The 115,343-nt window shown below is 40.6% G+C and carries 114 protein-coding genes, 1 tRNA gene, 2 riboswitches and 2 other annotated features (1 of these 119 running past the window's edge); of the genes, 56 read left to right on the top strand and 59 right to left on the bottom strand.

What is annotated here, in order from left to right; genetic code table 11:
• On the top strand, window positions 1–323 hold the final stretch of the coding sequence (locus K3T81_RS08935) for a PTS fructose transporter subunit IIABC (protein ID WP_238019476.1). Its footprint begins 1,576 nt before the window's first position; the window shows 323 of its 1,899 coding nt (coding positions 1,577–1,899); the start codon falls outside the window, past its left edge; the stop codon is at window positions 321–323.
• A 78-nt stretch (window positions 324–401) separates the two neighbouring features.
• Here the strand turns inward: K3T81_RS08935 and K3T81_RS08930 are convergent, their stop codons facing one another.
• Window positions 402–1,439 (bottom strand): PTS sugar transporter subunit IIC, encoded by a 1,038-nt coding sequence (locus K3T81_RS08930; RefSeq protein ID WP_238019474.1) that lies wholly within the window; start codon window positions 1,437–1,439, stop codon window positions 402–404.
• 341 nt (window positions 1,440–1,780) lie between these two features.
• Between K3T81_RS08930 and K3T81_RS08925 the strand changes: the two genes are divergently transcribed.
• A complete protein-coding gene (locus K3T81_RS08925; RefSeq protein ID WP_238019472.1) occupies window positions 1,781–2,341 on the top strand; it encodes a nitroreductase family protein in 561 nt (186 codons plus the stop codon).
• 87 nt (window positions 2,342–2,428) lie between these two features.
• The gene (locus tag K3T81_RS19650; protein WP_420830812.1) at window positions 2,429–2,851 is read left to right on the top strand and encodes a UPF0715 family protein; all 423 of its coding nucleotides are present in this window, start codon (window positions 2,429–2,431) and stop codon (window positions 2,849–2,851) included.
• A gap of 98 nt (window positions 2,852–2,949) precedes the next feature.
• On the opposite strand, the gene ddlA is transcribed toward K3T81_RS19650, so the two are convergent.
• A complete protein-coding gene (gene ddlA, locus K3T81_RS08920; RefSeq protein ID WP_238019470.1) occupies window positions 2,950–4,047 on the bottom strand; it encodes a D-alanine--D-alanine ligase in 1,098 nt (365 codons plus the stop codon).
• A 147-nt stretch (window positions 4,048–4,194) separates the two neighbouring features.
• Window positions 4,195–4,442, top strand: a binding site (T-box leader).
• A 38-nt stretch (window positions 4,443–4,480) separates the two neighbouring features.
• Window positions 4,481–4,747 (top strand) — a binding site (T-box leader).
• Window positions 4,748–4,818: 71 nt separating this feature from the next.
• On the opposite strand from ddlA, the gene trpE reads away from it, so the two are divergent.
• The 7 genes from trpE to trpA are packed head-to-tail and all read left to right on the top strand — an operon-like array spanning window position 4,819 to window position 11,203.
• Window positions 4,819–6,228, top strand: a complete 1,410-nt coding sequence (gene trpE, locus K3T81_RS08915) for an anthranilate synthase component I (protein ID WP_238019468.1) — start codon at window positions 4,819–4,821, stop codon at window positions 6,226–6,228.
• Complete coding sequence (locus K3T81_RS08910) at window positions 6,209–6,820, top strand: anthranilate synthase component II (RefSeq protein ID WP_238019466.1); 612 nt, start codon at window positions 6,209–6,211, stop codon at window positions 6,818–6,820. Before trpE ends, K3T81_RS08910 begins: the two co-directional genes overlap by 20 nt.
• Window positions 6,792–7,820, top strand: coding sequence for an anthranilate phosphoribosyltransferase (gene trpD, locus K3T81_RS08905; RefSeq protein WP_238019464.1), 1,029 nt, complete (start codon window positions 6,792–6,794; stop codon window positions 7,818–7,820). The genes K3T81_RS08910 and trpD overlap by 29 nt, the downstream gene beginning before the upstream one ends.
• Complete coding sequence (gene trpC, locus K3T81_RS08900) at window positions 7,817–8,614, top strand: indole-3-glycerol phosphate synthase TrpC (RefSeq protein WP_238019462.1); 798 nt, start codon at window positions 7,817–7,819, stop codon at window positions 8,612–8,614. The genes trpD and trpC overlap by 4 nt, the downstream gene beginning before the upstream one ends.
• Entirely contained in the window at window positions 8,604–9,218 is a 615-nt protein-coding gene (locus tag K3T81_RS08895; protein ID WP_238019460.1) for a phosphoribosylanthranilate isomerase, read from the top strand. Before trpC ends, K3T81_RS08895 begins: the two co-directional genes overlap by 11 nt.
• Window positions 9,215–10,411: a tryptophan synthase subunit beta gene (trpB, locus tag K3T81_RS08890; RefSeq protein WP_238019459.1), complete on the top strand. Its 1,197-nt coding sequence runs from the start codon at window positions 9,215–9,217 to the stop codon at window positions 10,409–10,411. The genes K3T81_RS08895 and trpB overlap by 4 nt, the downstream gene beginning before the upstream one ends.
• The gene (trpA, locus tag K3T81_RS08885) at window positions 10,412–11,203 is read left to right on the top strand and encodes a tryptophan synthase subunit alpha (RefSeq protein WP_238019458.1); all 792 of its coding nucleotides are present in this window, start codon (window positions 10,412–10,414) and stop codon (window positions 11,201–11,203) included.
• Between the two features lie 79 nt (window positions 11,204–11,282).
• Here the strand turns inward: trpA and K3T81_RS08880 are convergent, their stop codons facing one another.
• The 3 genes from K3T81_RS08880 to K3T81_RS08870 form a co-directional block, all read right to left on the bottom strand.
• Window positions 11,283–11,477, bottom strand: a complete 195-nt coding sequence (locus tag K3T81_RS08880) for an SHOCT domain-containing protein (RefSeq protein ID WP_058949296.1) — start codon at window positions 11,475–11,477, stop codon at window positions 11,283–11,285.
• A gap of 67 nt (window positions 11,478–11,544) precedes the next feature.
• Window positions 11,545–12,405, bottom strand: a complete 861-nt coding sequence (locus tag K3T81_RS08875; RefSeq protein ID WP_238019457.1) for an AraC family transcriptional regulator — start codon at window positions 12,403–12,405, stop codon at window positions 11,545–11,547.
• A gap of 164 nt (window positions 12,406–12,569) precedes the next feature.
• Window positions 12,570–13,367: a hypothetical protein gene (locus K3T81_RS08870; RefSeq protein ID WP_238019456.1), complete on the bottom strand. Its 798-nt coding sequence runs from the start codon at window positions 13,365–13,367 to the stop codon at window positions 12,570–12,572.
• Window positions 13,368–13,794: 427 nt separating this feature from the next.
• Between K3T81_RS08870 and K3T81_RS08865 the strand changes: the two genes are divergently transcribed.
• A complete protein-coding gene (locus tag K3T81_RS08865) occupies window positions 13,795–14,370 on the top strand; it encodes a CotY/CotZ family spore coat protein (protein ID WP_238019455.1) in 576 nt (191 codons plus the stop codon).
• Between the two features lie 82 nt (window positions 14,371–14,452).
• Here the strand turns inward: K3T81_RS08865 and K3T81_RS08860 are convergent, their stop codons facing one another.
• Entirely contained in the window at window positions 14,453–14,653 is a 201-nt protein-coding gene (locus K3T81_RS08860; protein WP_238019454.1) for a hypothetical protein, read from the bottom strand.
• 109 nt (window positions 14,654–14,762) lie between these two features.
• On the opposite strand from K3T81_RS08860, the gene K3T81_RS08855 reads away from it, so the two are divergent.
• Window positions 14,763–15,089, top strand: coding sequence for a thioredoxin family protein (locus K3T81_RS08855; RefSeq protein ID WP_249226119.1), 327 nt, complete (start codon window positions 14,763–14,765; stop codon window positions 15,087–15,089).
• A gap of 28 nt (window positions 15,090–15,117) precedes the next feature.
• Here the strand turns inward: K3T81_RS08855 and K3T81_RS08850 are convergent, their stop codons facing one another.
• From K3T81_RS08850 to K3T81_RS08835, 4 genes are read right to left on the bottom strand one after another with little or no spacing between them, the layout of a single operon-like run.
• On the bottom strand, window positions 15,118–16,308 hold the full coding sequence (locus K3T81_RS08850) for a hypothetical protein (protein WP_238019450.1): 1,191 nt from the start codon (window positions 16,306–16,308) through the stop codon (window positions 15,118–15,120).
• A gap of 17 nt (window positions 16,309–16,325) precedes the next feature.
• Window positions 16,326–17,159: a hypothetical protein gene (locus K3T81_RS08845; RefSeq protein ID WP_058949288.1), complete on the bottom strand. Its 834-nt coding sequence runs from the start codon at window positions 17,157–17,159 to the stop codon at window positions 16,326–16,328.
• Entirely contained in the window at window positions 17,156–17,845 is a 690-nt protein-coding gene (locus tag K3T81_RS08840) for an ABC transporter ATP-binding protein (protein WP_058949287.1), read from the bottom strand. Before K3T81_RS08840 ends, K3T81_RS08845 begins: the two co-directional genes overlap by 4 nt.
• Window positions 17,838–18,233: a GntR family transcriptional regulator gene (locus K3T81_RS08835; RefSeq protein ID WP_238019448.1), complete on the bottom strand. Its 396-nt coding sequence runs from the start codon at window positions 18,231–18,233 to the stop codon at window positions 17,838–17,840. The genes K3T81_RS08840 and K3T81_RS08835 overlap by 8 nt, the downstream gene beginning before the upstream one ends.
• A 336-nt stretch (window positions 18,234–18,569) precedes the next feature.
• Between K3T81_RS08835 and K3T81_RS08830 the strand changes: the two genes are divergently transcribed.
• The gene (locus K3T81_RS08830; RefSeq protein WP_238019446.1) at window positions 18,570–19,334 is read left to right on the top strand and encodes an exodeoxyribonuclease III; all 765 of its coding nucleotides are present in this window, start codon (window positions 18,570–18,572) and stop codon (window positions 19,332–19,334) included.
• A gap of 80 nt (window positions 19,335–19,414) precedes the next feature.
• Here K3T81_RS08830 and K3T81_RS08825 read toward each other — a convergent pair whose 3' ends face one another.
• The 4 genes from K3T81_RS08825 to K3T81_RS08810 form a co-directional block, all read right to left on the bottom strand.
• Complete coding sequence (locus tag K3T81_RS08825; RefSeq protein ID WP_238019445.1) at window positions 19,415–20,362, bottom strand: MBL fold metallo-hydrolase; 948 nt, start codon at window positions 20,360–20,362, stop codon at window positions 19,415–19,417.
• 30 nt (window positions 20,363–20,392) lie between these two features.
• A complete protein-coding gene (locus tag K3T81_RS08820; RefSeq protein WP_238019444.1) occupies window positions 20,393–21,700 on the bottom strand; it encodes an alpha/beta hydrolase family protein in 1,308 nt (435 codons plus the stop codon).
• Window positions 21,701–21,853: 153 nt separating this feature from the next.
• Complete coding sequence (locus K3T81_RS08815; protein WP_058949282.1) at window positions 21,854–23,215, bottom strand: tripartite tricarboxylate transporter permease; 1,362 nt, start codon at window positions 23,213–23,215, stop codon at window positions 21,854–21,856.
• A 3-nt stretch (window positions 23,216–23,218) separates the two neighbouring features.
• Window positions 23,219–23,476 (bottom strand): hypothetical protein, encoded by a 258-nt coding sequence (locus K3T81_RS08810; protein WP_238019443.1) that lies wholly within the window; start codon window positions 23,474–23,476, stop codon window positions 23,219–23,221.
• A 194-nt stretch (window positions 23,477–23,670) separates the two neighbouring features.
• Here K3T81_RS08810 and K3T81_RS08805 point away from each other — a divergent pair, with 194 nt between their 5' ends.
• The 5 genes from K3T81_RS08805 (at window position 23,671) to K3T81_RS08785 (ending at window position 27,480) form a co-directional block, all read left to right on the top strand.
• A complete protein-coding gene (locus tag K3T81_RS08805) occupies window positions 23,671–24,471 on the top strand; it encodes a TIGR00266 family protein (RefSeq protein ID WP_058949280.1) in 801 nt (266 codons plus the stop codon).
• 252 nt (window positions 24,472–24,723) lie between these two features.
• A complete protein-coding gene (locus K3T81_RS08800) occupies window positions 24,724–24,897 on the top strand; it encodes a YfhD family protein (protein ID WP_081779436.1) in 174 nt (57 codons plus the stop codon).
• A gap of 129 nt (window positions 24,898–25,026) precedes the next feature.
• Window positions 25,027–25,473: a YueI family protein gene (locus K3T81_RS08795; RefSeq protein ID WP_238019442.1), complete on the top strand. Its 447-nt coding sequence runs from the start codon at window positions 25,027–25,029 to the stop codon at window positions 25,471–25,473.
• Window positions 25,474–25,604: 131 nt separating this feature from the next.
• Window positions 25,605–25,706: riboswitch (purine riboswitch) on the top strand.
• An 83-nt stretch (window positions 25,707–25,789) separates the two neighbouring features.
• Window positions 25,790–26,854 carry a guanine permease gene (locus K3T81_RS08790; protein WP_106895599.1) on the top strand — a complete coding sequence of 355 codons (1,065 nt, stop codon included), beginning with the start codon at window positions 25,790–25,792 and terminating at the stop codon, window positions 26,852–26,854.
• A gap of 86 nt (window positions 26,855–26,940) precedes the next feature.
• Complete coding sequence (locus tag K3T81_RS08785) at window positions 26,941–27,480, top strand: phosphoribosyltransferase family protein (protein ID WP_238019441.1); 540 nt, start codon at window positions 26,941–26,943, stop codon at window positions 27,478–27,480.
• A 112-nt stretch (window positions 27,481–27,592) separates the two neighbouring features.
• Here the strand turns inward: K3T81_RS08785 and K3T81_RS08780 are convergent, their stop codons facing one another.
• Window positions 27,593–29,080, bottom strand: a complete 1,488-nt coding sequence (locus tag K3T81_RS08780; RefSeq protein WP_036577035.1) for a BCCT family transporter — start codon at window positions 29,078–29,080, stop codon at window positions 27,593–27,595.
• 257 nt (window positions 29,081–29,337) lie between these two features.
• Here K3T81_RS08780 and K3T81_RS08775 point away from each other — a divergent pair, with 257 nt between their 5' ends.
• From K3T81_RS08775 to K3T81_RS08745, 7 genes are all read left to right on the top strand, one after another.
• Entirely contained in the window at window positions 29,338–29,586 is a 249-nt protein-coding gene (locus K3T81_RS08775; RefSeq protein WP_058949276.1) for a hypothetical protein, read from the top strand.
• Window positions 29,587–29,860: 274 nt separating this feature from the next.
• Window positions 29,861–30,754, top strand: coding sequence for an ABC transporter ATP-binding protein (locus K3T81_RS08770; RefSeq protein WP_238019440.1), 894 nt, complete (start codon window positions 29,861–29,863; stop codon window positions 30,752–30,754).
• A gap of 27 nt (window positions 30,755–30,781) precedes the next feature.
• Entirely contained in the window at window positions 30,782–31,528 is a 747-nt protein-coding gene (locus K3T81_RS08765) for an ABC transporter permease (protein WP_238019439.1), read from the top strand.
• 24 nt (window positions 31,529–31,552) lie between these two features.
• Window positions 31,553–32,002, top strand: a complete 450-nt coding sequence (locus K3T81_RS08760) for a LytTR family DNA-binding domain-containing protein (RefSeq protein WP_238019437.1) — start codon at window positions 31,553–31,555, stop codon at window positions 32,000–32,002.
• A 2-nt stretch (window positions 32,003–32,004) separates the two neighbouring features.
• The gene (locus K3T81_RS08755; RefSeq protein ID WP_238019435.1) at window positions 32,005–32,412 is read left to right on the top strand and encodes a DUF3021 domain-containing protein; all 408 of its coding nucleotides are present in this window, start codon (window positions 32,005–32,007) and stop codon (window positions 32,410–32,412) included.
• A 55-nt stretch (window positions 32,413–32,467) separates the two neighbouring features.
• Entirely contained in the window at window positions 32,468–32,989 is a 522-nt protein-coding gene (locus K3T81_RS08750; RefSeq protein ID WP_238019433.1) for a type 1 glutamine amidotransferase domain-containing protein, read from the top strand.
• Between the two features lie 123 nt (window positions 32,990–33,112).
• Window positions 33,113–35,110: an acetoacetate--CoA ligase gene (locus K3T81_RS08745; RefSeq protein WP_238019430.1), complete on the top strand. Its 1,998-nt coding sequence runs from the start codon at window positions 33,113–33,115 to the stop codon at window positions 35,108–35,110.
• A gap of 441 nt (window positions 35,111–35,551) precedes the next feature.
• On the opposite strand, the gene K3T81_RS08740 is transcribed toward K3T81_RS08745, so the two are convergent.
• The 5 genes from K3T81_RS08740 to K3T81_RS08720 form a co-directional block, all read right to left on the bottom strand.
• Window positions 35,552–36,613: a M42 family metallopeptidase gene (locus tag K3T81_RS08740; RefSeq protein ID WP_238019427.1), complete on the bottom strand. Its 1,062-nt coding sequence runs from the start codon at window positions 36,611–36,613 to the stop codon at window positions 35,552–35,554.
• A 352-nt stretch (window positions 36,614–36,965) separates the two neighbouring features.
• Window positions 36,966–38,393, bottom strand: a complete 1,428-nt coding sequence (panF, locus tag K3T81_RS08735; RefSeq protein ID WP_238019425.1) for a sodium/pantothenate symporter — start codon at window positions 38,391–38,393, stop codon at window positions 36,966–36,968.
• Window positions 38,390–38,653: a YhdT family protein gene (locus tag K3T81_RS08730; protein WP_058949267.1), complete on the bottom strand. Its 264-nt coding sequence runs from the start codon at window positions 38,651–38,653 to the stop codon at window positions 38,390–38,392. Before K3T81_RS08730 ends, panF begins: the two co-directional genes overlap by 4 nt.
• 311 nt (window positions 38,654–38,964) lie before the next feature.
• Window positions 38,965–40,458 carry a peptide MFS transporter gene (locus K3T81_RS08725; RefSeq protein WP_238019423.1) on the bottom strand — a complete coding sequence of 498 codons (1,494 nt, stop codon included), beginning with the start codon at window positions 40,456–40,458 and terminating at the stop codon, window positions 38,965–38,967.
• Between the two features lie 167 nt (window positions 40,459–40,625).
• Window positions 40,626–44,324: a 5'-nucleotidase C-terminal domain-containing protein gene (locus K3T81_RS08720; protein WP_238019420.1), complete on the bottom strand. Its 3,699-nt coding sequence runs from the start codon at window positions 44,322–44,324 to the stop codon at window positions 40,626–40,628.
• 233 nt (window positions 44,325–44,557) lie between these two features.
• Between K3T81_RS08720 and K3T81_RS08715 the strand changes: the two genes are divergently transcribed.
• A tRNA-Ala gene (locus K3T81_RS08715) sits at window positions 44,558–44,630 on the top strand.
• A gap of 175 nt (window positions 44,631–44,805) precedes the next feature.
• Entirely contained in the window at window positions 44,806–46,827 is a 2,022-nt protein-coding gene (locus K3T81_RS08710; RefSeq protein WP_238019418.1) for a prolyl oligopeptidase family serine peptidase, read from the top strand.
• A gap of 152 nt (window positions 46,828–46,979) precedes the next feature.
• On the opposite strand, the gene K3T81_RS08705 is transcribed toward K3T81_RS08710, so the two are convergent.
• From K3T81_RS08705 to K3T81_RS08695, 3 genes are all read right to left on the bottom strand, one after another.
• Entirely contained in the window at window positions 46,980–47,624 is a 645-nt protein-coding gene (locus K3T81_RS08705; RefSeq protein ID WP_238019416.1) for an ABC transporter permease, read from the bottom strand.
• Window positions 47,569–48,531 carry an ABC transporter ATP-binding protein gene (locus tag K3T81_RS08700; protein ID WP_238019414.1) on the bottom strand — a complete coding sequence of 321 codons (963 nt, stop codon included), beginning with the start codon at window positions 48,529–48,531 and terminating at the stop codon, window positions 47,569–47,571. The genes K3T81_RS08705 and K3T81_RS08700 overlap by 56 nt, the downstream gene beginning before the upstream one ends.
• Window positions 48,532–48,799: 268 nt before the next feature.
• On the bottom strand, window positions 48,800–49,843 hold the full coding sequence (locus K3T81_RS08695) for a LytTR family transcriptional regulator DNA-binding domain-containing protein (RefSeq protein ID WP_238019412.1): 1,044 nt from the start codon (window positions 49,841–49,843) through the stop codon (window positions 48,800–48,802).
• Window positions 49,844–49,940: 97 nt separating this feature from the next.
• Here K3T81_RS08695 and K3T81_RS08690 point away from each other — a divergent pair, with 97 nt between their 5' ends.
• The 6 genes from K3T81_RS08690 (at window position 49,941) to thiE (ending at window position 54,970) form a co-directional block, all read left to right on the top strand.
• On the top strand, window positions 49,941–51,074 hold the full coding sequence (locus tag K3T81_RS08690) for a zinc-dependent alcohol dehydrogenase (protein ID WP_238019411.1): 1,134 nt from the start codon (window positions 49,941–49,943) through the stop codon (window positions 51,072–51,074).
• Window positions 51,075–51,149: 75 nt separating this feature from the next.
• Window positions 51,150–51,263: riboswitch (TPP riboswitch) on the top strand.
• A gap of 96 nt (window positions 51,264–51,359) precedes the next feature.
• On the top strand, window positions 51,360–51,854 hold the full coding sequence (thiW, locus tag K3T81_RS08685) for an energy coupling factor transporter S component ThiW (protein WP_238019410.1): 495 nt from the start codon (window positions 51,360–51,362) through the stop codon (window positions 51,852–51,854).
• A gap of 87 nt (window positions 51,855–51,941) precedes the next feature.
• Window positions 51,942–52,628, top strand: a complete 687-nt coding sequence (tenA, locus tag K3T81_RS08680; RefSeq protein WP_106895581.1) for a thiaminase II — start codon at window positions 51,942–51,944, stop codon at window positions 52,626–52,628.
• Window positions 52,628–53,428 (top strand): bifunctional hydroxymethylpyrimidine kinase/phosphomethylpyrimidine kinase, encoded by an 801-nt coding sequence (gene thiD / locus K3T81_RS08675; RefSeq protein WP_238019409.1) that lies wholly within the window; start codon window positions 52,628–52,630, stop codon window positions 53,426–53,428. Before tenA ends, thiD begins: the two co-directional genes overlap by 1 nt.
• Window positions 53,429–53,578: 150 nt before the next feature.
• Entirely contained in the window at window positions 53,579–54,355 is a 777-nt protein-coding gene (thiM, locus tag K3T81_RS08670) for a hydroxyethylthiazole kinase (RefSeq protein WP_161464017.1), read from the top strand.
• On the top strand, window positions 54,356–54,970 hold the full coding sequence (gene thiE / locus K3T81_RS08665; protein WP_106895578.1) for a thiamine phosphate synthase: 615 nt from the start codon (window positions 54,356–54,358) through the stop codon (window positions 54,968–54,970). It begins immediately after the preceding gene.
• An 82-nt stretch (window positions 54,971–55,052) separates the two neighbouring features.
• On the opposite strand, the gene K3T81_RS08660 is transcribed toward thiE, so the two are convergent.
• On the bottom strand, window positions 55,053–55,790 hold the full coding sequence (locus tag K3T81_RS08660) for a MerR family transcriptional regulator (RefSeq protein WP_238019408.1): 738 nt from the start codon (window positions 55,788–55,790) through the stop codon (window positions 55,053–55,055).
• A 200-nt stretch (window positions 55,791–55,990) separates the two neighbouring features.
• Here K3T81_RS08660 and K3T81_RS08655 point away from each other — a divergent pair, with 200 nt between their 5' ends.
• A complete protein-coding gene (locus K3T81_RS08655) occupies window positions 55,991–56,521 on the top strand; it encodes a hypothetical protein (RefSeq protein WP_238019407.1) in 531 nt (176 codons plus the stop codon).
• An 81-nt stretch (window positions 56,522–56,602) separates the two neighbouring features.
• Entirely contained in the window at window positions 56,603–56,791 is a 189-nt protein-coding gene (locus K3T81_RS08650; RefSeq protein ID WP_036577013.1) for a hypothetical protein, read from the top strand.
• A gap of 56 nt (window positions 56,792–56,847) precedes the next feature.
• Here K3T81_RS08650 and K3T81_RS08645 read toward each other — a convergent pair whose 3' ends face one another.
• Both K3T81_RS08645 and K3T81_RS08640 read right to left on the bottom strand, forming a co-directional pair.
• On the bottom strand, window positions 56,848–58,395 hold the full coding sequence (locus tag K3T81_RS08645) for a BCCT family transporter (RefSeq protein ID WP_106895577.1): 1,548 nt from the start codon (window positions 58,393–58,395) through the stop codon (window positions 56,848–56,850).
• Between the two features lie 298 nt (window positions 58,396–58,693).
• Window positions 58,694–59,512, bottom strand: coding sequence for a squalene/phytoene synthase family protein (locus K3T81_RS08640; protein ID WP_238019406.1), 819 nt, complete (start codon window positions 59,510–59,512; stop codon window positions 58,694–58,696).
• A gap of 298 nt (window positions 59,513–59,810) precedes the next feature.
• Here K3T81_RS08640 and K3T81_RS08635 point away from each other — a divergent pair, with 298 nt between their 5' ends.
• The gene (locus tag K3T81_RS08635) at window positions 59,811–60,179 is read left to right on the top strand and encodes a carboxymuconolactone decarboxylase family protein (protein ID WP_238019404.1); all 369 of its coding nucleotides are present in this window, start codon (window positions 59,811–59,813) and stop codon (window positions 60,177–60,179) included.
• A gap of 386 nt (window positions 60,180–60,565) precedes the next feature.
• On the opposite strand, the gene K3T81_RS19585 is transcribed toward K3T81_RS08635, so the two are convergent.
• Window positions 60,566–62,059, bottom strand: coding sequence for a GGDEF domain-containing protein (locus K3T81_RS19585; protein WP_238019402.1), 1,494 nt, complete (start codon window positions 62,057–62,059; stop codon window positions 60,566–60,568).
• Between the two features lie 232 nt (window positions 62,060–62,291).
• On the opposite strand from K3T81_RS19585, the gene K3T81_RS08625 reads away from it, so the two are divergent.
• Window positions 62,292–63,164: a GNAT family N-acetyltransferase gene (locus K3T81_RS08625; RefSeq protein ID WP_238019400.1), complete on the top strand. Its 873-nt coding sequence runs from the start codon at window positions 62,292–62,294 to the stop codon at window positions 63,162–63,164.
• Window positions 63,165–63,422: 258 nt separating this feature from the next.
• On the opposite strand, the gene K3T81_RS08620 is transcribed toward K3T81_RS08625, so the two are convergent.
• Window positions 63,423–63,575: a hypothetical protein gene (locus K3T81_RS08620; protein ID WP_159033181.1), complete on the bottom strand. Its 153-nt coding sequence runs from the start codon at window positions 63,573–63,575 to the stop codon at window positions 63,423–63,425.
• A gap of 195 nt (window positions 63,576–63,770) precedes the next feature.
• Here K3T81_RS08620 and K3T81_RS08615 point away from each other — a divergent pair, with 195 nt between their 5' ends.
• From K3T81_RS08615 to thrB, 3 genes are read left to right on the top strand one after another with little or no spacing between them, the layout of a single operon-like run.
• Window positions 63,771–65,099 (top strand): homoserine dehydrogenase, encoded by a 1,329-nt coding sequence (locus K3T81_RS08615; RefSeq protein ID WP_161463946.1) that lies wholly within the window; start codon window positions 63,771–63,773, stop codon window positions 65,097–65,099.
• Window positions 65,068–66,129: a threonine synthase gene (gene thrC, locus K3T81_RS08610; RefSeq protein WP_161463945.1), complete on the top strand. Its 1,062-nt coding sequence runs from the start codon at window positions 65,068–65,070 to the stop codon at window positions 66,127–66,129. The genes K3T81_RS08615 and thrC overlap by 32 nt, the downstream gene beginning before the upstream one ends.
• Window positions 66,126–67,013 carry a homoserine kinase gene (gene thrB, locus K3T81_RS08605; RefSeq protein WP_238019398.1) on the top strand — a complete coding sequence of 296 codons (888 nt, stop codon included), beginning with the start codon at window positions 66,126–66,128 and terminating at the stop codon, window positions 67,011–67,013. Before thrC ends, thrB begins: the two co-directional genes overlap by 4 nt.
• Before the next feature lie 92 nt (window positions 67,014–67,105).
• Here thrB and argF read toward each other — a convergent pair whose 3' ends face one another.
• Together argF and K3T81_RS08595 are read right to left on the bottom strand one after the other, a co-directional pair.
• A complete protein-coding gene (gene argF, locus K3T81_RS08600) occupies window positions 67,106–68,065 on the bottom strand; it encodes an ornithine carbamoyltransferase (RefSeq protein ID WP_420830811.1) in 960 nt (319 codons plus the stop codon).
• 121 nt (window positions 68,066–68,186) lie between these two features.
• Window positions 68,187–69,380 (bottom strand): class I SAM-dependent rRNA methyltransferase, encoded by a 1,194-nt coding sequence (locus tag K3T81_RS08595; protein WP_106895568.1) that lies wholly within the window; start codon window positions 69,378–69,380, stop codon window positions 68,187–68,189.
• Between the two features lie 338 nt (window positions 69,381–69,718).
• Between K3T81_RS08595 and K3T81_RS08590 the strand changes: the two genes are divergently transcribed.
• Complete coding sequence (locus K3T81_RS08590; protein WP_238019396.1) at window positions 69,719–70,981, top strand: ATP-binding protein; 1,263 nt, start codon at window positions 69,719–69,721, stop codon at window positions 70,979–70,981.
• Window positions 70,982–71,096: 115 nt separating this feature from the next.
• Here K3T81_RS08590 and K3T81_RS08585 read toward each other — a convergent pair whose 3' ends face one another.
• The 6 genes from K3T81_RS08585 to K3T81_RS08560 form a co-directional block, all read right to left on the bottom strand.
• Window positions 71,097–71,807 carry a hypothetical protein gene (locus K3T81_RS08585; RefSeq protein ID WP_238019394.1) on the bottom strand — a complete coding sequence of 237 codons (711 nt, stop codon included), beginning with the start codon at window positions 71,805–71,807 and terminating at the stop codon, window positions 71,097–71,099.
• Window positions 71,804–72,541 (bottom strand): hypothetical protein, encoded by a 738-nt coding sequence (locus tag K3T81_RS08580; RefSeq protein ID WP_238019392.1) that lies wholly within the window; start codon window positions 72,539–72,541, stop codon window positions 71,804–71,806. Before K3T81_RS08580 ends, K3T81_RS08585 begins: the two co-directional genes overlap by 4 nt.
• On the bottom strand, window positions 72,528–73,418 hold the full coding sequence (locus K3T81_RS08575) for an ATP-binding cassette domain-containing protein (protein ID WP_238019391.1): 891 nt from the start codon (window positions 73,416–73,418) through the stop codon (window positions 72,528–72,530). The genes K3T81_RS08580 and K3T81_RS08575 overlap by 14 nt, the downstream gene beginning before the upstream one ends.
• On the bottom strand, window positions 73,415–73,801 hold the full coding sequence (locus K3T81_RS08570) for a GntR family transcriptional regulator (protein ID WP_106895563.1): 387 nt from the start codon (window positions 73,799–73,801) through the stop codon (window positions 73,415–73,417). Before K3T81_RS08570 ends, K3T81_RS08575 begins: the two co-directional genes overlap by 4 nt.
• Before the next feature lie 146 nt (window positions 73,802–73,947).
• A complete protein-coding gene (locus tag K3T81_RS08565; protein ID WP_238019597.1) occupies window positions 73,948–74,460 on the bottom strand; it encodes a GNAT family N-acetyltransferase in 513 nt (170 codons plus the stop codon).
• Window positions 74,453–74,956, bottom strand: a complete 504-nt coding sequence (locus K3T81_RS08560) for a GNAT family N-acetyltransferase (protein ID WP_238019389.1) — start codon at window positions 74,954–74,956, stop codon at window positions 74,453–74,455. Before K3T81_RS08560 ends, K3T81_RS08565 begins: the two co-directional genes overlap by 8 nt.
• Window positions 74,957–75,088: 132 nt before the next feature.
• On the opposite strand from K3T81_RS08560, the gene K3T81_RS08555 reads away from it, so the two are divergent.
• Window positions 75,089–75,544 carry a YaiI/YqxD family protein gene (locus tag K3T81_RS08555; RefSeq protein WP_238019387.1) on the top strand — a complete coding sequence of 152 codons (456 nt, stop codon included), beginning with the start codon at window positions 75,089–75,091 and terminating at the stop codon, window positions 75,542–75,544.
• Between the two features lie 33 nt (window positions 75,545–75,577).
• Here K3T81_RS08555 and K3T81_RS08550 read toward each other — a convergent pair whose 3' ends face one another.
• The 3 genes from K3T81_RS08550 to K3T81_RS08540 are packed head-to-tail and all read right to left on the bottom strand — an operon-like array spanning window position 75,578 to window position 77,518.
• Entirely contained in the window at window positions 75,578–76,291 is a 714-nt protein-coding gene (locus K3T81_RS08550) for a hypothetical protein (RefSeq protein WP_238019386.1), read from the bottom strand.
• Complete coding sequence (locus tag K3T81_RS08545; protein WP_238019385.1) at window positions 76,278–77,156, bottom strand: ATP-binding cassette domain-containing protein; 879 nt, start codon at window positions 77,154–77,156, stop codon at window positions 76,278–76,280. The genes K3T81_RS08550 and K3T81_RS08545 overlap by 14 nt, the downstream gene beginning before the upstream one ends.
• Window positions 77,153–77,518, bottom strand: coding sequence for a GntR family transcriptional regulator (locus K3T81_RS08540; protein WP_161464431.1), 366 nt, complete (start codon window positions 77,516–77,518; stop codon window positions 77,153–77,155). Before K3T81_RS08540 ends, K3T81_RS08545 begins: the two co-directional genes overlap by 4 nt.
• Window positions 77,519–77,689: 171 nt before the next feature.
• Between K3T81_RS08540 and K3T81_RS08535 the strand changes: the two genes are divergently transcribed.
• On the top strand, window positions 77,690–78,826 hold the full coding sequence (locus K3T81_RS08535; protein ID WP_238019384.1) for a conserved virulence factor C family protein: 1,137 nt from the start codon (window positions 77,690–77,692) through the stop codon (window positions 78,824–78,826).
• A 124-nt stretch (window positions 78,827–78,950) separates the two neighbouring features.
• On the opposite strand, the gene K3T81_RS08530 is transcribed toward K3T81_RS08535, so the two are convergent.
• The 5 genes from K3T81_RS08530 to K3T81_RS08510 all read right to left on the bottom strand — a co-directional run bounded on the left by K3T81_RS08530 (window position 78,951) and on the right by K3T81_RS08510 (window position 82,845).
• Entirely contained in the window at window positions 78,951–79,652 is a 702-nt protein-coding gene (locus tag K3T81_RS08530; RefSeq protein WP_238019383.1) for an isoprenyl transferase, read from the bottom strand.
• A 28-nt stretch (window positions 79,653–79,680) separates the two neighbouring features.
• Window positions 79,681–81,138, bottom strand: a complete 1,458-nt coding sequence (locus K3T81_RS08525; RefSeq protein ID WP_238019382.1) for a DUF4153 domain-containing protein — start codon at window positions 81,136–81,138, stop codon at window positions 79,681–79,683.
• 98 nt (window positions 81,139–81,236) lie between these two features.
• Window positions 81,237–81,860: an HAAS signaling domain-containing protein gene (locus K3T81_RS08520; protein WP_058949237.1), complete on the bottom strand. Its 624-nt coding sequence runs from the start codon at window positions 81,858–81,860 to the stop codon at window positions 81,237–81,239.
• Window positions 81,857–82,189, bottom strand: coding sequence for a PadR family transcriptional regulator (locus tag K3T81_RS08515; protein WP_036576991.1), 333 nt, complete (start codon window positions 82,187–82,189; stop codon window positions 81,857–81,859). Before K3T81_RS08515 ends, K3T81_RS08520 begins: the two co-directional genes overlap by 4 nt.
• Before the next feature lie 68 nt (window positions 82,190–82,257).
• Window positions 82,258–82,845: an AAA family ATPase gene (locus K3T81_RS08510; protein ID WP_238019381.1), complete on the bottom strand. Its 588-nt coding sequence runs from the start codon at window positions 82,843–82,845 to the stop codon at window positions 82,258–82,260.
• Between the two features lie 629 nt (window positions 82,846–83,474).
• Here K3T81_RS08510 and K3T81_RS08505 point away from each other — a divergent pair.
• The 3 genes from K3T81_RS08505 (at window position 83,475) to K3T81_RS08495 (ending at window position 86,340) form a co-directional block, all read left to right on the top strand.
• Window positions 83,475–85,052, top strand: coding sequence for a Vga family ABC-F type ribosomal protection protein (locus tag K3T81_RS08505; RefSeq protein WP_238019380.1), 1,578 nt, complete (start codon window positions 83,475–83,477; stop codon window positions 85,050–85,052).
• Window positions 85,053–85,290: 238 nt separating this feature from the next.
• Window positions 85,291–85,722 carry a MarR family winged helix-turn-helix transcriptional regulator gene (locus K3T81_RS08500; RefSeq protein WP_249226118.1) on the top strand — a complete coding sequence of 144 codons (432 nt, stop codon included), beginning with the start codon at window positions 85,291–85,293 and terminating at the stop codon, window positions 85,720–85,722.
• 21 nt (window positions 85,723–85,743) lie between these two features.
• A complete protein-coding gene (locus tag K3T81_RS08495) occupies window positions 85,744–86,340 on the top strand; it encodes an alpha/beta hydrolase (RefSeq protein ID WP_238019378.1) in 597 nt (198 codons plus the stop codon).
• A 533-nt stretch (window positions 86,341–86,873) separates the two neighbouring features.
• Here K3T81_RS08495 and K3T81_RS08490 read toward each other — a convergent pair.
• Both K3T81_RS08490 and K3T81_RS08485 read right to left on the bottom strand, forming a co-directional pair.
• Window positions 86,874–87,827, bottom strand: coding sequence for a calcium/sodium antiporter (locus K3T81_RS08490; RefSeq protein ID WP_106895550.1), 954 nt, complete (start codon window positions 87,825–87,827; stop codon window positions 86,874–86,876).
• 128 nt (window positions 87,828–87,955) lie between these two features.
• The gene (locus tag K3T81_RS08485) at window positions 87,956–88,804 is read right to left on the bottom strand and encodes a VOC family protein (RefSeq protein ID WP_238019377.1); all 849 of its coding nucleotides are present in this window, start codon (window positions 88,802–88,804) and stop codon (window positions 87,956–87,958) included.
• Window positions 88,805–89,066: 262 nt separating this feature from the next.
• Between K3T81_RS08485 and K3T81_RS08480 the strand changes: the two genes are divergently transcribed.
• Window positions 89,067–89,834, top strand: a complete 768-nt coding sequence (locus K3T81_RS08480) for a DUF3891 family protein (RefSeq protein WP_238019375.1) — start codon at window positions 89,067–89,069, stop codon at window positions 89,832–89,834.
• Between the two features lie 6 nt (window positions 89,835–89,840).
• On the opposite strand, the gene K3T81_RS08475 is transcribed toward K3T81_RS08480, so the two are convergent.
• Window positions 89,841–90,941 (bottom strand): mechanosensitive ion channel family protein, encoded by a 1,101-nt coding sequence (locus tag K3T81_RS08475; RefSeq protein ID WP_238019373.1) that lies wholly within the window; start codon window positions 90,939–90,941, stop codon window positions 89,841–89,843.
• Between the two features lie 301 nt (window positions 90,942–91,242).
• Between K3T81_RS08475 and K3T81_RS08470 the strand changes: the two genes are divergently transcribed.
• From K3T81_RS08470 to K3T81_RS08460, 3 genes are all read left to right on the top strand, one after another.
• Window positions 91,243–92,172 (top strand): metal ABC transporter ATP-binding protein, encoded by a 930-nt coding sequence (locus K3T81_RS08470; protein ID WP_238019595.1) that lies wholly within the window; start codon window positions 91,243–91,245, stop codon window positions 92,170–92,172.
• Window positions 92,172–92,996 (top strand): ABC transporter permease, encoded by an 825-nt coding sequence (locus K3T81_RS08465; protein WP_238019371.1) that lies wholly within the window; start codon window positions 92,172–92,174, stop codon window positions 92,994–92,996. The genes K3T81_RS08470 and K3T81_RS08465 overlap by 1 nt, the downstream gene beginning before the upstream one ends.
• A gap of 119 nt (window positions 92,997–93,115) precedes the next feature.
• Window positions 93,116–94,714 (top strand): catalase, encoded by a 1,599-nt coding sequence (locus tag K3T81_RS08460; RefSeq protein ID WP_379554837.1) that lies wholly within the window; start codon window positions 93,116–93,118, stop codon window positions 94,712–94,714.
• A gap of 80 nt (window positions 94,715–94,794) precedes the next feature.
• Here the strand turns inward: K3T81_RS08460 and K3T81_RS08455 are convergent, their stop codons facing one another.
• A complete protein-coding gene (locus K3T81_RS08455) occupies window positions 94,795–95,529 on the bottom strand; it encodes an EcsC family protein (protein ID WP_238019367.1) in 735 nt (244 codons plus the stop codon).
• Window positions 95,530–95,637: 108 nt separating this feature from the next.
• Here K3T81_RS08455 and K3T81_RS08450 point away from each other — a divergent pair, with 108 nt between their 5' ends.
• On the top strand, window positions 95,638–96,303 hold the full coding sequence (locus tag K3T81_RS08450) for a GntR family transcriptional regulator (RefSeq protein ID WP_058949226.1): 666 nt from the start codon (window positions 95,638–95,640) through the stop codon (window positions 96,301–96,303).
• Between the two features lie 85 nt (window positions 96,304–96,388).
• Here K3T81_RS08450 and brnQ read toward each other — a convergent pair whose 3' ends face one another.
• Window positions 96,389–97,750: a branched-chain amino acid transport system II carrier protein gene (gene brnQ, locus K3T81_RS08445; protein ID WP_238019365.1), complete on the bottom strand. Its 1,362-nt coding sequence runs from the start codon at window positions 97,748–97,750 to the stop codon at window positions 96,389–96,391.
• 200 nt (window positions 97,751–97,950) lie between these two features.
• Between brnQ and K3T81_RS08440 the strand changes: the two genes are divergently transcribed.
• Window positions 97,951–98,949: an acrylyl-CoA reductase family protein gene (locus tag K3T81_RS08440; protein ID WP_238019363.1), complete on the top strand. Its 999-nt coding sequence runs from the start codon at window positions 97,951–97,953 to the stop codon at window positions 98,947–98,949.
• Between the two features lie 181 nt (window positions 98,950–99,130).
• Here K3T81_RS08440 and K3T81_RS08435 read toward each other — a convergent pair whose 3' ends face one another.
• The 4 genes from K3T81_RS08435 to K3T81_RS08420 all read right to left on the bottom strand — a co-directional run bounded on the left by K3T81_RS08435 (window position 99,131) and on the right by K3T81_RS08420 (window position 104,580).
• Window positions 99,131–100,072: a bile acid:sodium symporter family protein gene (locus K3T81_RS08435; RefSeq protein ID WP_238019361.1), complete on the bottom strand. Its 942-nt coding sequence runs from the start codon at window positions 100,070–100,072 to the stop codon at window positions 99,131–99,133.
• Window positions 100,073–100,244: 172 nt separating this feature from the next.
• A complete protein-coding gene (locus K3T81_RS08430; RefSeq protein ID WP_238019359.1) occupies window positions 100,245–101,978 on the bottom strand; it encodes an ABC transporter ATP-binding protein in 1,734 nt (577 codons plus the stop codon).
• Window positions 101,979–102,071: 93 nt separating this feature from the next.
• Complete coding sequence (locus tag K3T81_RS08425) at window positions 102,072–103,673, bottom strand: ABC transporter permease (protein WP_238019357.1); 1,602 nt, start codon at window positions 103,671–103,673, stop codon at window positions 102,072–102,074.
• Entirely contained in the window at window positions 103,666–104,580 is a 915-nt protein-coding gene (locus K3T81_RS08420) for an ABC transporter ATP-binding protein (RefSeq protein WP_238019356.1), read from the bottom strand. Before K3T81_RS08420 ends, K3T81_RS08425 begins: the two co-directional genes overlap by 8 nt.
• A 155-nt stretch (window positions 104,581–104,735) precedes the next feature.
• Between K3T81_RS08420 and K3T81_RS08415 the strand changes: the two genes are divergently transcribed.
• From K3T81_RS08415 to K3T81_RS08400, 4 genes are all read left to right on the top strand, one after another.
• Window positions 104,736–105,329: a TetR/AcrR family transcriptional regulator gene (locus K3T81_RS08415; RefSeq protein ID WP_238019354.1), complete on the top strand. Its 594-nt coding sequence runs from the start codon at window positions 104,736–104,738 to the stop codon at window positions 105,327–105,329.
• Between the two features lie 354 nt (window positions 105,330–105,683).
• The gene (locus K3T81_RS08410; RefSeq protein ID WP_036576971.1) at window positions 105,684–106,436 is read left to right on the top strand and encodes a GTP cyclohydrolase II; all 753 of its coding nucleotides are present in this window, start codon (window positions 105,684–105,686) and stop codon (window positions 106,434–106,436) included.
• A complete protein-coding gene (gene ribD / locus K3T81_RS08405) occupies window positions 106,429–107,529 on the top strand; it encodes a bifunctional diaminohydroxyphosphoribosylaminopyrimidine deaminase/5-amino-6-(5-phosphoribosylamino)uracil reductase RibD (protein ID WP_238019352.1) in 1,101 nt (366 codons plus the stop codon). Before K3T81_RS08410 ends, ribD begins: the two co-directional genes overlap by 8 nt.
• Before the next feature lie 9 nt (window positions 107,530–107,538).
• Window positions 107,539–108,114, top strand: a complete 576-nt coding sequence (locus tag K3T81_RS08400) for a 5' nucleotidase, NT5C type (protein WP_106895533.1) — start codon at window positions 107,539–107,541, stop codon at window positions 108,112–108,114.
• 13 nt (window positions 108,115–108,127) lie between these two features.
• Here the strand turns inward: K3T81_RS08400 and K3T81_RS08395 are convergent, their stop codons facing one another.
• The 6 genes from K3T81_RS08395 to K3T81_RS08370 form a co-directional block, all read right to left on the bottom strand.
• Entirely contained in the window at window positions 108,128–108,640 is a 513-nt protein-coding gene (locus tag K3T81_RS08395; protein ID WP_106895532.1) for a DUF2812 domain-containing protein, read from the bottom strand.
• Window positions 108,630–108,974: a PadR family transcriptional regulator gene (locus K3T81_RS08390; protein WP_106895531.1), complete on the bottom strand. Its 345-nt coding sequence runs from the start codon at window positions 108,972–108,974 to the stop codon at window positions 108,630–108,632. Before K3T81_RS08390 ends, K3T81_RS08395 begins: the two co-directional genes overlap by 11 nt.
• Window positions 108,975–109,126: 152 nt before the next feature.
• A complete protein-coding gene (gene cydC / locus K3T81_RS08385; protein ID WP_238019351.1) occupies window positions 109,127–110,839 on the bottom strand; it encodes a thiol reductant ABC exporter subunit CydC in 1,713 nt (570 codons plus the stop codon).
• On the bottom strand, window positions 110,839–112,569 hold the full coding sequence (gene cydD, locus K3T81_RS08380; RefSeq protein WP_238019350.1) for a thiol reductant ABC exporter subunit CydD: 1,731 nt from the start codon (window positions 112,567–112,569) through the stop codon (window positions 110,839–110,841). Before cydD ends, cydC begins: the two co-directional genes overlap by 1 nt.
• 22 nt (window positions 112,570–112,591) lie before the next feature.
• Window positions 112,592–113,605: a cytochrome d ubiquinol oxidase subunit II gene (locus K3T81_RS08375; protein ID WP_238019349.1), complete on the bottom strand. Its 1,014-nt coding sequence runs from the start codon at window positions 113,603–113,605 to the stop codon at window positions 112,592–112,594.
• Entirely contained in the window at window positions 113,602–114,954 is a 1,353-nt protein-coding gene (locus K3T81_RS08370; RefSeq protein WP_238019348.1) for a cytochrome ubiquinol oxidase subunit I, read from the bottom strand. Before K3T81_RS08370 ends, K3T81_RS08375 begins: the two co-directional genes overlap by 4 nt.
• Window positions 114,955–115,343: the final 389 nt, after the last annotated feature.

The following is a 115,343-nucleotide window of genomic DNA, read 5'->3' as shown; positions in this document are numbered from 1 at the left end:
TTAAGAACAAGTTTACCAAAACAGAACGTGAAGCCGGGAAAACAGCTTACGTGTTAGGCGCCTGCTTTATTACAGAAGGTGTTATTCCATTTGCAGCAGCTGATCCGGCTCGTGTTATCCCATCTGTTATGGCAGGTGGTGCTGTAACTGGTGGTTTAACGATGCTATTCGATATTGGACTTCGTGCCCCACACGGCGGAATTTTCGTAATCGGCCTTGTTGAAGGTGGATTAGCAAAAGGCTTGCTCTATGCACTTGCTATTATAATAGGTGCTGTTGTAGCAGCATTACTAGCAGGTGTACTTAAGAAGAGAATAGTTTAAACAAAGAGGTGCCTCCCGTCTTTAGAGACGTATAGGCACCTCTTTTATGTAGCTAGTTCGTTTTTCTTTGACACTCGCCTACTCATAAGTAATTTTCATATCACCCTGCTTGATCAACCCTTTCTTTCGCAATAACTCCGAAATGAGCAGACTGATAAGCGCAGGCGCAATAAAGTGTAACAGCAAGACACTCCAGAAAACCCCTGTTGAAAAGCCCATTGATTCAAATGTCATGATTTGTCCAACCAAACCACTTGTCCCCATTCCTGCTCCAGAAGCATTGTTTGTCAGTTGTAGCCATACTGTGGCTAACGGTGCTAAAACGATCGCCGCAATGGTCGGCGGAACCAAAATGATCGGCTTTCTAAGAATATTCCCGACCTGGAGCATAGAAGTACCGATTCCTTGGGCGATAAAACCACCAAAACCATTTTCTCTATAACTTGCGGTTGCAAATCCAATCATATGTGCAGCACAGCCAATTGTAGCTGCCCCTGCCGCTAATCCATCTAGGGATAGCATAATGGCAATAGCTGCAGACGAGATTGGTGCTGTTAAAGCAAAACCCATTAGCACCGCTACCAATATTCCCATGATGAAAGGCTGCTGCGTAGTCGACCAATTAATTACTTCACCAAAGCCAAGCATAAATGTATTAATTGGTGGTCCAATAAAGGAGCCGACTAAAAAGCCTGCACCAATGGTAACAAACGGTGTCACAATAATATCGACCCGTGTTTCCTTATAAACTATTTTCCCAATTTCTGTTGCCAGTAGTGCAGCAACATAACTTCCTGCTGGCCCACCAAGCTCCGCTCCATAAGCTCCAGCAAATAAAACAGAAAACAAGACAAGCGGTGGAGCCTTGAGACCATAAGCAATTGCGACGCCTATCGCACCGCCCATAATTTTCGTATCCATCGAAAAGCTACCCATTTCCGCCATGGATGCTCCTAGTGTTGGTGAAAAGCCGCTAATGAGCTCCTCGCCAAGTGTCTTCATAATAAGTCCAATAATTAAAGATGAAAATAATCCCAATGCCATGTAGCTTAACGCCGTAATGAGGTACTCCTTTACGGATAGAGAAACCTCTTTTTTATTAAGAAATGCTTTCATTTTTCCACCCCTTTCGCTAGCTTATGTGAAATAAATCACATTTAATGAACTAGAAAGCCCTTTCCCTCTTCTTATTATTACGGGGGCCCACGTATTTATCAAGCCTTTTTTCTGTCTGTAGCTTAGAAAAACTCGCATTCGCTCGTCTTTTAGCGAATGTATACGTTTTTCTTATACTTGGAACATTAAAATTTTAACTGCATCGTAATTGCTTCCTAGCTAAAATTTTATACTTTCCTAATGTGCAAAAAAGAAGGGCAGTTGCTTTTACCTATTTATTCCGATACAATTTAAGTGAAAACTATTATCAATTATGCATACGCATGACCAGGAGGCATAAGATGAATACGACAGGCAAAAAAACTGCACTGGCAAAGGCTATCCGGGAGCGTCGGTCAGTAAAAAAGGGCTATAATGATAAAGCAGTAACAGAAGAAGTTATCTTGGACTTACTAGAGGATGCAGTCTGGGCACCAACTCACGGTATGCGTCAACCATGGCGTTTTATTTTTGTTGGACCTGAAAAATTAGGGACTTTTGCCAAAAAGATCGCTTCTACCTATCCTGAGGAACGACAACAAAATCGTGAGGATTACCTCAACGAACCAAATGCTATTCTCGTCGTAGTGATGGATGAACCAGAAATACCGAAGCAATGGGAGGAGAACTACGGCGCAGTAGCTTCTATGATCCAAAACTTTTGGTTACTTGCATGGGAAAGACAGCTTGGGGCCGTTTGGAAGACTAACCCTCACATTTATGACCCGAAAGTAAAAGAAATTTTAAATATAGGCGATGAAGAAAAAATCGTTGGCTTTGTTCATTTAGGCTATTTTGATGAACAACCTGCCTTAAAAGAACGACTACCAATCACTGAAAAATTCACTCGATATGAAGGCTAACATTAAAGAGCTTATAAGAAATCAACTTTATAACATGTTGATGCATTAAATGGCACCATAAATTTAGGGTACAACCCTCTCTAATTGGTGCCATTTTTATACTTATCACTCGATATTTATTTGGTAAATCAATTGCTCACAGAGGTGGTGTTAAACATTATTGCACTAGTATTCATTTGCTTAACGTGCTCCTCCGTTTTAGCAAGTTTATTTTACTTTATGCTTTTATATCCCCATTTTAGTTATATCGGATTTATCATTATTTTTATCATTTATTTCTTATGTTTTCTGATTTTTGCAGTACCAATTCAAATATGGTTAAGAAAAAGACCTAAACTATTTTCTATTAAACAGCTTCTTATTTATTTTTCAGTGGCCTTCCTAGTAACCATACTATTATTCTTAATATATGGTAATCCTGATCTAACTCAAGTGTTTTTAATCTCTTCATTTCATTCTATTGTTTTTTGGTTACTAGACTCCACCCTTTTAAAGGATAAGAGAATATAGTGGAACTATTCATAAATGGAAAATGGTTACAAACCCCACTAAAATTCTTATAGTTTTTTAGAAATTTAACATTTTAGGTCGTTACATATTAATTCTTATTACCACACCGTACTTTTCAACTGTTGATCTTCTTCATAACGCTCCATTGCCAAGTCAATTAATGTTGTAATAAGATCTGTGTATTCCAGACCACTTATTTCCCACAATTTAGGATACATGCTAATCTTCGTAAATCCTGGCAAAGTGTTTACCTCGTTTACAATGATTCTTCCCTCTGGTGTTAAAAAGAAATCTACCCTTGCCAGACCTTCACACTGCAACGCTTGAAATGCCTGTATGGCAGTAGCTTTTATTTCTGCTGCCTTCTCCTCTTCAAGCCTTGCTGGAATGGAAAGCTCTGCGCCCTTTTCATCAATATATTTGGATTCATACGAATAGAAATCATTTTGAGGGAGTATCTCACCAAGTTCAGATGCTTTAGGTATAGCATTTCCTAATACTGCACATTCAATTTCCCGACCATTAATCATTTCTTCAATGATAATTTTATGATCGTATTGAAAGGCTTCCTCTACTCCAGCTATAAACTCTTCTTTTGTGGTAGCCTTGGTCACCCCTACAGAAGATCCCTGGTTTGCAGGTTTAATAAAAACGGGTGTACCTAAGGCCTCTTCTATCTTTTCAAAAGAGATGGTGTCTTTCTTCGCCCGATTAAAGGAGAACCCTTTGGCTACTTCCACTCCTGCTTCTTGAAGTACTATTTTTGCAATCCCCTTATCCATGCATACTGCCGAAGATAGAACATTTGGCCCAACATATGGGAGGTTAGCCATTCTCAGCATACCTTGCAAACTTCCATCCTCACCTAATGTTCCGTGTACAATCGGAAAGATTACATCAAGCTGTTCTATCGGAGTAGCATCACCTGCTTTTACTAGCTGGTCATTTCCTTTTCCTGGCACTACCGCAACTGCATCATTTGATTTATTTAACTCTATTAATTTAGGGTTCTCTTCATTCAATAAATAGGATGAAGCATCGTTTATATGCCATTCTCCTTTTTTATCTATACCAACTAAGACGACATCAAATAACTCTTTATTTATAGCATCCACTATATTTTTAGCAGATTGCAAGGATACTTCGTGCTCTGCGGATTTGCCTCCAAAAATAATTCCAACCTTCTTCTTCCCCATCCATCTAACATCCTTCCATTGAAATATATTTTTACCATACCATAAGAATGCTTGGGAGAACTAGAAGGTTAATACAGAAAAATCCCACGAAAAAATCCTTGACTTTTATTCGCAAAGCCTTTATCATTATTTTCAATCAACTTAATCTAATTAGCGTTGAAGAAGAATAGTAACCTAGTTTAGACACTTGCAGAGAGCTGATGGTTGGTGAGAATCAGTGTGGACATTTAGGTGAATGGGCTTCTGAGCTTCCAAACCGAACCAGTATGCAGTAGGCTTTGGCGAACAGGTCTCATCGTTACACGAGACGAATATTGGGCAATGCATGCCCGATGTTGCTAAAGTGAGCTGTATTTCAGCTAATAAAGGTGGTACCACGGTCCCTCGTCCTTTTCGGATGTGGGGCCTTTTTGTTTGGAAAAAATTAAATATCTAAAATCGTTTATGTAAGAGAAGTAGGTATACTAAAGTCGTTTCAGAGAGCTGGAATTGGTGGGATCCAGTACGAATAGGTATGCTGAATGGACTTACAAAGAGGTTTTCTGAACATGTTTTTATAAGTAGGAAAACACGGAGTTCCGCCGTTACACGGATAGGATATCGATCCCCATAAGTTCTGGGCTTCCGTATCTGAACAAGATGAAAAGAGAAAGATTCTCTTTTCAAGAGAGGTGGCACCGCGGTCACAATCGTCCTCTATAAACGCAGTATTTGCGTTTGTAGGGGGTTTTTTTATGGTTTGGTATTTAAAAGTAAAGGAGATGAATGACATTGAAAAGCCCAGTGAAACAGTATGTTCATTACAAGTTTTTAAAAATAAATGCTGATATTTTAACACCTATTTCTACTTTCCAGCGATTGCCTGGGGCCAAGAAAGTACTTTTAGAAAGCTCCTTCAAACATGAAACGAAAGGAAGATACTCTTACATTGCCTGTAACCCTTACAAAGAGATTATCGGCCATGATAATGTGACGCTAGTCAAAAAGGAAGGTTGCCGGGACGAGAAATATTCCCAAGAAGCTCTAGCGTACTTGAAGGAGAATCTTCCCCCGCTAGAAGCAGACCTACCTGTCCCTTTTCAAGGTGGAGCGATAGGCTATATCGGGTATGATGCTATCCGACAATTTGAAGCAATAGGAGAAGCCCTGCAAGATCAGTTGGAAATGCCGGACATTCATCTTATGCTCTTTAAGACAATCATTGCGTTTGATCATCGAAATGAAGAAATCTATTTGATTGCTATGAATCCAGACCAAGAATCAGAGCAAACGTTACACTCTCGGCTGGAAAACTTAAAGAAAACATTAAGTGAACCCTTTCCAGATCAAGGCATTGACAACAAACCCATCAGCTTTCAGCCAGAAATCTCACAGGCTATTTTTGAAGAAAGGGTGAGAATCGCTAAACAATACAATGAGCAGGGGGACATATTTCAGGTCGTGTTATCCCAACGAATGAAAGCCCATATGAAAAGTGATCCTTTCTCTTATTATCGTAAGCTACGAAAGGCTAATCCGTCACCTTATATGTTTTATATTGATTTTGAGGATTACATCTTGCTAGGTGCTTCTCCAGAAAGCTTGATACAGACTAATGGAAAAGAAATTCTGACAAATCCGATAGCAGGCACAAGGCCAAGAGGTGCAACACAAGAAGAGGATGAGGAATTGGTGAATGATCTCCTGCATGATGAGAAGGAAATTGCCGAACATCGTATGCTCCTTGATCTTGGCAGAAACGACCTTGGTCGTGTTTGTGAAATTGGTAGTATTTCTCTTCCTACCTTTATGAAAATTGAAAGATACCAGCATGTCATGCATATTGTTTCCGAAGTAAAAGGAACATTGAAGGCGAGTTTATCTAGCATTGATGCTCTGATCTCTTGCTTACCAGCAGGCACAGTTTCCGGTGCACCTAAAATTCGCGCCATGCAAATTATTAATCAATTGGAAGATACAAAACGAGGCGTCTATGCAGGGGGTATTGGTTATATTGGCTTTAACCAAGACATCAACATTGCATTAGCTATCAGGTCCCTTGTCATAAAAAATGAGATTGCCTACTTGCAGACAGGTGCAGGAATTGTACATGATTCCCTTCCGGAAAACGAATATGCGGAGACTTTAAACAAAGCAAAATCACTTATGGAGGTGGCCAACGTTGATCCTGTTACTAGATAACTATGATTCCTTTACGTATAACATTTATCAATACGTTTCTGAAGAAGGTGAGGAAGTGCAGGTGTATCGAAATGATGCGATTAGCATTCAAGAAGTGGAACATTTAGCTCCAAAAGCCATTATCCTCTCTCCTGGTCCTGGCCTTCCCGCTGCATCTGGTATTTGTCTTGAACTTGTTTCTTATTTTCACCAAAAGATACCGATCCTTGGGATTTGCCTTGGACATCAGGCGATTGCTGAAGCGCTTGGAGGCTCTTTAAGAAAGGCTAAACAAATGAAGCACGGCAAGACATCACTTATAACCCACCAAAACTCCGGGCTTTTCCGTAATTTAAGTCAGCCACTTGAGGTAATGCGCTACCACTCCTATGTGGTGGAAAAAAACACATTGCCCCATGCATTCGAAATTACGGCAGAGTCATTGGAGGATGGCGAGATCATGGCAATAAAGCATCAAAGCCTCCCTCTATATGGCGTGCAATTCCATCCTGAATCGATTGGTACAACGGAAGGAAGAAATGTGATTCGCAATTTTTTAGAGGATATAAGAGAGGAGTTTTCCTATGAAACAATATCTAGAGAAACTAATTAACCAAGAAAATTTAACAACAGAAGAAATACAAGTGGTGATGACCTCATGCATAAATGGGAGTGTGTCAGAGGCTGAGATTGCCTCCTTTCTAACAGCATTACGAGTAAAAGGGGAAACGCCAGAGGAAATAGCCGGAATGGTAGAAGTGATTCGTAGTCACTCTACATTTAACGGAACGCGTATTGCTAACGTAATGGACAATTGCGGCACTGGTGGGGATCAGTCTAATAGCTTTAACATTAGTACAACAGCTGCTTTTGTTATCGCAGGAGCTGGTATCCCTGTCGCCAAGCATGGGAACCGGAGTATATCCAGTAAAACAGGCAGTGCCGATGTCCTGGAACATTTAGGGGTTTCTCTCTCTTTTTCCAAGGAACATGTAGAAGAAATGCTTACGGAAAACAACATTGCTTTTCTATTTGCCCCACATGTTCACGCTGGATTGAAGCCTTTCTCAAAAGTTCGTAAAGATCTTGGTCTCCCTACTGTATTTAATTTGATTGGACCACTAACAAATCCAGTTCAGCTTGATACACAGCTGCTTGGAGTCTACCGAAGAGATATGTTACCCATGTTGGCAGAAGCTTTGAAGAAACTTGGGCGCCGCAGAGCACTTGTCGTTAACGGCGCAGGCTATATGGATGAAGCTTCTCTTGCAGGCGAAAACCATCTCGTCCTGCTTGAAGAAGGGAATGTAACATCATTCACCCTTCACCCCGAAGAGGTAGGCCTGCCTGTGGTGCCAAATGAAAAAATACAAGGTGGGAGTGCTGCAGATAACGCGGAAATAACCCAACAAGTTTTACGGGGAATACCTGGGCCTTATTTAGATACGGTTTTACTAAACGCTGGTTTAGGCCTTTATGCAAACGGGGCTGCCGGAACAATTCGTGAGTCTGTGGAGCTTGCAAGAGAAAGTATTCAATCAGGAGCCGCTCTGGAGCGACTAGAAAATTTGGTCAGCTACAGCAGAAAACTGATCGGTGAGGTGGTCTCATGACAATATTAAGAAAAATAGTGGCGCAAAAGGAAAAAGAAGTAATTTCATTGCTAAATCAAACGTTTGATCAAGAGCATTCTAGAAAGAAAGTAACACCCTTAAGCGAAGCGCTTATTACTTCTAATCTGCTTGGTGTTATTGCGGAAATAAAGCGATCTTCTCCTTCAAAAGGAGCTATCTCCCTGACAGTAGATCCAGTCACTCAAGCGAAGCAATATGAAGCTTATGGTGCAGCAGCTATCTCTGTCCTGACAGATAAGACGTTCTTCAATGGTTCCATGGAGGACCTTCAGGCGGTAAGCAATGCTGTGAATCTTCCAGTATTGTGCAAGGATTTCATCATACATCCTGTACAAATTGACCAGGCAAAAGCAGCTGGAGCTAGTATCATCCTGCTTATCGTAGCAGCATTGCATGAACAACAGCTAAATGCGCTTTATGACTATGCCAAAAAACTTGATCTTGAGGTGCTCTGTGAGGTACATGATGAAAAAGAGATGGAGATAGCCAACAAACTTAATCCTGATTTAATCGGAATTAATAATCGAAATCTAAAAACCTTTGAAGTAGATCTCCATACAACGGAAAAATTAGCTAGACTTGCTAGACCAACATCCATTTTGGTTAGTGAAAGTGGGATAAAAACAAGCGCAGATGCCCAATTGGCTGCCACGGCTGGCGCGAGGGCCATTCTGGTTGGGGAGACATTGATGCGCTCTAAAGATCTAAAAGGAACTTTTCAAGCATTACGAGTCCCGAAAATAATAGAAGGGAGTAAAGAAAATGCTCGTTAAAATTTGTGGAATCCAGACAGATCAAGCTGCAGAGGCTGCGGTAAAGGCGGGAGCAGACTTTATCGGATTTGTTTTCGCAGACAGTAAACGAAGAGTTAATCCAAAGGTTGCTGCTGAGATTGGAACTCACCTCCCCCCTACCATTAAGAAAGTTGGCGTATTTGTAAATGAAACAAAAGAGAAGATGGAGCAGATTGCTGAGGAAGTAAACCTTGATTACATTCAACTACATGGAGATGAACCAGCTTCTCTTGCTAGAGAACTATCTTACCCAATCATAAAAGCTTTTTCTGTAGGAGATGGCAACGTGGAAGAGATGAAAGACTACCCTTGCGATTATTACTTATTGGACAGTCCTGTAGGAAGATACCGTGGAGGTAATGGCAAATCTTTTGACTGGAGCCTTATTAAAGATCTAGCATTTAAGCCCAACAACTTTCTACTTGCTGGAGGATTGACATCTGAAAACGTATCACAGGCGATACAAGAGGCAAATCCGCTCGGCGTCGATGTCTCGAGTGGTGTTGAAACACTTGGAAAAAAGGATAGTGAGAAGATAATGAAATTTATTATGATTGCTAAACGGAAGGAAGCGATTAAATGACAACCTATACGGCACCTGACAAAAATGGAAGATATGGTAATTTTGGAGGAAGGTTTGTACCCGAATTGTTAATGCCTGCGCTACTTGAATTAGAAACTGTCTACGAAAAAGCAAAACTGGATCCTGCATTCCAAGAAAGCTTGGACTACTACTTGAAACAATATATTGGCAGAGAAACACCTCTGTACTTTGCCGAGCACTTAACGCAAAAGTTGTCTGGTGCGCAGATTTATTTAAAGCGAGAGGATCTAAATCATACTGGCGCCCATAAGATTAATAATACAATTGGCCAGGCCCTGCTGACAAAACGGATGGGGAAACAGAAGGTTGTCGCAGAAACAGGTGCTGGTCAGCACGGGGTGGCCACCGCTACTGTATGTGCCTTATTGGATCTTGATTGTATTGTGTTTATGGGAGAAGAAGATATACGCAGGCAAAAACTAAACGTGTTTCGGATGGAGCTGCTCGGGGCAGAGGTTCGCAGTGTATCACAGGGAAGCGGTACCCTAAAGGATGCTGTCAATGAAGCCTTACGCTATTGGGTAAATAATGTAGAGGATACACACTATATCCTCGGTTCCGTTGTTGGTCCACACCCTTTCCCACAAATTGTGCGCGATTTGCAATCAGTCATTGGAAAAGAAACCAAACAGCAAATAGTGGAACAAACTGGATCCCTTCCTGATGCAGTCATTGCCTGTGTAGGTGGTGGAAGTAATGCGATGGGAATGTTTTACCCATTTATCGAGGATAATGAAGTGAAGCTTTACGGCGTAGAGGCTGGCGGAGCTGGCATTGAGACGAAGCAGCATGCTGCCACCCTATCAAGTGGGAGTATTGGCATTCTTCATGGCACGATGACACACCTACTTCAAGACGACCACGGACAAATTGAAGAAGCCTTTTCTATCTCGGCCGGTCTAGATTATCCTGGTGTTGGCCCTGAGCATAGTCATTTGCACGCATTAAAGCGCGTGAGCTACACCTCGATTACAGATGAAGAGGCACTAGAAGCTTTTCAGATTTTATCAAGAACAGAAGGGATTATACCAGCACTTGAAAGCGCGCATGCCGTTGCCTATGCCCTGAAGCTTGCAACAAAAATGGATCCAAAGGAAAAAATTGTGATATGTCTTTCCGGGCGCGGTGATAAAGATGTGGAGCAAGTAAAAAACACACTGGAGGGAAAGTAAATGGGAAAAGCCAACATGGAAAACTATTTTAAGCAAAAGCAATCTAAAGGGGATAACCTTTTCGTACCTTATATTATGGCAGGTGATGGTGGCTTAGAAGTGTTAAAAGAACGTGTTCTCTTTCTACAAGATTGCGGAGTCGCAGCTATTGAAATAGGCATCCCGTTTTCTGACCCTGTCGCTGACGGCCCTACCATTCAAGCAGCAGGAAAGCGGGCTTTGGAGAATGGCACGACTCTTTCTGGCGTCTTAAAAGCATTACAGGCATTTAAAGATGAACGGAAGGTTCCCATCATTTTGATGACATATGTAAATCCTGTTTATCGTTACGGATTAGCCTCCTTTGCACAGGATTGTGCCATCGCTGGGGTTGATGGTGTTATCGTACCAGACATACCAATCGAGGAGGAGAAGTTTATAGCAGATGAACTGCAAAGCGAATCGCTAGCCTTTATTAGATTGGCAGCTTTAACAAGTACAAAAGATAGACTAATAGAAATTGCCGAGAGATCGGAGGGCTTCTTATATGCCGTAGCAGTCACAGGTACGACAGGAGCACGTGAAGCATATGGCGATGAGGTAAAAGCTTACTTGGAAATGCTTAAATCAAACAGTTCCGTTCCTGTTCTGGCCGGTTTTGGTGTATCCACTCCAGAACAGGCTCAGACTTTAAGTAGCTATTGTGATGGCGTTATTGTCGGTAGTACCATCGTTGAGTTTTTTCATCGTGGAGATACTGAAAAGATTCAACAACTGATTCAAGATACCACACATCCAGCAATAATTGGCTAAGGTTAAATATCTGTTCCTTCTTTGATAAGGGACAGATATTAGGGGGGTAAAAGAAGGATGTTGCGATGCACATCCTTCATTATTTCCCACGTCTCTTGAGAGCTTCTTCATATTCCTCTTTGGTCAGCTCTCCTTTTTCATACCGCTCCTGCAAAATAGAAAGCGAATCCGTAGCCTTTTGCCTTTTGTTACGACTAAGAATAATAAAGATGACAACGAGAACAATGATAGTAAGAGTTATTCGAACATAAGGTTCCGTGAAAAAACCAAGCATAAAAGCCCTCCTTCTCACTATTACATTGCCCCGTAACTGCTCTTTTTACACATTGAACGTGGGTATATTATTTTTTTACAATCGGGACCCATATTTCGCTATAATAATCCTCATGGTAAGGATCCCCCTTTTGGTATGCCTCTATTTCTGGCCCACCAGCATGTTCGTATCCTGTTGATGGAAACCATTCTGAGAAGATCCGTTCCCACACAAGCTGTATCGCTTTTGGCATAGGTCCTTTCACAGGAAATACTGCCCACGTTGTTGCCGGAATTACGCCTTCTTCCCATGTATCCGGTACTTCCGTGTTTGATTTCTCTGCACCAATAAAATAGCGCACCTGCTCCTGCTCCTTATCAAAATCCATACAAATTCCCATAATCCCCATCTCTCCAGCGTGTACTGCTAATTCGTTGTCCAACCCATTATTTCTGGACTCTTCCCAGAATGCCGGAACTTCCAATTTATTTTTGCCATCGACCAGTGAAGTCTTGATACTCTTTCCCATTACAGAAAAAGCACCTTTTTCTACAATCTTGTAATCCATTTCTTCATCACCCTTTAATTGAATTTGAAAAGAGAGTTTCGGAAAGGCCTTTAATGGCTGATCATGCTTACGCACAGATGAGGGACTGAGGCCATGTAGCTTGCGAAATGCTTTGGAAAAGGATTCTGGTGTTTCATACCCATACTTCATTGCTATATCAATTACTTTCGTATTAGAATGAAGTAACTCCTGGGCCGCCAATGTTAGACGCCTTTTCCGAATATACTCCCCTACTGTATATCCAGTCAGCATCGTAAACATCCGTTGATAATGAAACTTGGACATGCAGGCAATCTTAGCAGCTTCCTCCACGTTCAGCACTGTACCTAAACGCTCCTCTATGTACGTTAAACTTTCAGCCATGCGATTTAATGCTTCCATTCCCTACCTCCCTTTCTTTTATCCAATTTAGCACCCATATAGCGTGATATCTGGTTATTCCCTGCTCACTACAGACAGATTCCTATTCATCATTATAGCATCAGCTCTATTTTTAAATGCAAATACTCCGAAGCTTCATGCTCCGGAGCTGTATGCAAAAATTGTTATGAGGTTGTATTGTTGTTATTAACTTGGTTGGCTTGTGCCGGTACCGGTGCGCCCCCAGTAAGTGCAGATGAGTTAGAGATAAGGTTTTGTGGTGTATTGATTGGAATAGGACCGTTTCGATGCTTGTCGTGAGTATCCAAATCACAGAACTTACCGTCTCTTTCGATTCCTTGACGTACAACCGTAATGTGTGTGCGCAAGATTGCTTTGAAAAGAAGTAAGTTAATGACGGTTCCACCATCATCAGTACCGATTAACGGCTGTATAAGCTGTGCTTCGACAACAGGGTCTGTTTCAAAGACAACGTCACCAGGTCGTGCTCCAGGACAGTGCGTATGCTCTTGGAAGAAGACTCTGATCGGAATGCTAAGTTCCACGACTCCACCTGCTACAATAACATCAATAGTTGCTGGTACGAACCCAAAATTAACTACAGTGTCTTTGAGAACGGTTATTTCCTGCTCAATTCCTGCATAGTTTGGCGTCACCCTGATATTTACCAATCCAGGGATGAGGCCAGTTAAAAGTCCAAGAATTCCCGTCAATAATGCATCTCCTGCTCCAAACGGTCCTAGAGCTGCTGGAAGAGCAAATTCCGCTGTTTTATGCGCATCTTTTGAACAGATAACCTTCTCCACTAAAGCACCTTGGGATCTTGGTTTTTCATGACAGCTACAATGATCGCTATGGCATCTGTCACAGCTGCTGCTTGGTGCTAGGTCTCGGTCATCATGCCTGTGATGATCATTTTGATTGTCATTATATGCATTATAAAAATTGTTTCTTTTATACATTAATAATCCTCCCTTTGTATATTTTATAGAAGCTTTCTGCCTACTAATTTCTGTGGAAAACTTCCTTACGCTTATATATATATGTCAGCCATCGATTTTTGAATAGATAGATGTACCCGTACATATGCGTATTTTTAGTAGATTAAAAGCATAAGAAAAAAGAAAAGAAAGCTGGTGATCAGCCAGCTTTCCCGTATCCTATCTAGGGGTAATATCATGGGCAAATCTTCTACAGGCCTGTATCGATTTATATTATGTTTATGCCAAATGACAGAAAGTGGCTCTGCGAATCCACCAGGTTATCCACACAAATTAATAATCTTATAGACTATATACTCAATTAGCTAGAAAATGGACGAGTAAACAGGCTAAAACGTGCAGAAAACATACATTAAGTAGTGACATCATTATCAGAAGGAGAGATAATATGGGCTATTATAGAAACAGCGATATGTTTCAATTTAAGGAATCCAAAGGTTGTGTTTGTGATACTGTACAGAACATCGTAAAGGCTCAAAAGGAGGTGCAGGAGGAAGGTTGGAATTATTCTATTCGCCAACTTAAGAAGGGAGACGGTATGGATCCACAATACTCCACTATCCCGTTTATTTTATATACAAAAGATGATGGCAGTCCTTTTATAGGAAGTGGAATTTTCCAGGCTCCTTATCATAGAAACGATACGTTTTTCGGCTGCATCGAAACTCCTGTATTACGTGCAAAACATTTTTCAATGGATAGTAATTGCTGTGTAAAAGTAGAATTACTACTTCCTATCTCAAATGGCTGCGAGATTCAACCCTATCCAAAAGATAAACATAGGGTAAGTGCATATTTCCCAGAGGATGAACCTGTAACAGACTTTCTTGCTACAGGGCTCTGTCTGACACTAGATCTTAAAAAGTTTCTCGGTATCACCTGTTTAGATGCCATTACCCCGATCCCTCATGAAGAATTTTTTGCAGAAGAAAGACCTCATAACCATCATCACATGGAATATTAATGTTAAAATGCTTTACAGACTGAAAAAGAGCCAAGCGGGTTTAATGACCGCTTGGCTCTTCTATATTTATATGCTTTGAAGACTAATTAATATTCTTTTTCTCACTTTGAGAGGTATTTTTCGTTTTCTTTTTTTTCTTTTCCTCATCCATCTCTGCATTCAGATCATCCATTGGTATATCATCAACAAATTTCTGATCCTCAAATGAATCAAGCTCTGTTCGCTTTTCCGATTTACGGTTCTTCACTTCATTTTCAGGTGAACGTTCTTCTTTTTTCTTCAAATCCATCACCTCATTTTCCTTTTTTAAATATATTCCTCAGATCAGAAAGCTGTAAACATCGTGACAAAAGGGTATAGTATTAAGACATTCAAAGGAAGAGGTGATTTCCATGAAAGATTTACGATCACTTGAAGAAATTGATAAATTTATAGATGCTTATGACCTTACTCTACTTTACATTTCAAGGGAAGGCTGTAGTGTTTGCCATGGTTTGCTGCCACAGGTAGAAAGTCTACTAGCAGACTACCCTCGAATTAAGACAGCCCACATAGAAACAAATGAAGTTCCAGATGTCGCTGGGCGATTTACTATCTTCGCTGTCCCTGTCATTCTCTTATTCGTACAAGGAAAAGAGTACTTACGGGAGGCTCGTATCGTGCATATGGATTTATTCGAAGAAAAACTAAATAAAATATATAAAAATATGGTTGGATAGCGAATTCTCGCTTTCCAACCACACTGCATTATTTAATATATATATTGTCTATTGAAAAGAGTTGATACACTCCATTTGCACCTTTTTTCTTATAGATGCCCTGGTATAGAGTCTCCCCTGTATTTACGTCCACTATCGTAATAGGCAGTTCTTTACTATCTCCACCCACAATATATAGACGGTCTCCCTTTCCATTCACTATCATATTACCTTGGTCTGTGGAAGGAAAATCTACATTTAATTCATTCTCTTGCTCGTTCTCTAGATTGTAGCTTATGACCGTTAACCCTTGCTCTGTGCGTTGGATAAAGTATATCGTCGAGCCGAGTATAAGCTCATTAAACGAATCAGTACTTAAATCTGCAGGAATATCCAGTTCTGTTTTTTCCATAGTAGATAGGTTATAGGCAACATATTCTGTCCCCTTCTCTTCCACCATGTATTCTTCATATTCTGTTTCTACTTCTTCCATTTCTGTTTTAGCGAAAACGACATTCTCTGTTGGCTCTGTTTCTGTACTGGTTGTCACTAAGTTACCTTCATGCCATTTTTTACTGTTCATTCCATCTAGAATCATTAAACTATCCTCACTAATTAACTTCTCACTCGCTAAATCAAAGCGATACACACGAAATTCTGTAGGAGCATCTGTATTTCCTTCATTTCTTGTAAAAATGCTCAACTGTCCATCCTGGACCTGTACATCCATTACATACATGTAACGATAATCTTGCTGATTTGGCACTTTCTGTTCAAAAGTGATCCGTTCATTTTCTCCCTTTTGCAAAACATCTATTTCAAAATTGTGGTCTTTATACCTGCTCTGTCCATCCCATTTTGAATCAACATTCGCATAAGCAAGTAACTGTTCATCCTCATAAAACCCTGCTAAGTCAGAGTTTTTCCCTCGCATAAAACTTCGATGATCATTTATTAATTGATTTATTTTCGGTTGATAAAACCTTTCAAGGCTCCCAATAAAGGAGTCATTATTATCAAATTCTAGCTCCCCTGCTGTAATGGTAAACCTTTTATTCCAATAGTTGTCGAAATATCCTCCTGATATCTCCATTCCCTTTAATTCCGCCACTTCACCACTGACTGTGTCTAAGGCTAGTTCCAGAGAGTTTTCATTTGCGATTGCCTTTTGAATATAAAACGTGCCAATAGCTAAAACAGCAATGGTGGTAATCGACAACAGTTTCCAATACTTTTTCATTTTCTTCCCATCCTTCCCTACACCGTAATACGCTTAGTCAATAAATAATTTGCTACCCAGATCGAGGCTGCCGATACAATTAACCCAAGAATAATCTCAAGAACAAGTAATTCCATTGGATATAAATAATTTGTACCTATAATCCCTTCTAGTATAATAGGAGAAAGGAAAATGCCAGTTGCTAATGCAACATAAATTGCACCGAAAACAATACCTTTTATACGATAGCTCCGTTCAAATAGTATGGCAGTAAATAGTATAAAAATCACCATTATACCTGCTCCATAAGCCAGAATAAAATCAATAATTCCAGCCGGCAAAATAATCATTAACTCACGAAAGCCAGACACTACCTCTGCAGGCGCTAAATCAAGTCGGAAATCCCTTGTAACCAGCCATTTTAAAAGCACACTCTCTACCGGCAACAACACGATCTGAATTGCCACTAGCCCAAGTACCATTAAAAGGATGGAGGTTGCCTTTGCCAAATAAACATTAATTCTTGCGGTTGGAAGCATCAGCAAGCGATAAATAAAAGTGTTTTTGCCAAACCAGTCTCGATACCAGACAAAAAAGATATTGAAGAGTAATGCAATCGCTCCTAGCGCTATTGGTCCAAGGAACCACAATGTTCTTGTTAATACCAATAGACTCATTTCACCATTGTCACTTACGAATTGTGCTGGTGAAAGGTTCTCTTCGAACATGGCATAATTCGCACGTTCCATATAACTGTTAGAAACCACCCACAGTCCCACTAGCTGGGATAAAATCGTTATACCAATTATTACACCATATAATTTGAAAAACCGACCAAGTTCAAAATTAACTAGCTTGAAATAGCGCATCATGCTTTATACACCTCTCTCATCACGTCCACAACCGACTTCCCTTCTGATTCGCGAACTTCTTCACTATTAAACTCTTTAAGTACAATTCCTTCATCAAGAAGGACCACTTTATCAATCAGATGTTCAATATCACTAATTTCATGCGTGGTAATAATGACGCCTCGCCCTTCAATTAAGTGACTTGTGAATACATCAGCAATTTGCTCCCTGCTAAAAATATCAATTCCAGAAAATGGTTCATCCATTAGGATATAATCAACGTCGAGTGCCAGGCCAAGTAGTAAATTCACTTTGGCGGTATTCCCTTTTGACAGGCTGGATATCTTATCCTCTTGTTTAAGCTTAAAGAATCCTAATAGCTCTGTGGCTCTATTTTGATTCCAGGAATCATAATAATCGTCCATAAATTCCATTGCTTCAGCGATCGTCATTTGTGGGATCATTGTAATAGCATCTGGAATAAAAGTTATCTTTTCAAAGCTTTGTTTGGTCACCTTTTGACCATCAAGAAGAATTTCTCCACTGTTAACTGGAGTTAATGCCATAATTGCATTTAGGATCGTGGTTTTTCCTACCCCATTTATCCCAATTAGACAGGTGATTTCTCCCTTGTTTGCAGTAAAGGAAACGCCGTTTAAGACTTGCTTCCTGCCAAATTTCTTTTTAATATCCTTCACTTCAATCATGTGCGCTTCCTCCTTCTTCATCACTTTGGTGGTCATACTTCTCCTTGACTAATTCTAAAAGCTCATCTACAGGGACATTGATGGAACGAACTGATGTGACAAATGTATCCACTGCCTCTAAGATAAGTTCTTCTCTTACACGATGAAGTACATCTTCATCTCTCGTAATTTTACTAGGCGAGTTTTTCTCCGTATAAATCAATCCCTGTTCCTCCATTTCCTTATATGCCCGTTGGACGGTATTTGGATTTATTTTTAACTGGCTCGCCAACTCTCTTCTAGAAGAGACCTCTTGACCAGGCTCGAGCATACCTCTAGCAATTTGCTCTTTAAAATGGCGAACGACCTGTACGTAAACAGGATCTCTGTTGTTAAATTTCACTATCATAGCAGCAGCTCCTATTCGGCTTTCTTCACTCTTTCCCAAAGTGTATTACGCGCATAATACACTAGTCGCAAAAAAACACCTGTATTAATGTATTAATACGCTTGATAAGTGTATTATATGTTTAATACACTTAAGAAGTCAAGAGGAGTTTTTAATCTTTTAAAAACCCATCTATTCGTAACCCCCTACAGTGTTATCTGTTCTATGTTAAAATAATGAAATACCAATAGTAAGAAAAGCTCTTACAGCGCTCCAGGAAATCTTCTAATTTCTGGCGCTCAGCTAGACACTTGCGTACATCTTATACCTACTTAAAAAGGAGTTTAAATAGATTCTATGAAACTTGTATCTTGGAATGTGAATGGCATTCGTGCCTGTGTTAAAAAAGGCTTTATGGATTATTTTAAAGAGGTGGATGCAGATATCTTTTGTTTACAGGAGATTAAGCTTCAAGAAGGGCAGCTTGATCTAGATCTTGAAGGCTATTATCAATACTGGAATTATGCTGAGAGGAAAGGCTATTCTGGCACAGCTGTCTTCACCAAAGAAAAGCCACTGCAGGTTAAATATGGTGTAGGAGATTGTGAAACAGAAGAAGAAGGACGAATCATTACACTAGAGTATGAGACATTTTATTTAGTAAATGTCTATACACCAAATTCTAAACGAGATCTCACCCGTCTCGATTACCGGTTAGAATGGGAAGACGTGCTTTTTGCTTATTTAAAAGCACTCGATGCGGAAAAGCCTGTTGTATATTGCGGTGATCTGAATGTTGCGCACCAGGAGGTCGACCTACGTAACCACAAAACAAATCATGGCAACTCCGGATTTACAACGGAAGAGCGGGGAAAGATGAGTCGTCTTCTCGATAGTGGTTTCACCGATAGCTTACGTTATTTTCATCCAGAAACGGAAGGGATTTATACATGGTGGTCCTATATGAAAACCATTCGGGAAAGAAATGTCGGCTGGCGGATCGATTATTTCATCGTCTCAAATCGACTAAAAGAGTACCTCCTTCGTTCTGAAGCGCATCCCGACAGACTAGGTAGTGACCATTGCCCCATCATGCTAGAAATGGAACAGCCAAATTCATAAAAGTGAAAAGCTATATAGTGTTAGAAAAGCCGAGAAGATTTGATTTTTTAATCGATCCACTCGGCTTTCCTTTATCCATTTTATTGCTTTAAATTTTTAAAGTAATCAATAATTCCTAGTGCGCTTACTTGTAGGTCTAGATTAATTATAATATATACTTCGTCGTCATCTGGAACTCCTTTTAAGCGTAAGGCAGTCTGTACTTTAGCAAGGAGTCGCTCTGCAAGGGTATCATATCCCTTCCCTTCTGCCACAACCTGCTCTCCTTCTTCCATGAAGATCTCCAGCCATTCCAATACTTGTTGTAGGGCAAGCTCCGTTTTTTCCGTCATATTGTAATGCCCAAAGTATATCCGATCAAGCTTTTTTACCTGCATTCGCTGAATAGATTCCTCCATCTTGTTCGGTTCAAACTGATTTGGAGAAGTGGAGGGCAAGAAAAAGTCGACTTCGCGATTAGCCAACTGCTGATAACGGATACCAGCGGTGTCCCCCGCAAAGATTCCATTACTAATTGGATCATAAATAGCGAGGTGATGCTTTGCATGCCCTGGGGTATCCCAAAATTCCAGCACGCAATCCGGGCCAATTTCTAATCGATCTTCTTCTGTTTTTACAAGCAGGCGATCTGCTTCTATTGGTACAATTGGATCAAATAGTTCCGCGAAACTCTCTCCGTATACCGCTCTTGCACCGGCAGCTAATCTTTTAGGGTTAATTAAATGCCTCTCTCCTTTTGGATGAACGACTATTTTGGCATTTGGACAATCTCTAATCAATAATCCAGCTCCACCTGCATGGTCTAAATGAATATGTGTCAACACAATGTACGCCACATCTGTTAACTGATAGCCAAGGTACTCTAGCCCTTTTTTAATATGTTTTACAGATGGACTTGGCCCAGTTTCGACAATGGTCAGCTTTTCTTCTGCTATGACGTAGGAACCTGTACGTTCTGCTACACCAAGGTCAAACCCATCAATTAAATAGATACGGTTATCAAGTTTCAATGGTCTTTTATCCTGCATTTTCATCTCCCCCTGTTTCCTTATTTACACTTATTCACTTATGAACTGATGGCCCTTTAGAAAACCCATTATCTCTTCCATTAACCCTGGTGCAATTGGTAATGCTGGGTCACCATAGGTTTGGATATTCTCTCTCCGCTCGGCAGGCGCTTCCTTAAGAACATGGTTCATTTTATCAATCGTTACCATTTCAGCATCTGGTTTTGCTTCTTGTGAAATTGCAGCTTCCTGTTGCTTTACCTGGAGATCATGTTCCCCTTGGATGATTAGTGTCGGTATTGATAATTTTGCTAGTTCATCTGCAGGTGTGTATTTCATCCAAGATGCGAGAAATGGTTGGATAGCTGGTCTAAAAACAGATTGAAGTTCATCTGACACATTTTGGGAAGTTTTTCCCTCTATTAATTCTTCTATAATTGCCTTACTTTCCTCAAGTAGATCGCCGGAAATTTGCTCCTCGAGCTGATCATAAAGCACTTCATCCATGGAACGCCCAGCTCCAGCAAGGGATATAAGGGCATCAACCGATGATGTTTGCGCTGCCAAAACCCCTGTTAAAGAACCTTGACTATGTCCGATAATCCCAATTTTAGTATAAGATGAATCATTAGCCAATAGGTCTAACCACCCTTGTGCGTCCTGTACAAAGTGATCGTATCTTGTTGATGCTTCCTCTATAACCGCCTGTTGATTCTTACCTGCACCACGTTTGTCATAGCGGACACTCGCAATGCCGCTTTCAGCAAGCTCCTCTGCAAGTAGCTTGAGGCTGTCGTTTTTTCCCGGAAACGCTGGTGAGTTCCCGTTACGGTCTGTTGGCCCAGAGCCGGGAATGATTAGCATAACAGGGTATGAACCAGCTGATGTCGGGGTCTCCAATTCTCCATACAATATTCCATTATCTGTATTGATGCTCAAGAATTCTCCTTCTTCCTCATCCTCGGATTTTTCTTTCTTCTCCCCTTTTACAAGGTCAAATGGAAACTGCTGTCCATTCTGCGTAAACGTTCCTGTCATCTCTTCTCCTTTCACCTTGCCTTCAAAAGTTAGCAGCTGACCTTGTAGCTTCATCGTGATAATTACGTTTTGCTCTTTTGTCAACTCAACCGTGGACAGCGGATAATCCGTAACCCCTTGTATTGGAATACTGATTGTTCCGCTTTGCTCGTCTTCCAAATTAATTTCGATAGCTAAAGGCTGATTAGGTATGTTTATCTCTCCGTTCCATTTTCCTTTTAGCGACATCGCTTCATCCCTCTCTTCTCCTTCCTCTGGTGCGATGCTACAAGGAGAATTAATAGCAGCAAAAAATACCCAACTGTACGAAACTGCAAGCAATACCCCTCCCTTTTTTAAGTAGTACGACTGCATTTTAAAAAAGTTCCCCAGAAACTTTTCACCATATAAAAACACTCCGCCAGCTAGCGGAAGAGTGTTTCTTACCTAATATAATTCAGCGAATGGTCTTATTACTTGTTTCTTTGGCGTCCATTACAGGCCTGGTATAAACACAGAGATAAGCCACGGCGCTGCATATAAGGTCATAAATTGCACCCCATAATTCACTCCTCTGCGATGAAGAAATCCTGCAACAAGGGCTACAACAAGCACACCTGCCACATTTACAATACCTGCATCCATAAATGCAAGCATAATCACAAGTCCAAAAAACAGACCTAACATTGCCTCATGTGGAACATAACGAAACACAAAGGCACAGATTTGTTGAGCATATTTAATTGTTACATAAAACGTGATGGTAATTGCAACGAAAGCGCCAATTACCGTAGCCACAATAAAGTCCCCTGTTGATAACATGTGGTGGATATTATTTTCCGGCGTGAATACGGGCGGGGCATTAAATAACGCTCCACCTGGTCCAATTGCAGTTGGTGACAGTGGTAACCCAATCGCAATGAGCGGGATAAGTGTCCCGGATATATACGCTGCATTCGTTAAACCATCCATACTGGAGATTGCACGTGTTGCCTTTTTAACTGGATCCTTGATTCTACTTGTTAGTGTTTCTCCAAGGAATATAGTCATTCCAACTGGACTCATAAAAAATGTTAAGACACCCAAAATAGACGAAAAGGATGTTGTGCCTATTTCTTTTCGGTCTAAAATCTTAAATGGATTCGGAAATCCCTTTTCAGTTTTTGTCTTTTTGAGGACGATTTCTTTTAATCCATAACGCGGGAGCTGTCTTCTCACCTTACCACTCAAAAGTTCAGCAAGCTTTAAAATCACAGGCCCGATCGTAATACCAAGGAAAAAAGAAGTAAATACGGTAACGTCCTCTGGCACAATCCCTGTTTCCCAATAAGCAATTCTTAATCCCTGAATTAAAAAGGCAAACGGAATAATAGAAAGTAAGGATACCCAGCGATTTTTTGACATAAGGGCAAGGAAGATAGCACCACCAAGAAATATTTGATTGGAATACTGGGTAATAACATCCGCTAGTGGGATAATTAAGTTTGCTAAAAGCAAGCTCATAGGTACGGCAATAAATGTTCCAATAACAGAACCTGAAGCCATTTTCCGAATACTCACTTCAGGCATGCCATGCTTTTTGAGCACCATGGCATGTTCCACCATAGGTGCTGACATCACGCCACCAGGAATTCCTGCGATGGCAACCGGTATAGAATCGGTAAGCTTTTTGGCAACGATAGCAGAAATAAAAAAGGCTAAAATAACGATAGGCTCAAACCCCGACAATACAAGAACCAATGTGACAGGTGCTAGAACTGCTGTCTCATCTGTTCCTGGTGCAATCCCGATAATGGTATACAATACAGCACCTATAACGGAGGCAGTAATCATTTCTAGGATAAGTGTCAGTTCCATATGCTACTCCTCCCTTTCCTCTGCAAAACGTAGTGTACGCTTTGGTTTAATAACGATGCTGCTGATCACAAAACCTATTACAGCACCAATCAGCCCATTTATTAATGGTTTAGGAGGTTCATTTGGTGCAATCAAATAAGCACCTAGTGTTATGACTGTACATATAACAATGCTTAGTACCAGGTCCTTAATATGGACAAGGTCTTCCCACACTTCAATATTGTTCTCACCATCCTGAGGACGGATCTGCTTCTTATTCATTTCTTACTACTCCTTTAAAAGACGTATGATTTCTCATTATACATGGTAGCCTGCTTTAAATGAAGTACAAGGGTACGTTGTATAAATAAGGAAGAATTGGCCGCTGTTGGTATACGTAATTTTATTATTTCGAATCCATTTAAGTTGCTTAAACGTATTATAAACACCAAATTAAGAAAGGGTTGAAGTTCACGATGAATAATCATGAGATTGACTACAAGCTCCATGGAGACGATATGCAATTTGTGGAGGTTGAGCTTGACCCACAAGAAACCGTTATTGCTGAAGCCGGAAGCCTTATGATGATGGATGATCCAATTAAAATGGAAACAATTTTTGGTGATGGATCATCCAGCCAACAAAGTGGCTTGATGGGGAAATTGCTAGGTGCAGGAAAACGGGTTATAACAGGTGAAAGTTTATTTATGACTACATTCACAAACGAAGGAACAGGAAAAAGCCATGTATCTTTCGCTTCTCCCTATCCAGGAAAAATTATCCCGATGGACTTAAGCGAATTAGACGGAAAGCTTATTTGTCAGAAGGATGCGTTTTTAGCGGCAGCAAAAGGGGTAACTGTAGGAATTGAATTTCAGAAGAAGGTCGGTGCTGGATTCTTTGGCGGAGAAGGATTTATTATGCAAAAGCTCGAAGGCGATGGGTTGGCATTTGTCCATGCTGGGGGGACCATTCATAAAAGAGAGTTAACAGCAGGTGAGTCAATTCGCGTTGATACGGGATGTCTCGTGGCAATGACCGGCAATATTGACTACAATATTGAGTACGTTGGTGGAGTTAAAACAGCCCTATTCGGAGGAGAAGGTCTATTCTTTGCTACATTAAGAGGTCCTGGTACTGTGTGGGTTCAATCCCTTCCATTCAGCAGATTGGCTAGTCGGATATTTGCCGCAGCGCCAGAAAGAGGCGGCTCAAAAGGTGAAGGAAGCATTGCCGGAGGCTTATTTGACATCCTCGGCGGTGACAGAAACAGATAAAAGGAAACTTCAAACAGTGGGGTTCGGTTTAATCCCACTGTTTGCATGAACTACGTGTTTGACCTTGAAAGTATCGAGCAACTCTCCTGATAAATTCGGCCTCACCTGCCTCACACCTCCTGTTTATCTTCGCCTGCTATGATTCAACTGTAATACATATTGCCAGCTATTACATGATAAAAATTCCCATGCAGATGATTCTCCTCCTTGCACATACTAACGTTGTAAGTCTCCTAAAGTGAGGTGACAATCATGGGTAGAGATGAACATAGGAATTCCAAAAATAACTTTCTTGCGCAAACACCTAAGAATCTAAAGGATTCTGATGGGTTGGACATCGAATTCTCCAAAGAACTTGCAGATAAAGAAGATTTAGAGGCACAAGCAAGAAGCAAAGCAGCAGACCACCGCGCAAGAAAGAAATAAACATAAAGGATGCAGGGAGACGTTTACCTGCATCCTTTATGCATTTACAGGCTGAAAGATCCTACCGAGATTCTTTACCTGGCCTATTTAGAGGTGTAGAATATAGTCATAGAAAGCGAGGTATCGTAGGTGGCAAACAAAAATGTAGACGACTATCTGACAGAAGGCATGTATGGTACTCGACTTCCTAAGGATGCTGAACGAAAACAGTTTCTTGGTACCTTAAGAGAGCGAATTGTAATTGCCTTGACAATAGGTCAAGTGATGACAGATAAGGGTGTAGAAAAACTAGAGGAAGCAATGAAGGAAAATCCTAACACCACATTGCTCATTAATGGTCAGGTATCTTACCGATTTTTAAAGGAAGAAAAGGATTTAGCTAAAAAATATAATATTACCTATACTACCATCACGAACGAAGAAAGCGACACGGAAATTGGTGCCGTGCTAACGTATGATTACGCTATTGATAAGGAACAAATTTTTATTGAAGACGAACCAGAAGAACAATCACAGGAAAAGGAGGAACAAGAAACCACGTTCCTTTCAAAAATCAAAAGAATATTCTTGGACTGAAAAAGGCTTCCACAACTGGAAGCCTTTTAATATTGGTTTTCTGTTATAACCTGCGAATAAATTTGCATTGTTTTGTCGAAATGTGTTTCAAAACTGAATCTTTTGTACTATAATCATTTTAACGTTCGTAAATACAAAATAAAAACAAACCCCATATATTCCCGATAATATGGTTCGGGAGTCTCTACGAAGTGACCGTAAACCACTTCTCTATGGACGGTGTAGCTTTCATGTGGGAAAAAACCGTTCATTCGTGACCGGTTTTTTCTTTTTTTGTTCACCATTCCATTTTCTGGGGGGAAAAGGAGAAATCAACATGGAAATACTGAAGGATCTTTTAGCAGCAATTAGTGGGGTATTAAATGCCCTGCCACAAGGATTGCTAGCTCTCACGTTTGGCTTCGCCTCTGTACCAACGGCTATTGCATTTGTCATTGGTGCATTTGGAAATGCTGTGACAAGTAATGTTGCAGTTATCTCGTATCAGGCAGAAACGATCACCCTCGCCGGTACTTTGGGAAAAAATCTAAGAGAACGCATCTCTATGATATTCTTCGGGGCACTGATTATGCTGATTATCGGTTTATTTGGCCTGCTAGAAAGAATTATCGATTGGATTGGCCCTGTTATTACAAACGGGATGATGGCTGGTGTTGGAATCATGCTTGCAAAGGTAGCTTGGGATATGGCAAGAAACGACCGTCTTGTCGGCATCTCTTCTTTTGCCAGTGCACTAATTGTTTATGTAGCTACCAATGACTTAGTCTATACCATTACAATCTCAGTTATTCTTTCCAGTATTATCTATTATTTTGCGAAAAAGGGAGAACACGTGATAAAAGATAATGCGCCAAAAGAAAAGCTTGTCCTCCAGAAACTCATTCTCAATCCTATGGTTATTCGCGGAGCATTGGCAATGGTTTGTCTTAATATTGGAGCTAATATAGCATTCGGGAAAATAAACGGGGACATTGCATCCACGGAGGTTAATGTGGATACCATTACAATTATTAGCAGTCTGGCAGACATGGGTTCAGCCCTATTTGGTGGTGGCCCCGTGGAAGTTGTCATTTCTGCAACAGCTAGCGCACCTCACGCGGTATGGGCTGGTGTAATTATGATGTTCCTTATGGCGATAATTCTATTTGTGAAACTACTCCCGAAAATAGGAAAGTATGTACCAAGTGCATCTATTGTTGGATTTCTATTTGTGCTAGGTGCAATTGTTACACTGCCAGATAACGCCGCTGCCGCTCTAACTGCCGAAAGCGGAGGAGCTACATGGATTGCCGGTGTCACAATGGTTGTTACCGCAATTTCTGACCCATTCCTAGGCATGCTTGCTGGTGTCCTCATGCAATTATTATTGGGAATTTTTTAAGGGCGCTGTTTAAACTTATTACCTATAAATACTATCTATTGCACCCATTGCTTTATATTTCTTACCAATAGAAAAGGTGGTACATTATGAAAACATATAACCTGAATGTAGCTGGTTTAACAAGGACTCTTCCGATAATTAAGATTACTGACAATCTCAGTATTGCCAGCTTTGTTATCCTTGGTGATACAACATTAACATCTGCTGCTTCCCCCCTATTAGCTAAAAGGCTACCTGAGGTAGATGTCCTGGTCACTGCAGAAGCGAAGGGAATCCCTTTTGTATATGAGTTGTCTAAGAATCTGGGCATGGACAGCTATGTTGTTGCAAGAAAAAGCACGAAGCCTTATATGCAAGACCCTTTTGTACATAAAGTGGTTTCCATTACGACACAGAAAGAACAAACTCTCTGTTTAGATCGGAAGGATGCAGAGAAGCTTGATGGAAAACGCGTCGCCCTGATTGATGATGTTATTAGTACAGGTGAATCGATGAAAGCTTTAGAAGAGCTTGTGCGTAAAGCAGGGGCCGAAGTGAAAGCACGAGCTGCCATTTTGGCAGAAGGAGACGCTGCAGATCGAGATGATATTATCTTCCTAGAAAAGTTACCATTGTTTGTAAAGTAAATCTTAACTTTTAAAGATAAGAAAGAAGACAACTCCATTTAATTCAAAAACCCTCTTATGCCTAAAACGGATGGTTATCCATTTCCATAAGAGGGTTTTTAAACACGTTACTTTATTTCCTAGGCTTAAATTCTGAATGCGCTGCTTTGAAGAAGGATGCACCCATAAGTAGGATAACAATGGAAAATGGGAGTGCTGCGATGATAAGCATATTTTGCAATCCTTGTGTACCTCCGAAATATACAATAATCGCGGCAACTGCTGATTGCATCAGTCCCCACATTATTTTAACCGAATTAGCAGGATTCAACAGTCCGTTTGTGCTTAACATCCCTAAAACAAATGTTGCAGAATCAGCAGAGGTGATAAAGAATATCGCGACAACAAAAAGCGTTATAATCGACATTAATGTACCAAGTGGATACTCCGCCAATACCCCAAAAGTAGAGGTTTCAAGGGACAACGCAGAAATTTCTGCGATTCCGTTTTGTTCGAGGTTTAATGCCGAAACTCCAAACACTGCAAAGAAAATAAAGCAAACAAGTGCTGGGACTAGCAAGACGCCAAGCATAAATTCTTTTACGGTTCTACCTTTTGATATTCTCGCAATAAAAATACCTACGAATGGTGCCCATGACACCCACCATGCCCAATAGAAAATGGTCCATGCATTAATCCAGCCTCTATTGTCATTATCTAATGGAGCAAGTCGTAAACTCATATCGAAAAAATCAGAAATATAATTACCTAATGTGTTAGTAAACATGTTTAGTATGTAAAGTGTTGGTCCAACAATAAATAAGATAAGTAATAGAACAAAAGCAAGTCCCATGTTAATATTACTTAAATATTTTATTCCTCTACCAATTCCCGACCAAGCAGACACAATAAAGAGGATGGTAGCAACGATCAATACAATAATTTGCACACTAAATGTATTCGGTGTTCCAAATAGGAAAGATAGTCCGCCAGTAATTTGCCCTGATCCAAAACCAAGTGTAGCTGCTACCCCAATTACTGTTGCCACTACAGCAAGTGTATCAATAAGCTTTCCAGCTATTCCTTCCATTGCTTTTTCTCCAAAAAGCGGAACAAGCGTAGCACTGATAAGCCCTGGAGAATCTCGATGAAATTTAAAGTAGGCTAGTACAAGAGCCACGATTCCATATACCGCCCAGGCATGAACACCCCAGTGGAAGAAGGAGTATTTTAAGCCATCCTTAATTGCCTGCTCGGTACCAGGTTCTGCGCCGGGTGTGGTAAGAAACGCATGCGAAATTGGTTCTGCAGTTGTCCAGAACACAAGACCCATACCCATACCAGCACTAAATAACATTGCAAACCAAGATGGCAAACTGAATTCTGGCTTATCTTTTTCCTTCCCAAGTTTCACCTTACCGTATTTCGAAAATATTAGATAAACACAGAATATCAGCATGAGCATAACAATTAATAAATAATACCACCCAAAATTCACAGATATGAACGTCGTCACTGAACTAGTAAGTGACTCTAATTTTCCCGGGGAAACAGATCCCCAAATTACTACCGCGATACAAATAGCTAGTGCATACCAGAATACATTTGAAACACTCTTCATCCCTTCACCTCTTATATGTATGTATTTTTTATACTCGGTACTTCCAAATTTTAGCTACGTCGCCTTCTCTTCCTAGCTAAAATTTTATACCTTCCCAACGCTGACTTTTTCTCGTATATTACACTAGCAAACTTTATACCCTTATTTCAATTATTTAAAACACAGCATTTTTGCACTTTTTTGTAGTATTCCCTATTACAGTTGGAATATTTTATCCCGAATAATTAAATGATAAAAGAGAAACGGAGGTGGGATTAGTGAGTCAACCATATCAATGTCCAAACTGTAAAACCAATCGAACAAGGTTTAATATTATTGAACAGCATGCAAAGCCAGTAAAGCTTGATCCCACTACTGGTGACGTAATGCAGGAGTATGCAGCTGAACAGACGGACATCTTCCATATCGACTACAAAGGACCGCAATATAAGATTCAATGCGGGGCATGTGGGCTGATTGAGGATGAACAGAATTACGTTAAGTACGCAGAATACAATAAAAAGTAAGCTTTTAATCGCCATACCTGACAACGATCGGGTGTGGCTTTTTTATTTTGCACATTAAGAATGCAGAAATTTAAACTTAACGATGCAGCTAAAATTTTGAGCTACTAAATATAAGTAAAACATAAACATTTGCTAAAAGATGATCAAATGCAGTTTTTCTAACATGCTGCTCAACCATTTATATAACTTATGCACTATTTCCATCACGTTACGCAAATAAGCATCCAACTTTGGTCACTTTTTGCCATACTGTTTATAAAGGAAGGTGAGAGCAGTGTTAAATCTAAATCATGTAAAAAAGCAATATGGAAGAAATGTGGCTTTAAATGATATTTCTTTAAACTTTTCTAGAGGAAAGTGCTATGGTTTGGTCGGTCCAAATGGTGCGGGAAAAACCACATTATTAAAGATCATCTCCTCTATTATTCAGGACTTCGATGGAAGCCTAACATTCACGGACTCTCCTAGAGCTAAATCTAAAGAATTAATCGGTTATATACCACAGGAAATTTGTTTGGAGGAAACCGTTACAGCCTGGGATAATTTATCTTTTTTCGGAAAAATCTATGGACTCAAAGGGCAAACTCTTAAGTTGCGAATTAATGCGGTTTTAAAGGATATTGGTCTGACTGATAAAGCAAAACAGAAAATAAGCACCTATTCAGGTGGAATGAAACGCCGTTTGAACATTGGCTGTGCATTGCTGCATACTCCAGATCTTATTATTATGGATGAGCCGACAGTAGGAATTGATCCACAATCGAGACGTTATATCTTTAATATGATTGAGAAATTGAAGGAGCATGGTTGTACAATTATTTATGCTAGTCATTACATGGAAGAAATAGAGCAAATTTGCGATGAAGCAATCTTTATTGATAAAGGGGCTATAGCGGAGAATGGCCGCGTAGATGAACTGCTACAGAGATACGCCATCCCTTCTATCTATCTAAAAGGGGAAAATTGTCTTCCCAAAGAAAACGGAGATTTCACTATTTCTCCTAAAAAAGAAGGGCATCTCATACTAACAGAAAGTCCCTTACTGGCAATGGAGCACGTTATTAACCACTGTAAAACACATGCTGTGCAACCAGAACAGCTAGAACTAAGCCAAGCAAGACTTGAGGATGTATTCTTTTCCCTAACAGGAAGTCAACTGCGTGATTAAATATGCTAAAATGATAGGAGGAATTATATGCGTTCGATTATATCGTTTGAATTGTTAAAGAGCCTACAGGACAGAGGTCTGCTATTTTGGATGCTTCTGTTACCCATTTTGTTTACGGTGTTATTTATTTCCGTTTTCACTTCCGGAACAGAAGGCTTTGCGAGAGAACAAGTTATCTTATCGATCGTTCCCGGTTATACGGTGATGTTTGTCTTTTTTATTATCATTACAATGATAGCTAACTTTATTAAGGACCGAGAGCTTGGAATGACAGCACGTATTGCAAGCACCCCCCTTCCCGCTTATAAATATTTACTTGGAAAATGGATTCCCTACATGTATATCGTGTTTGTCCAGATTATTGTCTTGCTATTGTTCGGCAAGCTTGTCTATGATATTCCACTGGAGCAACCGCTCTCGCTGCTAATTGTTTCTCTTCTCCTCACCTTTACTGTTACGGGAATTGGATTAGCGCTTTCGCTACTAGTGAAAACGAACAATATGGGGATCGCCATGACGCAAGTTATAGCTCTCGGAGGTGCCGTGCTCAGCGGCCTATGGATGCCAATCGACATGATGCCATCTTTCATACAGACCCTCAGTAAATTCTTGCCACAGTATTGGGCCCACCAAGCATTACAGCAAGGGATGGAGGGCTCCATGCAAATCAGCGACATATTGTTACCTGCTTCTATTTTATTCATTTACGGATTCATCGCCTTTACGATCGCCATTTTACGCTACCCTGCTTTTTTAAAGATGGCAAGGGGGTAAAGAAATCGAAATCGGGGGATAACTATGAGATTGAATATAGATATAGATGAAAATCATGAAGAAACTTCTGTCACCATTCAAGCAAAGGAATGGTCTGAGGAGCTTGAGGAAATAGCTGCCGTTATTAAAAAACGGAAGCAGCGCCGGTTATTTGGTATGGACGAGGAGCAAACCGTTCTTCTAAACCCACCTGATATTGACTATATCTATGCACAGAAAAGAAAGGTTTTTGCTGTAATTAAAGATCGAGAATTAGAGATTCGTATGAAATTATACGAAATCGAAGAAATACTAATTCCTTATCAGTTTATGCGCTTTTCTAAATCCGTTATAGGCAATCTTGGTAGGATTGAACGGTTTGAATTATCTTTTAATGGAAATCTATGTGTCTACTTTCAATCAGGCAGTAAAGAATATATTACGAGAAAATATGTGAAACCAATAAAGGACCAGTTGATGAAAGGAGGGCAATAGGGATGATTCTTGAAATCACAAAGCGTTCAATGATTGGCATTGCATTCGGTGGAATCTTTACCTTTATTGCCTTGACGATCATGAAATTGAACAACGTGGAGTCTACTGTATCCGAGATTTGGATGCACATGGGAGCTAGTATGTTACTCGGAATATATTATGGTTTGTCCTCGTATATTTATGGTGATGGAGAAGGAAGTTATTTAAAGAAAACCATCTTTCATTTTTGCTTGTCTCTAACCGTTTACTTTATCATTGCTTTTACTGTAGGGTGGGTGCCATTAAATTGGCTGGCAGCTTTGCTGAGCTTTATTATCTTTGTCACCATCTATTCTTTTGTGTGGTTTGGTTACTACTCGTATTATAAAAAAGTGGAAAGCTCCATGAATGAGCATCTAAATAAAAAGTAATAAATCGATAAGCAGACTAATCTTTGTTACACTTAAGTAGAATGGAGGGAAACAAATGCGACTACAAAACAAAAAAGTTATTGCACTCGTTGAACAAGATTTTGAAGACTTGGAGCTTTGGTATCCCATTCTGCGTCTACAGGAAGAAGGCGCCCAAGTTGATTTAGTAGGCAAGGATGCTGGCAAAACCTATATCGGGAAATATGGTGTACCTGCTGAGTCTGCCTATTCTTTTGAGGATATAAATGCAGATGATTACGACGCTATTCTTGTTCCTGGAGGATGGGCACCGGATAAATTACGACGCTATCCTGAGGTACTAGAAATGGTAACTGCAATGGATAAAGCGAAAAAGCCAATTGGACAAATTTGCCATGCTGGCTGGGTTCTTATTTCCGCCAATATACTTTCAGGAAAGAACGTGACCAGTACACCTGGGATTAAAGATGATATGACGAATGCTGGGGCCACATGGAGTGACGAAGCAGTAGTCACTGATGGACACATCATTTCTAGCCGCCGTCCACCTGACTTACCTCCATATGTAAAAGCTTTCGCTGATAAATTAGCAGAATAAGCACAAAACCATTAACGGTCTTAAACACGAAGCTCACGAGTTCTTAGTGAGCTTTTGTTTCTTTACACTTAGAAAACGTTTTCATATAATGAAGTCAATAGAGACATATTTGGGAGGGGTACAATGAGCGAAATTGAGGAAGGAACCCTATTATGGGAGCCACAGGATAAACAGAAAGAAAAGGCAGCTGTCACGACTTATATGAACTGGCTTCGCAAACATAAAGAATTGGATTTTCATGACTACCATGCTCTCTGGAAATGGTCGGTAGACGAAACAGAAGATTTCTGGGAGAGTCTTTGGACATATTTTCAGATAAAATCCTCCACACCATATCAAGCTGTATTAAGTTCTCATAAAATGCCAGGGGCTAAATGGTTTACAGGATCATCTATTAATTATGCGCAACATATTTTTAACGAACGAAAGAATGATGCAGTTGCCATTCTGCACTCCTCAGAAAACCGCTCCACTGCGTCCATCACTTGGGGAGAGCTTGAACGTGATACAAGAGCTTTTCAGCAAACATTGAGAAGCTCTGGAATTAAAAAAGGAGACCGCGTCGTCGCCTATGTACCCAATATCTATGAATCTGTCGTAGCATTTTTGGCCACCTCAAGCCTTGGTGCTATTTGGTCAAGTGCTTCCCCCGACTTTGGGACAGAAAGTGTAATGGACCGATTTCAGCAGATTGAACCTAAGGTTATGATCACCGTAGATGGCTATAGGTATAACGGAAAAGAATTCAATCGTTTAGAAGTGGTGGAGAATTTACAGCGAGCCCTGCCAACCCTTGAAACAACCATCACGATTCCCTATCTTAACAAGACAGCTGACATGTCCAAGCTAAAAAACAGCATACCGTGGAAAAAAGCCATTACGCTTGATGAATCCCTTCCCTTTACTTTTGAGCAAGTAGAATTTAATGATCCATTATGGATCTTGTTTTCCTCTGGCACAACAGGAAAACCAAAGCCGATTGTACAAAGCCAGGGAGGCATTTTGCTAGAGCACTTGAAAGCTATGACCTTTCATATGGATTTATCAGAAGACGATCGGTTCTTTTGGTATACCACAACAGGCTGGATGATGTGGAATTTTCTCATTGGCGGATTACTTGTCGGCTCTACCATCGTGCTTTATGACGGAAGTCCAACATTCCCGGATAAAAAGAGTTTATGGAAATTTGCTGAGGATACAAAGACCACCGTGTTTGGAACTAGCGCAAGCTTTATTACCACATGCATGAATGAAGGCATGCAGCCTGGTAAGGATTACGACCTGAGGCATTTAAAAAATATTAGTTCAACAGGAACCCCGTTACCTCCCGAGGGTTTTCAATGGTGCTATGAAAATGTGAAAAAAGACCTTTGGATTTCCTCTGTAAGTGGTGGCACCGATGTATGTACTGCTTTTATATTAGGTGTGCCTATCCTTCCTGTATACGCAGGAGAGTTGCAGTGCCGGGGCCTTGGTGCTCGAATAGAGAGTTTTGATGAACAGGGAGAGGCTCTCATTGATGAGGTAGGTGAATTGGTTTTAACTGCCCCATTTCCATCAATGCCTGTTTTCTTCTGGAATGATGAAAAGGACAGCCGCTTAAAAGACAGTTATTTTGACGTCTTTCCAGGCATTTGGTGTCACGGAGACTATTTGAAAATTACAGATCGACATACCTGTGTTATTTATGGGAGATCTGATGCTACCATTAACCGTGGTGGCATTCGAATCGGGACAAGTGAAATATACCGTGCAGTCGATCAAATTGAGGAGGTTGCTGATAGCTTAATTGTGGATATTCCATTAACTAACGGAGATTCTTCCACTCCACTTTTTGTAGTAATGAGGGATGGGGTTGAGTTGACTGAAGCAATTGAGCAGAAGATTAAGAAGCAAATTCGTACACATTGCTCACCAAGACATACGCCTACAGCCATCCATCAAGTCCCGGACTTACCTAAAACGTTAAATGGTAAAAAGCTAGAAATACCGGTTAAGAAGATTCTAATGGGCAAGCCTGTGGACCAAGTAGTAAACAAAGGTTCCTTAAGCAATCAAGCCGCATTGGACTTCTTTATTGAATTTGCCGATCAAGGTAAAATGGAAGATATACAGAGATAAGAGAATATAAATTGCACTATTAATTTCCATGGAAAGCAAAATAGCCGGCTGATCTCGAATTTATTTATATTAAATTCGCATGATCAAACGGCTATTTTTTGAACAAAAGCGCAAACGCCCGTTTAGAAACGTAGCGAGTGGAACGAATCAACTGAGATAAAGGAATCATGCCCCTGCAAAAAGGGGTATGTCGGCGTTGGCCGGCAAGGACGTTTTTAGTCGACCTACCTCTATTTACCCAACCGATGATGACTTTCACCCTCCGGGTATAAGTGCGACTAAGCCTCTGGTTAAAACCAATCGGCAAGTCTTCTTTATCGTAGGGCGATTTCGTGAAGTCGCCTAGTTTCTGGGTGCTGGAGCTGGACGTGGCCATTTCTGCCATCGAACATTATGAAGACAAAATTTTATACTTTCTTTACTAGTAAAAAAGGTAGCAATCTAGAATTCAAAGGTAGTGTTTTCATCAAGTTGCATAAGAAATGCTTTAGCTAGATCCTTTGTAGCTTCAAGATCTTGCATGCTAACAACTTCCACAGGCGAGTGTGTATACCTAGACGGAATGGAAAGCACCCCTGTTGGAATTCCTTTATCCGCCAACGCAATGGCGCCCCCATCTGTTCCAATACCAGGAAAAACCTCTAATTGATAAGCGATAGCATGTTTCTTTGCAAGTTCAAGCAATTTTTCCTTCATGGTACGCTGCACGATTAGACTAAAATCCATTACCTTAATCCCAGTGCCTGCTCCTAACTTTAAGCTTTGATCCATTATATCTTCAGGTGTATCACTGACAGCAGTAGTATCAATGGCAATGGCAGCATCCACCTCCAGCTTATTGATTGCTGCCTGGGCTCCACGCAATCCTACCTCTTCTTGAACAGTAAAAAGAAATGTCACTTCCCCAGCAAATTCTTCGTCCTGTAGATCATTAAGTATGGATAACAGCACCGCACAACCTGATCTATCATCCAATGATTTACCACGAACCAGTTTATGAGATTCTGGTCCCACCATTTTCAAGTTAGGAGCATATGTAACAGGTGTACCTACCTCAACGCCCATATCAATAGCTTCTTGCTTGGAACGTGCTCCAATGTCTATGTATAATTGCGCATGACGTCTTACTTTTGTCGGGTCTTCAAACTTCACAAAATGAGCAGATAAAGTTCCAATAACCCCATCAATTTCATTATCTCTTCCCAACACTTTTACTTCTTGCGCAAGTAGGATACGATCATCATGACCACCCAGTTTTTCGAAGCGCAGAAATCCATTCTCTTCAATCTTCTTAACAATAAATCCTACCTCATCCATATGTGCAGTAAGTAGCACCTTAGGTCCGAGCTTTGTTCCATTTTTTCGAACGATAACATTTCCTAACCCGTCTATTTCGACGTGATCAGCTTTACCTTTTACATAATCCTTTATATAATAAGCTACATTTTGTTCGTGGCCACATGGTCCACTTAATTCTGTTAACCTTCTTAACAATTTTTCCAACTTTGCACACTCCTTATTTTCCAAACAATCGAATTATTTACATTATAACGATTTACTTCATGTTTAGAAAGAATAAAAGCGTAAGCGTCCGTTTAGAGACGTACGGACTGGGACTGCGATTACTCGTCCCACCGAAGACCTTTTGGACAGAGCCGTAGGAGATCAAGGAAACATGCCCCTGCAACAGGGGTATGTCGACGTTGGCCGACAAGGTCGGTTTTAGTCGACCCTCCTTCCCTTTAGAGCAGATGTTGACTTATTGTACGGAGGTGAAGGAAGTCCCGCTAGTCTCTGGGAGCTGAAGCTAGAAAAAATAAAAAAGCCCTGCCACTTGGTATGACAGGACCTCTTATCAAACGACTTTCTTTTGTGTTGCAAGGCTTGTAGCAATATAGACAAAGAAGGATACAACAATTGGCATTACCACTGAATGTAATCCAAAAGGCTGTGGGAAGAAGGAATCGGATAAAATGTATAATCCTACACCAGCTATCATTGAACTTAATGCACCATACTTATTCCCCTTCTCCCAGTATAATCCTAGAACAATTGGCCATATAAAGGCTGCTTCTAATCCACCAAAGGCAAATAAATTTAACCAGATAATTAAATCAGGTGGGTTGAGTGCCATGATGAATACGACGGCACCAAGAAGCGCCGTAACTGCTATACTTAGGCGTTTAACGCGCATATCGGAGGCTTTTGGTTCCACATAGTTTAAATATACATCCTTAACTATTGTTGAACTAACAAGCAATAGCAAGGAATCTACTGTCGACATAATAGCTGCCATTGGTGCAGCCAATACGATCCCCGCTAGCCAATTTGGCATCACTTCAAGCGCAATTAGAGGCATCACACGGTCACCCACTTCAATCCCCGGTAAAATAGGTCGGGCGAACACACCAATTAAATGCATGTTCAACATGATAACACCTACCACAATAGTCCCTATAATGATAGCTCTGTGCATAGATTGAGAGCTTTTATAGGACATTGCTCTAATTGCAATTTGCGGCAAGGCAACCACTCCAACCCCAACTAGTATCCAAAAGGACGATACATAAGTCGGTGTAAGCGTGCCTTCCGCCCCAAATGGAGTGATCAGATTAGGGTTCTCTGCTGTTAAATCTGCAATAATTGCTGGAATACCTCCCCCAGCAATTATTACGGCTACAAGCAATATTAACGTACCGACAAACATGACACTACCTTGAATTGCGTCGGTTAAGGCGACAGCTCGAAAGCCCCCTACTGTAACGTAAATTAGTACAGAAACAGCAAATATGAACAATGCGGTGGTATATTCAATTCCAATAAGTGATTCTATTAATCTAGCGCCACCGATCCACTGTGCTGCCATTGCCGAGAATAGGAAAACGATAATACTGACTGCAGATAGGATGACAACCCATTTTGACCGGTATCTCTCCTTTAGGAAATCTACCATTGTTAAAGCATTGTAGCGACGTGTAACAATAGCAAACTTCTTCCCGAGCACCATTAGTACAAAATAACCTGTTGCCACTTGCGACATGGCTAACAAAACCCACCCCAGACCTTGGTTGTATGCAGTCCCGGGCCCTCCAATGAAACTACTTGCACTTCCGTAAGTAGCTGTCATTGTCATAGCGAGTACAAATCCACCGAGACTCCTGCCTCCGAGAAAATAATCCTGTGCAAAACTAGTAGATTTTTTCAAGTATCCGCCAGACCATATTCCTACACAAAAAATGATTATCAAAAAGAGGATTAAAGGTATTAGAGATTCCCAATTCATTTTTCTTCCATCTCCTCATCAAATGGAATAGCAACAAAAAACTTTTTCACAACAATCGTCACCAATATTGCCATGACGATAAATCCTAAAACACAGCTATAAAAAAACCATGCCGGCAAACCTAACACGTATGTATAATCTTGTGGGTCCTTACTTCCAAATCCATAAGCAAATGCAAACCACCAGACGAAATTAAATATAACTAATCCTACCCCAATCCATGCTTCGCGGTTCGCGATCTTAACATGTTCTTTTTTCATCGTAAGACTCACCCCTTTTTGTTATAGAAAGGATAATGAGACGACCTCCCTTTATTTATTTCTATAGTCTAACAAAACTATATCGTTTCCCCTCTCCGTTGTAAACAGGAAAAAACCCAGCAGGTGAATACCTGCTGGATCATCATTTTCTATTTAATCCCGGAGTAACCGTCCGTAAGGCTCCCACTTCAAAACATGAGGTGAAACCGTGATGTTTAAGTGAGAGTAAACGGCCGTTAACACCCCGATTCGTTCAACTAACAATCAGTGAGGGAAGAATGAAAACCCCCACTAATTGAAGTTTCACTTTATTAGCGAACACCTTTCATAAATCGTTGAATTCTTGGAGATGCCATAAATAGTAGCAGTCCTAGAAGAATTGCAACACCACCGATGACACCAAAATAGACTATTTCTGTCTCTGGTTTATACAATTTCACAATCTGTGCATTTATAGCTTGCGCTGAGGCGTTGGAAAGGAACCAAAGACTCATTGTTTGTGCTGAAAATGCTTCAGGCGCTAGTTTTGTTGTAGCTGACAGGCCAACAGGTGACAGACATAGCTCCCCAATTACAACAAGCAAGAAGCTGAGTACTAGCCAAATAGGATTTACTAATGTGTCTGTTCCGTTCATAGCTGCTGGGAAAATCATCACAAGGAAAGATAGACCTGCAAACAATAAACCAAAAGAAAATTTCTTGGTAGTCGTTGGCTGTCTTTCACCCATTTTCACCCATATATTTGCAAAAATCGGGGCAAGCACCACGATGAATAGCGGATTCAGTGACTGGAACCAAGATGATTGCAATTCAAATCCAAACAAACTTAGTTCTGTTCGTTTATCTGCATACTCTGCAAGGATAATGGAACCTTGTTCTTGAATAGCCCAAAACATGATCGCTGCAATAAACAATGGAATGTAAGCAAGGATTCTTGATTTTTCATCCGCATTTGTTTTTGGACTACGGTACATCACAATAAAGTAGGCTGTTGGTATTAGAATACCTAAAATACTAACAAGATAAGTGAACCGGTTAATCGTTAAGATACCTGCTGGAATAGTAATGGCCGCTAAAATCACAATAACCACGGCACTTAAACCAATTCGGGTAAATACCTTTTTCTTTTCACCTGCTCCTAATGGATTTGGTACATAAGTTCCTGCAAGTCCAAGATATTTCTTGCGTGTAGCCATGTAAACAATCAAACCTACTAGCATTCCGATTGCTGCTAACCCGAACCCTAGGTGATAGTTGTATTCTTGACCGATTGTTCCGACAATAAGCGGTGCAAGAAGTCCACCCATGTTAATACCCATGTAGAAGATACTAAATCCAGAATCACGGCGTACATCTTGCGGGCTGTACATATCTCCCACAATATTCGAAACATTTGGTTTTAGTAATCCCGTACCAATAACGATAAGGAACATGGAGATGAATAAGGCTGTCGTACCAGCTGGAAGCGCAAGTACAATATGCCCTGCCATAATAAGTACACCACCATAAAACACAGTACGTTGCGTACCAAGCAACCTATCTGCAATCCATCCACCAATAATCCCTGACATGTATACAAGAGAACCGTAGATGGCCATAATAGATTTTGCTGTGCCATCATCTATGCCCAGCCCTCCATCAGCAATTTCGGTATACATATAAAATAATAGCAGTGCCCGCATCCCATAATAAGAGAAACGTTCCCAGAATTCTGTAAAGAAAAGGGTGAATAGCCCTTTAGGTTGTCCAAAAAATCCCCGTTGAGGAACACTTTGGACGATTTGTTCCTTACTAAGTTTTTTCATGATGAAATTCTCCTCTATTTTAGAATAAACTGATAATTATTGTTTAAGACAAAAACTATCTTACTCCTCTAGTGGTCATACGTCAAACGTCAAAAAATACCAAAATAGAGACTCTCAAAATCAAGAGCCTCTATCGGTTGTTGTCATCGTAATCTTTAGCTTTAGCTTTAGCTTTCTTTCAACAAATTTCTTTTCCTAATATAAACGACTAAACCAGAACTCGCACCCATTACTAGTAGAACTAGTCCAGCAATCAAGTAATTGTAAATATCTGTTGCTGTTTGAGGAAGAAGACTTCCACCCTTGCTACTATCGTTTCCAGGAGGCGTCTTGCCTGAATCATTTCCTGGGGTATTTGTACCATCACCGTTTTCTTGATTGTCATTCGAGTCATCATTCGCATCATCACCTGGTGTTTGAGGATCCTCATTCGGATCTTCTTCACCTGGATTATCTGTGGCTAGAGAAATTCTGCCCTCTGCCTTATATTCAAATGGATTTTCTTTCGTGCTTTCTAAACTACGAACAAAATCAACCGTTGCATCTAGGTCTGTTGGCCCCATAACTGGGCTTTGTCCTAGCTCACTAATCGGACGGTGCTTATCACTCAATGATGTACCCATATAATTATTTACTGTAAGCGTAAATGTTTCCTCCGGGTCAATTTCTGAACCGTCCGGGTATGTTACATCAACCACTTTATTTGTTTCTTGATCCCATGTGTAATGGAAACCACTAATACTATAATCTGGACCGTATTCTGGCGAAAGTTGTGCTTGAATGATTGGAGCCAAATCAGCGCCCTTTATTTCTAACGTCATAAGTGTGTTACCAAAAGGCTGAATGTTGTATAAGTCTCCCCAAGTCACTTCACCTGCTAGTAAATCATCACGAATTCCTCCACCATTCATCATGGCAAAATCACTCTCCATTGCAGCATTCATCCCATCCGCGATTAAATTCCCTAACCCATGGTCCCCATCATTTGTATAATCACCTGTAAGGTCGGTTGCATTATAACCAATCACTTCTCCCATGATCGGTGCAATTTGCTCACTATATTTGTCTAAGATAGCCGTTACAGCTGGATCTGGAGTATAGTTATCCTGATTTACAAAGACAACTTCTGCTTCTTTCTCGACAATGTCACCTGTCGAGCGATCAATCTCCAACTCAACATCTGCAAATGCCTTTCCATATTCGGAAGCTTGAACAATTAGTTTATCATCTACAACACCATCTACTACTTGATGGTTATGTGCAGCAAAGATAACATCAACTGCGTCATCTACTTCCCTTGCCAGATCTGCCGCTTCACCTGAGGCACCATCACCATCCTGATCTGCAGGAATATGTGCTAATACGACAATTGCTTCTACCCCTTCTGCCTGGAGATCTGCTACCGCGTTATCTACTGCAGTTGCTTCATCCGTAAATTCAATATCCTGAATTCCAGCCGGCATTACCATATCTGCCGATGCTTGTGTATTTACACCGATGAAACCAATTTGCTCACCATCTACTTCTTCAATATAGTAAGGGTCCAGTACTGTCTCTCCACCGTCCTTATAGACACAGTTTGCACAAAGGTTTGGGAAATTCATCCCATCATACCCTTCAGTACCGAGCCCTTCCGGATGTTCTCCACCATTTACCATTCGAAGTAGCTCGTCTGTACCTTCGTCAAATTCGTGGTTCCCAACCGTCCCTACATCAAATCCCATTTCTTCCATAATTTCCACGGTTGGTTCATCCTGTAGCAAACCAGAAACAGGTGAGCTTCCACCAATCATATCTCCTGCATGTACTAACAGTGTATTTGGATTTTCTTGCGCACGTTCTTTCATAGCTGCTGCAGTGTAATCCATTCTTCCATACATATTAAATATGCCATCCCCATCTGGGTCTAGCTCGTACTGCTGGTCTATTTTTCCGTGAAGGTCATTCATGCTTAACAATTGCACGTGTAGATTATCTTCATTCGGTTCTTCTTCTCCAGCAGGCGTATAGCCATAGGACTCCGCTTCTGCTTCACTTGAGAAGAATACACGGTATTCAACAGGGACATCAGCCCACTTTTCTGGCACGACGTACTTATCTGTATTTGAGTTCCCTACATATCTTAGAAAACCCTTTTCGTCATCATTAGCACGGAAGGCAAACGGAAGCTCAAGTAATGGATCCTCTGGATTCCAAATACCTAATCCTGCATCCTTCGCTTCTTTTACCGCATTCTGGTATATTGGGTATGCTTCTTCATTAAATGGTGGGATAAAGTAAGTAGATGCGTAGCCTTCTTCCACCATTTTAAGATTAACATTCGTACCATCTTCTGTGATAACCTCTGCAAGCAAACGTCCGTAATCATCTGTTGCTTCTTCACCGACTTTAATTGTAACCGTATCGCCAGGCTCAATTAATGTCTTCATGAATGCTGTTGCTGCATCCCCATGTTTCTTTTGGTTCTCATTAATTTCATTACGATCTGGATCATTATTATGAGCGGCATATGTTTCTGGTGTATCCATATTTAAAAATCGCACTCTGTCCCCACCAAGAACCGTCTCATTAATACGAATTGTATCTCCATCCGTAACATAATCTACTGTTGCCTCATACTCTCCAGCTGCAGAAGGAGGCTCAGGCTGGTTCTCCGCTAATACGAAATCATCTTGTTCTGTTGGGATAAGCTGGTAGCTATTGTATTGACTCACAATCGCAGTAACGTCATACCATTTGCCTTCTTCTATCTGCGAGACATCTAGAGCATTCTCCATTACGCGCAATGTAGTTGAATTCAAATCCTCGTCTATAAACGAAATATTGTACCCGCCACCCGCTGGAGAACCTGGTATGGATGAGATATAACCATTCACTTCAACAAGTTCCCCTTCAAAAGCCTCTGCAGCATCACCCTGAAGCTCTTTTATGGAAAGCGACTGTGCATTAGGTACTGCTTGTCCTTCTGCAATGATATCAATTGTATCTGGTAAAACTTCCTTTAAACCGTTATAAGTATCTAATTCCCCAATTACTTTAACTCTTGTTCCTTTTTCCAATTCTTCTAAATCGCCTTGTTCGTATTTAAATATGTTGATTCCGCCTGTTTCATCTTGAATGTATGTAGTAAACTGGTTGCCATTACTAACTGAATTAGAATTTACTGTAATAACTCCTTCTACTTCCACTCGCGTTCCATCACTTAATCCTCTAGCATCTGCAACGGAAACTGTTTGTGGAACTTCAGGGTCTGTTGGCGGGTCTTCTGGATCTGTTGGTGGCTCTTCAGGACTTTCTCCACCTCCAATGTGGCTTCCTAATGAAGAGAAAGTGTCTTGTTCATATCTTTCCCATTCCTCCATATTAAATATAGTAGATGGTGATGTAATAGATTGATTACGTACTAGCGTCATATCCGCACCGAACTCTTCATCGTTGCCAATTTCACCAACTATATCAATCTGTTCCTCACTTTTTGAAAGTACTATGGCATCATTCCCGTTGAAGCCTGTTACAGAGGAAGTGATATCTGCTACTTCTCTAATTTCAGCTACAGCACTATTATGTGCTATCACATAAACGTCGCCATTTGCTAACGTTCCTTCTAAATCTAATGTACTGTTAGCCTCTTCGTTGCCATTACTATACAATGCAAGCTGATAGTTCGCTAGATTAACATCATCGCCTGTACCGTTATAGAGTTCAATAGCTTTATTATTAGAACTACCTTCTACGTACTCTGAAATAAGTAAATCATCTGTGATTGTCTCTGCTGCCGCAACGTTAATAATCGGTACAAAGTTTGTAAAAATTAACGTGAAGATGAGCAAAACAGAGAAAGACTTTTTCCTAAACAGATTTTGCATGAAGACCCTCCAGTAAATTTAGTATTATGCAATAAGTTGACACATTTCTAATATGGCATAACACTTTGTAATAATCTATCGCATTTTAGTTAAGTTTATGTAAATTCAGAACTATTGAACTATAAATAACGAAAAACAGTTCTATGTAACCAATCAAAACATATCCCCTGTGATATGACTTATTTTTAATACTTGAAAAATAAGTTAGGACAAAGTATAATATTTACTTGTCCGGGGCATTAGCTCAGCTGGGAGAGCGCTTCGCTGGCAGCGAAGAGGTCAGCGGTTCGAGCCCGCTATGCTCCATAATAGAAAAGGTAAAAGGTCAGCCGAAACTCTGCTGGCCTTTTTTCTATGCTTTGGCACGTGTAGAAAATAACAAGTAATGTTTCAAATGGTGAACGGAGATAAATTACGGTAGGGAGGATTCCCGTCTTTTTTGTCGAATGTAGCTAGATAAGAACAAGAGGGGGATCTACAAATGAAAAAGGTAAAAAAAGATAACATCATTGAGGATTTTCATGGCACTAAGGTTAGTGACCCATACCGTTGGTTAGAGGATCCTGATTCAACTGACTCGATTGAATGGAGCAAGCAACTTGGAAAAGAGTGTGCAGATTACTTCTCCACAGCAACTAGTCAGCATACTGACAAAGAAAAACTAGAGGCGTTGTTTCACTACACAAAGCATTCTGTGCCAAAAAAAGTAAAAGGAACCCTCTTTTATCAACGTAATGAAGGGTTACAAAATCAAGCTGTTTTATATAAAGAGAAAAATGGACAGGAATCCATCGTTATTGATGCGAATGGCTTGAGCGAGGATGGTACAGTGGCAATGACCAATTATGCCATCAGTTACTCAGGGCAATATATAAGCTATGCTACTTCAACTCATGGAAGTGACTGGCAAGAAATACGTGCTATTGATGTAGCAAACAATGAAAATCTGCAAGACCACATTCAGCATGTGAAGTTCTCAAGCATTGTCTGGTCTCCTGATGATAGTGGATTTTACTACAGTCGATTCCCAGAGCCGGGGTCAGTAGAACCAGAGGATGAGAGTAATTTCAACACTGTATATTTCCATAAGCTAGGGACTAAACAACAAGACGACATACTTGTACATGAACAGCCAGAAGATAAGGAACTAATGTTTTCTGCATTTATTAGCGATGATAAGAAATATATTGGTTTATACGTAAACGAAGGTACTGCCACAGAGAATAGAATCTATATTAAACCAATTAATTCTGAGGATGCTTTTATTAAATTGTTAGATCAGCAAGATGCCGAGTACAGCTATATCACAAACGAAGGAAGCCTATTCTATTTTCAAACGAACCAATTGGCACCAATGGGAAGGGTCGTGGCCATTGATATAAATGCCCCTCAAAAAGAGAACTGGAAAGAAGTTATTCCCGAGCAGCAAGGCGTTCTAGAATATGTAGTAGCGTTAAACGAAACCCTAGTAGTCGCAGTCCAGAAGGATGCTCATCATCAACTTCATCTTTTCAGTAGAGATGGGGTGTACAAGCATGAAATTGAGTTACCGATACTAGGTTCACTCACTGATATTACGCGAAACAAAGAGGAAGGCATTATATACTTTGGTCTTACTTCCTTCTTAAACCCAACGACAATTTATTCATACAATGTGGGCAGTAATGAATTAGAAGTGATAGCAGAGTCCGAAATGACTGTAGATACAGACCCATTTAAAACAGTTCAAGTCTTTTACCCATCTAAAGACGGAACGAAAGTGCCTATGTTTCTCACCTATCGTAAAGATCTGGAGCTCAATGGTCAAAATCCCGTTTTGCTTTATGGGTATGGCGGCTTCAATGTTAGCATGACTCCGTCCTTTAACCCAGCTGTTCTCCGCTGGCTAGAAAAAGGTGGCGTTTATGCTGTTGCCAACCTTCGTGGCGGGACAGAGTACGGGGAAGCATGGCATAAAGCTGGAATGCTAGAGAACAAACAAAATGTCTTCGATGACTTCATCGCGGCAGGAGAATGGCTAATTACCAATAATTATACCCGTAAAGAAAAGCTATCGATTATGGGGGGATCAAATGGCGGCCTGCTTGTTGCTGCGTGTATGGTACAACGCCCAGATTTGTTTGGTGCAGTAATTTGCCGTGTTCCCGTAATTGACATGCTACGTTACCATAAGTTCACCATAGGTCGTTACTGGATTCCAGAGTATGGTAGTGCTGACAACGCTGAACACTTCCCATTTCTCTATGCTTATTCCCCACTCCATAACGTGGAAGTGGGAGTAACATATCCACCAGTGTTGATCGCAACAGCGGAAAGTGATGACAGGGTTGTTCCAGCCCATGCGAAAAAATTTGCTGCAACATTAAAAGAAAAAGCGCATGAGGATTCTACTATTGTACTACGTTTAGAATCCAAAGCCGGACATGGACTTGGAAAACCAACATCCAAAATTATTGAAGAATGGGTCGACTTCTACGCATTTTTAGATAAAGAACTAAAATAGAGCCATGTACACCAAAACACCGAAAAATCATCACGATTTGGAAATAAATCTGATGATTTTTCGGTGTTTTTATTTGAATTCGTAATATCGAGCACGAAAGTAAAAACTAGGTTACACCCTGCAGCGCTTCACATGTTAAAGCATTACATTCATTAAGCATCCATTTCCTTTTTCTTATAAACGACAACTGTTAAGAGACTTGCTACCACAATCCAGGCTAGAATGATGGCAAAATTGCTCCATAAGTCGGAAAACATAGCTCCTGCTTCTACTTCTGTTGCTAGTTCGACCAGTTGAACGTTTGGCAAATATTCAATAAAGGTAAGAATTGGGTACTCCTCAATTAGCGTAAGAAATAAAGAGCCAAAAGAAAATATAAACATAACAGGTAATGTTACGACAGATGCTTCCACAACAGATTTTGTCAGAAGTCCCATTAAGGTTCCTAACGCTATATAGAAGAAGCAAGAGATTAGAATTGCTCCCCCGACTATCAAGTAATTGGCTGGTTCATACCCTGTTAAATAGGCACAAACTAAAACTGTTAACACTGTTATAACAAATGTAACCAGACTTTTCCCGCCCAGAATCTCTGGTAATGTAGCTGGTGAGAGCATTAATCCACGCAACGTGTTTTTTTCCTTTTCCTCTGCAATGATGGCACTCTGAACAAAAACCCCTACTGCTGCAAAACTCAAGTTAATAATTAAATAGTGCATATCAATCGTTACTTCGTCCATTCTACCGTAGAAAAGTGCCAGCAATAGCGGCATAAGCATCGTGGTTGTAATAAACATATTTTTGGTTAAGTCCCTTACATCCTTTTGAAAAATGGCATACATTCGCTTTATTGAAAACGTCATACTCCCTCCCTGTAACTTCCACAAAAATATCTCCTAATGTTGGTTCATTTGAATGAATGGAAACGACCTTTCCGGATGCCAACCGTTCATAAATTTCTTTTGCTCCCTCTTGTCCGCCGGGAAGCGTGATGTTACTTCCATCTTGTAATTCTAGTAAAACGGTGTTTTCCGCGAATTGTCTGCGCAGTGCTTTTGGTTCATCTAGAAGCTGTATCCTACCTTTGTTAAGAAAGGCAACGCGATCACAAAGGCTCTCTGCCTCACTCATGTCATGGGTTGTCAGAAAAATGGTCGTCCCTTTTCGGTTTAATTCGCGAAGTCCTTGATGAATATGCTTAGAGTTAGCCGGATCCAACGCAGAGGTTGGTTCATCCAGAAATAACAGCTCAGGCTCATGAAGCAAAGCTCTAGCTAATGTCACACGCTGAATCATTCCTTTTGATAGTTTAGCAACATTCTTTTTTCTTTCTTCTGACAGACTGACCATCTCAAGCACTTCTGAGATGCGAGTGGATGGAACATCATATAGCTGACAGTAAAGCTTTAAATTATCTTCAATGGAGAGTCGTTGGTACAGTCCACTGTTATCTGTAATGACACCAAACCTTTTACGATCTTGGGGCTTATTTAAGGTGGCTGCTGGCTTCCCAAAAACAGATGCCTCCCCTGAGGTGTGCGAAAGTTGCCCTGTTAAAATTTTTATTGTGGTGGTTTTCCCTGAACCGCTTGGTCCAAGAAAACCAAATGTTTCTCCTTTTTTGACTGAAAAATGGACATCCTCTAAAGCTGTTTGATTGCCAAATATCTTCGCAAGAGATGTCACTTCGATAATGTTTTCCATTTGTTTTCCTCCCAGATGGTGATGTTTTATATAAGTGTGTGTTCAAAAGGAGGATAAAAAGGACCGAGAAGTTCGAGGCGGCGTAGCTTTGAGTACCAGAACGTATGTAATTAATACGTGAGGAACGGATAAGCAAGCCAACAAAGAAATTCGATGTGTCATTTTTACCGGATTTTTTGAACAGCCTCTATAACTCAACTATAGAAGGAAAACCGCATGAAATCAGCACTTTCACCGTGAAAAGAGCAAATAAGGGGGTGAATGGAGCTTATTTCAGTCCCAACATCTCCTTTAATTGGGCCATTTTTGTTTTAGAAAGCGGGATGGATGATTTTGCTTTATCATCTAAAATGAGACTGTAGCTATTTCTCGTCCATGTGATCACTTCACGTACCTTTTGTAGATTAACAATGTAAGAACGGTGGCAACGGAAAAAACCAACATGTTGTAGACGGCTTTCTAGCTCATTTAATGTGAACAGGCTAGGAAATGATTCGCCCTTAATATATATATTTGATTGCCCATCATTGCTTTCTACATAGTCAATCTCTTGTGGATCGAACAATACAATTTTTTCATTTACTTTGGTCGGAATCTTATTGAAGTGAAACGGCTTAATATCCTCACCATCTTTTTCTTCTGTAAGTACTTCTTCTTTTTTGCTTTCTTCTTCCGCAACTTGCACAACATGGAGACCATTATCGTCCAATCGAAACACCTGGTCAGCTACGGTCAACGCACTTTCCAGATTACCCGTCAGAATTAAACTGGCTTTTCGTTTTTTCTGCAGCTTCTTTACTAGGTTTACAAAAACCCTTCTCGTTTCCATGTCTACATTCAAATCTGGCTCTTCAAAAATAAACACATCTGGATTTCGTATGATCATTGTGCCAAAATGTACTCTTCTTTTTTCTGAATCTGTTAAACTTCGGATCCTGGCCCTTCTTTTATCCTGAAGTTGGGTATCCAATAGAAGTTCTTCCATACGATAACCGGAGGTGTAAAGTTTGATAAAGAGAGAAAAATAATCCTCTACTTTTAATCTTTCATATAACCCTTCTTCATAAAAACAAATATTTATAGCAGACATATATGCCTTCTTGTCTTCTTTCAATGTTTTTCCGTGAACAAAAATTTTCCCTTTAGAAGGTACAGCCTTTCCCCTTAAAAGATCAAGAAGCATTTTCCGTATATTTAAAGTCGAGTATATGGCAACAATCTCTCCCTGAGCTAAGGTAAGGTCAAAATTAGGAAAAAGCATATTGTCCTTTGACTGTTTTTCTAAATCGCTGAATATCAATCCTTCTGTCATGTCCATCACTTCCTGATCCAAAATTTATTAAGCTTTTGTTTAATAGTACTAAATAACGGAAATATTCTCTATAACTTATACTAAAGGATGTGGCGGAATGAAAGCTGTAACATTTCAAGGCAAAGAAGCAATGGTAGGAAAGCAAGTCGCGGATCCAACGATTCAAGAAAATAGCGATGTGATTGTACGCATCACAGCAAGCGGCATATGTGGATCAGACCTTCATCTGTATCATGGAGGAATAGAGCCGGAAACCGACTATGTGGTTGGGCATGAGCCAATGGGGATTGTAGAAGAAGTTGGTTCAGAAGTGAAAAGCTTGAAAAAAGGGGATCGAGTGGTCATTCCTTTTAATATAGGATGTGGTGAATGTTTCTTCTGTAAAAACCAAATGGAAAGCCAATGTGATGAATCCAACCCACATGGTGAAGTTGGTGGGCTATTTGGTTTCACCGAACAAAATGGTGGCTATCCAGGAGGACAGGCAGAATACCTCCGTGTGCCATACGCTGACTTTACCTCTTTTAAAGTGCCAGAGTCGAGCGAATTGAGTGATGAACAGGTGTTATTATTATCCGACGTCATTCCAACCGCATATTGGAGTGTGGAAAATGGCGGGGTACAAGAAGGCGATACTGTTATCATTCTAGGTTCAGGCCCAGTTGGGTTGATGGCTCAAAAGTTTGCATGGTTAAAGGGAGCAAAACGCGTAATATCCGTTGACCAGATGGATTACCGACTTGACCATGCTGCTCAAACCAATAATGTAGAAACATTTAACTTTAAGGAGCATGAAAAAATTGGTGAACTGCTTCATGAAGAAACAAAAGGTGGAGCAGATGTAGTGATTGATTGCGTCGGAATGGACGGAACCGTGCCACCAAAAACAGAATTTGGTTCGGAAATGGATAACCAATTTGGAACAATCAGTCCGATCATAACAGCATCAAAAGCTGTACGAAAGTTTGGTACTGTCCAATTGACGGGTGTATATGGATCAGATGCCAATAGTTTCCCATTAGGTGATTTCTTTACCCGAAACGTCGCCCTGACGATGGGACAGGCTCCGATCATCCATATGATGCCAAAGCTTTATGATATGGTGGAGCAGAAAAAAGTTGATCCTACTGACCTTATTACACACAGAATGTCCTTAGATGAGGCGGATAAAGCATATGACATGTTTGACAAGAAAGAAGATGGAAGTATTAAAGTGATTTTCAAACCATAATACCCATGACAAATGCTAAATAGTTTGTTAGTCTATAAGTATCGGCATTGTTGCTGATCAATAATTTCATACGAAGAAGACTACTAGGGGGGCCCGATTATGGCGGGCTGAGAGGTTAGCACATGAGCTACCGACTCTTATGAACCTGATCTGGTTAATACCAGCGGAGGGAAGTAGTGGACGTACAAGTTACGTCTATCCTATTTCAAATTACCGAAGCCAGGTCCCCTTGTGACCTGGCTTTTTATTATTGCCATCAGGTTAGTCTAAAGAAAGGAGGTTATCGTGAAAAAGACACAAATGATTACCACCATGGCAGTGTTTGTTGCCATTGGAACACTTGGCTCCCAACTACTTTGGTTTCCTGCTGGCATTGCCAAAGCCTACCCAGTTCAGCATGCAGTTAACGTCATTGCAGCAGTTATACTAGGCCCTGTGCCAGCAGTTGGGATTGCTTTTATGATCGGATTAGTGCGGAACTTACTTGGCCTTGGAACATTGCTAGCATTTCCAGGCGGAATGATAGGTGCTCTTCTTGCAGGCATTCTATATCAAAAGCTTGGTAAAAAGCGTTGGGCAACCCTTGGAGAGATGATTGGAACAGGAGTTTTGGGTTCTCTGTGCGCTGTACCTATCTCAACTATTCTGCTAGGAAATCCTGTTGGAGCACTTTTCTTCATGCCATCCTTTCTCGTCAGCAGTGTTACAGGCGCCTTCATTGGTCTATTTATCGTTTCCCGTTTAAACGAACGTTCAATTACTAGAATACAAGGCACTTAGTCTTTTATTCACCTTCGAATCTATGGAATTAGAGAAAAGGTTTAACGTCCAGTAAATGGTTATCTACATTAAAAGGAGGCATTAACTATGAACTTTTCAGAACAGTTAAGAAAAGAAAACGATGATCTATTTCAGATGATTTTCGCGCATCCATTTGTACAAGGTGTCGGAAAAGGTGACATCTCAAAGGAAGCGCTCGCCCATTATATTAAAGCGGATTATGAATACTTGAACGCGTTTATGCAAATTTATGGAATTGCCCTTTCAAAGTCACAAGATCGGGAAGATATCGCTTATTTCTTCGATCAGATTAAATTTGTACTTCACGATGAAATTCATCCACATCGAAATTTCTGTGAGCATATTGGCGTAGAATATGAAGCATTACAAGGGCATTCACTTCCGCCTACTGCCGACCATTATATTAAACATATGATGTACCATGCTCAAATGGGTTCGTCTGGTGAGATTATCGGGGCTTTACTTCCCTGCCCATGGACATATCTAGAAATTGGCAAGAAATTAGTAGAACAATATCAACCTGATGAAAGTCATCCCTTTTACGATTGGATAACCTTTTATACTGGAGAAGAAATCGAGCACACAACGAATGAATTACGCACTCGTCTAGATCGATTTGCTAACCAAAGTTCACTTGAAGAACAGGAAAAAATGAAAGAAGCCTTCCGCATAAGTTGCCAGTTGGAGTTGAAATTTTGGGAGATGGCTTACACGTGCGAAGAATGGCCATCAGCTAAAAAGGGGAATCGCTAATGAAACAAATACCTTGTGCACTAACGATCGCCGGAACAGATCCAAGCGGGGGTGCTGGCATTCAAGCTGATTTAAAAACCTTTCAGGAATTACAAACCTACGGGATGTCTGTTGTTACATCAGTCGTAGCCCAAAACACAACAGGTGTGCAGGATGTGCATCACCTTCCAGTTGAATTTATTGAGCAACAACTCGAATCTGTGCTTTCCGATATGCCGGTGCATGCCCTCAAAACGGGAATGATTGCAAATGAGCCCATGATGGAAGTTATTGCGAGGTATATAACTAAAACCAAGAAGAAAGTTGCTTATGTCATGGACCCTGTAATGGTAGCAACAAGTGGCGATCCTCTCATTGTTGAAGAAGCACGCCATTTTCTAAAAAAGGAGCTGCTTCCACTGACAACCATTGTTACCCCCAACCTTCCAGAAACGGAATTTATTACGGGAAGACAAATAGAGTCAACAGAAGATATGAAGGAAGCTGCTGCTTATATAGTTGATGAACTGGGAGCTGGTGCAGCACTTATTAAGGGCGGACATCTTCAGGGAAGAGCAGTAGATTTCCTTTATGATGGCCATCGCATATATACGTTTTCGGAGGAACGCATTAACACAAAGAATACACATGGCACAGGGTGCACCTATTCTGCAGCAATAACCGCTAACTTAAGTAAAGGTTTATCGCTTTATGAAGCTGTTTTGCATGCGAAGAAATTTGTTACGGAAGCAATACGCTATTCCTTTCCAATTGGGGCTGGAAATGGTCCGACGAACCATTGGGCGACAAGGATAAAGTGAACCTTCAATCAGTGGGAGGTTTATCTTCCCCACTGATTGTTAGTTGAACGAATCGGGGTGTTAGCGTCCGTTTACTCCCTCTTAAATATCACTGTTTGAAGTGGGAGTCTTACGGACTGTTGCACCGGGATAAAGGAGGAAAGATAAGCAATGAATGCTGATCTAATCAAAGACGTAAGGAGAAACAATCCACTTATCCATCATTTAACAAACCAAGTCGTGATGAATTTCACAGCAAATGGACTGCTGGCATTCGGCGGAGCTCCCGTGATGGCTAAAGCGGAGAAAGAAGCCGCCGAAATGGCCTCAGCAGCTGATGGGGTATTAATCAATATTGGAACATTGACGCCTGAGGAACTGCCCGCCATGATAAGAGCGGGAATTTCTGCAAATAGAAAAGGAATACCTGTTGTACTCGACCCAGTTGGTGTGGCTGCAACTGATTTTCGTAAGGATGCGGTAAAGCAACTTACAGATGAAATCCAATTCACTGCTATTAAAGGCAATGCAGGAGAACTGGCTCATCTTGTAAGTACCCCCTGGGAAGCGAGAGGAGTGGATTCTGTGGGAGATGGTGATGCAAATGAAGTTGTCCAAAGTGTAGCAGAAACCTTTCAAACTTCAGCTATTATCACTGGAAAAACAGATTTCATCTATACAGATGGCAATCTATACACAAATGATTCTGGTCATCCTTTATTAGGAAAAATAACTGGAGCAGGTTGCTTGCTTGGTTCTATTATTACGGCTTGTTTATCTTCGGGGGACGCTGCGAAAGATAGTCTGCTAACAGCCGTTTCCTTTTATGGGCATGCCGCTGAGTTTGCAGCACAACAGCATAATGTGACGGGTCCTGGTAGCTTCTCACCTATGTTTATTGATGCATTATCCCTTGACCCAGCGCAATTGCAAGAAAGGAAGATTTAAATGGAGGCACACCTACTTCGCAAATATTTCATAATGGGCAGCCAAGATTGCGATAGAAACCCGGTGGATATCTTAACAGAAGCAGCTCAAGCAGGGATTACGGCCTTTCAATTTCGTGAAAAAGGCCCTGACTCTCTAATGGGTTTAAAAAAGGTAATGCTAGGAAGGCAGCTAAGAAAGATTTGTTACCAGAACTCCATCCCTTTTATTGTTAACGATGATTTAGAGCTTGCAGAGGTCTTAGATGCAGATGGAATCCATGTCGGCCAAGACGACGTCAACGCAGAAGAGGTGCGGGCTCGATTTCCTGATAAAATGATCGGATTATCCATATCAACGCTAACAGAGCTTGAACAGAGCCCTTTATCTGTAATTGATTACCTCGGAGTAGGTCCTATTTTTCCAACTGGGACAAAAAAGGATGCCAAAACTCCTGTTGGCACGAAATGGATATCTCAAGTTCGAAAACAGCTATCACATTTACCGCTCGTTGGGATTGGGGGCATTACCACCACATCAGCTAGAGATGTTATGGAAGCTGGAGCAGATGGTGTGGCTATCATATCTGCCATCACCAAGGCATCAGACATACAAAAAGCCGTAAATCAGTTATAAACCTCAAAAGCGCAAGCGTCCGTTTAGATTTCCCAGACAACTAGGAAGAAGGGAGCATCGTTGTGCCCCCTTCTTCCTGTTTTCACTTCCTTTTATCTGCATATATCGCCATTGCATCACGCATAAATACTGCAAGGCCATCCCCAAATTGATCAATGTTTTTTGTGAACCGCTGATCGTCTACATACATTTGGCCAAGTCCTTTAAATGCTTCAAAAGAATAAGTCCCCATTACATTCAAGAAGTTGAACCACTCTCCAATTTTATCTTGTGCAACGTCCGAACCTGGCTCTAGTTGACGAATCGCTGCCAACTCTTTGTATATGGCATTGAATTTCTTCTCGAAGTCCTCTTTTTCACCATCAGACATGTTGATTAGCTTTTCATTTGATTCATCTACTGCTTTATCCCCCCACCGTTTACGGGCTTCTTCCTCAAAGGGGTTCTTGCTAAAATCAAATCCTTCAAACTTCTCTTTTGCGCTCATTGTTCGCTCTCCTTTCGAATACTGAATCGTTTTGTCGATTGTTCTCATCATTTTGTCAATCCTATTTCTTTTTTCCAGTAGCATTTTTCGGTGTAAAGCTAGCGCCTCTTTTTGATCAAAGGTTGGATCAGTGATAATCTCCTTGACCTTCTTCAAAGGAAAGTCCAGTTCTCTAAAAAATAAAATCTGCTGCAGTTTTTCAAGATCTTTTTCGGAATAAATTCGGTAGCCGGCATCTGTTATTTCTTCAGGCTTTAGTAGCCCAATCGCATCATAATGATGCAGTGTGCGCACACTGATTCCTACTAAATTAGCCACTTCCTTTACTTTCAACGATAAATCCCTCCTTCAATAACTACAATAAAGTATAACGTAACGTTAGAGTCAAGAAGAAAAAAGCCCATTTAAAAATATACGGATAACGACAATAGACCAAAACACAGGATCAGGGCATTCGCCCAATTTTCATAAAGCAATCCCAAAATAGACGATTAACCATATATTATATCGAGTACATTTGAGGAGGTAATATATTGACTTATTATAATCAACCACCATACGAAGACGATGAGGAAAGACAATTAAATTTCCCAGGACAGATTATCGGGGGATTATTCGGCCCCGGAGGAGGTTTCCCGGGACAGCCAGGGCAGGGAGGATTTCCGGGAGGACCAGGCAATCAAGGTCCAGGAGGATTTCCAGGGTTCCCGGGTCAAGGTTCCCCTGGTAGCGGAGGCGGATTTCCTGGCCAAGGAGGATTTCCTGGCGGAGGGGGCTTCCCGGGTCAGCCCGGACCAGGACCAGGGCAGTCTGGAGGCGCACCAACTACCCCTCCACCGTCCTTTCAACCAGTTCAGCCACAAGCGCAATTGTTTGCAGTTGATCCTGGCGCAATCCGAAGCTGCCTGTTTCGCTTCACTTTTATCTGGACGCGTTGGCAGTCATTCTGGTTTTTCCCTACATTTGTAGGTAGAAATTCTATTTCTGGGTTTAGATGGACTGGAAATAGATGGTTCTTTTTCGGCACCGACCTAGACAATGTGCAATCCTTTCAATGTTATTAGGTAGAACTTTATTTATCCAGGGCTCATGCACACCCTCCTCCCTCACTTTTTCATAGGATAAGATGAAGGGAGGAATCCAACGTGTATCAATTAGCTTTACTCTATTTAGCTTGTGTTCTCGCTGGCTTCGGACTCGCTAACTTGCCATCTTCCGCCATTGTTACTGCTGAAATCGCAAACATCTTTGACCTTGTTGGTGGCATTGCCATAATAGTGTTTGGTGTAGCCATACTTTACTTGGGCTTTAAATCCCTATTCAACAAAAGATAGCACAAAAACAAAGACACCATCCAGTCTACTGGAGGTGTCTTTGCTCTTTATCAATCTTAATGCTTATTCATTTTCTTGCTCATTTCTCTTTGCCAGATCAACCCTTGTTCGATGGCCATTTTTCTAGCAATTTTCGGAGCATTCCACAACGGCGGAAGCAAGAGTAATGATACAGGTACTGCGGTTATTACAATTGAATTTTGGATAGAAGAAATACTGTCCTCACCAATGGAAAGAATAACAGCTGTTGTTAAACCAAAAATGATCGCCCAAAATACGCGTAACCATCTTCTAGGACTGTCATTTCCCGTAAGTGTTGCAGCCACAGTATAAGACATGGTATCCACTGTTGTTGCAACAAAGACAACAGATACAATAAGAAATCCTAGTCCTATCCATGTACCCAGCGGAAGCTGATCAGATATTGCCATAACAGCAGCAGGCATACCACCTTCACTCAGAGCTCCAGAAACAGATCCCGGATTTTCGGTTTCAAAGAATAGCCCTGTTCCACCAACTACTGAAAACCAGAAATTATTTACTAATGGTGCAACAATGGATACAGCAATAATAAGTTCCCTAATCGTTCTACCACGAGAAATACGACTAATAAAGACAATTAACATTGGCGCATAACCGATAAACCATCCCCAGAAAAAGATTGTCCAAGCACCCAACCAAGCGCTATCGCCTCTAAACATACTCATGGTAAAGAAATTCTGGATATGATGGCCTGTTCCACCGACAAAACCATCTAAAATAAACATAGTCGGTCCAATAATTAAAACAACAATTGCTAAAAATATTGTAAGACCAACATTATAACGACTAAGTGTTAAGATCCCTCTATCTACACCAGTGGCCGCAGAAATAGCTGCAATTACTGCCAATCCTAAGACAACGGTAATACTTAAGGTCAATGTATTGGGCACATCAAATAAATGGTGTAATCCATAAGAGATTTGCAACCCAAGAAATCCTAAAGGTCCAAGTGTCCCTGCAACCGTTGCGATAATGGAAAAGATGTCTGCAGAGGATCCAAGAATACTTTTATGATAAATTTTCTCTCCGAAGATAGGGAAGAGCAACCCTCTGGGGCGCAGTGGAAATCCTCTATTATAATGAACATACATCATTACAATCGTTGCGAGTGTACCTAGAATAGCCCAGGCAGTAAATCCCCAATGCAAAAAAGATTGTGCTAACGCGGCATTAATATTATTAAACTCTCCTCCACCAAATAAAGGCGGTGTGGTCATATAGTGATACATTGGTTCAGAAGCAGCCCAGAAGACTCCTCCGCTTGCCAATAAGGTTACTAAAATCATTGCAACCCAACGAAAATAACTATACTTTGGCTTATCTTGCTTGCCCAATTTTACTTTTCCATACTTTGATATGGCTAGTCCAATCCCGATAAAGAAGTTCCCTAATAGTAACAACTGCCAATAAGCTCCAAAGAACGTTGCAGAGTAACTAAATAAGTTGTTGATTGCACTACCAACCATGTCACTGTTAATTAATGAAAGTACGATAAATGCAGTTAGAAAACCACCACTAATTATGAACACTGGCCAATCTAACTTTTTTGATTTACGTTTCACGCTTTTCCTCCTAATTTTTTTAGGAGCAAGTGTCTAAAATTGGTTGTTTAGCTTTGTCATTTAAGACCGTTGGATGGAAGTTGATTATTGTTATTATAGTAAATAACCCTTGACGAAGTTCCACCAGCTTGCCCTTTTTTATAACACAGGTCAATATTATAGTCTAAATTAGCTAATTGGTCAAAAAATTACTATAATTTATACATGTGCTTTTACCTATTTTTTGCACCATTTATAAAATATATGCCGGGCAATACATCATTATTATTTCCTGAAACCTCGTCAACTATTTCTATCGCTATTCTTTTATAATTTCATCAACTGTTTCTTCAACCTCACTACGTGACATTTTTTCTTTTCCGTTCTGCATCGCACTAAGCGTTCTTTTTGCTAAAGCTAACGGAATTTTACAGAAGTGTAAAATATGTCGTGTGTGAATTGACTTTATGTAGGTATCTGCCTTATCAAGGTTTTCACTGGCATATGTAAACAAATCATCTCGGTCCCATCCATCAGGGATAAACGTGACACCACGTTCGGCATCTTCTTCTTGATTGCGTAGCATATTAACAGCTTGGAGACCTCTTCCATAGCCGATTGCCAATTCTCTATCAGTAATCGTTCCATCATACCATTCCCATATATCTGATAACATGACACCAACAAGACCTGCAACATAATATGTATAATCATCCAAGTCCTCTTCCGTATTCACTACCCAATCGCGTGCTGCCCAGTCTGCCATTCCTTTTGCCATAATACCCGTAGATTCTAAAACTTTATCAACAATTCCTCTTGGGCACACTTCAATCCATTCGCCCAGTCTTAATGTCACCTCTGGCAGAATATCCTCATAGGGGGCCAGCAGCTCGTTATAGGCCTGTTGGTCAAATTTATTTAGTAGAAGGATACTGATAGCGTTCAGCAATGCTTGTTTACTACTATTATCTAGTGCTTCATGATCTTCTATTTCATCAATGGCCCGCATGCACAAATAAGCAGAACCCACCGTCATTTTAAGTGGTTGCTTTAGAAGTGTAATCGGTATGTAGAATGTTCTACTTGTTTGTTTAAGGACACGCATGGCGTCTTTCTCTAAACCTGTTTTTTTAATCAATGGTTACTTCCTCCCTTTACTTCCTTGAGGTACCTTAAGTATACCAACCCTCACATGCTTATGCCACTTTCCACAATGGTAAACGTAAATTAAAGTAAATTGTAATGGGTTCTTTATCCTAGAGTTGATTGATGCCCACAGCATGACTTCCAAATTTTCACACACATATTTTTCCCTATTTTTAGAAAGCTATAAAAAAGCAGGAGCCTTTTGTAACTGGCTTATTATGTTTGAACAATTCTTTTGCCAGTAAGCATTAGTTAGCAATATTGCCATTTGAGATGGAGGGAATCACAACATGGATTCACGTGAAGAGGAAATCGTAAATTATTTTGATCAGTCAATTTTAGAATTTAAAGAAGGAACCAGTCGCTTTGAGGCAAAACTTCCTAAAATGACTAAGGGGTACTTCGAATTTACAGAAGCATGCTTTGATAAAGGAGCTATTGCAAAGAAAGAAAAGCAGCTAATAGCGCTTGGCATTAGTATTTATGCCCAAGATGAATATTGCATTATGTACCATACAAAAGGATGCGTGGAAAATGGCGCCTCAGAAGAAGAATTTATGGAAGCCATTGCCGTTAGTGCTGCAGTAGGTGGCGGCGCTGCATTTTCTCAAGGGGTAACCCTTGCAATGGACACCTTTGACTACTATACCCAGAAGTAAAGAAAAGCGTAGCGTGCCCGTTTAGAAATGTAGCGAATGCGCCTGGCCATGCCAGGTGGCTCCATGTAGCCACGCAAAGTGGCGGTTTTAATGGAGCATTCCTCTTAGGAGACAAAGGAATCATGCCCCTGCAACAGGGGTATGTCGACGTTGGCCGCAAAGGCCGTTTTTAGTCGACCCACCTTAAATTACGAAACCGATGATGACTTGCACCCTCCGGGTATAAGGGCGACTAGGCCTCTGGTTAACCCCAATCGGCAAATCTTCTTTATCGTAGGGCGATTTGCGAAGTCGCCTAGTTTCTGGGCACGCGGAGCTAGACAAAAGAAAAGCATAGCGTTCCAGTATGAAAAAAGCTGTCAAAAGGGGAAAATCTTTTGACAGCTCTACATATTTTTGGCATATGATTTCGTTGCATCATACACACAGTATTGGTTTTTTCCTTTTTCTTTTGAAGCATATAGGGCAATATCCGCCTTTTTATACAATGTTTCAATATCAATCCCATCCTGCGGCGTCACGCTAATCCCGATACTTGCTGTCAGAGAAATACCGCTTTCTTCTGTAACAGACTGAAATAGGTTAGAAACTGATTGGAGTAGTCTTTCAGCAACATTGCTTACATCCTCCCCATTTGTATTAGGCAAGACGATAATAAATTCATCTCCACCCATACGGATCGCTGTGTCATCCTGACGACAGTTATTGCGAATACAGGACGCTAGCTTAATCAGCAATTCATCGCCTTTGTCATGGCCCAATATGTCATTTACATTTTTAAAATGATCTAAATCAATCATTAGAATTGCCGTTTCTTGTCGATCCTTTATTCTCTTTTCCAAAATTTCTTCAAATGCTGTACGGTTTTTCAATCCTGTCAACTGATCGTGAAACGCCATATACATTGGCCTTGCCACCCATTTTGAAATGAGCAGAGCAAGAATAATGGTCACTACAAATACGATTGCCAGTTGCCAAATAAAAATCGTTCGGTTTCTTTCTAAAATTGAACCTAGTCCGTCATGGTTATAACTAATTTCCACTACCCGATTGGTAGAAATACCTTGCGTATTATCAGCAGAATAGTAGTTAAACCGATATAGAGCGGGATTTCCACCCCATTCCCCCTCTACTTCAGTTGTACTTTCCGAACGAATAGCCTGATTAAATGCCTCCTGTCTATCCCCGTTGAGCAGGTTTTCGTCTGTGGGCGCCCCAAGCTTATACCCATCTATATTTAATACATTTATCTCATTAATTGCCTCATACTGATTCTCCAAATCCTGTATTACTTCAAGAAAATTAAACTCATTAAAAATACGTTTGTCAGCTAACGAATAACCCAATTCAATGATGTACTTCTCGTCTGGAGTCGGCATATAGCTAAACTTTTTTAAGTCCCCAGTCTTCTGTTGCACATCCAATTCGTCCACTGCAAATTCACCAGCCTGCCTTCTCTCGTCCAGTAGGCTTGAAAACTCACTACAGCACGCTGAAAAATCCAGCCCTTGATCTTCTGGAAAGCTTGTATGTATGATGACATTTTGATCATTGATAATATAGAGATCCATTCCTATTTCTTCTTTAATCGCAGCAAAATCCCAATTCTTGAAAGAAGGATTAGATTGATAGCGTTCTACCAATTCCTTGGTTCGTTCCTTCATTTCCTCTGTCGTATCCTCATCAAAAATGCTATACGCTTTATCTAGGTTACTCAGAGAGTCCATTACAATATCCTCTGTCTGTTGAATTTGCACCTGGTTATTGGTGATAGCCTCCCCCTTCAGCTTTATGTAATCAATAATAGCTATACTAAAGGAAATAATTAGAGCAAAGGTAATCATGGTAACAAATAGTTTCAATCGGAATCTCGCTTTCACGTCCCCACCTCTCTCATCATGATACTATGCTAATTATACTAAAAATTCAACTATCCATAGGAAATAGTACCCAATTAAAGATTATACTAATCTCTTTTTTGAGAAATAACAGCTATGAAGATAATTAAACTCACCCCGCATCAATTAAATTTACAAGAAGAATTCTTTTTGTTTTGGGAGTGGAAGATCTTGGTATAACATGAAGATGAAAATGTACCTAGGAGTGATCACTATGCAGAACGCCATACGAAGGCTTACCATACAAGATTTCCGCCTTGTGGAAGAAATGGAAACAGGTATAGAAGAGGATTATGTTCTTCGGATTTTTAATAGATTATTAGATGGTAATAATCGGCTATTTGGTTTATTCAACAAAGGTCAGTTAGTTAGTATTGCCGGATACTCGCTTTACGCCTCCCATTACGCTATGCTAGGGCGATTGCGAAGCGACCTTCGTTATAGAGGGAGAAATTTCTCTACATCCTTAATGCAGCACATGATAGAGGAAGTATTTAAAATGGAGAGGATACATTGGGTGGGAGCCAATACACAAGAAAACAACCTTGCAGCCAAAAAGGTTCTCCGAAAGGCTGGCCTTCATTCACATAAAATACTTTATAGTACAATCACACAGAGTCCTTCTAAGCTTGAGACAGGGGCGAAACCATGGAAAGAGGTACATACCCTAAAAAGAAAAAAAGACCTCATCTATAAGGGATACCTTGAAACCTATTCCATATTCCCCTATCAATGCTATTATTCCTTCCCAGCATCATGGGAACTGTTTACGGATGAGAACTTGCTTAGTTGGTCCTTCTATGAAAACGAGAAGCAAAATCGTTTTCTCATCACCAAAGAAGACCAAAAGAAAAACCATTACCTTCATACTATCTATCCTTGGGATGATATTCATCAACAGGAAGGTTTATGGGAAACAATTACTGCAGATTATAAACAATTAACTCAAAGGACTGGTGAGAATACCTATGTATGGATGGATTTAATCCCATCAGAAGTAGAAAAACTGCCAGACTACCATCCATTTGAGCTACCTTCCCCGTGGATATTATTTGGCATAAGTCGCAAATCGTGGCAACAGACATAAAAAGCATAGAGCGGCGATATGGGAATGCAATTAAAAGCAGACCACTTCATTCCAATATTGTCCATCTAAGTTCACCTGTGACAACACAGCTACTGCGCCCCGAACGATAGGATGGTTCGGGGTAAAACATTCTTATAAAAGATTAAATGAACTTTAACGAATGTTAAAATCATGGTGACTCTTATGCTTGTAACGAAAGTAGCCACGCCCCTGCAAAAGGGTGCGTCGGCATTGGCTGCAAAGATTGATCGCCTACCCTCATTTCTTTCCTTTGCGAAATAGGACAATACTTAGAATTCCTGATAATAACCCAACCGCTCCTCCAGCTTCCAGATTTCCCAACAACAATCCAACGCTAGAACCGACTAATAAGCACGTAATAAAGGTTAATCCTACACTCGCTTCACTCATTTCGACACCTCCGCATTCCAATATATAGTGTAGTGTATTAAGCATCTCTTCGTTTGGTTAATTCCAGGCCCAAAGCACTACAAAATGAAAAGTATATGTAAGCGTTTTACATTATATTCGGAAAATTCCTTATTGCTATACTTCTTTATACGTGTTTAAATATCTAGTAACCAAAAAAATCGAAGAGGTGATTGTGTGGGAGAGCAAGTTTCTGTCAGTCTACTTGGTTTAGGGGTAGTTGGCTCAGGTGTTGTAAAGCTCATAGAGAACCATCAAGAAGAATTAGCACATCGGTTAGGTTGTAGCGTACAGGTAAAAAGTATCTTAGTACGGGATATTGAAAAAGTGCGTGATGTTTCGATTGATCAGACACTTCTCACCACAGATCCAAATGATATATTACAAGACCCCGAAGTGGACGTTGTGGTGGAGGTAATGGGAGGTATCAAGGAATCTTTCCAGCACATTTTGGACGCATTTTCTGCTAAGAAACATGTCGTTACGGCAAATAAAGATCTTGTAGCTTTACATGGTCCAGAACTTCAACAAGCTGCCGATAAAAATCATTGCGACTTTTATTATGAGGCAAGTGTTGCTGGCGGTATCCCTATCTTAAGGGGAATCACCGATGGCCTTTCTTCCGATCGCATTCAACAAGTAATGGGGATTGTAAACGGTACGACAAATTATATTTTAACCAAAATGAATAACGAAGGAGTCTCTTATGAGAATGCCTTAAAGGAAGCACAGGAACTGGGATTCGCTGAATCAGATCCCACCGCTGATGTAGAAGGACTTGATGCAGCAAGAAAAATGGCGATCCTTGGTAGACTAGCTTTTTCCACGGACATCGAATTGTCAGAGGTGGAGGTAGCAGGGATTAAAAATCTCGATCTAGAAGATTTGAAATACGGAGAGCGCCTAGGTTATACCATGAAGCTCATTGGCTTTGCAAGCTGTGAGAATGGCCAAGTCGAAGTAAATGTCCAACCGACCTTGCTATCCAAAGACCATCCACTAGCAGATGTGAAGAATGAATATAACGCAGTCTATGTATATGGAGAAGCAGTTGGCGAAACGATGTTTTATGGTCCAGGTGCTGGTAGCCTACCTACAGCCACTGCTGTTGTCTCTGACCTTGTAACAGTTATTAAAAACATGAAGCTAGGAGTGAGCGGTCACAGTGCCGTTAAACCACGCTTTAAAAAAGAGTTAAAAACAGCAGATAAGCGACTCGGTCAATATTATATCCGTTTGCATGTAAAAGACGAAGTAGGAGCTTTTTCCACTATCTCTTCTCTTTTTAATACGTTTAATATTAGTTTCAAGCGGATTTTACAGACACCCGTGAAGAAACATGAAGTTGCGGAAATCATTTTAGTCACACACCAAACGTCTTTAGAAACATTTAATCATTCCTTACATGATCTAAAGAATTTAGATGTGGTTATGGAAGTAAAAAGCTACTACAAAGTTGAGGGAGATGTTGAACGTGAAATGGCAGGGGTTACTAAAACATTATAAGGAATATTTGCCTGTAACCGAAAACACACCAGATATCAGCCTAGGAGAAGGAAACACTCCTTTTGTCCATTTTAAAAATTTATCCGAACAGCTTGGGATCGAATTATATGGAAAAGTAGAAGGCGCAAACCCGACAGGTTCTTTTAAAGACAGAGGAATGGTGATGGCTGTAGCAAAAGCGGTAGAGGAAGGAAGTAATGCCATTGTATGCGCGTCTACAGGTAATACTTCGGCTTCCGCCGCGGCGTATGCGGCTAAAGCTGGCATCCGGGCTATTATTGTTATCCCAAAAGGGAAGGTAGCAATGGGGAAACTCGCGCAGGCTATTATGTACGGAGCAGAAATTGTAGAGATTGACGGGAATTTTGACGAAGCCCTTTCAATGGTGAGGGAAATTAGTGAAAAGGCAGATGTCACCCTGGTTAACTCCGTCAATCCGTACAGACTAGAAGGACAAAAGACAGCTGCTTTTGAAGTGTGCGAACAATTAGGGGCCTCCCCTGACATCCTTGCTATCCCTGTTGGGAATGCCGGGAATATTAGTGCCTATTGGAAAGGATTTAAGGAGTATAACGAAAAGACAGATAGCGGCCTTCCACAAATGTTTGGATTTGAAGCAGAGGGAGCAGCAGCTATCGTAAAGGATCAAATTATTAAAGATCCTGAAACAATTGCAACAGCAATTCGAATTGGTAATCCAGCAAGTTGGAAACTCGCGGTTGCCGCAAGAGACGAATCGGCTGGAATAATTGGTTCTGTTACGGATAAAGAAATTACAAAAGCTTTTAAACTATTGGCCCAGCAGGAAGGAATATTTGCTGAACCAGGCTCCTGCGCATCCATTGCAGGTGTCATCCAGCAATGTGAGCAAGGAGTTATTCCGAAGGGCAGCAAGGTCGTTACCGTTCTAACAGGAAATGGTCTAAAGGATCCACAGACTGCTATTGAACAGATGGAGGTTAAGCCTGTTGCCCTTCCGAATGATTCAGACTCTCTGCTACGCTATATTGGAAGTACGGTGACAGTATGACAGCTTTTCGTATTAGCGTTCCTGCCAGCTCCGCAAACTTAGGGCCGGCATTTGATTCAGCAGGAATTGCGCTGAACTTATATTTAACACTGGAAGTTAAAACACAGGATGAATGGGAATTTATCCACGTTTCCGACCTGCTTCCAACTATTACAACCTATGAGGAACATTTTATTTACCAAATTGCCAAGCAGACAGCTGACCAATTTGACTTAGTACTACCTCCTTGTAAGGTGAGGGTCACCAGTGACATTCCATTAGCTCGTGGTCTTGGCAGTAGTGCTGCAGCGGCCCTCGCTGGGGTAGAAATAGCAAACCAACTATGCCATCTCAATCTGTCTAGTGAAGCCATACTGAAGTTTGGCACTGCATTGGAAGGCCACCCAGATAATATAGCTGCTTCCTTATTGGGAGGATTAGTCATCTCCACCGTAGAAGAAGAGGAGGTACATTACGTCAAGCTTCCCCTTTTCGAACTAGAAGCTGTTATAAGTATCCCCTCCTTTGAGTTAAAAACAGAGGAAGCCAGAAATGTATTGCCAGACCACTTCACTCGAAAACAAGCAGCAACAGCAAGCAGTCTTAGCAATGTACTAATTGCTGCTTTAGCTTCAGGAAACGTAAAACTAGCGGGAGAAATGATGGAGAAGGACTTGTTTCACGAGCCATACCGAGCCGGGTTACTCCCCCATTATGAGATGATTAAGCGAGAAGCAAAGTTGGCTGGGAGCTATGGCACTGTTATAAGCGGGGCAGGTCCCTCTATGATCTCATTTGCGCGAAAAGGGACTGGCCGCTCCTTAGCTCGACACCTGCAAGAACTATTTCCGGACTTACAAGTGAAAGTTGCCCAGATCGATCAGGAGGGCATGCAAATATACTGAAACTCATTTGGTGGGATCTTATTGCTATTAAGACCGGACAAAAAATGCTGAGACCAGCTACAGATTACTGTAGCGAGCTCAGCGTTTTTTAGTTATTTCATAATCGAACTCATCAATGCTTTTTGCGCGTGAAGTCTATTTTCAGCTTGCTGAAATACGACAGATTGTTTTCCATCGATGACCGCTGCATCTACCTCTTCTCCTCTGTGTGCTGGAAGGCAATGCATAAACGAAACGTCCGGCTTTGCTAAAGAAAGAAGCTCAGATGTAACCTGATAATGCTGGAATGCTTCTATTCTTTGTTGTTGCTCCTTTTCCTGCCCCATACTCGCCCACACGTCTGTATATACAATATCCGTATCTTGCACAGCTTCATTCGGATTAGACTCCACCACAATCTTTCCACCCGAGATTGCTGCAAGCTGTTTTGCCTTGTCTATTTCTTCCTTCATTGGGATATAGCCATCCGGAGCACAAACTGTAAGATTCATCCCCATTAAACCTGCCCCAATCATGAGTGAATTCGCCATATTATTCCCGTCGCCAATGTATGTAATGTTAACTCCTTCAAGTACACCTTTTTGTTCTTTGATTGTTAACAAGTCTGCAAGCACCTGACAGGGATGATAAAGGTCAGTAAGTCCATTTATAACAGGGATACTAGCATTTGCAGCAAGCTCTTGGACCGTCTCTTGAGAAAAAGTTCGAATCATAATTCCATCTAGATATCCTGATAATACCTTGGCAGTATCGGCAATTGGCTCACCCCTGCCAATTTGTAAATCCTTTGTGCTTAAAAATATTCCATTTCCTCCGAGCTGATAGATACCAGCCTCAAAAGAAACCCTAGTTCGAGTCGAAGCCTTTTCAAATATCATGCCAAGCGTTTTTCCTGTTAGAGTGGATTCCTCCTGTCCAGCTTTCCTTTTTACCTTAAGCTGTTCTGCTAATTCAAGTAAGTAGTTGATTTCTTCCTGTTTGTAATCGCCTAATGTTAGAAAATCACGGCCCTTTAAAGACTTCATACTATTTGGCGCTTCTTTTAATTCCATCGTCACCATCCATCTCCACCCTTCAGAATGTATATGAATTATTATGCATTATTTAGAATAAATATACAATAACTTTCGCAAAAAAATCGCCTTGCTAATTTTTCTAGCAAAGCGATTAAGACTATTTCACCTGTATAAACAGCACCTTTAAGTAGTTTCCTTGTTGGAATTTACGATCTACCTGAAAGTCAGCCGGAAGATGGTATTCCTCTAAAATTTTGTAGCCTGTATTCATTTGCTTAAAGGCCTTTTCCACAAAGCCCTTGAACTTTCTCATTCCAAAGCTGGCATTGTTTGTCGATGCGACAATCACGCCATTTTTCTTTGTAATAGATACGGTATCCATTAGAAGCTTTGGATAATCCTTTGAGGTACTAAACGTACGTTTTTTTGACCTTGCAAAGCTTGGTGGGTCAAGTACCACCATATCAAATTTCAATTGATGACGTTGCGCATACTGGAAATAATCAAATACGTCCATAACCCGGATATCATGCTGTTCAAAGTCAATATCGTTAACGCTAAATTGTTCAATCGTTTTTGCTTTGGAACGTTTGGCAAGGTCGACGCTCGTCGTCTTATCTGCACCACCTAGCGTGGCGGCTATGGAAAAAGCTCCTGTATAAGAAAACGTATTTAACACATGCTTGCCCTTTGCGTACTTATCACGAATGGCTTTTCTTACTTCTCTTTGATCCAAGAATATCCCTACCATGGCCCCGTCATTTAAATAGACAGCATAGCGCATGCCATTTTCTTTAATGATAAGTGGAAATTCACCACGTTCACCTTTGACAAAGTCATCATCTTCCATATATTTTCCCTTTGTGTCAAAACGCTTCTTTTCATAAATAGCTTTATAATCACCGAGGTTGTCCAGTACTTGGATAACTTGTTCTTTGAACGTATAAATTCCATCGCTATACCAATTGATCAGGTAATAGCCATCAAAGTAATCGATAGTAAGTCCGCCGATTCCGTCTCCTTCGCCATTAAACAAACGAAAAGCGGTCGTCTCTTCATCCTGATAAAAGCCTTGGCGCTTATTTATCGCCTTAAGGATTTTTCGCTGGAAGAAGGAGAAGTCAATTGCTTCATCCTGCTTATTTGTTAACACCCAGCCAATCCCCTTGTTTTGCCGCCCATAATAACCTCTTCCAAGAAAGTTATTTGTAGAGTCAACCAAATCAATAATGGCTCCCTCTTCTTTCAAGGCAGATTCGTTCGTGATCGCTTCCTTACTAACTAATGGAACGCCCTTTTGAAAATCCTGTATAAATGGTTCTTTGACTTTTAGTTCAATCGTTTTTTGCATCTCGACATCCTTAACTCTTTTTTCTTATTATCGCATGTGTTCTGTAAAATCGAAAGTAAAGACCGATTATCTCTCATTATTCATTATTCCCTATTCCCTGTGTAAAAAATTCACTTTTCTGCAAATAACGGTTAGGGAGTGTGGTATGATGGGATTTATAAAGTGAAACTTCAATCAGTGGGGGGTTTCGTTCTTCCCCCACTGATTGTTAGTTGAACGAATCAGGGTGTTAGCGTTTACTCCCGCTTAAAAATCACGGTTTCACTTCATATTTTGAAGTGCGAGTCTTTACGGACGGTTGCGCCGGGATAAACCAACAAAGTGAAAAGGAGTCTTTCATGAAAACAAAATCGCTTATTAATCTTAAAAATATTACGCCAGCTGAACTTCCCCACTACTATGAATTTGCCTACCCACTCAACAAAGCACATCAACTCTTAGAAGAACAATTCGGCGAAGAACTAACTGTGTATGAAGCAGAAGAAGGACTAGACGAATTAGACGAATCCATCGAAATGATGTTGCAGGAAAAAGATCCAGCCATACAAACATTGAGCTCCATCTATGATAGAGCAGCTGTCTCCACCATTTCCTATAACGAGACTGATAAATACAAAATTAAGCCTTCGTTAAGTAATCATTTCTTTTACTTTCCTACTTTTCATGTTGCGAGCATAAAAATACCAAACCATCAAAACCATATGAGCTTCGAACGTTCTTTTTTATTTGCGCGATGTGATCAAGATCTCCTACACTTCCTTGAATATATTACATTAAAGCAACGTGAATTCATGACAGAAGGTATTACAGTATTAACAGATACAGATGCGGGGCTCAATCGCTCTAAGGAAAAATTAAACAATCAGGTATCCCGAGAGAACGTCCTGTTAGATGACCACGTAAAAACAGATATTTTCCGTTCCATTGATGAGTTCTTTGTTAAGGGCGGGGAGTTTTATAAGGAGTTTAAAATTCCTTATAAACGAGGAATTCTCCTATACGGAAGTCCTGGTAATGGAAAAACGACGCTCGTCAAATCGATTGCCGGAAGTGTGCCTGCTCCTGTCGTCTATTGGCAAATAACCGAATATACATCAAGCTACTCCATTAGCGAGGTTTTCGCTACAGTAACCAAAATGGCACCACTAGCATTAATCATTGAAGACATTGATTCCATGCCAGAAGAGTCACGCTCCGTATTTTTAAATACGTTGGATGGCGCGACTTCAAAGGAAGGCATTTTCCTTATCGGTACCACAAACTATCCAGAGAAAATTGATCCAGCACTTATTAACCGAGCTGGTAGATTTGACCGAGCTTATGAAATTAAACAGCCCGGCGAACCGCTGCGCGAAACCTATTTACGTAGTAAGGGGCTAGAACGGTTCCTTGACGAGACTGCTATTTCACAGTTAACAAAGCAGACGAAGGGATTATCCATCGCCCAGCTAAACGAGCTCTATATGTCTATCGCATTAAAATGGCATTATGAAAAACAAGTAGATGCAGAGGAAATTGTGAAGGAATTACAAGAAAACCACCGCAAAACGATGAAGCAGGAATGGGAAATGGGAGAGTATGCAGGGAAACTAGGGTTCTAAGTATCTATTTTAAAGCTAATAATATGGCAAAAATCCGAGCTGACTCAACTTGTCGTCGCTCGGATTTTTTAGCTTTCTTTCTGTAAGGAGCATTAATCCTATAAAGCTTGGCTTATTAGTTTACGTATTCGATATAAGAGTCTGGATCAAGATCAAGTGTCTTTTCTTCCCCTACCCGGATTAAGATGATACTTTCGCCGTGAAACACGCTTGACTCATTTTGATTTCCAACCATTTTTCTTTCTATAAATTGGTTATAAGGAAAAGGTTCTCTAAAGGTATAAAGCTCTACATACTGATGTTCAACGGGATTATTTAATTTTAATAAGCCCTTGGAGAGTGTTGCTTCTGGCGGTCTGATATAATTGCTCATATCCTCTCCATCCACATACAGTGGTGTTTCATAGTACGTAACTTCAACTTTATTTTCTAATCCAGGGACCTTTTCCACAAAAATAGAAGCCATAAATTCATGACTCGGCTCTGAGGATATTCGCAGATCCCCATCCGTATGGGTGAAATCCCACTCTTTGCGGATATATTCCGAATCGATTTTTTTTATATTTCCAGACTCTATATAGCTATAGAGCGAAAGACTGCTCAGCCTCTCCTCTTCACTACTTGCTGTGCGCTCTTCGAACGGTTCTAAAAAAGCGAGAATAATTCCACAGGAGACTAGAACGGCACCATAAATGGGCAGTAGCCACCTTTCTTTTCGCCGCATTGTTGGAAAGTGTTTACTAATAAACCTAATTAATAAAAGAGCTCCCCCTATTAAAACGAAAAGAATTAATAATGGAGCAAATACTCCGTTAATGTTTATCATTTCCTAACCTCCAGACGATTAGAAACGAGCATACTTGCTGCAAAAAGCAGTAAAACGGTTCCTAAAATTTTCATTGCAAATAACCAAAAAATATTCTCTTTGAAATAAAACTTAAACATTGATATCATACCAGGTTCATTAAAGTCATAGACAAAAAGGAATCCTAGGAGTGCAACAGGGATAATAATAACTAATGTACGATGCAACTGTACTACACTGCCAATTAAATAACCGAGTGCACCTATAAAGAGAATGTACAATATTGTAGCAAATGCCCCAGTGAACCACTCACCAAGACTTAGTGGATTGGCTTCTGTTAAAAATGTATTTCCTTGAACATACTGAATCATTTGGATTACATATCCAGATAAAATAGCTGTTAGTCCTGCAACTACACTGGCTGAGAAAACGAAAAGAATATTAGCTAAATTACTGCTCAAACGATTTGTGACGAAAAGATAATCGTCATTCCGATACGACTTCGTAGTAATTAGGATAGATTTGAAGAAGGCCCATACCATAGTAAAACCGACCACATTATCAACAGAGTAATAATACAAATCAATCGATACACTTCCCGTACTTGTGCCTGTTTGCCCTACCCCACCAGCACTAAAAACAATCGCAAGCAGCTGCAAGGCTATCATTGAATTAAACACACCTGCAAATGCCTTCCATTTAAAGAGGTATTGCTTTCCAACCAATGTACCAAGTGACATATTATTTAAAGACATCGTCGATCCCCCCTGTCGTGCGGTTTGTTAGATAGACACAGACATCACTTGCTGATACTGGTGTGACTTTCATACCTAGTTGCTTCGCTTTTTCCAGAGGTATCCCTTCACTTTTCACTACTGCATAACAGGTATTTGCCCCAACCTCTTCTGTATACAATACTTGCTTATCTGTTACCCATTGTCTAACCAATTCGGATCTGCCAGTTAAGCCTATTGCATAGTTGCGAATCACATCAATTGGCTCATGAAGTAATTCTTTTCCATTTTTTATTACAAGTATGTCTTCTAATAACTCCTCCAGTTCTTCCAAATGGTGGCTGGAAATAATCATCGTTCTTGGGTATGCAAGATAATCCTTTAGTAAGGCCCTATTGAAGTCCTTTCTTACTGAAGCATCCATCCCATTAGTTGGTTCATCAAACAAGGTAATTTCACAACGTGCAGCCAATCCAAAGATCATATTGAAGGTGCTCGCTTTCCCTTTTGAAAGATGGGTATGTAATTGATTCGGATGGAAGGAAAAATACTCGAATAAGCGTTCTGCCAGCTGACTGTCCCAATTGCCGTAAAAACGTTTACCCGCCTGCAATATCTCTGACAAGGTAAGCGTATTCGGAAAGTCCATTGAATCATCAATATAGGCAACGTTGGCAGAAACAGTCAGACTATTAAACGGGTTTACACTTAACACCTCTACATGGCCGGATGTTGGCCTCCAAAGACCAGCGAGAATTTTTAATAAGGTTGTTTTTCCAGCTCCGTTTCGGCCAATCAGCCCAGTAATGGTATTTTTCTTTATTTGGATGTTCAGTTCATTTAATGCAACTACACTGCCCTGCTTCTTTGTGACCTTTTCGCATTCCACTACATTCATTGCTCTTCCCCCTCTATCTTTTCCATGCTCTCCCGAAGCATTTCTTGTAGCTCCGATTCCCCTACACTTAATCGTGTTGCCTCTAATGCCACCTCATCTAATAATCCTTTTAATGTATGGTTTTTTCGTTTATCTAAAATTAACTGTCTCGCCTCTGGGGTAACAAACTTCCCCAAGCCACGCTTGCTGTATAGAATCTTTTCATCAGAAAGGATCGTTAGCCCTTTTGCTGCAGTTGCCGGATTGATTGTAAATATTTCTGCAAGCTTGTATTGGGAATAAACCTTGTCATCTGCTTGAAAATTTCCATTGAGTATTTCTGTTTCAATCCATTCCGCAATTTGGACATAGATGGGCTTCGTGCCATCTGAAAGTAAATGCAAACCAGCAACCTCCTTTAGCTAACTTAGTGCATTAGTCGTGTAATGTAGTATATAATTTTCTCAATAAAAAAACAAGAGCAAACCACCCTTTTTTTTAGCAATCAAAAAAATGCCTGCATAGCAGACATTAATTTATATACTCTCTATTAATCTAATCCAACAACGCGGCTCCTTCTTTCCAAAAGAACTACATCGCGCCAAACACCATTCAATTTACCAATGCGTTCACGAACTCCTACTTCTACAAACCCAGCATTTTCATGGAGGCGAATGCTCCCCTTATTTTCTGGAAATATCCCCGATTGCAATGTCCAAAACCCTTTTGCTTCACTTTCAGCAATCATATAGGTCATTAGCTTTGTACCAATTCCTTTTCCTGTACTTGCTTTACTCAAATAAATACTGAGTTCCGCAGCTCCTGCGAATGCTTTTTTACTCGAAGTGGGGAGAAGCGCTGCCCAACCAATAACATCTTTTCCGATTTTGGCTACTAATCTGCAGTCTTGTAAATACTTCTGATCCCATTCTTCCCAGCTTGGGACCTCTGTGTCGAATGTTGCATTTCCTGTTTCAATTCCTTCTAAATATATGGATCTCACCTCTGGCCAATCTGATGCGACCATTTGATCCATAACGATGTCATTTACATCCCTACTCATTAACAATCCAAAACCTCCGTTTTATCGTGCCATCTGTATCAAGAAAGCTTTTATCTTCTATACCAGCATTGTTTAGAATGGTTTTAGCAGACCCAATATTATCCTCATCACAAGTAACAAGGACGCGCGAAATTTTTAGATCTTTACATTTCAACAAAGCTTCCGCGAGAATACGTGTCGCATAACCCTTACGTCTTTCACTAGGTCTTACACTATAGCCAATATGTCCACCCACATTGCATAAATACTCTGTCAGTTCATGCCGGATATCCACCATTGCAACTATCCTATCATTTTCGTTAATTAGGAAGTAATTAGAGCTCGGCACCCACTTCCCTTGCCCGCTTTCCCTCACATGCAGGGCATTTAAATATTCCTCGTATGTATCGTGCCCCGTGAGGTTAAAACTACTGGGGATCATGCGAGATGGACCCCATTCTTTCACATATTGCCGGTGCTCTTCTTTCCATTCATTTGACGGGCGTACTAACCTCATCAAATCCCCCCTTTAGGTGCATGATTATAAAACATCATATATAAACATACCCTAAAATTGCAAGTGTTTTTTTCAGAATAGTTCAGCTGTTCTTTGATGTGCTATAATTTTGGTTACATAGGAGGTGATTACATGAAAGTGATTGTAGACGCAGATGCTTGTCCAGTAAAAGATACCATTATTAACATTTCATTAGAAAAAGGGATTCCCGTTATCCTTGTCTCTAGCTTTGCACATTATTCGAATGAACAACACCCTGAAGGAGTCGAAAATATTTATGTTGATACCGGAGCTGAATCAGCGGATTATCGGATCATGAAACTAGCAGATCACGGAGATGTACTTGTCACACAAGATTACGGTCTTGCTTCCCTTGCACTTGCCAAGAAGTGCCATGTTCTTCATCATAAAGGATTTGCTTATACCAATGATAATATTGATCAGCTTCTCCAGACACGGTATCTTAGTGCGATGGAAAGAAAAAGCGGAAAACGGACAAAAGGGCCAAAGCCATTTACGCATGAGGATAGAGAAAAATTTGCTACCCTTTTCACGCAAAAATTGAGGGAACTGGAAGACCCGTCATAGGAATTCCAGCCCCTTTTATATAAAAACACGTATTTAAGATTTGGCTGATCTTGGTTTTAGTGGTGCGTTTCGCATCATTGGATATGTGATAGCTAGCCCGACAGCTCCAAATGCGCCTAATATAATGGCAACGACATTCCCGCGCCATTCAAACGATGTTAGCGATTCTATAAGAGGAGCTAGCACGCCACCATAATATAGAAACATAACAGGAATAACGATAACCATAAAGCATAGTGTCAATCTTACCAATCCTAATCGGTAAAATAAGCTAAATAGGAGAAAGGCCATTCCAAATAGAAAGAGAGCTGTCATCATATCGAGCCATAGATAGGACACGAAATGATAGTCTTTATAAAAGATTTCTCCAGGATGTAAAACTCCCCTGAAATTGAGCTTCCAATCACTTAATGTCACAAGGCTGAATTGGAGCACATTCAAAATAAATACCACAACCGCAACAGATAAGATTCCAACCCCATAGAAGGATTTCAAAATCTGTAACCTTGTGCTGCCCATTCCTACTCCAATTGGTAATAGTGTCTTAAACCCAAATATTGCAAAGCTCGGAATAAAGAAGTAAGCAGGACCAGCTATAGAGCCAATCGCTTCACTCATATCAAATATTAAGCCTAAAACGATCCAAAGAACAGTCAGCGGCAGGGTAACGGAGAGAATCAAGACGTTTAGGAAAAACCACCTGGCATCTTCGTAAACCATTCTTGTTGTTCCACTAGTTATGCTCATCAAGTACACCCCCATCTGTTAGATTTAGTAGATAGTCCTGTACCTGTGCCTTTTCAACAGATAACCCGTTCTCCCTTGCGATCTGTTCCCACTCTTTAGAATATGTGGCAAGCATCATCACCTTGAGCATTTTACCCATCGTATTTCTCTCCAAGACACGCTCATTCTTTATGACCGCTTCTACTTTTTCCTGATTACCTGTTAGCCAGAACCCCTTTTCCCTAATTATCTCCATCTCCTCATGAAGGAAAATCTTCTGATTGTGGATAACGACCAAGGACTCACAGAGTGGCTGGATTTCCTCTATGTGGTGGGAGGATAGTAAGATGAAACGCGGGTTTTCTTCATAGGATTCCTTCAATGCTTGATAGAATTTCTTACGTATACCTGCATCTAATCCGTTTGTCGGTTCATCCAAGATCGTGACCTTCGCATGACTAGCAAGGCCAATTGTAATCTGAACAGCTGTCTTCATTCCTTTGGACAGTTTTGTTACCTTTTTATTTCTTGGGAGATTGAAAAGCTTTAATAGTCGGTCAGCGGTTTCCTGATGCCAATTTGGATTAAAATAACGGCCAAACCTCAGAGCATCTTCTACAGTCCAGATGATACTGAAAGGATGATCCTCTTCCATATAGCAAATATCCTTCACTATATCTAGATTATTAAAAGGGGAGTGACCAAATACTTCAATATTCCCGGCTGTGGGCTTTTGGTGGCCGGCGAGTAATTTCATGAGGGTGGTTTTACCAGAGCCGTTCCTTCCCCAAAGTCCTGTAATAACAGGCTCTTCCTCGGTGAAAGCAATCTCCTCTAGAATTGTTTCCTCACTATAGGCAAATGTCACATTTTCTAGCCTTATCATTTTGTCTCCTCCTTCATTAACTGAATAATAGAATCTACATTCAATCCGAGCCTGTTTCCCTCATCTAACAAAGGCTTTATATAGTCCTGCACGTATTGCTTCTGTCTTTCCTTCACCAAGCTTTCTCTTGCTCCCTCTTTAACAAACATGCCAATACCCCGCCTTTTATAAATAAGGTTTTCATCTAAAAGTTGTTGGAGACCCTTCCTTACTGTTGCTCTATTAATGTTATAGAACTGTGATAATTCATTTTCTGAGGGGACCTTTTCATTTTCTTTAAACTCTCTATCTATTATGTCGTCCCGTATCATATCGGCTATTTGTTGAAATATTGGTTGGGACTCATCTAAAACCGCTCTCACTACAGACCCTCCTCTCAGGATGGTTGGTTGTATACTTGTGTAACCAACTATACTTCGAATCGAAATGAATGTCAATAGGCAACCAAGAGATGGGCTAACCGATTGGATAATGATCCTGCTCTTTGTTAAAATATAGACAGTATAAGGACGTGAAGAGGAGGAAGTTAGCGCATGAAAATTATCTCGATCGAACCGACACCAAGCCCCTATTCTATGAAAATAAATGTGGATGAAAAAATGCCTGATGGCCAAACAGAGAATTATAAGCGCGAAGATAAAATGGATGATGCTCCAGCTTATGTCCGTAGTTTATTTCAAATAGATGGGGTTAAAGGGCTTTACCGTGTTGTTGATTTTATTGCACTGGAAAGAAACCCCCGAACGCCATGGGAGAAGATTCTTCCAGCAGTTCGGCAAACATTAGGTTCTTCTGAGCAGCCAACTGAAGAACAGCAAGAAGCAAACAGCGAGCAACAGGAAGAGGCTTTTGGAGAGGTACATGTCTATATTCAAATGTTCCGCTATATTCCTATGCAGGTAAAACTCGAAGAAGGCGATACAGAGGAACGGTTTGGGCTTCCAGAACGTTTTATGAACGCTGCCTTGAAGGCTTCTGAAGCTACTGATAATATGTTGATGGAACGAAAATGGGTTGAACAATCGCCTCGCTATGGCGACCTCAAAGAGATCGGTTCAGAGGTGGTGGAGGAAATAAACGCCAGCTATGACGAGACACGCCTCGCTCAACTCGTACACTTTGCTTTAAATAACGATGCAACGGGAAATCGAACGTTTTATCATAAGGTAACATTAGAAATGATGGAAGCTCCTAACTGGAAGGATCGTTATGCAGCGCTAGATAGAATGGACCCTACTGAAGCTGACTTACCTGTGCTAGATAAAGCTTTGGATGATGAAAAGGCCTCAATTAGAAGACTAGCCACCGCCTATCTCGGTATGATTGAAGAGAAAAAGGTATTGCCATATTTATACAAAGCATTAAGAGACAAGGCAGTTAATGTTAGAAGAACGGCTGGAGATTGTCTATCTGATCTCGGCTTTGAAGAAGCGATGCCAGAAATGGTCAATTCCTTGACCGACAAAAGTCGTCTTGTCCGTTGGCGGGCAGCCATGTTCCTTTACGAACTCGGAGATGAAACAGTAATCCCTGCCTTAAACGACGCATTACAGGACCCAGAGTTCGAAGTAAGAATGCAAGTTAAAATGGCATTGGCTCGAATCCAAGGTGGAGAACGTGCCAAAGGATCGATTTGGCATCAAATGACAGAGGCTGCTAAACAAAAATAATCCACCCTAGTGCCATGCACTCTGGTAGATCATAATAATCTTTGCTCCCCTTAAAGGGAGACTTCCGATATCTTACCGTTAGTGGCATTATCCGCCAATAACGGTATTTTTATTTACTAAACGCTTAAACAATAAGTTCGGAGTTTTTCTCTTGATAAAAACGAACTGCTTTTTCTAATAACGGACCATCAAAGTCAGGGAAAAAGACGTCTGTAAAGTATAGCTCCGCGCTGGAAGACTGCCATAACAGAAAATTACTCATCCGCTTTTCCCCGCCTGTTCGTATAACCAACTCTGGATCCGGAAGTTCTCTTGTGTATAAACATTGCTGGAGGACTTGTTCATTTAACTGCGTGAGATCCATCTTCTCGTCTTGCAATTCCTTAACAATATGTCGTACCGCCTGCAAAATATCGTCCCTCCCGCCATAGTTAAAAGCGAAATTTACGATCAATCCTGTATTGTCCGCTGTTTCGTTTACCGCATTCTTCAAGGCCGTTTTTGTTCGAGTAGGGAGCGCTTCTAAATTACCGGATATACGGACAACAATATTGCGTCTTTGAAACTCAGGAAGCTTCTGTTTAAAAAACTTAACAGGCAGATGCATTAAGTAGTTTACTTCCTCCATTGGCCTTGACCAGTTTTCAGAAGAAAAAGCATAAAGTGTAAGAACTTCAATACCCAAGTCAATGCTGGTATCAATAATTTTTTCCATCGTTTTCGCGCCAGCATAATGGCCCTCACTTCGCGTCAGGCCTCGTTGTCTTCCCCATCTTCCGTTTCCATCCATCATAATCGCCACATGCTTTGGGACACTTTTACCCATCGAAAACATCTCCTTCCCTTTCATTTTATTAAAAGCCCATTTCCTTAAACTTTTGCATGACTTCCTGTCGTTTAAAATTATACGATTGCCACGGCGCTTCTTCTTTCTGGCGTAGCCTTTCCCCTATTTGCGTCAGCATTGGTTTCAATCCCAAGTAATTCGGGTCTAATTTATAGATTTCCAATAATCCTTCCCAGCCTGTATAAGATAGTGAATTTAAATAATCAATATCTACCTTCTCTGTCATTTCGTATCTGGCAATGTTTTGTTTGGTTACAACCTGCTCTACATTGACTGCATTTAACCCTGTATAAAACAGAATGGCGCCTATCAAATAAAAATGTAACAGAGAGACTTTTTCAAGCCATACTTTTATTAAGGTGTACGCAAAAATAACCATAAGCAGTATCATAAATCCGTGTGCCAACACTCGATCAATGGTATAACCATAGGCTGCTTCATACATGCTTAATCGCTGGTAAGCAGATGCGAGCAAAATGGCGCTGAATACAATTAACAAAGTATAAAGGATCTTTAATACACGGTTAACTTTTGTGGATGCTTTAACAAAGGTCAAAAAGCTGATTAACAACGTCCAGTTGATTAATGTGACCATGCTCAATTCAAAGAACCCTCTTCTTGCAAACTCTGCATAAGTGAATCCTTCCTCCAGGCTGCCTCCAAAGAAATAGGTAAACTGAACAGCTGCAAAAAGGCCGTACAAGAGATTTAAAATTGAAAGAATGGTAACCGATGTAACGCCTTCCCATTCGGTCACTTTTTTATAGGGATCATAAGATTGTTTTGGGAACCGCTTCATGCGAATCGCCTGAAACAGACCGAAAAACAAGAGTGCAGCTATAATGACAAATAACGTTCGGAAGAAGCCTTCAAGAAAGTTTAACTGCAACAGAAACGCTGGCAAGGATACGAGCATTTCCTCAAATACTGAATCAGCTGACATTAAAAGAGCGCCAACAACAAACAGAAGCGGTAAGCTAAAGCCAATCCCAATCAAAATGCGAATCATTACTTTAGATGTTCCGTCCTTCACGTTCTTAAACAGACGGTTGAAGATACTTTGAAAAAAGGCAGAAATATACTGATACAGTTGCTCTAGTTTTGATTTTAATACCGCGATAAAATAACTCGATGCCCAATTATAGTTTTCTGGTGTTGTAATTAAAATGACATGTAAATACATCAATAAAGGGATGACAACTAAATTCAGACCATAAAACAAAATCGAATCGTAATAGAGGTAACTCCCTGCCAATATCCAAATCATGAGCATTAAGAGCAAGCCGATTCTCCTATGATAAAAAGCAAAGCCAGTGCGATAAAAAAGAACGCTGTAAAATCCGGCAACAAACAACAAATACGAGACGCCAATACGTCCATGGAAAAAGCTAATTTCCGCTAACACGCCGAGCCCTATGCACACGACTAAAAACAGAAAGTCTTTTCTTGTCACTTCTACTTTCATGGAATTTCCTCCAAGCATACTTTGTAATTCTATATGCATAGTAATTCTATGTATATAGGTAAAAAAATATCCGTTTGGGACAGAAGGAAGGAAATACCTTACACAGATTTCTTCCGTCCCCATTTATACCCAAGTCGACTGACGGGATATAATACGATCGTAAATCCGATACACGCCATAATAAACGGCAAACTTATCAATGGTTCAAACCATTTATGTGGAATAAATTTAAATATAACTAAATACATTAAGACCAGATTAGGGATTAAACAGATAAGAAACGTTTTTTTCAGCAGTTTTCTTCCTGCTTCACCAAATTCCTTGCCTATCTCATAGCCAAGCAATCCCCAAAAAAAAGTGTAGATCACCATGATGAGAGACGCTGCTTTAGTGAGGCCTTCCCAAAGAATATCTGTCCAATTCCAATCGAATAGATGATAAATAATAGTTAAGGTAGCGCCACCTAAAAAAATTGCCACATTTAAGATTACAAAAAGCCACTGTGTTTTCTTAGGCGTAATCGCTGCCTCCTGTTTCCATAACGAGGCTATTTCCTCCGGCTCCCCTAGTCTTTCCACTAATATGGGATAAGAGCTTTTTCCCGTCTCTTGTTCTAATTCATAAATATGGGCCTGGTATTCAGCCAGAATCGACTCTTTATCCGGATGGTCATCAAGCTCATCTGCTAATTTCTCTTGGAAGGTTTTTGCTGCCTCATTCATGTTTCGTTTCTCCGAATCAGGTTATTCATTACTTGAACATAACGATGCCATTCACTCGTCTTTTCCTCAAGCATTGCCTTCCCCTGATCGGTAATCCGATAATATTTACGTGCAGGCCCCTTCTCCTGGTTTTGCCAATAGCATTCAATATACTCCTGCTTCTCCAGCTTATGTAGTGCCGGATACAAGGTACCTTCCTTAATTTGCAGGTTATGCTCACTACGCTGATCCATTTCCTTTACAAGTTCATAACCGTACATATCCCGTTCATCCAACAACTGTAATACAAGCAAAGAGGTACTGCCTTTCACTAACTCCCGATTAAACATATTTTTTCACCTACCTAGAATTATTAGGTATGTTCACTATATATAATTATTTTCTGTTTGTAAAGCACTTACCTGATTTCCTGGAGCATAATTTTTAACCGGTCCACCTTTTTCCTTAGCCGTGAGCGCTTGTCAGGTAAAAGTGAAATGCCAGACAGTTTAGCAACGGTCTCTACTACACCATCAATGGACAAATTATCTGTATCGAGATGTGTAGCAAACACATTATCCTCCAACTCTCTCATTCTTTCTATCATTTGCTGATACGCCCATGACCTTCTTCCTTCAAGTCTTTTTCGAAGTCTTTTAGCTACTGTATCTTTAGACGCCATGAGGGTAAAGTGTTTTACCTCAATGCCATCATCTCTTAAATTTCCGATGATTTCTTCAAAGTACGCCTTGTTTGTTAGCGTCATTGGAATAATTATAATACCGTTATAGTTATGAGCAAGCTCTTTTAGTAACGTTCTGTTTGCCTCCCGCCATAGCGGATAATCCTGAAAATCACTTTTGGCAAGTTCTTTAGGAACGTTTTTCATTAAAGCGAAGCCGAAGCGCTCTGGATCATAGACACAGGCTTGTTTCAATCTCCGCTTTAGTTCGTAAGCAGTGCTTGTCTTCCCTGACCCAAACGTTCCATTAATCCATATAAGCATGGAAAATCTCCCCCTTTCAATCTAGACAGCACACCTTGTTTCTTATATAATAGCACTAACTTAAAACGAAAGGGTGACCCGGGTACATGAAGTTATAATCCTATTTCACTTAAAAACATCTGCATAGGTATGAGAAGAAAAACAGACCAGATCTGTCTTTTTGGGCATGCCACTTATGAATGTTTTTAGAATAGGATTGTTTCATGTATTTGGATAACTGCACAAGGGGGAAGTATCCTTTTTTGTGCTACACCTGCATGCTGCCTTCTATTCTAAAAACGAATAGGAGGCTTTTTTGTCTCCAAAGCAAAAGCGGAAGCGACTGTTTAGAGACGTACGGACTGGAGTGAACCGCCGGAGATAAAGGAAATATGCCCCTGCAAAAGGGGTATGTCGGCGTTGGCCGACAAGGCCGATTTTAGTCGACCTACAATAATCTAGGGAGCTGATATTGACTTTCACCGCAAGGGTATAAGTGCGATTAAGCCTCTGGTTTTCACCAATCGGCAAGTCTTCTTTATCGTACGGAGGTGAGGGAAGTCACGCTAGTCTCTGGGCGCTAGAGCTAGACGTGGCCTTTTTGCAAATGGATTATACAAGTCTTAATAAACTGGAACGGAGAGGATATTATGCGTTTGATAGAAGCACGCGATATAAACATTGATGCCCGGGATCGTCGTTTAGTCCAACTAGAATACCTTGCTATACATGCCCGAGATCGTATTGGCCTTGTAGGGAAAAACGGAAGTGGAAAGACAACATTACTTGAGGTGCTCGCAGGGAAAAAAACACCTGACAGCGGGCTCGTAACAGTCCATACATCTATCGCTCACATCCCCCAATTGAAACGAACAGATACGGTAAAAAGTGGTGGTGAGGTGACTCAGGAATATATTAACGACGCTTTTTCCCAAAATGCTGGCTTAATCTTTGCTGATGAGCCTACAACAAATCTTGATACAGCCCATATAGAGAAGCTAGAAACACAACTGAAAAAACGCCAGGGGGCCATGGTGGTTATTTCGCATGACAGGGCCTTCCTTGATGCACTTTGCAATAAAATTTGGGAGCTAGATGAAGGAACCATAACAGAATACAAAGGAAATTATTCTGATTATGCAAGCCAGAAGGAACAAGAAGTAGAACAAAAGCGACAGGCTCACGCCCAGTATGAAAAAAAGAAGAAACAACTGGAAGAAGCGCTTGAGATTAAAGAGCAAAAGGCCCAGCGAGCAACAAAGAAGCCGAAACATACAAGTAATTCAGAGGCGAAGATTACGGGTGCAAAGCCATATTTTGCAAACAAACAAAAGAAACTACGCAAAACAGCAAAAGCAATTGAAACCAGATTAGATAAGCTAGAAAAGGCCGATAAAGTTAAGGAAATTGCACCAATTAAAATGCAATTACCAAATAAAGATCGCATTCGCAACCGGATCATTTTACGTGCCGAAGAAATTTCCGCAAAAGTAGGGCAACGTACACTGTGGAAGGATGCGAGCTTTACAATATCTGGTGGTGATAAAGTAGCCATTATTGGACCAAATGGCAGTGGAAAGACCACACTTATAAAAAAGCTTATTAAGGAAGCTCCGGGTGTTACACACTCCCCTGCCATAAAAATTGGTTACTTTAGTCAAAACCTTGATATTCTAGACAATGAAAAAAGCATTATAGAAAATGTTAGCGAAACATCCAGTCAAGAGGAAACAATAATCCGTACTGTTCTTGCCAGGCTACGTTTTTTTCGTGATGATGTGTATAAGAAAGTGGATATCTTAAGTGGTGGAGAGCGCGTTAAAGTAGCACTCGCAAAACTACTCCTAAATGATATTAATACGATAGTCTTAGACGAACCAACTAACTATTTAGATATTGAAGCAGTAGAAGCATTAGAAAATTTACTGTCAGATTATGAAGGTACTATCATTGTGGTGTCCCATGATAGACGCTTTATAGAGCATCTTGCCAGTCGCGTCTTTTCCATTGAAGACAGTACCCTTCACATTGTAGAAGGCGATTATCAAACCTATAAAAATGACAGTGCTTCAGAATCGCCAAGCCAAGTTGAAGAAGAACTTTTCGTCATTGAAACAAGAATAACGGAGACATTAAGCAGGCTAAGTATAGAACCTTCCGAGGAATTGGACAGTATCTTCCAAAACCTTTTACAGCAAAAGAGAGAGCTGCAAAAAAAGCTCCAATAAAGGGAAATTTCATTTGGTGGGGTTCCCTCTTCCCCATCAAATGCTAGCTGAACGAATCGGGCCTTTACTGGCAGTTGATCACCCACTTAGGATGCTTGACTTCTCACATTCTTTAGGTCCGTGTTATATTGCCAGTTAAGCCGGGATAAAGATAACAGTGTTTTGCTTTCCATTGACTTTGAAGAGATTGTTATATATATTTAATTAATAATACATTAATTAAATATATATAAGGAGGATGAGCATAGTGGCCGATAACCTTTCATTAAAAGCATTCGTTGTATTAATGAAATCCTCTAAAACAATACAAGAGCGAGTGAAACAAGATATCCAGAGTTATGGTATGAAAACATCTGAATTTGCCATCCTGGAGACACTCTTTCACAAGGGGCGCCAAACGGTTAGGCAAATATCTGAAGCAGTCCTAATTAACACCGGCTCCATCACCTACGTTATTGATAAACTGGAAACAAAAGGCTTACTAGAAAGAGAACATTGTAAGGAAGACCGGCGTGTTGTGTATATCCAGATTACTAACAAAGGTACGCAGTTAATGCAGGAGATTTTTCCAAAGCATCAACAAGTGATTGAGAATTTATTCGAAGGAGTTAGTAAAGAGGATATGCGTGTTGTAATAGAGACATTGAAAAAAGTGGGCCTCAAAGCCTAAAACACGGAAAGGAGCATGGGAATGAAACATATCTTTAAGAAGGGCAGTAACCCACAAAGACCTACTCTACTACTGTTACACGGTACTGGAGGTACTGAGCAGGATTTGCTTGCATTAGCTGATAAAATTGATCCCGAAGCGAATGTATTAAGTGTAAGAGGGAATGTTTCAGAAAATGGAATGCCTAGATTCTTTAGACGCTTAGCTGAAGGCGTATTTGATGAAGAGGATCTCATTTTTCGTACAGAAGAATTAAATCAATTTCTGGATGAAGCTTCCGAGAAATATGAGTTTGACCGAAGCGCAATTACTGCAGTTGGCTATTCCAACGGTGCTAACATTGCCGCAAGTTTAATGTTCCATCATAAGGACGCATTAAACGCTGCGATACTGCACCATCCTATGGTGCCACGCAGAGGAATTAGTCTACCTGACTTAAGTGGCAAGAAGGTCTTGATCACAGCAGGGACCAATGATCCAATATGCCCATCTCAAGAATCAATAGATTTACAACAACTACTACAAGAGGCTTCCGCAGATGTAGAAGTACACTGGGAAAACCACGGGCACCAGCTAACATTCAGTGAAGTAGAAGCCGCATCAGCTTGGTATCGCTAAGAAAAGCGCTGGGCGCCGTTTAGAAACGTAGTGCTGGACCGAATCAACCAAGATAAAGGAATCACGATGAGGGACGAATCGATGATGACTTATTGTAGGGCGATTCGGGAAGTCACCTAGTTTATGGCGCTCCAGAAGCTAGACAAACAAAAGCTCCAGCGACCGTTAAGAGACGTACGGACTGCGCCCCGAACTTTGGGGTGGTTCGATTTGTCGAACATTCTTCCGTAGGAGATAAAGGAAACATGCCCCTGCAAAAGGGGTATATCGGCGTTGGCCGACAAGGCCGATTTTAGTCGACCTACCCTAATTCAGGGCGCCGATGTTGACTTATTGAAACGAAGGTGAGGGAAGTCTCGCTAGTCTCTGGGAGCTGGAGCTGGACGTGGCCGTTCCTGGTAAGGAATCTAATAAAGCTCAATTCTTTATACCTTCTTTACTACAAACAAAAGCTCAAGCGCCCGTTAAGAAATTCTTAAAAAGTGCTAGCCGCATAGAGGCTCCCTACCTATAGGGGCCTCCTATGTGGCTTTTTAATTTCGCAATATAATATAAACGAGGTACACCGCATAAAAAATTGCTAATACAGCTCCCTCTCGCTTTCCAACACGGAAATTTGTCCGCGAAAACACGAGCAACAATATTGTTAAAAGAAGCATGATCACAACGTCTATCCCAACTTTACTGCTAACAGAAAGTGGTGTGATAACAGAAGAAGCACCAAGCACAAACAAAATATTGAAGATATTACTACCGACAATATTTCCAAGTGCAATATCGCTTTGCTTTTTCAAAGCTGCCGTGATAGAAGTTACAAGCTCAGGAAGCGAGGTCCCTATCGCAATGATCGTGAGGCCGACCAACGTTTCACTCATCCCTACTGCATAAGCAATTTCTGTACCATTACTAACAACAAGCTCCCCACCAAAAACGATTCCAGCAAGCCCCAAAATAGTAAGCCCAATATTTTTACCCCACTTAATCTCATCTGGAATAGCCTCTGTTTGACTGTCTTGGCGGCTTTTAAGCGCTACTTCAATTACATAGTACATAAAAACAGATAAAAATAAGAGGAAAATAAGACCATCACTACGGGTTATCAGATTATTGCTGTGGTCCTGTAAAAAAGTATCATTTATGACTACTAAAAGTGCACCGCCTGCTAGTAATGTAAAGGGGATCTCCTTACGGATCGTTTCGTTTTCCACCTTTAAAGGGAAAATAATGGCCGCTATCCCTACAACAAGTGTGAGATTGAATATATTACTTCCGATTACATTACCCAACGATACATCGGAGCTCCCCTCCATTGCCGCAATTATACTTACAGTTGCTTCTGGGGAACTTGTTCCAAAAGCAACTATGGTTAAACCAATAAGGATGGGCGGCACTCTGAGAAGCCTTGCAATATTGGAGGAGCCATCAACAAACAAATCCGCTCCTTTAATTAGTAATACAAATCCTACCAGTAAAAGTAAATAAGCCAAGCCCTTCCACGTCCTTTTTCTGAATGAGATTTTTCCCCTAGAAAACCATACCCCAGTTCCCGTCTTCGAAAGTTTTCAAGTTTATTTCAACTTGAAAATAGGAGACCCCCCTTGCTATATGTTAGTAACTATAACACGAGGCGAATCGTGTTTCCTGCAGGATCCTTCACTTCACTATATTCAGGGTATGTCTTCACTTTTACTTGTGCTTCTATAAGCCGTTTAACTGTCTCTGTTATAGCATTTTCATTAGGGAATACAAGCGTAAACCAATTTAATCCAGCCCCGTTTGGTCTTGGGGCTTTAGCTCCCTCGCCATTCCAAGTATTTAGCCCAATATGATGATGGTAACCGCCTGTTGAAATGAATAATGCTCCAGGATATCGTGTTACCACAGAAAAGTTTAACCCTTTAGAATAAAAAACCTCTGATGCTTCTAAATTAGCAACATGTAGATGGATATGACCGAGAATTGTTTCCTCCGGTAATCCACTCCAAACTTTATGTTCTTCCGCTAAAAGCCCATCACCATCTAGTGGATCTGTTCCCATTTTAACCTGATCACCAGTCCAATTCCACCCACTTGAGTCCCTATCACAATAAACTTCAATCCCATTGCCATCGGGATCTGAGAGATAGAGTGCTTCACTCACCTCATGATCAGCAGCACCAAGCTGTACTCCTTGTTTGAGAGCATGCTCCAGAAAGGAAGACAGTGCAGCTCTGTTCGGTAAAAGGATAGCAAAATGGTAAAGCCCAGTCGTTCTCCGCTCTTTTCCCGTTACATTTTCTGGTGTTTCAAGCGTTAATATGGCTGTTTTTCCATTCGCAGAAAGCCTTGCTGCTCCTTCAGTCTTCTCCAAAACCTGAAAGCCTATAACGGTTTGATAAAACTCTATAGCTTGTTGAAGGTCTGTCACATTAATGGAGAGCTCTCCAACATATGTTGCCGGTTCAGTAAAAAACTTTCTTTCCATGAAATCACTCCTATATATCTTCATTTATAAAAAGGAACTTTATAAAACTAACTTACTTATTGTAACCTAATTTAGTATAGCATACTTGAAATGATTTAGGTTATGTTATTGGTCCTTCAGGCTAGGTTATCGGCCTTGATCAGAGGCACATCGCCTTAGCACAAGAATCAGCGGAGCTACTATCACTCGAGTTGTGTCGTGATACATCCGAAATGATATAATGGAATTATAAAACTTCTTTGCTAAGAGAGGATGCATAATTGTGATCATTCGAGAACGCGAGCATGACTTTATCTTTATTGAACAACATAATCATGCGCTTGTCGCGGGGGAGCTTATCAAACAGTGGAAGATGGGGGCATTCAATGATTCACCTTTGCAAGAGGCTGTTATCTTTGCCATTGAGCAACATGATGCTGGTTGGATCCCAGCAGATAAACAACCATTTTGGAATGACGCCAAAGAAATGCCGTATAGCTTTATAGATTTCCCTGCGCCAATGAAAACATTACTCTATTCGCATGGGATAGATCAGGTACAAACAACTGATTTATATGCCGCGTTATTATGTAGTGAACATTATGTCCGTTTTCTCGAACAGGACGGCACAGAGTCAGGTAGGAATTTCGTAGCGCAGGAAAAGAAAAGGCAGGAGATAATCCACTCATTACTCACTTCTTTTGATGAGGAACTTTTTTCCTACCACTATGCATTATTACAGTTTTGCGATAATTTATCATTGTTTCTATGCTTAAATGAGCCTGGTGAAAACAGCCATCCCTTTTTCACCAAGGGAATACCGCTTTCCAGTGCGCTCCCTCATTTTTCCCAGGAGAAGATGGCCGTAACATGGGTTAATGATGAAACCATGGTAATAAAGGAATTTCCATTTAACAATCCCTTCTCCGTCACATACGATTTCAAACTAATTCCCAAATACCAGATACGTAAAAATGGCCTGCTTAACAGCTATGTAGAAGCACCATTTAAACAAACCACTATTCAAATTAAAGAAAAACAGGAAAGCTAGAGTCTGCTAGCTTTCCTGACCTAATAACGTCTCTCTCTGCTTCCCTTTCACCATTTCTGGCTCCACATAAAGCTTTCTTGTAGGAATGGCAATCTCGAGTTTTTCTCTTTCAATAATAGCTAGAATAGCAAGGTTAATTTCTTGCTTTACTTTCAAGTGTTCTCCCCAATCTGTAGTATTTGTGAAGAAATAAAGGAAGATTTCCCATCCGTTTTCGCCGTATGCGTCCACGTTTACTAGAATCGTTTCCTTGTTTATAGCATCATGATGCCTTAGGAGAACTTGGATTTCCTTTACTATCCCTTCCAATTGTTCTCTTTTGGCTCCATACATTAAGGACAATTTAAATGTGATTTGGCGCTTCCCCATTTTGCTCCAATTTGTTATTGCCTCATTTGAAAGGGTGGCATTGGGTACCGTGACAAGCGCTTGGGCAAAGGTTCGTACTTTCGTACTCCGAAAGCTTATATCTTCAATTGTTCCTTCAACGCTTGGTGTTTTAATCCAATCTCCAATGGTAAATGGCTTTTCTGTAATAATAATAATTCCACCGAATAAGTTTGCTAATGCATCCTTCGCTGCTAAAGCAAAGGCAAGCCCTCCGATACCGAGACCGGCAACAAAGCCGTTAATATCATACTCAAATTCCTGAGCAATAACGCTAATACCGATGGCTACGATAATGAGCCGCAGCGCTTTTGAAAAAAACGGGATTAAGATATGATCAATTTTTACATTGTACTTATGATTAATCTTGGAAAATAACAAAGAGGATGATGAAGAAAGGTTATACAACCCCCACCCCACCGCAAAAATTACCGATGAACGAACTAAATGGTTAAATAGTGCATTGCTCTCATTAAAATAAGGAAATACATCTACTGCGAAGTAAATGCCAACCACGGCTATTAATAATTGTAAAGGCTTCTCAAAAGAGGTACGCAGTTGTTCAAAAAAGCCATTCCATGTATTCCTGCTTATTTTCAGCAACAAACGAAAAATTGTTGCTGTGAATCGAATTCTTAGTAATAAAAACACTGCAAGGATAACAATAGACAATGCAATATTTAATTGGTTTTCATATTGTTGAACAAAATTCCAAAACATTTATAGCTACCCCCGATAGTTTTTCTATTACTATGTATATAGCCTGTCCTGGAAGAATAGTCATAAAAAGACAAATTTATTTAAGAAAAGCTCCTAGCCTTTGTATATGTATACGCCCACACCCTATTTAAATTATTCTTATTAATCAAACTATTCATTGCCTGTAAGCTAAAGAGTACGTTATACTGAGAATGAAATTGAAAGCGAATTACTAATGTGAGGAGCATTCATATGGGAATTAGAGAATTAGTAAAAAACCTTATTTTATAAAATTATAAAATAAGGAGTGAATTAATTGGTTGTGAATTTAGACGAAAATGTAATTGAAGTATCCCAACTTGGTGTTCAATATGATAATACAGTTTGGGGAATTAAAGATATTGATGTGACATTTAAAAAAGGGGAATTAATAGCGCTTGTCGGTGCAAACGGTGCTGGTAAGTCTACCTTTTTGAACGCTATATGTGGACTAATAATGCCTACAAAAGGTGACGTCTTTTTCAACAAAAATCTCATAAATCGTAACACCCCTTTCCACAACATTGGTTGGAGTAAGCAGACACATGCAATAGATTGGTATCTAAACGTATTTGACAATGTAATCGTTAGCGCAAGATTGGCAGGCAAAAATAGGAAAGCCTCAAAAATAGATACACTTGCAGCGCTTGATTTAGTTGGTTTATTAGAATATAAAGATCGAGATGTGGATGCATTATCGGGCGGTCAGCAACAAAGAGTTCAAATTGCTAGAGCCCTCGTCCACCATCCAGACATTATGATATTGGATGAACCTACTACCGGACTTGATGCGGAATCATCAGAGAAATTACTGTCCCATTTAAAAGAGAAAGCAAATAAAGGTGGCCTAGTAATTGTATCTTCACACGATCTAAATCTATTGGACAGTTATTGTGATAGCGTGTTGCTTTTAAAACAAGGAAGTATTGTAGCTTATGAGCCTAAAACGAAATTCATCTCTCGTTATCGTGATAAAGAAATACTCACGATTGAGTATGAGGGAGAGCTAGATAAAAGGAAGTTAGTAGAAATTGAAGGTGTCGTTACGATTAACGATTTAAAGCCTTTAGTTTTAGAAATTAAAAGGAATACACCAATTGGCCAGATAATAAATAAACTGGATTCACTTGTATTCGTAATGGACATAAATCGGACTTCCCCTGGACTTCGAGAAGCATATCTAGAAGTTGCAAGAGCAAAGGAGGAAGGATGATGTTGAGAAGCGATGCAAATTTTGTAAATACTAGAACGTTTCGCAAAGGGACCCGCTTTCACTGGGAAAAAACCTTTATTCTGGCAGAGAATGAACTTAAGGCAGTATGGCATCATAAACCATTACTCGTGAATGCTTTTCTAAATCCTATTTTATACCTCGTATTCTTCATGGCTGGATTAAGAGGAATGACTGGTGGAATACTTGTCAATGGTATAGAAGTAGATTTCTTACCTTTTACACTACCCGGGATTCTTATGATGTTAGTTATCAGCTTAATGGGCCACACCGTATACAGAAGTACCATTGATAAGCGGTGGGGACTACTTGGGTACAAATTTATGAATGGCATATCGCCACTTAGTTATGTAACCGGATTGATGGTTTACCCATTTTTTGTGTTTTTAGTTCAAGGAGTGCTGCTTGCCGTGCTTTCTTTGTTCTACGGAATAACCTATTCCATTATGAATTTAATACTTGCCATATCCCTTGGAATAGTAGGGATTATATTTTGGTGTTCTCTAGGTATTATCATAACGACAAGAATAAATGATTATCATCAAAGGGACATTGTCCTTGGCTTAATGACATTGCCAATTTTGTTTACAGCTCCGACGTTTTACGCGATAGAAAGCGCACCTGTGTATATTCAATTCATATCTTGGTTTAACCCAATAACGTACCAGGTTACGGCAATTCGCAGCTTTTTCTTAGGGCAGCCAGATATATTGATGATCATTATTGCAACCGCTATTTCTATTATCCTATTACTTTTGGCGGTTCTATTAATAGCAAAAGCTGAACTAGTTAGTAACGAACATTAGCGGTTTAACTTAATATGAAGAACAAATTAAAAGCATTCCTATTTTTCCTTAGGGATGCTTTTTATTTTTTTGGGAAGGCTAATAAGGAATGAAATATTTTAAAAAGGATGGTTGATATTGTGAGTGAAAAAGAGTCACGTACTGGACAAACGAACATAGAAAACGAAGACACATTAACCACCAGACAGGGTCATCCCGTCACGAATAACCAAAACATACGCACAGTAGGGAATCGCGGTCCAGCTACGTTAGAAAACTATGACTTCATCGAGAAAATAAGTCACTTTGACAGAGAAAAAGTACCAGAACGGATTGTACATGCTCGTGGAGCAGGAGCACACGGCTATTTCGAAACCTATGGAACAGCTGGAGACGACCCTGTTTCAAAATACACCCGTGCAAAGGTATTTCAGGATAAAGGTAAACAAACACCAGTATTTGTACGTTTTTCTACCGTTGTACATGGTAATCACTCGCCTGAAACCGTCCGTGATCCACGTGGATTTGCAGTTAAATTCTACACCGAAGATGGCAATTGGGATCTTGTAGGAAACAATCTAAAAATCTTTTTTATCCGCGATGCTATGAAATTCCCGGACATGATTCACGCTTTTCGTCCAGATCCCGTAACCAACATTCAAGATAGCCAGCGTTTTTTCGATTTTTGTTCCAACTCTCCTGAATCCTTTCACATGGTTACGTTTGTTTACTCTCCTTGGGGGATCCCAGCAAACTACCGGATGATGCAAGGTTCTGGCGTCAATACGTACAGGTGGGTTAACCAGGAAGGTGAAGCTGTGCTGGTTAAGTATCATTGGGAGCCGAAACAGGGGATTAAAAATCTAACTATGAAAGAAGCAGCTGAAATTCAGGCAACGAATTTTAATCATGCAACCCAGGATTTGTATGATGCTATTGAAAAAGGCGACTATCCGGAATGGGAGCTTTTTGTACAGGTTATGAGCGATGAAGAGCATCCTGAGCTTGATTTTGACCCACTTGACGATACGAAGCTTTGGCCTGAAGACCAATTCCCATGGCTTCCAGTTGGAAAGATGGTCTTAAATAAAAACCCCGAAAACTACTTTACCGAGGTGGAACAAGCTTCATTTGGAACTGGTGTCTTAGTGGACGGGCTTGACTTTTCCAATGATAAAATGCTGCAAGGGCGTACCTTCTCCTACTCGGATACACAGCGGTACCGCGTCGGAGCTAACTACCTCCAGCTACCAATTAACGCAGCTAAAAAACGCGTGGCCACAAATCAAGAAGGTGGTCAGCTACGTTACGAAAACGATAAGGCACCGGGACAGAATCCACATGTTAACTACGAGCCTTCTACACTTGGCGGACTACAGGAAGCAGAACAAACTGGAAAAGAACATACCCCTAAAGTCCAAGGACAATTAGTCAGGGAGTCTATTGAACGTAACGATAATACGAAACAAGCCGGAGAGACTTACCGCCAATTTAAAGATTGGGAGAAAGATGAATTAATTGGCAATATGGTTGGTGATCTAGCTGAATGTGACCAGCGTATCCAAGATAAAATGGTCGCCCTTGCTGAAGAGGCCGATGAAGAATATGGCCGTCGTCTTCGCGAAGGTCTTGCGAATGCAAAGAAAGACGGATCTAGCATGAACCCATTAGGTAATAAGGACAGTGAAAAAGCACCTGAACAAGCAATTAAAAAGGGACATGAAGCAGATCCTTATTAAAAAGTTTGAGTAATAAGTTTTCCTTTGAATAGACAAAGAGCCAATCACACTATTGGCTCTTGTTTTTATGCTTCCATACCCTACTCTTCCACATAATCAAGTGGGCTTTCCTTAAATAACCTAAGATGGTATGCGTGTATAGCAGTCTTTCCAAGCTGGTCCAATAAGTTGTAATTGGCATAGGCCCCGACAATAGCCCCAAACCCAGGGACAAGTTGCAGTAACTTTACTAAATCAATATAATCTCGATACTCTTGCTGAAATGCCCGCCAGTCCATCTCTGTTATCTCATGCTTTTTTTCATTCCAATTATCAAGCGTGTGGAATGTCTCCCTCTTTTTTCTATCATCTGAGAAAGCAAGCTGGAACACATGCAGAATAAACAATCGTTCAGAATAATCCTTTGTATCAAAGCCATAGATAGCAGCAACTTCAAATAGATATTTTATTTTTATAGACAGTAACAAAGGAAAGTCTGCTATACCTAAAAAGATACCACCCGCTCCTGTCCCCGCACCTTCTACTGTTGCAGTCCTTCTATATATAGTGAGCTTTTCTTTAACAAGCTCATCTTTTTCCTGAAGACTTGCATAGGCAAGCTCTGGTTTTTTTGTGGTTAAATCGGAACCGAATAAGGTCATTTTCACCATTTGCTGGATCCCGTCGGTCATAACTTGGTGTACCTTTTCAGGGATGATACCGTTAATTTTTGTTTGGGCTTTTTTAGAGAACTTTTTAAACAAGCTTGTTTTAGAGAATAGCTCCCATTTCCATTCCATCAAATCCTCATACGCCTTTCTTTCATAGTGATTCAACACGACACCTCCCTTTCTATCAAACCAGCGATATATTGGATATTTTATTCGTAAGCTTTTTCATGTATACTAATAGTATACGATAATAAAAAAGGTGGGTGAACCAATATGCCGATTCCAGCTAATCATGCCAAACCTGTCCGTCAGACTGCTAAAGAGAATGCCTTCACGCAAATTCAACAATGGATTATTGATGGAACCTTACAGCCCGGTGAAAAGTTGAATGATACCGAACTTGCCAAAGCGCTTGGTGTGAGTAGAACTCCAATTAGAGAATCACTACAAATGTTAGAGATGCGGGGATTTGTAAAAATGTACCCAGGGAAGGCGACACAAGTAACAGAGGTTGAAAAGGATGCTATTCTTGACCTGTTACCACCACTTGCCGCATTACAGGCATTATCCGCAGAACTAGCTATCTCCCATATTACCGAAGACGTCTTAGAACTGCTGGAGCGTACAAACGAGCGATTTGCCAATGCCATTCGATCTGAGAACTACTATGCTTCTCTTAAAATAGATGAGGACTTTCACCAAATTATTGTTAATACAGCAAATAATTCTTATATACATTCTATTATTTCCTCCCTACAAGCGCATGTTAGAAGGCAATTCTTTCATAACTCCATTATCTTAACTGAGAAATCTGTTGAGGAACATCACGCCATTATCCAATTAATGAGAGAAGGTAATAGCGACGCTATCGCTCCTATCATGAAAGAAAATTGGCTTCGGGCGATTGATGAATTTCAAGCACTGCATGACAAGGAATAGAAAAACGCCAGACGATTTTCAGCTATCGTCCGGCGTTTTTTCATTTTTAAAGATAGATATGATAAAACAAAACTAGCAGTAACCTTTATTTCACTGACGTTTTTGCCGTAACATGGAACCCGCGTAAAGCTACACTTGCAATAAGTACAATCACCAAGGCAGGTAGCAACCAGCCCAGCCCTTGATTGTATAATGGCAATACCTTTTCATAGAAGGATAGAATTGGCGTTAGCCAGTCAAAATACTCTATACCCAACGAATTACATAATGACTTCAGGCCATCTGTAACACTAATTAGAAACGTTACAGCAATGGTAATAGCATAAACGACTCTCTTGTGTTGGAAAAAACCTGATAAGAATGCTAAAAGCATTAAAACGATTGCTAGTGGATAAAGAAGCATTAGAACAGGAACAGAATAGGTAATAATATTAGCGAGCCCGAAATTAGCTATAATAAACGTAATCCCTGTAAAGAAAATCGCAAAAGCCTTGTATCCTACTTTCGGGAAAAGGGTTTGAAAATATTCTGCGCATGCTGTGGTTAACCCGATACTGGTTGTTAAACAGGCAAGCGTAAGGATGACAGCTAACAAAATCGTCCCTGTTTGCCCGAAATAATACGCAGCACCACCACTCAACACAGGGCCTCCAGTAGTGAAGACACCAAGTTCCTGTATACTCACAGCACCTAAATAGGCAATCCCAACATAGATCACACCCAGAAGTGTAATAGCCACCAAGCCTGATCTAGCCGTAGCAGCAAGGACCCCTTTGGTTGATGTGACACCTAATGACCGAATGGTTTTAATAACAATAATGCCAAAAACTAAAGAAGCTAGAGCGTCCATCGTGTTATATCCCTCAAGAAAGCCCTGAACAAAAGCGTTCCCTTGGAAGTCTCCTAATGGTTCTTGAATTTCGCCCATTGGCTTTGCAATTACCATGACAAGCAATATTAAAAGTAGTACGACAATACTCGGAGCCAGTAGCTTACCAATATAGTCTATAAGCTTCCCTGGCTTTAACGAGAAAAACAGGGTTGCCAAGAAAAATAGTAGCGTAAATATTAGTAAACCTGTTTGTTGTGACCCTTCACTTATAAAAGAAGAGAATCCTACGTCATATGCCACCGTTGCCGTTCTTGGGGCTGCAAAGAAGGGACCAATGGTTAAATAAAGCATAACAGTAAAGGTAATGCCAAAAGCAGGATGAATTCGGCTAGCTAATTCCTGCAAGTTTTTACTGCCAGAATAGCTCATTGCCAATATACCGAGTAATGGCAATCCCACCCCTGTTAGCAAAAACCCAAGAACCGCTGGCCAAAAATTAGTACCAGCATTCTGACCTAGTTGCGCAGGGAAAATTAAATTACCTGCACCAAAAAAAAGTGCGAAAAGCATAAAACCTACAACCGCATACGATGAAAATGATAGCTTGTCCTTCATATATAATCCCCCTGTGTTTATTCTACGTTGTATTTTATATTTTAATATGCAATATATCAGTATAGTTCATACTACTAGGATTAGTTGCAAAATGCAATATATTACTGGACTTTTTTTACTGCTATGTTTACATTTTTATTCTAAGGGAATATATAAACTTTGATAGTTTCGTAAATTATAGTTGAAAGGAAGGATTTACGATGAATGAATTTCAAGCATTAGTACTAACAAAAGAAAACGATGAAGCAACATTATCTGTCAAAAAACTAGGGCTTCAAGATCTACCTAAGGGAGACGTATTAATTAAGGTTGCGTACTCCAGCGTTAACTATAAAGACGCCATGGTTGGCGTGCATCATCAGATGGTTAAATCTTTTCCTCACATCCCAGGAATTGATCTTGCGGGGACAGTCATTGAGTCTAGTGATGATTCCTACAAAGCTGGGGATAAAGTAATTGTCACAAGCTACGAGCTTGGTACGGGGCATCATGGTGGCTTCAGTGAGGTAGCACGAGTACCGAAGGAATGGGTCGTGCCCTTACCAGACGGTCTAACCCTTAGAGAGGCTATGATCCTTGGAACAGCAGGCCTGACTGCCGCCCTCTCTGTGCAACGTTTGGAAGACAATGGACTTACTCCATCTCAAGGTCCCGTGTTAGTAGCAGGAGCGACAGGTGGTGTAGGAAGCCTAGCTGTTGATATGCTCGCAAAAAAAGGGTATGACGTAACCGCTAGTACAGGTTCCTCTAGTGAGAAAAATTATCTAGAGACGCTTGGCGCGAAAGAGATTATTTCTAGAGAAGAAGTTACTGATCAGGATAATACACCAACAAGAGAAAAACGTTGGGCTGCAGCAGTAGATCCTGTCGGTGGGTCAACCTTGCAATATATTCTCAGCACCCTGAAAAATAGCGGATCTGTCGCTACTTCAGGGTTAGTTGGTGGCATTGAGGTAAAAACAACCGTACTACCTTTCATCGGCAGAGGTGTAAACTGGCTTGGGATCGATTCCGTACAATGCCCAATGGAACTTCGTAGAAAAGTGTGGGAACGATTAGCGGATGACCTTAAGCCTTCAAACCTAAACGAAGAGGTTGTGAATGAAGTTTCCTTAGAAGAAGTAGAAGGCACACTCCAAGAAATCCTTGAAGGTCGCGTACGAGGACGTACTATTGTAAAGCTTAATGGATCAGAATAAAGTAATTCAGCATGATTAGAGCCGAGCGACTTAGATTCGCTCGGCTTTTTATACGCTACTTTTATCCTGGTGCAACTAACAATCAGTGGGGGAAGAACGAACCCCCCACTGATTGCAGTTTCACTTTATTAAGAATGAAGTAAGCCAGGGCTCCCCATATGGGAGCTCTGGCTTTACCTTTCTACCGATTCTCTTCTTTTTCCTGTAATTTACGATAAATCGTTGCTATGATTGGCCCTGAAATATTGTGCCATACACTAAAGATTGCACTTGGCACTGCAGATAATGGATTAAAATGCGCGGCAGCAAGAGTTGCACCAAGCCCTGAGTTTTGCATTCCCACTTCAATTGACACCGCTTTTTGTTGCTTAGGACCCATCTTCATGACTTTTCCAAGCCCTAAGCCAACTACATAACCCAATGTATTATGCAGCACAACAATTAGAAAAATTAGTAGTCCAGTTTTTGCAATTTGTTCTACGTTCACACTTACAACTGCCGTAACAATTGCTACAATACCTATAACTGATACTAGGGGGATGGCCTTTACCCCTGCTTCGACTTTATCTTTTAACAATGCTTTAACGAGTAAGCCTAGTAAAATGGGTACCAAAACAATTTGTACAATGGAAACAAATAAAGCCCCTGCAGATACTTCTAACCATTGACTAGCCAAAAGATAAATTAGAGCAGGTGTTAAAATAGGTGCCAGAACAGTAGATACAGCAGTAATTGAAACAGACAATGCTGTATCCCCTTTAGATAAAAATGTCATAACGTTAGAAGAAGTACCACCAGGACAGCATCCAACTAAGATAACACCTACTGCTATCTCTTTGGAAACAGGCAGAATCGTCACAAGTGCGAAGGCAAGTAATGGCATGATTAAAAATTGGCCAGCTACACCAATCGCAACATCTTTCGGGCGTTTAAATGCTTCTTTGAAATCTTTAGCTGACAGTGTAAGCCCCATACCAAACATTATGATACCGAGTAAAGGTGTGATATAGGCCGCCAGCCAAGTAAATCCTGAAGGTAGTAAAAAGGATAAAACCGCAAATAATACCACCCAAATAGCAAATGTATTTCCGACAAAACTGCTAATTCTTTCTAAAACTTTCAAGCTAATCCCCCTCTTAGATGCATAATTAGAGATTATATTATATTTTTAGAAAATTTTAAATAGGTTAAACCTATCATTTGCTCCATCTACTAAGTTTATAACTAAAGCAGTGGAGGTAGGTTATAAGATAATTTAAAACGCCCATTTAATAACAAATGGGCGTTTTCCTAATTTATGATAATTGTTGCTCTGCAAATTCCCGGTACAATTTATGAGTGGAGATTAATTCTTGATGTGTTCCACTTCCAGTCATGTTGCCATCCTCGATAAAGATAATCTTATCTGCGTCTACAATAGTAGATAAGCGATGTGCTATCACAAATGTCGTTCGCCCTTCCATTAAACGACTTAATGCCTGTTGCACAATGCTTTCAGATTGACTGTCAAGACTAGCTGTCGCCTCATCCATCATCAGGATTTTCGGATCACGTAAGAAGGCTCGTGCAATATTAATCCGTTGCTTCTGCCCGCCTGAGAGCTTTATACCACGCTCGCCAACCTTTGTATCAAGTCCTTCAGAAAAACCCTTAATAAACTGGTCTGCATAGGACATTTTTGCAACTTTCCATAATTTCTCGTCTGGAACGCCCTGTGGGTTTTCCAGCCCGTACGTCAAATTTTCTCGAATTGTACCTGCCATCATAGCACTTTCTTGCGAGACATAACCTATTTGACTACGCCATGTATGTAAGGATAAATGCTGAATTGGTGTTTCCCCAATTTTAATTTCACCCTCACTAGGTTCATAAAACCGTTCCAGTAACCCAAACAATGTCGTTTTACCGCCACCACTCGGACCAGCAAAGGCAATCATTTCACCTGGCTGTGCAATAAAGCTGATAGATTCTAAAACTGGTTCTTCCTCATTATAGGAGAAGGAGACATTTTCAACCGATAGCGGCTGATTTGCGACTTGTGCTTGTTCCCCTTCCTGACCTTTTTCTTCAGAAAGCTCCAAAATATGTTGTATACGCTCTGTGGCTCCCTTTGCTTTTTGTAACTGAGTAAAAAACATAGCAAACGAGGTGATCGGCATCACAATTTGAAATAGATAAAGAAGAAACGCGACCAAGGAACCGGTTGACATCGTTCCATCTGCCACACGAATCCCACCATATCCAATAATAACTACTACTACAACCATAATGATGAGATACATTAATGGTCCAATTAGAGCAAAGATTTTGGACTCCTTTAGTCCGAAGGCAAACAGTTTACTAATCCCAGCATACCCTTTTTTCTCCTCAAACCCTTCTGCTGTAGAGGATTTCATTAATCGAACTTCACTAAGGGTCTGCTGAATATCGCCTGTGAATGTAGCTGTTTCATCCTGTAATGCTCGCGATATTTTGGCCATCTTTCTGCCAAGCGGAATCATAATGCCTATCGTCACGGGAACGGATATAAGCATAATCAAAGTCATTTTCCAATCCATGATCAGCAGAATGATAACCGCACCAATAATAGAAATGATACCTGTAATGAATTGAGGAAAGTGCGTTGAAATTAACTCTTTCACAATACCTGTATCATTTACCACTCGACTGACTGTTTCACCACTTTTGGTCTTATCAAAATAGCTAACAGGCATCCGGATTAGCTTGCGCCACATTCTTTCCCGCAAACTGGCTACGATGCGCTGCCCAACCATTGCCAACAAATACGTAGACACCCCGTCTATTACCGCTTGCAGGATGAAAACCACCCCAATTGTTACAACAAGGAACCAGCTTAACGAAGCTAGTGAAAAACCATCAACCAGCTCTCTTGTCAAAATAGGGATGGATAGCCCTACTAGCGTTGTTAGAACACTACCAATTAAGCCAAACGTTAACGCCATCTTTGGCATGTTCGTTGATCGCATTAAAGAATAAAAGTCTTTTATATTACTTTTTTCACCGTCCATATACCTCACCCTGCCCATCTAGTCTTACTGCTTCAATTATAGATCAGGCATACGGCCAATAGCTAGTATCACACGAATTCTCCCTAATTCCTCTTACGCCTGAATATCACGTTTGTTATACCCTATAAACCCTGTAATGACAAAAAGTATTACAAGTAAAAATAGAATGGAAACTGGCAGATAACGCATTTCTTCGATTAACAGTTCAGGTATATGGCCATACGGTGATATTCCGCTAAGCCACTTGGGAAATTCTAATAGATTTCCTAGATAAACGACGATAAAAGAATACATGAGATAAATCCAACCAACAATGCTTGCTCGTGGAAAAATGCCTATCACCAATATAACCAACCCTATCACAAGCCATACAGCTGGCAGATAAACAAGCGCCGCACTATAAACATTCCATAAATCCAGGCCATTTTCCATCGACATATTTCCTGCAGTCCATAGCCCAATTGCTGTTAGCGAAACCATGATCAAACTAGTAATAATAGATAGAAGAAAGGCGCTACCAAGTAATCTATTACGGGAAACCTTCTTACTTAACAGATGGTCTATACGCCCTTTTTTCTCTTCCGCAATGAGTTTGTTAACAGACATCAGTGCCGGAATCGAACTAATCATCGCTAGAATGGACATGATCATGGTTAAAAACTGCTCTGTTAAGGAATGCCCGTTTTCTGGATTAAGCAATTGCTGGAACATATCGTTTTCAACAAAAAAGGAATCCAAGTCTCCCAGTACAGACCCATACGAAGCTCCTAACAGAAACATTCCTATTGCCCAGGAGATAAGCCCAGTTCGTTGCAGGCGTAAACTTAAACCAAATGGGCTTAATAAGGAAGCTGAGGCTGTTCTTTTACCTGGCCTTGTTGGAAGCAGACCTGCCCCAAGATCTCGTCTACTGTACAAGACGCAAGCAGTGATCATTATCAACAGCGAAACAATGAATGTGATAATAATTGGCCACCATTTATTCGTAACCAAAACCTCTGAACTCAAAATCCAACCCAATGGAGAAGCCATAGACATAGCCTCATTGCCGATATCCCCTATCGCTCGTAATAAATAGGAAACGCCTAATACCGTAAAGGAAAATCCAATTGTGCCTCTTGCGTTCTCGGAAAGCTGTGCAAAAATAGCAGTAATAGTAGCAAAGAAAAAACCTGTCACGCCTATTGCTGTTCCGTATAGTAGTGATCCTTCCAAGTTAATACTCTCTATACCGAGTGAAAAAAGCCCTAGGCCAGTAAGAATTCCAATGAAGAGATTAGTAAAACCGGCAAGGGTGAGCGTTGCATATAAATTTGCTAAACGACCGGTAGGCAACGAACGAATAAGTTCAATTCTACCTTCCTCCTCGTCTGCTCTCGTGTGTCTTGCCACGAGGAGAATATTCATTATCGTCATCGCAATAGCGGTGAAAAGAAGCATTTGGTGGGCCATCATCGCCCCAATGGTGTAGTTATCCAACCCATAACCTTTTCCAAGCATTGCTGTCATTGCTGGATTCACCATGGTTTCAGCCATGATTTGTCTACTTTCACTAGTAGAATACAAGTTTGATAATGCCATCGCAGTCATACAAGTTATCAGAACGAGCGCGAGAACAAACACCGGGATTCGCACCCGATCTCTTTTCACCAAAAAGCGAAGAAGTATAGCCGTCCCTTTCCTTGTACTACGCATTATGATTGCCTCCCTCAGTATCTACCCGGCTTCCTTCATAATGTCTCATGAACAAGTCTTCTAGGTTAGGGGGGGCACTCTCCAACTTCAAAATGCCAAACGAGCTGATATACCTTATCATTTCATCGAGTTTTTCTGAATCGACTTGAAATGAAAGAACTCCCTCCTTCTCTTCTACATCATGCACTCCCGCCATCTGTCCTAATCCGCTCATCGGCTGCTTTGTCTGGACGATAAGGTTTGTTCTTGTTAAGTGACGCAATTCGGCCATCGAGCCAGTCTCTATTATTTTGCCCTGACGAATGATCCCAACACGGTCGCATAACCTTTCAACTTCAGAGAGGATATGGCTTGATAATAAAACACTCTTTCCTGCATCTTTCGCTTCTAGGACGCACTCCTGAAAAACACGTTCCATTAATGGATCAAGTCCAGAGGTTGGTTCATCCAGAATATACAGGTCTGCCTTAGAAGCAAAAGCCGCTACAAGTGCCACCTTTTGTCTGTTTCCTTTCGAATACGTTCTACACTTTTTCGTCGGATCTAGTTCAAAACGCTCTATCAGTTTTTCCCTTCTCCCTTTATCAACTTTCCCCCGAAGCTTTGTAAAAAGGTCAATGACTTCTCCACCTGTTAAATTTGCCCATAGATTCACATCACCAGGAACATATGCTATACGTTCATGGATGGCCACTGCATCCTTCCAAGCATCCTTGCCGAAAATCTTTACAGACCCTTCTGATGCCTTCAAGATACCTAGCAGGATTCGGATGGTGGTAGACTTCCCTGCCCCATTCGGTCCAATAAATCCAAAAACTTCCCCTTCATTCACTTGCATATCAATGCCATCCAGCGCTGTAAACTTTCCAAAATACTTCGTTACATTATTCGCTTTGAGAATGGTCATGGTCCCTTGGCCTCCCTTTCCCTCACTAAATTATGAAATATTGTTACTTATATAGTTCATAATATATAAAGAACATCCGCTTTGCAATAACTCATGAAATATATTTATTGTTTTATTACATATTTTTTTATACACTTTAGAAAGAGGTGAAACAAATGGACGGATTTGAACGACGCCGCGAACGCAAAAGGCAAAGCATCCTGGAGGCTGCCCTAAGCTTATTTTTAGAGTTTGGCGTGCAAAAGGTAAGCATGAACGAAATTGCCACAAAAGCTAGTGTCTCTCAGGTGACAATATATAACTATTTTAAAAACAAAGATAGATTAGTTGAAGAGGTCATCCGCTACTATGTGGACAAGGCGTGGCAGGAGGCAGATATTATTCTGACAAGTGACCTCCCCTTCCCAGAAAAGATTAAACGATTAATCTTTAATAAAAAAAGGTCAGCCAATAACATCCATGAAAATTTTTATCAGCATTTCATGAAAGCATATACAACAGGGGATGGCTATATGGCAAAACTGATGAACAAAGAAGCTATTCCGAAGATGATGAATTTATTTAATGAAGGGAAAGCTCAAGGTTATGTTGACCCTGCTATCTCTAATGAAGCCATTTTCTTCTATATCCAAATGATGAACGAATACATGCAAAAAAAAGATGTCTATACAAAAATCTTACCTCTGACAGAAGATATCATGCACATATTGTTTTACGGCATAGTTGGGAACAAAGAGACTAGAACATAACAAAAAGTTTTAGTCAAAAGACGGATGATACTAGAATAAGCGTAAGAAATATACGGAGACTCCCATGGGAGGAAGGCCTAGGTGAGACCCCGGAATGCGGAGCATCCGGAGGCTCACCAGCCGCCCATGGAAAGCGAAGTATATTTCTGAAGCTGTTTTTCAAACACCATTCTTTCGGATTTATCTTTTACGTAAATAATCTTTTCCCGCCATCCTTTGTTTGGGTATTTGATTGATACCCTCGCGTATACGGGCGCCCTTCCTTTCACATACAATAACAAATACACGAGAACAGAAAATTGATACAACCGCTTAATTTCATTATACTTATTGAAAGTGAAGGGAGATTTAACAATGGAAGAAATGAAACATGATCATCATGCTTATTCAATACTGAAAGACAAAATACAGCTTATCAAACAAAAGGATAAGGCAATCTACTTAGTAGGGCCCATTCAGCTGCCCGTTAATTTATATGGCGAAACGACAGTATTTCAATGGTATTGCTGGCTGAGCCAAGAAGAAGTAACAGAAGACTATGAGCATATCATTGAAAAGCTTGCATCCTCTAATCTAGCCGAATACCAGCAATCAAGTGTGTTGGTTTATGGAGACTTTGCCAATGCAGATGAAGCACTTATCCGGATGCACTCTATCTGCCACACAGGAGATATCTTTGGTAGCAAGCGCTGTGATTGTGGATTTCAATTAAAAGAATCTATGAGGCGTATCAAAGAAAACGGAGCAGGAGCGCTCTTTTACTTGGCCAATCACGAAGGCCGGGGTATAGGATTGTTCAGCAAAGCCATGGCATATCTTCTTCAGGAAAGTGGCTATGATACCGTGGAAGCAAATGAACAGCTCGGATTTGAAAATGACACAAGGGATTATGATGATGCCATCCACGTATTAAAACAACTACGAAGCAAAGCAGTTACGCTCATTACAAACAATCCGAAAAAAATGGAAGCATTAGAAAAGGCTGGTCTTCCGCTTTCAGGTAGAACACCTCTTTGGGGAGATGTATCGGAATACAACAAAAAATATTTAGAGACCAAGGTAACTAAATCCGGACACTTAGAAGAAGGAACGTGTTTGAATGACTGATCATAGCTATTACATGGAGCTTGCTTTAAACCAAGCTAAAGCAATGAAGGGACAAACAGACCCTAATCCACTGGTAGGCTGTGTCATCGTTAATGGAAGTCGTATCGTAGGAATTGGCAGCCATTTAAAAGCAGGGGAAGCGCATGCAGAAGTTCATGCACTACGTATGGCTGGTGAGCATGCGAAAGGTGCGACAATGTACGTCACCCTTGAACCTTGCTCTCACCACGGCAGAACAGGACCATGTGCAGAAGCTGTTGTTAGGGCAGGCGTTGCAAGAGTGGTGGTTGCCACCCTTGATCCAAATCCAGTAGTTTCAGGGAATGGAGTTGCCATTCTAAAAAAGGCTGGCATTGAAGTGATCACGGGAATTTGCGAACAAGAATCTGTTAAAATGAATGAAGTTTTTAACAAATATATTGTTACGCAACGGCCATTTGTTAGCTTAAAGGTTGGATCCTCCCTTGACGGAAAGGTCGCCACCCACACCAATAGCAGTAAATGGATCACATCAGAGGAAGCTCGCACAGATGTCCATCGATTGCGACATGAAAATATGGCCATTCTTACTGGAATTAACACTGTACTAGAGGATAACCCTGCCCTAACCGCACGAATCCCAAATGGAAAAAATCCAATTAGAATTGTACTGGATTCCACCCTAAAAATCCCGCTAGACTGTCAGCTAGTAAAAGACAATAGAGCGGAAACCTGGGTTTTTACGACAAGCCGTTATAATGAGGAAAAAAAAGAGTCACTAGAGGAAAGCGGCGTTCACGTTATTATGCTAGAAGGGGATTATATTCATCCCGGAGAAGTGTTGGACTATATGGGGAAGAAGAATATTTCTTCACTGTTAGTTGAAGCAGGAGCTACTATAAATGCAAGCTTTATAGAGCATCAGCTTGTCGATAAGCTGGTCGTGTACATGGCACCAAAACTCGTTGGTGGCCAGCAAGCCCCGTCCTTCCTTGGAGGAACGGGCGCGGAAGAGATGCAGGATGCCATCGAGCTAAACAACCTCCAGGTGGAGACAATTGGGAGCGACCTGAAAATAACTGGCTACCCAGTTATTCATGGCGAAAAGAACTGAGGGATATGGATGAAATTTGGTTTTGATATTGATGACACCTTAATTAACTTACGAGCACATGCCTTTCATATATATAATAAAAAGCTCGGAAAGCAGATACCCACCGAAACATTTCATGCCCTCAAGCGTGTGGAGATCCACGAGCCTTTTGGCTTAAATGACAAAGAAGGTAAAGCAATGTGGGAGCAATCTTTAGAGTCAATTTATTATACAGATTGCCCCGCCTTCTCGGGTGCTGTTGAGGTTCTAAACGAATTAAAAGGAAAAGGGCATACGATCTACTACATTACAGCACGACCTATGGTCCATGGTGAACGGACGAAAGTCTGGATGAAAGAGAAAGGTTTCCCTATAGAGGACGATGCTTTCTTCTACGGTATGAATGACCATGAAAAAATAAACATTATTCAAAACCTGGAGCTCGATTACTATGTGGATGATAAACCTGCTGTTTTAAACACATTACAGGAAGAACCAACAACCTTAGTAATTAAAGACCAATCCTATAACCGAGAATTTACCCAAGCAATCCGGTTGTACGAGTGGACAGAATTTATTTCATTAATTGAAAGCAGGCATCCTTAATGAATGCCTGCTTTCAATTTCTCTTATAGAAATTAATCTTTCGCTTAAGCGCGATAAGCATATATATATACAGGACTACGACAGCACCAGTAAGTGACATGGTAAAGATTTGCAAACCGCCCCACTTCCAAGTAAGCAATCCACCTAGTTGGGATAATAACAAAATGGCGAAAAGAATCATGTAAAACCGTAACATACCTTTATACGACTCCACAACCGACTCATAGTCAGAGTAAATTTTAGGAACCGATTCATTTGAAGCATCCGTACGGAAATAATGGAACAGTCCAATTGACTGATCTACATAATTCCATCCAGCATCCTCATAAAGTTGAATATAATCATCTGTTGCAATTCTCTGAAAATCTATTTGGTAAACAAACGCTTTGTTTTTATCTTCTTCAAACGTATAAAAGCCTAGTTTGTATTTTTTCATATGCAGCCCTTTTGCAGACATTGCTGTGAGCCATTGCTCTTCTTTTTCCAGTCCAGAAGCAAGGAATAGACGAAATTTCCTAATAGCCATCTTCTTCAACCTCCAACCTCTCAATTATATCTGTAGCATTGTTTACTAAAGATCTTAACCTTATATATTCTTTCTGCAAAACCTGTTTTCCCAGTTCTGTAAGGTCATAGTATTTTCTGCGTTCATCTGATTCCACGGTAACCTTCTGTATGACTTGTTGCTTTTCTAGTTTACCTAAGGCACCATATAACGTTCCCGGACCCATTTTTACTTCACTTTGACTAATTTCTTCTACATCCTGCATGATGCCATAGCCATGTCGTTTCACTCTCAATGATAAAAGTATATAGTATGTTGCCTGGGATAAGGGTAAGAAATCCTCTGGCTGCTTCATTTATTCACCTCATTACATCGCATGTCGATGTATCGTATAACGATATATTAGCATGGAATGCGTTTTCCTTCAAGCCTAATTTACGTGAGTTTTTTATAATTGCCACTAATTACGCAAGAAAAAAGCCCGGTATCCCGGACTTTTCACTAAGCCTATAACAAGTTCTTCTCAATTTCCTTCATCTCATAAAAATAACCCTTCTTACCCATGAGCTCCTCGTAAGAGCCGAATTCCACAATTTCCCCTTGGTCCATAACGAGGATGTGATCCATTATTTCCATCCCAGCCAAACGGTGACTGACAAGGATTAGGGTATCCTTTTCTGCTTGCCGCAAAATACATTCATGGATCGACTTCTCTGTAAGAGCATCCACAGAAGATGTAGGCTCATCTAGAAGCCACAACTTACCTTTTTTAAGCAAAGCTCTGGCAATAGCGAGTCGCTGCTTCTCCCCACCGGAAAGGTTAGCGCCTTTTTCAAGTACATCATCAGACAAGGAAAATCTATCTAACTTAACCTTCTGTAACGCCTCCGTTAATTGTTTATCTGTTAGATCGTCACCAGCCAACAGTAGATTTTCCTTGATGGTGCCAAAGAAAAAGTGGTTTTCTTGTAACACAACATTGGCCATACTCCAAATAGATTCCTTGTTAGATGATGCAAGCGAGAGATCATTTAGTTTAATGTCTCCCTGTACGGGTTCATACAACTTTAAAATAAGCTGAAGAATCGTTGATTTACCAGAACCACTCGGACCGACTATAGCCGTTTTACTTCCCTTTTCCAGTTCAAAACTAATATCTTTCAACGTCGGTCTCCATTCGTCTTCAAAGGTAAACGTCACGTTATCCATTCTTACAGAGGGCACCTCATCAGGAATAGAAGGAAGATTTCTTTCATTAGCAGAAGTTTTGTCATCTTTTACAACTTGAAACAACCTACGTGCTGCTCTTTGGTTATCATGATAGTAGATAGGAAAAGCTGCCATCGGGGAAGCATCTTCAAAAACAGTGATCGAAATCATTACCAGCATTGCCAGTAATACGCCTTCCAGGCTCCCGTTTGCAACTAAATAGACACCAAGCCCAAGCACAATGGCTGTAATGATATGAGAAACAAGTGTATTTAATGATTGGCTAAACAGTTTACTAATTCCTTCTACCTCTTGTTCCTTAATATACTGACCCGAGGATTGTAACAGCTGTTCCTCTCGACTCTCAAGCTGCTGGTAGACTTTCAGATCACGGAACCCATAGAGGTATTCTGTCACATCTGTCGAAAGCACTGCCCGATTTTCTCGAACATCCTGATCGATCCTTCGCTGTTTTATAGCAAAAATGGCAGGGACTACAAATCCTGTCATGACAAGACCTAAAAATAAGACAAATGCTGCATAAATTGAAAAGAATGCGGTAAAAAATATTGTGCTTAAAAAGACCAAGACAAGCACAATAGGTGGGTAGAAGACGCGCAGAAAGAAGTTTTGCAGGCTCTCAATATCGCCCACTATCCTTGCAAGTAAATCCCCACTTCGATATTTCTGAAAGATACCAGGCGCGAGTGGCTCTATCTTTTCAAATAAAGACACACGCAAATTACTTAGAATGGTAAACGTCGCACGATGAGAGAAATACCTTTCTGCATAACGGGTCAAAGCCCTTGTGAAGCCCAAAAGCTTTACAGTAGACGTCAACACAATCAAGGCATATAAAGGGGGAGCAAGCGCTGCCTTGGAAATTAAATATCCACTAGCCGCAAACAGCCCAACGCCAGCTATCCCTGCAATGAACCCCACCAGAATCGACAAGAAAATATCCCTTTTTTCAAACATCATTAATTTTGTAACGATAGCTAAGTCCTTCATTAGGCTGTGCCCCCTTGCTGTACGGAAACCATTGCTGCGTATGCTGGAAGGCTTGCAACCAGCTCTTCATGTGTCCCTTTACCAGCTAACTTCCCTTCCTCAAGGAAAAGAATCTGATCAGCATTCTTAATTGTGTGAAGTCTGTGTGCAACGGTTATGATTGTTGCGTTCTCCGAAAGTTTTCTAATCGAGTTTTGTAAAATGCGTTCTGTTTTCAGATCCAGACCCGTTGTTGGCTCATCAAACAAGATAAGGGAGGGCTGATTAAGGAAAGCTCTGGCTAATGCCAAACGTTGTTTTTCCCCACCAGAAAGCCCTCTACCTGCTTCTCCCACTCGTGTATCCAAGCCCTTCTCAAGTGATTGGACGAGATCCATAATACCCGCTTGCTCTGCAGCCGCTTGAATAGCCTCTCTAGAAGCATCATTTGTTGAGCCTATTGCTATGTTTTCCGCAAAGGTGCCTGAAAATATATAAGGATGCTGTGATATGTAGCTCAATTTACTAAACCATTCCGCTTCCTTATAGTCGCTTAATGGGCTACCATCTGCAAAAATATTACCTTCTGACAATGGTAATAGTCCTGCTAGCAAATGCAGTAATGTAGATTTTCCTGAGCCACTTCTTCCTACGATCGCAACCGAAGAGTAAGGCGGAAGACTAGCTTCAATAGCAGACAAATGAAATTGATCAACACCATAGCTAAAACTAACTTGGTTCAGTTTCAGATTCGGTGGTTGATGCACTTCTGTAAACTCTTTTTCGCCCCAGGTGATTTCATTGTCGGATTCTGTTAGCTCCTCGGCAATTTTCTTCGCAGCACCGATACTACTTTGACCATTATGAAAGGCGCTTCCTAATTCCTTAAGAGAAGTGTAGAATTCTGGCGCAAGAATTAGAATTAAAAATCCTACAAAAAACGTAATCCCGTCGAAAAGAATAAGTTGCAGGGCTATTTCTAAAGCAATAATTCCGATACTTAGCATGGAGATGAGTTCCAGCATAAAAGAAGAAGTAAAAGCAACCTTTAAAATTTCCATCGTCGCATCACGAAAACCCAAACTGCTCTTTTCAATGGTTTGTTTTTGTTTTCGAGCACGGCCAAAAAGCTTAAGTGTTGTTAAGCCTTGCAAGGTATCCAAAAAACCACCCGAAAATGATGCCAGTTTGTCCAGCTGCTCTTCTGATTTTTTCTGGGTTTGCATCCCAATGATAATCATAAAAATGGGAATAAACGGAGCAGTGATGATCATAATGAGCCCTGAATTCACGTGCTGCGTAAATACCACGATTAGAATAAGCAATGGAATGAGACTAGATTGAATCACCTGCGGAATATAGGAACTAAAATAGCTTTCCACTTCGTCGACAGCATCCATTAAAATACTTACTTTTCCACCAGACTGTCCTGTAATAGAAGCCTGAACAGGGGTCACTTTATATTGGTGTAACAAGGATTGGCGGAATTCTCCCTTGGCATGTGCACCAATTTTAACCCCTGTTCTTCCGCTTAAATAGGTAGAACCTGTTCGAAAAAGCAAAACTAATAGGAGTATGCCTAACCAGGGGAGTGCGTCTGTTAAGTTTGCATCTCCCAGAAAGGCATCCTCAATGATGATGACAAGAAGATACGCCTGGGCAATAACCATCGTACCGGCAATTAGAGCAAATAAAACCAGTAAGGCCATACGTTTTTTTTGTTGTTTAATCATTGCTTTTAACTTATCCATGTGACGTATCTCCAATCGGAGCTTATTTTTTACCTTTTACATAATCGGCATTGAACAGGAACAATCTCATTAATAGAATTAGCGAAGGTATTAGTAGTAAGAGTCCTGCGATAAAGACAATAATGAGTGCAATTGCTGTAGATTCAAAGGTAACACTGTCATAGATATTAATATATGGATACAAAATATATGGTAAATGGCTTGCGCCGTACCCAAAGAATGCGAAGAAAAACTGCAACATAACACTAATAAATGCCCATCCATAGCATTTCCCAATATAGATAAGCCACATGGCGATCATAAAGAACCCAACCGATAGGCCAAACATCCACCATAAATCAAGCATTTTATCATAATGCACTTCATTATGCTGCCCCAATGCAATAAAAGTGGTCAGAGACGCAACGATGGTAGGCGTTGCCCAAAACAGGGCATATTTTCTAACCAACTGTAATGCTTTTTGGTCATCTGCCCGCGCTGCATAATATACAAGAAAAGTAGCACTGATGTATAGAACAGAAACAAGCGCAAGAAACACAACACTCCAAGAGTAAGGACTTGTAAATAAAGCAAGATAGTCAAGGGATACAGTTCCTCCACTCTCTGTAATAAATCCACCTTCAGACAAGGTCATCGCTGTGGAAAGGGATGCAGGGATTAGCAAGCCTGTTGCCCCGTATAAAAACATGTAGACATTACTTCGCTTCGATCCATAATTCTCAAACGCGTAAAAGGAACCGCGAATTGCCAGCAAAATAATGGCAATACTCCCAGGCACGAGCAATGCTGTCCCATAATAGTATGCCGAATCTGGAAAGAAACCAACAATCCCTACAAAGAAGAAAACAAAGAATACATTGGTTACCTCCCAGACCGGGGAGAGATAGCGCGAGATCAATTGATTAATGATATGGTCATTCCCTGTGATCTTCGCATAATAGGCAAAAAAGCCAGCGCCGAAATCAACAGATGCTACGATAAGGTATCCGTACAAAAAGATCCACAGAACTGTAATTCCGATTATTTCATAGCTCATTCTTTATCCTCCTCTTCAATCGTTGGGTACCTCTTCTCTAACTCTTCCTCTGCCGGTTTCCCCTTAAAGAGCTTTCGTAGCACTATGACACACAATGTTCCGAGAACAATGTACAGAACAAGGAAGAAGATAAACATCAGGCCGATCTGTGGCGATGTGGTGGCCGCTTCATCAACTTTCATATAGCCACGCAAAATCCATGGCTGTCTTCCAACCTCTGCATAAACCCAGCCAAATTCTGTTGAGAGCATCGCAAGCGGTCCAGCTAAGAAAAGAAGTCGAACCATCCATTTATTGTGCTGATCCCATTTCTTTATTCTGCTTACGATAATATAGAGCAAGGAAACAGCGATTAAGAACATACCGATCATTACCATCAAGTCAAACATATAATGGACCCAAAGTGGTGGTCTTTCGTCTTCCGGGATTTCATTTAGCCCGGTAACTTCACTCTCAAAATCGCCATGTGCTAAGAAGCTTAAAAGACCAGGCAGACGGATTGCACCAACTGGATTATCCTCATTATTCAGCCAACCAAAAAGCACAAGGTCAGCGCCTTCTTCTGTTTCAAAATGCCACTCTGCAGCAGCAAGCTTTTCTGGTTGATGTTCTGCAAGAAACTTTGCTGATATATCACCAGCAAGTGCGGTCAGTATAGAAAACACAAACACGAGGGTCATTGTCAGTTTTAGTGCTTTTTTATGATATTCCGATTGTTTTTTCTTAAGCAGACTGAAGGCTGCAATGGTAGCAAGAATTGCAGCAACGGTAAGATAAGAAGAACTCAATACGTGAATAACTTTTGAGGTTGTGGCCGGATTAAACATTGCCTCAATCGGGTTAATGCTTGTAAATTGCCCATCCTCCATCGTGAAACCATCTGGTGTGTTCATAAAGGCATTCACTGTGGTAATAAAGAATGCAGATAACGCCCCTCCAATAACGATCGGCAAAGAAAACCACCAATGAGTTAGCGGATTTTTAAAACGATCCCATGTATAAAGATAAATTCCTAAAAAGATTGCCTCAAAGAAGAATGCAAATACTTCCATAAATAAAGGAAGGCTAATAACATTACCAGCAAGCTGCATGAAATTTGGCCACACTAAGGATAGCTGTAGTCCTATAGCAGTACCGGTTACTACACCCACTGCCACGGTAATAACAAAACCTCGTGTCCAGCGTCTTGCCAGCATTCTATAATGTTGGTCGTTCTTTTTCACTCCGATAAATTCGGCTATGCAAATAAATAACGGTACACCAACACCAAGCGTGGCGAATATAATATGGAAAATTAATGTCATTGCAGTAATTAATCGGCTCATCAAAACCGGATCCAAATCAAACATGCGTAAACCTCCCTGATTAAAAAGAGTTTGCTCAGTACTGATCAAACTATCATCTATTTAAAAGCTCACAAGCTAAACGCCAGCAAGTAAGCACGGTATATACTGTTCATTTACGGTGTACCACTAAATTATAACGCAGTTCCGTGCATTAATGTGTACACGGTAATGACAATCACGTGACATTCCTCACGCCCATGCTGACAAGCTGTTTTTATTTTTAACCATGTACCCTATTATCATACACTCTACACCTTGATTTAATTGAACGTAAGGACGGTTGGTTGGCTTGGGCCTCTTTTACGATTGATTGAAACTGCCTTGTCGTTGATTGGACCTCTTCTATGATTGATTGACTTGCATTGTCGTTGATTGGGCCTCTTCTATGATTG

Source organism: Oceanobacillus jordanicus, from assembly GCF_022095695.1.
In the GTDB taxonomy this organism is placed as follows: Bacteria; Bacillota; Bacilli; order Bacillales; family Amphibacillaceae; genus Oceanobacillus_B; species Oceanobacillus_B jordanicus.
Note: the sequence above shows the minus strand (reverse complement) of the source record. Positions and strands in the feature narration are given on the sequence as shown.

Bases quoted from the DNA above. Each gene is read 5' to 3' on its own strand.
- K3T81_RS08930 (WP_238019474.1), bottom strand. From the start codon at position 1,439: ATGAAAGCATTTCTTAATAAAAAAGAGGTTTCTCTATCCGTAAAGGAG.
- K3T81_RS08925 (WP_238019472.1), top strand. From the start codon at position 1,781: ATGAATACGACAGGCAAAAAAACTGCACTGGCAAAGGCTATCCGGGAG.
- ddlA (WP_238019470.1), bottom strand. From the start codon at position 4,047: ATGGGGAAGAAGAAGGTTGGAATTATTTTTGGAGGCAAATCCGCAGAG.
- trpD (WP_238019464.1), top strand. From the start codon at position 6,792: ATGAAACAATATCTAGAGAAACTAATTAACCAAGAAAATTTAACAACA.
- trpC (WP_238019462.1), top strand. From the start codon at position 7,817: ATGACAATATTAAGAAAAATAGTGGCGCAAAAGGAAAAAGAAGTAATT.
- K3T81_RS08895 (WP_238019460.1), top strand. From the start codon at position 8,604: ATGCTCGTTAAAATTTGTGGAATCCAGACAGATCAAGCTGCAGAGGCT.
- trpB (WP_238019459.1), top strand. From the start codon at position 9,215: ATGACAACCTATACGGCACCTGACAAAAATGGAAGATATGGTAATTTT.
- trpA (WP_238019458.1), top strand. From the start codon at position 10,412: ATGGGAAAAGCCAACATGGAAAACTATTTTAAGCAAAAGCAATCTAAA.
- K3T81_RS08880 (WP_058949296.1), bottom strand. From the start codon at position 11,477: ATGCTTGGTTTTTTCACGGAACCTTATGTTCGAATAACTCTTACTATC.
- K3T81_RS08875 (WP_238019457.1), bottom strand. From the start codon at position 12,405: ATGGAAGCATTAAATCGCATGGCTGAAAGTTTAACGTACATAGAGGAG.
- K3T81_RS08870 (WP_238019456.1), bottom strand. From the start codon at position 13,367: ATGTATAAAAGAAACAATTTTTATAATGCATATAATGACAATCAAAAT.
- K3T81_RS08865 (WP_238019455.1), top strand. From the start codon at position 13,795: ATGGGCTATTATAGAAACAGCGATATGTTTCAATTTAAGGAATCCAAA.
- K3T81_RS08855 (WP_249226119.1), top strand. From the start codon at position 14,763: ATGAAAGATTTACGATCACTTGAAGAAATTGATAAATTTATAGATGCT.
- K3T81_RS08850 (WP_238019450.1), bottom strand. From the start codon at position 16,308: ATGAAAAAGTATTGGAAACTGTTGTCGATTACCACCATTGCTGTTTTA.
- K3T81_RS08845 (WP_058949288.1), bottom strand. From the start codon at position 17,159: ATGATGCGCTATTTCAAGCTAGTTAATTTTGAACTTGGTCGGTTTTTC.
- K3T81_RS08840 (WP_058949287.1), bottom strand. From the start codon at position 17,845: ATGATTGAAGTGAAGGATATTAAAAAGAAATTTGGCAGGAAGCAAGTC.
- K3T81_RS08835 (WP_238019448.1), bottom strand. From the start codon at position 18,233: ATGATAGTGAAATTTAACAACAGAGATCCTGTTTACGTACAGGTCGTT.
- K3T81_RS08830 (WP_238019446.1), top strand. From the start codon at position 18,570: ATGAAACTTGTATCTTGGAATGTGAATGGCATTCGTGCCTGTGTTAAA.
- K3T81_RS08825 (WP_238019445.1), bottom strand. From the start codon at position 20,362: ATGCAGGATAAAAGACCATTGAAACTTGATAACCGTATCTATTTAATT.
- K3T81_RS08815 (WP_058949282.1), bottom strand. From the start codon at position 23,215: ATGGAACTGACACTTATCCTAGAAATGATTACTGCCTCCGTTATAGGT.
- K3T81_RS08810 (WP_238019443.1), bottom strand. From the start codon at position 23,476: ATGAATAAGAAGCAGATCCGTCCTCAGGATGGTGAGAACAATATTGAA.
- K3T81_RS08805 (WP_058949280.1), top strand. From the start codon at position 23,671: ATGAATAATCATGAGATTGACTACAAGCTCCATGGAGACGATATGCAA.
- K3T81_RS08800 (WP_081779436.1), top strand. From the start codon at position 24,724: ATGGGTAGAGATGAACATAGGAATTCCAAAAATAACTTTCTTGCGCAA.
- K3T81_RS08790 (WP_106895599.1), top strand. From the start codon at position 25,790: ATGGAAATACTGAAGGATCTTTTAGCAGCAATTAGTGGGGTATTAAAT.
- K3T81_RS08785 (WP_238019441.1), top strand. From the start codon at position 26,941: ATGAAAACATATAACCTGAATGTAGCTGGTTTAACAAGGACTCTTCCG.
- K3T81_RS08780 (WP_036577035.1), bottom strand. From the start codon at position 29,080: ATGAAGAGTGTTTCAAATGTATTCTGGTATGCACTAGCTATTTGTATC.
- K3T81_RS08765 (WP_238019439.1), top strand. From the start codon at position 30,782: ATGCGTTCGATTATATCGTTTGAATTGTTAAAGAGCCTACAGGACAGA.
- K3T81_RS08760 (WP_238019437.1), top strand. From the start codon at position 31,553: ATGAGATTGAATATAGATATAGATGAAAATCATGAAGAAACTTCTGTC.
- K3T81_RS08755 (WP_238019435.1), top strand. From the start codon at position 32,005: ATGATTCTTGAAATCACAAAGCGTTCAATGATTGGCATTGCATTCGGT.
- K3T81_RS08750 (WP_238019433.1), top strand. From the start codon at position 32,468: ATGCGACTACAAAACAAAAAAGTTATTGCACTCGTTGAACAAGATTTT.
- K3T81_RS08745 (WP_238019430.1), top strand. From the start codon at position 33,113: ATGAGCGAAATTGAGGAAGGAACCCTATTATGGGAGCCACAGGATAAA.
- panF (WP_238019425.1), bottom strand. From the start codon at position 38,393: ATGAATTGGGAATCTCTAATACCTTTAATCCTCTTTTTGATAATCATT.
- K3T81_RS08730 (WP_058949267.1), bottom strand. From the start codon at position 38,653: ATGAAAAAAGAACATGTTAAGATCGCGAACCGCGAAGCATGGATTGGG.
- K3T81_RS08725 (WP_238019423.1), bottom strand. From the start codon at position 40,458: ATGAAAAAACTTAGTAAGGAACAAATCGTCCAAAGTGTTCCTCAACGG.
- K3T81_RS08720 (WP_238019420.1), bottom strand. From the start codon at position 44,324: ATGCAAAATCTGTTTAGGAAAAAGTCTTTCTCTGTTTTGCTCATCTTC.
- K3T81_RS08710 (WP_238019418.1), top strand. From the start codon at position 44,806: ATGAAAAAGGTAAAAAAAGATAACATCATTGAGGATTTTCATGGCACT.
- K3T81_RS08705 (WP_238019416.1), bottom strand. From the start codon at position 47,624: ATGTTTATTACAACCACGATGCTTATGCCGCTATTGCTGGCACTTTTC.
- K3T81_RS08700 (WP_238019414.1), bottom strand. From the start codon at position 48,531: ATGGAAAACATTATCGAAGTGACATCTCTTGCGAAGATATTTGGCAAT.
- K3T81_RS08695 (WP_238019412.1), bottom strand. From the start codon at position 49,843: ATGACAGAAGGATTGATATTCAGCGATTTAGAAAAACAGTCAAAGGAC.
- K3T81_RS08690 (WP_238019411.1), top strand. From the start codon at position 49,941: ATGAAAGCTGTAACATTTCAAGGCAAAGAAGCAATGGTAGGAAAGCAA.
- tenA (WP_106895581.1), top strand. From the start codon at position 51,942: ATGAACTTTTCAGAACAGTTAAGAAAAGAAAACGATGATCTATTTCAG.
- thiD (WP_238019409.1), top strand. From the start codon at position 52,628: ATGAAACAAATACCTTGTGCACTAACGATCGCCGGAACAGATCCAAGC.
- thiM (WP_161464017.1), top strand. From the start codon at position 53,579: ATGAATGCTGATCTAATCAAAGACGTAAGGAGAAACAATCCACTTATC.
- thiE (WP_106895578.1), top strand. From the start codon at position 54,356: ATGGAGGCACACCTACTTCGCAAATATTTCATAATGGGCAGCCAAGAT.
- K3T81_RS08635 (WP_238019404.1), top strand. From the start codon at position 59,811: ATGGATTCACGTGAAGAGGAAATCGTAAATTATTTTGATCAGTCAATT.
- K3T81_RS08625 (WP_238019400.1), top strand. From the start codon at position 62,292: ATGCAGAACGCCATACGAAGGCTTACCATACAAGATTTCCGCCTTGTG.
- K3T81_RS08620 (WP_159033181.1), bottom strand. From the start codon at position 63,575: ATGAGTGAAGCGAGTGTAGGATTAACCTTTATTACGTGCTTATTAGTC.
- thrB (WP_238019398.1), top strand. From the start codon at position 66,126: ATGACAGCTTTTCGTATTAGCGTTCCTGCCAGCTCCGCAAACTTAGGG.
- argF (WP_420830811.1), bottom strand. From the start codon at position 68,065: ATGGAATTAAAAGAAGCGCCAAATAGTATGAAGTCTTTAAAGGGCCGT.
- K3T81_RS08595 (WP_106895568.1), bottom strand. From the start codon at position 69,380: ATGCAAAAAACGATTGAACTAAAAGTCAAAGAACCATTTATACAGGAT.
- K3T81_RS08590 (WP_238019396.1), top strand. From the start codon at position 69,719: ATGAAAACAAAATCGCTTATTAATCTTAAAAATATTACGCCAGCTGAA.
- K3T81_RS08585 (WP_238019394.1), bottom strand. From the start codon at position 71,807: ATGATAAACATTAACGGAGTATTTGCTCCATTATTAATTCTTTTCGTT.
- K3T81_RS08580 (WP_238019392.1), bottom strand. From the start codon at position 72,541: ATGTCTTTAAATAATATGTCACTTGGTACATTGGTTGGAAAGCAATAC.
- K3T81_RS08575 (WP_238019391.1), bottom strand. From the start codon at position 73,418: ATGAATGTAGTGGAATGCGAAAAGGTCACAAAGAAGCAGGGCAGTGTA.
- K3T81_RS08565 (WP_238019597.1), bottom strand. From the start codon at position 74,460: ATGAGTAGGGATGTAAATGACATCGTTATGGATCAAATGGTCGCATCA.
- K3T81_RS08560 (WP_238019389.1), bottom strand. From the start codon at position 74,956: ATGAGGTTAGTACGCCCGTCAAATGAATGGAAAGAAGAGCACCGGCAA.
- K3T81_RS08555 (WP_238019387.1), top strand. From the start codon at position 75,089: ATGAAAGTGATTGTAGACGCAGATGCTTGTCCAGTAAAAGATACCATT.
- K3T81_RS08550 (WP_238019386.1), bottom strand. From the start codon at position 76,291: ATGAGCATAACTAGTGGAACAACAAGAATGGTTTACGAAGATGCCAGG.
- K3T81_RS08545 (WP_238019385.1), bottom strand. From the start codon at position 77,156: ATGATAAGGCTAGAAAATGTGACATTTGCCTATAGTGAGGAAACAATT.
- K3T81_RS08535 (WP_238019384.1), top strand. From the start codon at position 77,690: ATGAAAATTATCTCGATCGAACCGACACCAAGCCCCTATTCTATGAAA.
- K3T81_RS08530 (WP_238019383.1), bottom strand. From the start codon at position 79,652: ATGGGTAAAAGTGTCCCAAAGCATGTGGCGATTATGATGGATGGAAAC.
- K3T81_RS08525 (WP_238019382.1), bottom strand. From the start codon at position 81,138: ATGAAAGTAGAAGTGACAAGAAAAGACTTTCTGTTTTTAGTCGTGTGC.
- K3T81_RS08520 (WP_058949237.1), bottom strand. From the start codon at position 81,860: ATGAATGAGGCAGCAAAAACCTTCCAAGAGAAATTAGCAGATGAGCTT.
- K3T81_RS08515 (WP_036576991.1), bottom strand. From the start codon at position 82,189: ATGTTTAATCGGGAGTTAGTGAAAGGCAGTACCTCTTTGCTTGTATTA.
- K3T81_RS08510 (WP_238019381.1), bottom strand. From the start codon at position 82,845: ATGCTTATATGGATTAATGGAACGTTTGGGTCAGGGAAGACAAGCACT.
- K3T81_RS08505 (WP_238019380.1), top strand. From the start codon at position 83,475: ATGCGTTTGATAGAAGCACGCGATATAAACATTGATGCCCGGGATCGT.
- K3T81_RS08500 (WP_249226118.1), top strand. From the start codon at position 85,291: ATGAGCATAGTGGCCGATAACCTTTCATTAAAAGCATTCGTTGTATTA.
- K3T81_RS08495 (WP_238019378.1), top strand. From the start codon at position 85,744: ATGAAACATATCTTTAAGAAGGGCAGTAACCCACAAAGACCTACTCTA.
- K3T81_RS08485 (WP_238019377.1), bottom strand. From the start codon at position 88,804: ATGGAAAGAAAGTTTTTTACTGAACCGGCAACATATGTTGGAGAGCTC.
- K3T81_RS08475 (WP_238019373.1), bottom strand. From the start codon at position 90,941: ATGTTTTGGAATTTTGTTCAACAATATGAAAACCAATTAAATATTGCA.
- K3T81_RS08465 (WP_238019371.1), top strand. From the start codon at position 92,172: ATGTTGAGAAGCGATGCAAATTTTGTAAATACTAGAACGTTTCGCAAA.
- K3T81_RS08450 (WP_058949226.1), top strand. From the start codon at position 95,638: ATGCCGATTCCAGCTAATCATGCCAAACCTGTCCGTCAGACTGCTAAA.
- brnQ (WP_238019365.1), bottom strand. From the start codon at position 97,750: ATGAAGGACAAGCTATCATTTTCATCGTATGCGGTTGTAGGTTTTATG.
- K3T81_RS08440 (WP_238019363.1), top strand. From the start codon at position 97,951: ATGAATGAATTTCAAGCATTAGTACTAACAAAAGAAAACGATGAAGCA.
- K3T81_RS08430 (WP_238019359.1), bottom strand. From the start codon at position 101,978: ATGGACGGTGAAAAAAGTAATATAAAAGACTTTTATTCTTTAATGCGA.
- K3T81_RS08425 (WP_238019357.1), bottom strand. From the start codon at position 103,673: ATGCGTAGTACAAGGAAAGGGACGGCTATACTTCTTCGCTTTTTGGTG.
- K3T81_RS08420 (WP_238019356.1), bottom strand. From the start codon at position 104,580: ATGACCATTCTCAAAGCGAATAATGTAACGAAGTATTTTGGAAAGTTT.
- K3T81_RS08415 (WP_238019354.1), top strand. From the start codon at position 104,736: ATGGACGGATTTGAACGACGCCGCGAACGCAAAAGGCAAAGCATCCTG.
- K3T81_RS08410 (WP_036576971.1), top strand. From the start codon at position 105,684: ATGGAAGAAATGAAACATGATCATCATGCTTATTCAATACTGAAAGAC.
- ribD (WP_238019352.1), top strand. From the start codon at position 106,429: ATGACTGATCATAGCTATTACATGGAGCTTGCTTTAAACCAAGCTAAA.
- K3T81_RS08400 (WP_106895533.1), top strand. From the start codon at position 107,539: ATGAAATTTGGTTTTGATATTGATGACACCTTAATTAACTTACGAGCA.
- K3T81_RS08395 (WP_106895532.1), bottom strand. From the start codon at position 108,640: ATGGCTATTAGGAAATTTCGTCTATTCCTTGCTTCTGGACTGGAAAAA.
- K3T81_RS08390 (WP_106895531.1), bottom strand. From the start codon at position 108,974: ATGAAGCAGCCAGAGGATTTCTTACCCTTATCCCAGGCAACATACTAT.
- cydC (WP_238019351.1), bottom strand. From the start codon at position 110,839: ATGAAGGACTTAGCTATCGTTACAAAATTAATGATGTTTGAAAAAAGG.
- cydD (WP_238019350.1), bottom strand. From the start codon at position 112,569: ATGGATAAGTTAAAAGCAATGATTAAACAACAAAAAAAACGTATGGCC.
- K3T81_RS08375 (WP_238019349.1), bottom strand. From the start codon at position 113,605: ATGAGCTATGAAATAATCGGAATTACAGTTCTGTGGATCTTTTTGTAC.
- K3T81_RS08370 (WP_238019348.1), bottom strand. From the start codon at position 114,954: ATGTTTGATTTGGATCCGGTTTTGATGAGCCGATTAATTACTGCAATG.